This is a genomic window from Flavobacterium saliperosum (assembly GCF_900100625.1).
In the GTDB taxonomy this organism is placed as follows: domain Bacteria; phylum Bacteroidota; class Bacteroidia; order Flavobacteriales; family Flavobacteriaceae; genus Flavobacterium; species Flavobacterium saliperosum.
Genome location: NZ_FMTY01000008.1, coordinates 1 through 115,343, shown reverse-complemented (window position 1 = coordinate 115,343; position 115,343 = coordinate 1). Strand labels below are relative to the sequence as shown.

Sequence of the window (115,343 nt, the reverse complement as noted above, 5' to 3'; positions counted from 1 at the left end):
TGATGAAAGTCGGAACTTCGTTCAGGTATTTTTCGGAGATCAGGATGGGTTCGTCTTTTTTTCCGTTCAACACATAATCGATGGAATAACTGTTACCGGTAAACAAACCGATGACCACAAAAGCAATCGAGGAAATAAAAATCACCAACCAAAATCTGCTCAATACCATAAAACTGTTTTTTTGTAAATGTACTATTTAACCGCAAAGTTCGCAAAGGTTTTTTACTTCGTCTGTTCGACCTTTTCTCGGGTCGCAAAGAACGCAAGCGAACCTGAAGTTTCCGAATGCCTTAGCCCCGATTACTTCGTCAGTTCGCTTCGCTCGTGTGGAACGGCATCCTTTTTTGCTGTACCGATAATTCACCGAACATGACAGCAAAAAAGATACAGTGGATAGCGGGATCAAGCTCCTAAATATGAATAACTTCTTCCTCAATCAACAAATCCTCTCTTCGCAAGCGTAACAGCACCTGCGCCACCGCAATCACGTCTTTTTCACAATAGTTAATAATGCGGTCGATGTCTTTCTCCACATAATAAGTATGGGCCACTTCACTGCCGTCGATATCGTCTTTTGGGGATGGAATCCCGAGTACGTTAGTTAACAACTTCAACGACGTAAAGGTTTTGTAATCGCCGAATTTCCACAATTCCATAGTGTCGAGATGCGGGACTTCCCAAGGTTTTTTGCCGAACAGATTCAGCTTCATCGGTATTGCAATCTGGTGGATAATCATGCGTCGTGCAATGAACGGAAAGTCGAATTCCTTAGTGTTGTGTCCGCACAGAATGTGTTGTGGCTGACTGAAATGGTTGTTCAATAAGTTGCTGAACTCTTTCAGGATTTTCACTTCATCCCCGAAAAAAGAAGTCACCCGAAAATGACGAATATCACCTTTAAAGGTAAAATACCCGACGGAAATACAGATGATTTTCCCGAATTCGGCCCAAATGCCCGCACGTTCGTAAAAGGCTTCGGGAGTAAAGTCGTCCTTGCGTTGGTATTTTGTTTTCTGGTCGAAAAGCGCTTGTTTGGTTTCGTCTAAAACGCTAAAATTTTCTTCTTCGGGAACCGTTTCGATGTCTAAAAACAGAATGTGTTCCAGGTTAATTTTCTCAATCATTTTTGAATGGTTTGTATTAGTGATATTTGGCTTATAGATGAAAATTACTACAAATAAAAGAATTATTTTCGTTTCTCCAACATTTTATACGCTTCATTTACATAAACATACAAATCGTTGCTGTGTGGGTCGGTTTCGGTTTGCAATCCTTTGATATGTCCTAAGCGTACGATAATCACATTGTCTTTCGGAATCACGATGACGAATTGTCCCAAATGCCCGCGCATGTAAAACAATTGTTTGCCGTTGATGTTATGTAACCAGAATCCATAACCGTATTGCGGACTGTCAGGAAATCTTGGTGTAATCGATTTGGCGACAAACGTACTGTCCAAAAGCTGTTGGCCGTTCCATTTTCCGCCTTGGTTGTACAGTTTTCCGAAGCGGGCAAAATCCCTGGCATTGCTCGCAATACAGCAATAGGCTTTTTCAATGCCGTCATCATTATGGTCGAGTTGCCAAAGCGCTTCGTTTTCGGCGCCCATCGGTTGCCAGAAGTTTTTGGAAACATAATCCGAAACATATTCCCCGGTGGCTTTTTCGATACACATCGCCAACAATTGCGTGGAGCCGCTCAGGTATTTGAAGGTTTGCCCCGGTTTTTCCTTGATGTCCAATCCTAAGATTACTTTCTTTAAATCGTTGTCAAAATAAGCGCGCGTTACAATGGAAAGCGGACTATAGTATTTCTCGTCCCAGCTCAATCCGGACGCCATTGATGATAAATCGCCCACGGTTACTTCCTTTGCATATTGGCCTTTTAGTTCCGGGAAAAAATCGGTCACTTTCTGGTCTAAACTTTTGATTTTCCCTTCCATAATCGCTTTGCCCAACGCCGCCGAAATCACACTTTTCGCCATCGAAAACGAATTGGATTTCGAATCTTTTCCGTAGCCGTCAAAATAGCTTTCGTGCCAGATGCTGTCGTTTTTAATGATGAGGTAGGCTACGGTTTGCAGTTCTTTATGGGTTTTGTTCAGTTCCTGGGTAGCGGGTACCGAATTGTAATCTTTGGCTAAGGCCCAAGGTTGCGCAACGCCTTTCTTGATTTCACGATTGGGGAAATGGGTATAATCGTTTAAAAATGCGGTTGTATAGCCTCGGAAATAAATGGTACGCACCGCCCGAAGCAGGTAATCCACATCAAAAATGTACATTAAGATGATGATGGCTGCCAACGTGATGACAAACCATTTGAGGAATTTTTTCAGAAAGTTCATGGTTTTGGGTTTTCCGTATGTTACGAATTTAAGTAAAATCAGGATATGTTTTTGATTTTTTTGGAGCGTCCCGATAGCTATCGGGAGGTTTGGGGTTTTTTGCGGGCCATTTTCCTGCTTCCCGATAGCTATCGGGACGTTGCAAATGAAATTCACTGAACACCACTGCAAATAGATGCTTTGTGAAGTAATCTGTCATTGCGAGCTTGCGCGACAATCTCCCAACGCTAGGATTTTCACTCCCATCAGGGATAAAAAGGAAGCCATAGCATTCTTGGAAATTTAAAAAAGACTTTGTTGCGCAGACGGGTGTTCATGTTCTAACAGCCATTTCTTACGCCACAATCCCCCGGCATATCCGGTAAGCGATCCATCGGAACCAATCACGCGATGACAGGGAACCACAATCCACAACGGGTTTTTGCCATTGGCAGAAGCTACGGCACGAATGGCTTTCACATCGCCCAGTTTTTTGGTTAGCTCCAAATAGGAAGTGGTTTTACCGTACGGAATTTCCAGTAAGGCTTTCCAGACTTTCTGTTGGAAATCGGTGCCTTTCGGGTTGAGGGCAAACGTAAAATGGGTTCGTTTTCCATCAAAATATTCCTGAAGTTGTTTTACGGCGTCTTTCAGTTCCAACGGAATGGTTTTCGAGATTTCGCCTTCCTGAAGAATCGAAATTACCGAAACACCATTTTCGTCGCCCTTAATTTTGGCAGTGCCCAGCGGAGTATTGATGAAGACAGTTTGCATCTGATAAAGATAGCAAATTAGTCGGTCGCTTCCAATTCAAATATCTCGTTAACCGACTTTTCAAACAGCTTGGCAATTTTCAGAGCCAATACCGTGGAAGGCACGTATTTTCCGGCTTCAATCGCGTTGATGGTTTGACGGCTCACCCCGATTTTTTCTGCCAGTTCGGCTTGGGTGATGTTGGCTATCGCACGCTGTACTTTCACATTATTCTTCATCGTCGGAAATTATATTGTTTTTGTAAAGCATCCAGTGAAAACGCACGATGAAAAACAACAAAAGGGTAAACATGTTGTACATCATGACGTTCAGAAAGGGAAGGCCGTAAATGAAAAGAATGCAGAACAGCAATACGGCATAGTTCACATATGTCGCCCAAACCAGGCTTTCCAATCGGATTTTGGCAACCATTTCGTCTTCCATTTTCTCTTTGGAAAAGGCAAAGATAAGGCCGCTTACGATAAAAAGGGTCATTGCAATTTCGTCTAAAATATTGTTCGTGATCCACCGGAAGTAGAACGGTCCTTTAAAACCTTCATCGTTCATTAAAGCAAACACATTGGCTTGTATTTTCACCGCTTCATCGTCGTTAAAGTTTAATACAAAAACCAGTCCGATACAGGAAAGTGCCAACAGTAGCAGACTTGGTTTTTTAAAGGCATTCGGAAATAAAAAGTTCGTTTTCATGATGATTGATTTTTAATGATTGCACCAAATGTAAAACATAATTTCCAAAAAGACAAATAAACTTTACATTTTGTCAAACAAAAATGTCCTCCGTAGAGGACAAGTACTTTTATTTGGCGAAACTCAGCATGTAACTTTCCAGCGCTGCCAATTCTTCTTTAGGAAGGTTTTTGGTAATCGCGAAGTTGGTTTTCATCACACTGTATTGGGACGGATCGACTATCGGTTTGCTTTTTTCGGTTAGGAAATCGGTAATACTGGCGCCTTTTTCCTTATAGATTTTTGCAATTTCGGCGACACTTGGCCCGATCACTTTCTGATTGGGTTTGTGGCAGGAATAGCACATGCCTTTGCCGTTGAAAATTTGTTCACCCAAATCATTCGGTTTTACGGTTTCCACTATTTCCGAATCGTTTTTTCCGAACGCTTCTGTCGTTTCTTTTTTACAGGAAACAAAAGCAATCAGCAAGATTAAAAGCAATGCGTTTTTTTTCATATTATTTGTTCAATAAAATGGCTGCTTCTTTTGCGAAATACGTCGAAATCAAACTCGCGCCTGCACGTTTGATGCACATTAACTGTTCCATCATGATCTTGTCGTGATCCAGCCAGCCTCTTTCGGAAGCCGCTTTAATCATTGCATATTCTCCCGATACGTGGAATACCGTTACCGGAACATTCACCGCGTTTTTCACTTCGCGAACAATGTCCAGATAGGCGATTCCCGGTTTTACCATAACCATGTCGGCACCTTCTTCCACGTCCATTAGCGCTTCCCGAATGGCTTCGATGCGGTTGGCATAATCCATCTGATAGGTTTTTTTGTCTTTCGGTACTACAATGTCGGCTTCTTTCGGCGCACTGTCCAACGCATCACGGAACGGTCCGTAAAACGCTGAAGCATATTTCGCCGAATAACTCATAATCCCCACATTATGGAAACCGGCCGCGTCCAAACCTTCACGCAAACGCAGCACGCGTCCGTCCATCATGTCGCTTGGCGCTACGAAATCGGCTCCCGCTTGTGCATGAGAAACAGCCATTTTTACTAAGGCATCAACGGTTTCGTCATTGGCAACATCACCGTTTTTGATGATTCCGTCGTGACCGTACATCGAATACGGATCCAACGCCACATCCGGCATCACAATCATTTCCGGACAAGCAGCCTTGATGGCTTTGATGGCCTGTTGCATCAGTCCGTTCGGGTTCCAGGCCTCTTTTCCGGTATTGTCTTTTAAATCGTCGTTGACTTTCACATAAATGTTTACGGCACGAATGCCCAAAGCGAACAATTCTTTCACTTCTTCCACGGTCAAGTCGATGGAACGACGGTAAATACCCGGCATGGAAGGAATCTCCACTTTTACGTTTTCGCCTTCCGCGATGAACATCGGGAACATAAAGTCGGCCGGACTTAAACTGGTTTCGCGGACTAACGAACGGATGCTTTCGTTTACGCGTAATCTTCTACCTCTGTGTAATGGGAACATAACTTTTATTTTTAAATCCAATCGATTGGACTGGCTAATGCTTTTATTAACTTTTCTTCCTCGCTACCCGTTTCCGGATGGTGGTCGTACACCCACTGCACATGTGGTGGTAAGCTCATCAAAATCGATTCGATTCTTCCGTTGGTTTTTAAGCCGAATAACGTACCTTTATCGTGGACTAAATTAAATTCCACATACCGCCCGCGACGGATTTCCTGCCACGTTCTGTTGGCTTCGGAATAGGGTAAATTTTTTCTTTTTTCCACAATCGGAACATACGCCTCAAGGAAACTGTTGCCGACTTCCGTTACGAAATCAAACCAGTTTTCCATCGACATGTCTTCGGTGGCTTTGCAATGGTCGAAAAACAATCCGCCAATGCCTCGCGCTTCGTCACGGTGTGCGTTCCAGAAATACTCGTCGCATTGTTTTTTAAACTTCGGATAGAATTCCGGATGGTGTTTGTCGCAAGCCGTTTTACAGGTCTGATGAAAATGTTTGGCATCTTCTTCAAACAGGTAATAGGGTGTTAAATCCTGTCCGCCGCCAAACCAACTGTTAATCACGCTGCCTTCTTTGTCATACATTTCGAAATAGCGCCAGTTCGCGTGAACAGTGGGTACCATCGGGTTTTTTGGATGGATGACCAAACTCAGTCCGCAAGCGAAAAAGTCGACTTCTCCCACGTTGAAGTAGGTTTGCATCGCTACAGGTAATGCACCATGAACGGCTGAAATGTTTACGCCACCTTTTTCAAAAACGTTTCCGTTTTCGATTACGCGCGTTCTTCCGCCGCCGCCTTCCGGTCGTTCCCATAAGTCCTGACGGAATTTAGCTTGACCATCAACGTCTTCCAAACCTTTGCAGATTTGGTCCTGGAGGGTTTGTATGTATTTATAGAATTGTTCTTTCATTTTTGAGTTTCTGAGTGCCTGAGTTTCTGAGTGCCTGAGTTTTTACTTAGCTACTCAGCGACTCAGTTGCTAAGCAACTATTTTTGATATTCTTTCACGGCCTCCACAAAAGCCTTCGCATGATCCACCGGAATATTCGGTAAAATACCGTGACCTAAATTTACGATGTATTTGTCTTTTCCGAATTCGTCTATCATTTCGTGTACCATTTTTTTGATGGTTGGAATTGGAGAAAGTAATCTTGACGGATCGAAATTTCCTTGTAAGGTGATGTTTCCGCCGGTTAAATATCGTGCGTTTCTTGGCGAACACGTCCAATCTACCCCTAAAGCAGAAGCTTTCGATTTCGCCATATCGTTAAGTGCAAACCAACAGCCTTTTCCGAAAACAATCACTTCGGTTTCTTCGGCCAACGCTTCCACGATTTGGTTGATGTATTTCCACGAGAATTCCTGATAATCGGCTGGAGACAACATGCCACCCCAAGAATCAAAAATCTGAATCGCGTTACAACCCGCTTTTACTTTTTCCTTTAAATATAAAATAGTCGTATCGGTAATTTTTTGCAATAAAGTATGCGCCGCTACCGGATTCGAAAAACAGAAACCTTTTGCCGTATCAAAACTTTTCGACCCTTTTCCTTCCACCGCATAGCAGAAGATGGTCCATGGTGAACCCGCGAAACCAATCAATGGCACTTCGTCGTTCAACATTTCTTTGGTCAGTTTGATGGCATCCATCACGTAACCTAAGGTTTCTTCAATATTCGGAATGAAAACCTGATTGACTTGTTCCATCGTACGGATTGGATTCGGGATAATCGGACCTAAATTGTCTTTCAGCTCCACGTGGATTCCCATCGCTCTGGGAACCACTAAAATATCGGAAAATAAAATAGCAGCATCCGGTTTTACGATACGGATGGGTTGCACCGTAATTTCGGCTGCCAGTTCCGGAGTTTCACAACGGGTGAAAAAATCGTATTTGTCACGTAATGCACGGAATTCCGGTAAATATCTTCCTGCCTGACGCATCATCCAAACGGGTGGACGTTCTACAGTTTCTCCTTTTAAAGCTCTTAGAAATAGGTCGTTCTTAATCATAGTTTCTTTTATAGTTGCAAAGCGACAAAGTGCCGGAGTTGCAAAGTTTTATTTAAATTCGTTGATGCATTGGATAATCGTGTTCTCAATGGTGGGTTGATTGGCGATTACGATATTTTTGATTCCGAATTGACTTGCGGCTTCTGCGGTGGTTTCCCCTATACAGAAGGCAATTTCGGAAGTAATTTTATTTTTTTTCAGATAACTTTCCACGCCGGACGGACTGAAAAATAAGATGCCGTCGACTTTGGTGTCGATTTTCTGTGGTGTTAAAAGCGTCTGATAAACTTCGATTTCATTGAAGGTGATTCCGGCTTCGGTCAAGGCTTCCGGTAAGGTGTCCCGACGCAAATTCCCGCTGAAAAACGTATAGCTTTCATTCGGATATACCAGTGTTATAATTTCGGCTAAATCGGCAGCGTAACCCGTGTGGGCTTCCACTTTAAATCCGTTTTCTTCGAGTAAGGCTTTTGTTTTTAATCCGACACAAAACACTTTTTTCGATTTCAGTTCCTCACATTTCGGATGTTGTAAAACGCTTTGAACTCCGTTTTGACTTGTGAAAATCAAGGTTTCATTCACATTTTTCACTTCGAAATCGGTGCTTTTGGTTTCAATGAAATCCGCTTCAATCACTGAAAATTCGGCATTGAGCAGAAATTGCTTCTGATTGGGCAATAGTTTTTTGGTGGACAGTATGCGAATGGCCTCACTCATTATTTTTTCAGTTTCAGTTTAATGTCGGCCATCAGTTCCGAACCGCCATTGGTTAAGATTTCCTGAGCGGACGTATAGCCTAATTTCTTCCATTCTGAAATATCCACGACTTTGTTGATTTCGAATTTCTGACTTCCGTCCAACGAAAATAAAACACCTTGAAAATGAAGCGTGTCGTCAATTTCATTGTATTTTGCAATAGCGCCAATCGGGGCAGTACAACCACCTTCCAACGTTCGTAAAAACTGGCGTTCGATATACGTGCAAACTTCGGTTTCGATGTGGTTCAGTTGGGCTAAAGCGTCCAATGCGAATTCATCATTTTCCATGGCCACCACCATCATGGCGCCTTGTGCTGGAGCGGGAATCATCCAGTCTAAATCGATAAACATTTCAGGTTTCAGGTTGATGCGTTCCAAACCGGCTGCGGCAAAAACGGCTCCATTCCAGTCACTTTCCTGTAATTTCTGCATGCGGGTGTTTACGTTGCCGCGCAAATCCACTACGTTGTGATTGGGATATTTGTTCAGCCATTGTGCCTGACGGCGTAAGCTTCCGGTAGCGATGGTTCCGTTTCCTTCCAGAAAATCCAGATTGCCTTTGTGTACGAGAATATCCAAGACGTTCGCTCTTTCCAGAACGGCGGCCTGCACGATGCCTTTCGGTAACGCGGTAGGGACATCTTTCATGGAGTGCACCGCAATGTCGATTTTACCGGAAATCATGGCGACATCTAAGGTTTTGGTAAAGATGCCGGTGATGCCTAATTCGTATAACGGTTTGTCAAGAATTATGTCACCGGTGGATTTTACGGCAATGATTTTGGTGGAATACCCGAGTTGTTGCAATTGATGTTCAACGGTATGCGCCTGCCATAAGGCCAATTCGCTGTCGCGGGTTCCAATGCGTATGGTTTTAGTCATTTTTAACAGTTTCTATCTGAAAGATTTTCTCAATCCACTCGATACTTTCATCGACCATGGTGTTGTCGTCTTTCAGATGATTGGCAAAATGGTTTGTGATTTTCTGAATGATACGGTTGCTGATGATTTCCGCCTGCTCTTCGTCAAAATTATTGATTTTCTTGCGTTGGAAATTCAGCTCGTTGGTTTTAATGGAATTCAGTTTTTCTTTTAAGGCGTGAATCGTTGGGGCGAATTTACGGGCCTTGGTCCAGCTGATGAACTCGTCTTTGATTTCTTCAATGATGGCTTCGGCAGCAGGAATGTGTTTTTTACGATTTTCCAGTGTTTCATCGGTCATTTGCGATAAATGATCCATATGAATCAGGGTAACGTTATCCAACTCCTGAACGTTTTCGTTTACGTTTTTCGGAATCGATAAATCCAGAATCAGCAAAGGTTTTTTTAAATTCAGAATCGCTTTGTCGATGGTTGGGTTTTGTGCGCCTGTGGCTACTACCAATACATCTGCTTTTTGAATTTCCAATTGTAAATCGGCATAATCTTTTACGAGTAAATCCAGTTTACGGGCCAGTTTCTCGGCTTTGTCTTTGGTTCTGTTGATTAGGGTAATTTGTTCGTGTTTGGTGTGCTTTACCAGATTTTCACAAGTGTTTCTTCCGATTTTACCGGTACCGAACAATAAGATATTTTTATTGGAAATGTCTTCCACATTATTGAAAATGTAACGAACCGCCGCAAAGGAAACCGAAGTGGCACCCGATGAAATTTCGGTTTCGTTTTTAATGCGTTTGCTGGCCTGAATTACGGCATTACACAAACGCTCCAGATAATTATTGGTTAAGCCGTGGCTTTTGCTGGCTACAAAACTGGTTTTTATCTGACTGATGATTTCAAAATCGCCTAAAATCTGACTGTCCAAACCGGTTCCAACGCGGAACATATGACCAATGGCTTCCGTGTTTTTGTATACATAGGCCACTTTCTGAAATTCTTCAATGGTACCCTGACTGTTTTCACACATCAGTTTGATTAACTGAAAAGGATGTTGTGCAAAGCCGTAAATTTCGGTTCTGTTGCACGTTGAGGTAACGATTAAACTTTCGATTCCTTCTTTTTTGGCTTGCAGTAGTAAGTTCTCTTTAGCTTCGTTGTCCAGGCTAAATTTCCCTCTGATCTCGGCGTCTGCTTTCTTATAGCTCAATCCAACAACATAGAATGAAGCAGGCTTTGACGGTATATTATTTTCCATGCTTTTTCACTTTTTACTAAAAGTTAAACAAATGTATTATTAACCAGTTTATTAAAATAACGCTGGAAGGACTTTTTGTGTCGCTAAGAGATTTTTTTGTCCTTTAAATGTTTCTTTAGCGTTATTTCTTTAAATTTGTATATAAATCAAGCTTTCTGAACGGTTTTATTTAGAGTGATTCTAAATAAATTAGCAAACCTTTTTCAGAGATACTTACGAAAAAATACCGCTATGGGTTCTATGGAAGAGATAAAAATTGAAGAAGATTTCATATTGCTTCGTTTTCAGAATGATTCTGAGGAAGTTGTTCGTTTCGAACGTCCTGTGAATATGGGACTTATACAGTTTCATTTTGGACTGAAAGGCAATGCGAAATTTATTTTCAATCAGGGAAATTATGCGTTGGAATTGAAGGAAGAGAAATCGCTTTTGCTGTATAATCCGCAAAAGGAATTGCCATTACAGATGGAAATTGCGCCCAAGTCCTGGGTAATTTCGGTTTTGGTTTCCATAAAGAAATTCCATGGATTGTTTACTGAGCAGGCGGAGCACATTCCGTTTTTGAGCGATGAGAATCGGGATAAGAAATATTACGGAGAGGAAAATATCAGTCCGTCCATGGCTATTGTTCTGAATCAGATGTTTCATTATTCGCTGAATCCGTCTATAAAAAACATGTACTATAAAGGAAAAGGTTATGAATTGCTGAGTTTGTTTTTTAATCGGAATGAAGACCCTAACGCCGAACAGTGTCCGTTTCTAATTGACGAGGAAAATGTTCTGAAACTTAAAAAGGCAAAGCAAATTATAATCAATAATATGGCAGAACCACCTGGATTACAGGAGTTGGCTGATCAGGTGGGATTGAATCTGAAAAAATTAAAAATGGGGTTCAAACAAATTTATGGCGATACCGTATATGGCTTTTTGTTTGATTACAAAATGGAATACGCACGCCGCCTTTTGGATTCCGGTTCTTATAATGTGAATGAAGCCGGATTAAAAATAGGATACAGTACGGCGAGTCATTTTATTGCGGCATTTAAGAAAAAATACGGGACCACTCCGAAGAAATATTTGCTCGAAAAGAGTGTTTGATAAAAAAAAACCACCGTAAGGTGGTTTTTTTATTTAGTTGTAATAATGAGCGATTATTTGAACTTCATCTTTTCCGGTGCCTACGTACATTTTCATTGCTCCCGCTGCACTGGCGTCCGAAACCGCTAGTTGAGCGGAAAACATCGGGCAATAGGTGCCTGGGGGTAATTTTACGTAATCAGTACCCGAATTATGGAAATTCTCATACTCGCCTTTTAAGGTATGCTTGTTGTTGTAATATTGTCCCGATATGCCTAAGCCACCTCCTAAAAGAGAGGATCCGGCACTCACTTCAAAAGATCCTCCGATGAGATTTCCATCCAAGTCATGGGTGACTACCGGTCCAAGATAGTCTCCTTGTCTAAAATACATCAATGTTTGTATGGCTCTTGCGTTTCCATCCCCAACCCTGTTGGTTCCGTTTTTCTCAATTAACCATGATACCGAATAATTTATCTCTACAATAGCAGGCTCGGTTAAGGTAAATGTGGAGTTTGGTATGTCTCTTGGGATGCCGGCATATGTAAATCCGTCACCATAGCCGTGTTGCGTTATCTGATTTACACTGGGATTACTAGTGTCGTCTAAGTAGTTTTCTGAATCAAAAAGTATGGCAATATTGGCTTGAGCAGTGCCCAATATCAAATCACCATTAGCATCCACAAAAACCCTTGAAGTATTTCCTGGGCCTAAATTGTTCGGATTGTTGGGGTAGCTTAAGCCTTCAACTCTGACGGTTGATGATGACCCGCCAACATGCACACCTTGTTGAGGAGACGTTGTGTTGATTCCAACTTGACCGGAGGACAGAATTGGGATTAACAAAATTGTGAGGTATAGGTATCTTTTCATGGGGCCAAATTTTTAATTGTAAATTCTAATTTTTAACGTGTCCGAATATCCGCCAATACCAACGCTTGTAAACTTAGTTTCGCCATCAACTATTTCTGCAAAAAAGTGAAGTGAGTGGTTTCCTGGCGGTATGTTTGTATACCCGTGTCCGTTTGTAAACGAATATCCTAATATACCTTGACTGTGCGAGGAGTAAAATTGTCCATTTAATCCATATTTTTTTGATGACTCAACTGCATCCAGACCATCATTGTTTAAGTCAATGCTGAAATAATATTTAATAGCTCTTGTTGAAATGTCATTAAATGGAGTCATAACCGTATTCAAATCAGTACTTGACAGAATTGTTGTAACGCTGTATTTTACCTCAATTAATGCCGCTTGGGGTGATGTGAATGGGACTATAGAAAACAAACCGGTTTTATTCGTTTCAAGCGTTGTGTTGTTGATGATTGAACCTTTATTTGTTGCTCCGTCTGGAATAAAATTCGGAATGGTCATCAAAAAATTTATAGGAGATAGGTTTCCGCCTGTTCCAATGCCATTTCCTATATTCGGATCTAGGGTAACGTCTCCAAGTGCTGTTACGTAGGCGGGCGAAGGTTTTATGCCATCGTTGTTTGCGGGGTCGTTTACTGCATTTAAGCTTTCTATTCTAATTGTGGAAGTATCTCCTGCTATATGTAAATCCGATAGCGGGTTTGTAGTTCCTATTCCAACTTGTGCGCATAGCATTGAAGGAAAGATTAGGGTGAGTAATAGTTTTTTCATAGCATTTAGTATAGTCTCATGAATATTGAATCAGTATCTATTGCTAATTTCACGTGGGTTGCGAGAGAAGGCAAATTGGTAGATACTTCTGCTTTAAAATCTAAAGTATGGGTTCCTGCGGGAATTTGTATATATGTTGTGGTAGAGTTGTATGCAGGACCTGCCGCAGCAAGAACTTCTCCGGCTAAATGGGGGGCAGGATTATTAATGTTGTTATTCATGTAGCATCTAGAGGTTTGACCGTATCTTCTGGCGCCTCCGTTTAAGGAGTAAAAAGTGGTTATTCTTCTTGCGGCAGCGTCTCTTGTTTTGGTTAAAGGACTTGCGAATTGATACACCTCAAAACTTACGCTATATTTGACTTCTAAGATACTTGGTCTAGACACTGTTACGGTGTAGCTTTTAAATGTAGCTTCCACTTTACCATCCGCATCCGTAATTGGAAGTGTTATTGACGATGTTGGGATGTTTAAATGGTCTATGGCATCACTACCGTCACTATTGTAAAGCGTTTCCAGTTTTAGGCTTAACACCCCATCACTGTCAACATACAAAGGGAATGTTCCTGCTGGTACAGCGTTACCTCCGTTATATTCGTTGTTGTCCTTGTCAAGGCTTTCAACACGGAGTGTACCAACACTATTGTCTAAGTGAAGTTTTTGTTGAGGATTGGTTGTTCCTATTCCAACGGCACTTATTTGTGCGGTTAAGAAATTACAAAGGAGCAATGCTGATACTAAGTAGGAATTTCTCATGCTCTTTGGGTATTTGGGTTAGTAATTGAGGGCTTTTGTTTTTATAAGATGCAAATTAACTCATGTGGTTGCGTTATGTATTAAATAAATATTAAAAAAATGTAAAAACAATAACAATATCATTGTTGTTGTATAAATATAATAATAATATTGGATTTTTATTGAAAAGATAACAAAAATAACTTTATTGGTTGTTTTTGTTATTTTAAGGCTGTTTTGGTGATAATCTTTTCCAGGCCTTATCGTTAAAGGGAGTTAGGCAAATTTCAAAAAAATATTGTGGGGAAAACTTTTTTAGCGGCACTTTTTTATAACATAAAAATATGAATATTTTAAGATTTGCATGTTTCGGCAGTATTTTATGTAAAAACAGGTTTTTGTTATAAAATCATGCAATTCTGGGATCATGCCATAAAAAAAAGCAACCGTTAGGTTGCTTTCTTATATTGTGATTTATTTTTTCTAATTGTAATAATGGGCAATAATCAAGACTTCATCATCGCCTCCACCCATTTGCATTTTTACGGCACCGGTACCTCCGGTATTGGCAACAAATAAAATTCCAGAGAACATGGGACAATACGTGCCAGGGCCTAATTTTACGTAATCATGACCGGTTGCATAGAATTTTTTGTCGTACCCTTCCCCACCACCGGCACCTGCGCTATTTCCGTTGGTGTAAAAATTACCACTGTAGCCCATAGCCCCTACGTTGCCACCAAAATCAATCGGGTTACCGTCATAATCCGTGGAAACGATTGCTCCGGCCGGCCCGTTTTGTCTTAAATAGCAATAAAATTGAGCAGTTCGGGCATGATAATCATCAATTGGGATGCCAGCCTTGTTAATTTCATAGGAAATGGCGTAGTTTATTTCAACAATGGCCGGTCTGGTCAGGGTAAAAGTAGACAGTCCAGGACCAGTTTGTCTTGGCCATCCGGCTTGAGAATAACCTGAGCCCACTCCGGTTTGATTGACTTGATTTGAATCGGCACCCCCAGTATCCAAAGGGTCGGCCAAATAATTCGCAGGATTAAACAATATGGCTATATTCGTAGGGACACTGCTCAACACCAAATCCCCGTTGCCATTGGCATAAACACGGGTGTTTTCATTGGGGCCTAAATTTAAAGCGTTATTGGCAGCATTTAATCCTTCAATTCTAATTGTAGAATTTGATCCTGAGATGTGTAATTTTTCCTGAGGGTTACTGTTGTTAATACCCACTTGGGCAAAAGAAAACAACGTAAAAACAAGTGATGATATGGTGAAAGTATTTTTCATAGCTATATTAATTGTAAATACGGATTTTTAAATAATCTGATGATCCTCCAAAACCTACATAGGTATCCCGGTTATTGCCATCTGAAGTTTCTCCAAAAAACACCAAAGAGTGGGTGCCGGCAGGGATGTTTCCATAACCTACACCATGAATAAAGGCATAACCTACAGACCCTTGAGAAAAGGAGGTGTAAGCTTCTCCATGAAGTCCATATACTTTTGAAAGCTCAACGGGGTCTAAACCATCATTGTTTAAGTCAATATAAAAATAACAACGAACGGTTCTTGCGGATATGTCATTAAACGTTGAGGCTGCCGGAGCAGGTAAAAACTGGTCGGAAAGGTCAATCGTCATGGCATATCGCACTTCAATTAAAGAATTTTGCGGACTGTTAAAAGGTACTGAAACAATCTGTTGCGTCGCATTCGTTACACCAACCGGATTGGCCACAACCGTTCCGTCTCCATAGGGCCCGTTAGGAATGAAGTTTGGGATACTTATCAGGAAGTTCAGCGGTTCGTTGGTTCCTGCGCCTCCACCGGTTGTAAAACCCGGTGGGTTCAGTGTTAAATCGCCATTAGGTTTTGCGTATACCGGTGCCAGTTTAACACCGTCGTTCAAAGCAGGTTGGTTAACACTGTTTAAACTTTCAATACGTATTGTGGAAGTTGTCCCTGCTACATGTAAATCTTGTTGAGGACTACTTGTTCCGATTCCAACCTGAGAATAAGACAAACAACTGAACAAAAACAATATATATGTGATATTTTTTTTCATAGTGTGATGGTTTTTAATACAAACGTAAGAATATCGAGTCAGGACCACCCGCAAATCTAACGAAGGTTGCGCGGTTATTGGTGCCTGAACACACCGTGCCATAGAATCGAAGTGTGTGGGTTCCAGGGGTTAACATTAAATAACTGGTACCGCTGTTATAAATGAAACCGGTTGCGGCATCAGGCAAAGCTGCCGGATTGGTCGCCGCATCGTTTCTGTTAAAATAACATTTCGAACTTGGCGCATAGCGTCGCGTTGTTGGCAATAAAGTGGGAGTGTCTATGGTAAAAAAATTAGTAATGTTTCTCGCATAGGGATCCTTAATGATGGTAAAAAGATTATCTTGAAAGACTTCAATACTAATGGAGTATTTCACTTCCAAAATGGTATTTCGGGAAACAGTAAAAGTATAGGAGTTGATTTCTACGGTCTCATAACCATCGTCCGTCTGAACAATAGGGATTATGGATACGGTTCCATTAATGGCGCCAGTCGAAAAAGCATCACCTCCGTCACTGTTTTGATATGCGGAAGTTTTAAGGGTCAAGTCCCCATTGAAATCTACATAGACAGGATAAGTTTGATCCGCTTCCCCGCCATTATAGACGTTGTTTGTCGAATTAAGACCATCAACACGGATTGTTCCGGTAGGGGAAGCAATGTGTAATTTTTGCTGCGGATTGGATGTTTCTATTCCAACCCCGGAAACCTGAGCATGAAGGGAAAAGTTTAGCAGTATGATAAGGGGCATAATGTAAAGTTTCTTCATAATGTCAAGTAGTATCATTTTTTGGTTATGTTTTTGTTATTTAATGATTAACTCCTCCTTAGATGCGTAATCTTTATAACGGTTGCGTAGAAAAATGTTAAATTTTTATTTTTTTATTTTTTATAAGTTTTTGGTTTTGAGTTTATTGTGCTTTTCAAGATTTGTAATCAGCCTAATTTAATTAAAAAATAACAAATAAATTTTTTTTAATTAAAAAAAAATGAAATTCTTAAATATAAGTTAATTATTTTAAATAATTGTTCAAAAAAAGTCTTAAAAAACCACAAATGTGTAAGTTTTAAAAATCAGGAATAAATACTACCTTTGAAAAAAATCAAAAATGAAAGGAGTATTACTGGTAAATCTTGGTTCGCCTGAAAGTCCGGAGCCAAAAGACGTTAAGCCTTATTTGGATGAATTTTTAATGGATAAATACGTAATAGACGTTCCTTATTTGCTGCGTGCCCTTTTGGTTCGAGGAATCATTTTAAGAAAACGCCCTGAAAGTTCTTCGAATGCTTATAAAAGAATATGGACGCCGGAAGGATCTCCTTTAGTTGTGATCTCTAAGAAAGCACATAAAAAAGTACAGGAACGGGTGGATGTTCCGGTAGCCTTGGCCATGCGATACGGAAATCCGAGTATGCTGTCCGGATTGCAGGAACTGGCTGATAAAGGGGTGACGGAAGTCATGTTGTTTCCTTTGTATCCGCAACACGCGATGGCTTCCACCACTACCATATTAGTATTGGCGGAAGAACTGCGCAAAAAGCATTTCCCGCAAATGACCTTTACCATTGTGCCGGCTTTCTATAATAAAAAGGACTATATCCAAAATCTGGCCGATTCCATCAAAAAACATCTCGAAGGATTTGCATACGATCACCTGTTGTTTTCCTATCACGGGATTCCGGAGCGTCATATCCGCAAGACCGATGTAACCAAATCGCATTGTAAAATTGACGGATCCTGTTGCAACACACCTTCACCGGCGCACGAATTCTGTTACCGTCACCAGTGTTATGAAACGACACGACAGGTGGTGGCACTATTAGGTCTGCCGAAAGAGAAATACAGTCAGACGTTCCAATCCCGATTGGCGGGCGACAAATGGCTGGAACCGTATACTGATGTGGAGATCAACAAAATGCCCGAAAAAGGGATTAAAAACCTGGCTGTGGTAACTCCGGCATTTGTGGCCGATTGTTTGGAAACCCTCGAGGAAATCGCCATGGAGGCCAACCATCAGTTTAAGGAACACGGCGGCGAGAATTTCTTGGCGATTCCGTGTCTGAATGATGATGAGAACTGGATGGACACTATCGCCAAATGGATAACCGATTGGGCTAAAAACTAATCATGGACGAATACTATAACTACATAAAATCCCTGCATCTCATCTTTGTAATCACTTGGTTTGCAGGGCTTTTTTATATAGTCCGATTGTTCGTGTATCACGCCGAAGCCAAAGTAAAGCCACAACCCGAGCAGGATATTCTGGTGAAACAATACCAATTGATGTCCTACCGTTTGTGGTACATTATTACCTGGCCTTCCGCCGTGTTAGCGAGTATTTTCGCGTTTTGGATGTTGTTTGGTACTACTTTAGGCGCTTCCTGGCTCAAAATGCCCTGGATGCATGTGAAATTGGGATTTGTTTTCTTACTATATTTATACCACTTAAAGTGTCATCAGATTTTCAGGCAGTTACAGCGAGACGAAGTGAAACATTCTTCCGGGTTTTTCCGTTTGTGGAATGAAGGCGCTACGTTGATTTTGTTTGCGGTTGTTTTTCTGGTAATTTTAAAGGATGCTTTCAATTGGATTTATGGCGTAATCGGAATATTCCTTTTTTCCTTTATACTGATGTTAGGGTATAAATTCTATAAAAAAGTAAGAGAAAAAAATCAAACCTAAGAATGGCAGGACCAATTAAAATAACGCAGTTATCCCTTCGATTACGAATTTTTCTTTCGATGATACTGCTTACCTTAATTGCGTCAGTCCTAATTGCTGCGGTTTCCATTTATCAGTTCAAAAAAGAAGCCCGCGATTACCATCAGGACCGGCTGGAACGCAAAGAAGATGCGATTACCGAGCACATCAATTACATTCTTTCCACAACGACCTATCCCCTGTCCACCGAAAATCTTCCGCTGATTTTTAAAGACAAGATTTATGAATTGGCCAACATCCACAGTCTTGAAATTAACATTCACGATTTAAAAGGGAATTTGCTCATTTCTTCCAAAGGCGCTTTTTCCGTTGATAAAGTGGCCCAACCGATTCCTCCGATTATCCTTAAGATCATTCAGTCTTCCACCAGCAAACGTTTTGTGGATCTGCAAATGATAAACGGACAAAAATACCGCTCGTCGTACAGTTATCTCAAAGACACGAAATTTAAGCCTCTCGGAATTTTAAACCTCCCGTATGTGGAGGAAACCAGTTTTTACCAAAATGAACTGCGCAATTTCCTGATGCGCTTCGGACAGGTGTATTTGTTCATGCTCCTCATTTCTTTTGTAATCGCCTATTTCCTTTCGAGTTACATTACGAAATCATTGCAAACCATCAGTGATAAGATCAGCGAAACGCAATTGAATAAGAAGAACGAAAAAATTCAGCTGGAAGCCTCGAGTCATGAAATAAAATCGTTGGTGGATGCTTATAACGGCATGGTGGATAAGCTGGAGGAAAGCGCGGTGTTACTGGCCCAAAGCGAAAGGGAAGAGGCGTGGCGCGAGATGGCAAAACAGGTGGCGCATGAAATCAAAAACCCGTTAACGCCCATGCGATTGACGGTGCAGAGTTTTCAACGAAAGTTCGATCCGAACGATCCGAATATCAAACAGAAAATGGACGATTATTCGAAAACACTCATCCAACAGATTGACACGATGAGTTCGGTAGCCTCGGCGTTTTCTAACTTTGCGTCGCTTCCGGCACAACAAAATGAAACCTTGAACATCGTGTATGTGGTGCAATTGGCGCTGGATATTTTTAACGAACATTACATTCATTTTTTAGCTCCGGAAGAGGAAATTGTCACTAAAATTGACCGGACACAATTGATACGGATTATCACCAATCTGGTAAAGAACGCCATTCAGGCCATACCCGAAGAAGAGCAAAATCCAATGGTGTTTGTGAATGTTTTCCGCGAAGGCACCAACGCTAAAATTGTAGTGAAAGACAACGGAAAGGGTATTAGTATTGAAAATAAAAATCGTATTTTCGAACCTAAATTCACCACCAAAACAAGTGGAATGGGATTGGGATTGGGAATCATAAAAAATATCGTGGAAAGTTACCACGGTTCCATAACATTTGAAAGCGAATTAGGGGTGGGTACCGAATTTACGGTCACCTTACCCATCATAAACACTTAAAATATGAACTACGAAAACATTTTAATTGAAAAGGAAAACGGGATTGCGGTAATCACAATCAACCGTCCCACAAAGTTAAACGCCTTAAATAAGGCGACTATTGAAGAACTGCACCACGGTTTCGGAGGTCTGGAAAATGACCCGGCTGTAAAAGTTATTGTGATTACCGGAAGCGGTGAAAAAGCTTTTGTGGCTGGTGCCGATATTTCGGAATTCGCAAATTTCTCTGTTGAAAAAGGAGCTGATTTAGCGGCAAAAGGTCAGGAAATGTTGTTTGATTTTGTCGAAAATCTGAAAAAACCGGTCATTGCAGCCGTAAACGGATTTGCCTTGGGCGGCGGATTGGAATTGGCCATGTCAGCTCATTTCAGAATTGCTTCCGATAATGCCAAAATGGGTTTACCGGAAGTAACTTTAGGTGTAATTCCGGGTTACGGTGGTACTCAGCGTTTACCACAATTGGTAGGGAAAGGACGTGCGATGGAAATGATTATGACGGCCGGAATGGTAGATGCGCAAACCGCTTTGAACTACGGATTGGTAAATCATGTGGTAGCGCAGGCGGAATTGTTGGATTTCACAAAAGAAATAGCGGCTAAAATCACTAAAAATTCGAGTGTGGCTATTGCCAAAGCGATTCAGGCGGTTAATGCGAATTTCAAAGATGGGGTTGACGGTTTCGACGTGGAAATTAAAGCGTTCGGAGACTGTTTCGGAACGGAAGATTTTAAAGAAGGAACCACCGCATTTTTAGAAAAAAGAAAAGCGGATTTTCCCGGAAAATAATATAAAGCGAGCCAATTTGGTTCGCTTTTTTCGTACTTTTAATAAACAACACACTAAATCAAATTTAAGTTTATGTCAGAAACAATCAATGCCTTTATTGAAGCGGTTGCTCAAAAAAACCCTAACGAACCCGAATTTTTACAAGCGGTTAGAGAAGTGGCGGAAACGGTAATTCCGTTCATTGAAGAAAATAAAAAGTATCAGAATAAAATGCTTTTGGAACGGATGGTGGAAGCCGAACGCGTGGTGATGTTCCGCGTAACGTGGGTAGACGATGCCGGAAAGATACAGGTGAATCGTGGCTACCGCATCCAAATGAATTCTGCCATCGGACCCTATAAAGGAGGACTTCGTTTTCATCCCTCGGTGAATCTGAGCATTCTGAAATTTTTAGCTTTCGAGCAAACTTTCAAAAACAGTTTGACGACGTTGCCGATGGGTGGCGGAAAAGGAGGTTCCGATTTTGATCCAAAAGGAAAATCCGATAATGAAATCATGCGCTTCTGCCAGGTATTTATGACCGAACTGGCACGACATATCGGGGGCGACACAGATGTTCCCGCCGGCGATATCGGTGTGGGCGGAAGAGAAGTCGGGTTTTTGTTCGGCCAGTATAAAAAAATCCGAAACGAGTTCACCGGAGTGCTAACCGGTAAAGGCGTCGCTTTTGGGGGTTCCCTGATTCGTCCGGAAGCCACCGGCTATGGAGATGTGTATTTCGCGCAAAGCATGCTGCAAACCCGTGGCGAAAGTTTTTCGGGAAAGACGGTCGTGATTTCCGGTTCGGGGAATGTGGCGCAGTATGCCGCTGAAAAAGCAACCCAATTGGGCGGAAAAGTCGTTACGTTATCCGATTCGGGGGGGTATATTCATGATGCGGACGGTATCGATGCCGAAAAACTCGCTTTCGTAATGGAAATCAAGAATGAAAATTACGGCCGAATCAGTGAGTATCTAACCAAATATCCCAATGCGAAATACATCGCCGGAGAAAAACCATGGAGTGTGAAATGCGATATTGCCTTGCCATGTGCGACGCAAAATGAGCTGGATGGAAACGATGCTGAGGTGATGGTTTCGAACGGTTGTTTCTGTGTGGCTGAAGGCGCAAACATGCCGTGTACTCCAGAAGCGGTGGAGGTATTCCATAAGGCTAAAATTCTTTTTGCGCCGGGAAAAGCTTCGAATGCGGGAGGCGTGGCCACTTCGGGATTGGAAATGTCACAAAACTCGTTGCGTTTGAGTTGGACGTCTGAAGAAGTCGACGAACGCTTAAAGGCCATCATGTTGGCCATTCACGATTCGTGTGTAAAATACGGCGCCGATGCCAGCGGACATATCGATTACGTGAAAGGAGCTAATATTGCCGGTTTCGTGAAAGTTGCCGATGCTATGTTGGCCCAAGGTGTGGTCTAACGGTAAGAATAAAATAAAAAAAGCGGCTTCAAATCGATAGCCGCTTTTTAATTTGCCATTATAGTGTTAGTTACTGCTTTCGGAAACTTTTAAATCGCGAGTGTTTTTTTGCACCGTGATAGCAGCAAACAAACCCACCAGATAGGACATTCCGAAGAACCCTTTTTCGCTCAACTCCAAATCGGCGTTCCATAATCCTATTACGAGAAGGGTTAACGAGGCTAAGGTGGAAAACCAACTCAGTCCGTAATAGATGTCGGATACGGGGATGCCCTCCATTTTATCGCGTACATTTTTCTGAACAGAGATTACCGCAAAAAGGCCGAACAACAATAAGGTGAAATAATACCCTTTCTCGTTCAGCTGCATTTCGGCATTGGACAAGCCCACACAATACGACACTACGCCAATAATGAAAACCATCCACGAGGCTCCCACAAAGGCATTACTGGGTTTTAAAATGGAAATCGCCGCTTCCTGATTTTGTTTTACACTGCTTTCTCTTTCTTCTGATGTTTTTAAATTTTCCATGATTGTTTGTTTTTGATACAGCGAAATTCAGTCAAAATCGGAGGTAATAAAAATCAATATTTCAAAAAAACTGACGATATTTAATTATTATATCTATCTTTATTCTTCAAAATTACACAAGAATGAATTCGGTTTCCGGAATTATAAATACGCTTAAATCTATTGAAAAAGAGGAATTTATTGCTTTTTTGAAAAAAAGAAACAAACGACATGATACTCGAAATATTCAGTTGTTCAATCTTTTAAAAACTGACGATATAAAAAAGGAAATTACGGTTTATAAAAACAAACCGGCACTGTATGCGCTTCGAAAACGCCTGTATCACAACCTGATTGAATTTATAGCCCACAAACGTTTTGAAAACGATACGTCGGAAGAACGGGATATTTTAAAACTGATTCTTGTCAGTCGGACTTTCTTTGAACATTCCCAATACAAATCAGCCTTTAAAACCTTAGGGAAAGCGGAGACGAAAGCACTTAAACTGGAACGGTTTAACCTTCTGAATGAGATTTACCATACGCACATCCAATATGCTTATCTTGATTCGTCAATCTCCTTTTCGGAATTGGTGCGTAAGTATGAAATCAATCAGAGAAAGTTCCTGCAGGAAGAGCAATTGAATTTGGCGTATGCGTCCTTGCGCATGGAATTGGCTAAAATTAAAGACGGAACAGCTGTTTTCGATTTCGAAGTGGCCGTTAATAATACGATTGCCAAATTTTCGATTTCTTTGGATGAAATTCTCACTTTTAAATCGTTATATCAGATTCTTTTCATTGCCAATGAATACGCGGCTTTACGAAATAAATATCATGAAATTGAACGTTTTGTGGGTATCAGCTTCCGGTTTATAGAAAGGAAAACCGAATTGGCAGAAAAGCATCTTTTTTATCACATCAACATCTTGTACTTTATGGCGAACATGCTTTTTCGGAACAAAAAATTAGCCGATTCAAAAGCCTATCTCGATAAGATGGAAACCGAGATGGAGAAACAGGACAAGGTTTATTTAAAACAATTCGAAAACCGATTACTGTTGTTGCGAAGTCTGAATGAAAATTATTCCGGTAATTCGAATACTGCGATTGTCATAGTAGCACAAGTTTTGAATAAGGTTGAGGACAGTGATGTGTCGGAAATTCTGGATTTGCAGTTGAGTCTTGCCGTATTTCATTTTCAACAACAAGAATTAAAGAAAGTGCAGCAAATCATAAAAACGTTCTCCCATTCGGATGCGTGGTATGAGAAAAAACAGGGAACGGAATGGACCATCAAAAAGAATCTGGTCGAAATTTTACTGCATGCCGAATTGGATGACACCGACTATGTAATCTCAAGACTGACCAGTTTTAAAAGAAGATATAAAAAACACTTGACCGAACTAAACGAGGAACGGGTTTTAATTTTTCTCGGTTTAGTGGAACAATTCCTTTACAATCCTGCCTATTTTGCATCGGGTGAATTCGTATCCCGGGCCGATTCGCTGTTTCAATGGCGTTCCCAACAGGAAGAAGATCTCTTTGTGATGAGTTTTTATGCCTGGCTGAAAGCAAAAATCGAAAAGCGGAATGTTTATGAAGTCACCCTCGAATTGGTCAACCCAAACTGATTGTTTAACTTCCGCTAACGGCGATTGAATACGGTCAACTACTTTTCCCCATCCCATTCCGCATAAAACTGCGACAGGAAATTTTGCATGTAATTGTGGCGTTCCAAAGCAATTTTCTTACCGGTTTCGGTATTCATTTTGTCTTTTAAAAGCAGCAGTTTTTCGTAAAAATGATTTAACGTCGTGCCATTGGAATTCTTATATTCTTCCTTGCTCATGTTCAGTTTGGGTTGAATGGCAGGATTGTATAACGTACGGTTTTTGAACCCACCGTAGTTGAAGGCACGGGCAATGCCAATCGCACCCAAGGCATCCAGCCGGTCGGCATCCTGTACGATTTCCAGTTCTTTGGAATGGAATTCCTTTTCGAAATTACCGCCTTTAAACGAAATGTTTTCAATAATGGCAATCACATGTTGAATTACCTCTTCCGAAGCATTTTGGCTTTCCAGAAAGGCACGGGCGGTTTTCGGTCCAACGCTTTCATCGCCATTGTGAAATTTACTGTCGGCGATATCGTGCAGTAACGCGCCCAATTTCACCACCGTTAAATCACACTCTTCGCCATCGGCTATTAAAAGCGCGTTTTTATACACGCGTTCGATGTGAAACCAATCGTGTCCGCCTTCGGCATTTTCAAGTTGCTGTTTTACGAATAGGATGGTGCTGTCTATTAAACCCATAATCATTCGGTTTTTTAAAAAAAATCCTTTCGGTTAAGAAAGGATTTTGTCTTTATTCTATTTTCTATGTTCTTTCTTCTCAGAAACTATTTTATCAAAGCAGGTTGTACCCACTTGAACTCTTTTTCTTCTTGAGGTACGACCAATCGTTCTGCGATGCGCGTCATACGGGCCGGTAATTTCAATAAATAATCACGGGCTTTTTCGGCTTCATCGGTTAAATTTCCGATTTTATCAATCTCCCATTTGGCATTTAATTTCTCAAGAATGTCCACATAATCCAATGCTGTGTATACTCCGATACGCTGAGCCGATTCCGAAAATTTCTCAAACGCACTACCGATACTTCCTCCCGATTCGCGGATTAAGTGCGCCGGCATCGTGATTTTTTTCTTCATCATGTATTCGAAAGCCAACATCATCTGACTCGGATCGACTTTGAAAATACGGTCTACGAATTCGCTGTACGCCAAATGGTGACGCATTTCGTCTCCGGCAATAATTTTACAGATTTTGGATAATTTATTGTCGCCGAATTTCTTTGCCAATTGTGCCACACGGTTGTGGGAAACATAGGTGGCCAATTCCTGGAAACTGGTAAACACAAAGTTTTTATACGGATCCCTGTCGGTTCCCGGATCGAAACCGTCGTTAATTAAGTGTTGGGTTGTGATTTCCACTTCGCGCATGTTTACGCGACCGGACAGATACAGGTATTTGTTCAGTAAGTCACCATGACGGTTTTCTTCTCCGGTCCATTGGCGTAACCATTTGGCCCAGCCGTTATCTCCGTTAGCCGTTTTTTGGTCTACACCCTCCACATCCATTAACCAGGATTCGTAAGTTGGCAAGGCTTCTTCGGTGATGGTGTCACCTACCAAAACCACCCAAAAATCATAAGGTAACTCTTTGGCAATTTCACGCAGTTCAGTCACTTCTTCCAAAAAAGTATCTTTTTCGGAATTCGGAAGCAAGTCGCTGGGTTGCCATATTTTTTCGACAGGAATCAGGTAGTTCTCCACGAAACTGTCGATATTTTTTTCCAGAAATTGCATTACTTCCAGACGTACATTTTGTATTGACATAATTTTAAATTTTTATTCCTTCCACCACGGCCTTTTCTGTTTTCTCCATCAATTCGGAAAAAGAATAGTCTTTTATTGCCATGGGTTCATGAATGATGAATTGCAATCGGTTACCCAATCCCATGGGAAACTGTCCGTAGCGAACCATTTTCCAGGAATTGTTTATGGAAATCGGCACAATATACGCCGATGGTGCATATTTGCACAATATTTTCAGTCCGTTTTCCGAAAATCGCTTCGGAACGCCGTTTTTGCTTCGTGTCCCTTCCGGGAAAATTACCGCAGAACGGTTGTGTTTTTCAATATATTCGCCTAACCCTTTAATGACAGGAAGCGCCTGTTTGGGATCTTTTCTGTCGATTAGCACCGAACCACCGTGTCTCAGATTGTAGGAAACACTCGGAATTCCTTTTCCCAGTTCTTTTTTGCTGACAAATTTCGGATGCCATCGGCGTAAATACCAAATCATTCCTACAATGTCATACAAACTCTGATGATTGGCAACAAAAATCACAGGAACATCTTTCGGGATTTGGTTTAGATTTTCAAAATGGTACGTTGTGCCTAAAATATTGGTACATTTTCCAAGGAAAAAATTCAAATAATCCACACTTTTCTTGTGAGCCTGGTAGCCAAAAAGATTAAAACATACCCATTGTATCGGATGAAATATCAATAGACATAACGCAAAAGCCAAATAGAAAACAATGGATATTGGATATGAAATTAATTTTTGCATTTAAAAGTGGTATTTGCTACAAAGATAAATGATTAAATAAAAAAAACCACCAGAAAATCAGTGGTTTTATAGTATGCAAGCATAGTACTGACTAGCAAAATTCGTTGTAAGCGTCTTTCAGATTTTCTGCGATTAGCTCTGCGGGACGACCTTCGATGTGATGACGTTCTAACATGTGCACCAATTCTCCGTTTTTGAACAAAGCCATACTTGGCGATGATGGCGGGAAAGGAAACATGTGCTGACGTGCCGCATCCACAGCCTCTTTGTCTACTCCTGCAAAAACCGTAATCAGGTTATCCGGTTTTTTGCTGTTGTCTAAACTCATTTTTGCACCCGGGCGCGCGTTTCTTGCAGCACAACCGCATACGGAGTTTACCACTACCAATGTTGTTCCTTCTTTTGCCAAAGCCGCTTCCACAGCTTCTGCATTATATAAATCTTGAAAACCTGCTTCTGATAATTCAGCACGCATTGGTTTTACCATTTCTTCTGGGTACATAATTTTAATTTCTAAGTTATTGTCGCAAATTTACAAAGTAAAATCGGAATTTATGTTAGAATGTTGTTAATGAAAATTAACCGCCTCTTTTAAAAGGGTAATCATCGTTTTGGCATCGGTAAATTCACTGATTTGCAGTAAAATGGTATTGTTCTTATCTAAGATGGAAAATGTCGGGTAGGTAATCGAACCATCAACGGTTCCGAGTTCTTCCGCGAGTTCGTGTACTCCGGTGTTTTTTCCTTTCGGTTTGTATTTGAAAGTATGGTTTTTGAAGCTAATCGGTGCTTTATTTTCGGCGTCCAGCGGTACAAAATAAAAGTTGTCATTTAAGAGTTGAATCACTTCCGGATTTTTAAACGTCGAATTTTCCATCATTTTGCAATACTTGCACCAGGAAGTGTGAACGAACACAAAAATGGGTTTGGATTGCTGTTGTTCCAAAGTTTCCGTTTCCGACAAGGTGTAGGTTTTCAGTTGCGACCATCCGGAGAAGGTGCAAAAGAAAAGGAACAGTATCAAAATTTTTTTCTTCATTTTATTTTAGGGTATAGCGGATTCCGAAAAAGCTTCGGATTCCCTGATTGGGCCCGTATACATATCCCGGATCGAACGTTAATGCATACGGGTTATCTGTGGTAGATACGACTTCGCCTTGAGGAACTGTTTGTCCGTTTAAACCAACAGCCGTACCATCAGAAATTTGTACATTCTCATCAAAAGGATCGTTGGCTCGTGCAATGATAAACGGATTCCCTTTGTTTGGGGTCCAATTTAGTAAATTTTTGATTCCGCCATACAGTTCGAAATTTTTTAACTTGTTAAAAGTGAACTGAATGTTCTGTATGCTCCATGTAGGTGAGTATTCTTTTCTCGGATCCAGATCACCTAATATTGGCAAACGCATCGGGCCGTATACATTTCCGGTGTAATCAACATCCAAAAACCAGTTTTTTATACGATAGGAAATCGCCCAGGTCCCGGTGAATTTTTCCGTAAGAATCTGATGGGTTTTAACACCGTTTTCGGTTTTGGTCACATCCATATACGTTCCTCCGACAATTACTTTTAACCCGTTTTGAAATACCGCATCCACATTAAGACTCAGTCCTTTGGTCACGGCATATCCGTCAAGGTTTTTGTAAATGATCTGATTTGGGTTGGTGTCGTAATCCGGAATAATGGAATTCGTGAAATGCGTATACCAGGCCGTGGTTTCCAATCCGATGAAGTTACCGTTTTCGGAATAGAATTTCTTCAGGAAGTTAATATTCGCATTGTAAGAACGTTCCGGTTTTAAATCTTCGAGTACGATAACATCACGCGATCCGGTTAAGGCCGCATGTTCTTCGGTAAACAGATTCACGACTCTAAATCCGGTGCCGGCATTAAAACGGAAAATGGATTTGTCGTTTATTTTCCACTTATAAGCCACACGCGGCGTGAAAATAGTGCCGTGATTTCTGTTGTAATCGTATCGTGCTCCCAACAATACATTGTGTTTTTCCGCCAGATGGATTTCATCCTGAACAAACAGACTCGGAATCCAGTTTTCGTCTGAAGTTACTGTGGCGGTGGTGTTGTCATTGTAGAATTGGTAACGTATGGCGGTTCCAAATAAAATGTCGTGGTTGCTGATTTTTTTGTCCCAGGTGAGCTGTCCAAAACCGATTTTCTGCTGTGCCAGATAGGGAATATTCCCGTAAACCGAATTCTGATCGTGATCGGTATAGGAAAAGGAAAACAGCATTTTTTCGGAAACCGGCAATTCGTAGGCGCCTAATACTTCCCAGCGTTTCGTGTAAATACTTTCGCCATAGACTTCGTTACCGCCACGGAATTTTTTCTCCCATTGCATTTCGCCACCCCATCGGTCTTCGTAAAAGTAACGCCCGGCTATGGAAAATAATTTGTTGCTTTTTCGGTTGAAATTTCACTTCTGAAATACGGAAATCCGGTCTTGTAATGTCACATCGGTAAAATTATCGTGGTTGTTGTCAATCGGATTGCTGTAATTGAAATAATTCACACCCGTTAACAACGAAACGGTTTTCCCCACATTGGCTTTGAATCCCAAATCGACATTGGCTTCCCCCCAGCTTGTCGAAAAAGCATCGGCCGAAAACACCGGAGCGTTTTTTGGGTTTTTGGTAATGATGTTGATTAATCCGCCCACGGCTTCACTTCCGTATAAGGACGATGCGGGTCCCTTTACGATTTCGATGCGTTCCAAAAGCGAATTCGGAATTCCGGAAAGTCCGTAAACGGTTGACAATCCGCTCACAATGGGCATGCCGTCAATCAGAACCAAGGTGTAAGGCCCTTCCAGTCCGTTAATATGAATGTCGCCGGTGTTGCAAACGTTACAGTTCAGTTGCGGTCGGACACCATTAACGTTTTGCAAGGCTTCGAAAATATTGGCGGTTGGGTTTTTTTTGAAGAATACGGGTTTATACACTTCCACCGGAACGGGACTCTCCAAACGATTGACCGCTTTTAAGGTTCCGGTTATCACCACTTCGTCCAGGGAATTGTTTTCGGTTAAATCAAAATCCAAAATGATGTCAGTGGTGTCGACAACCGTTATTTTTTTTCGGATGGATTTGAAACCCGAATACGAAACAACAATTTCATGGTTTCCTTTCGGAACATTTTTCAGATAATACTTTCCTATGCTGTCACTTTCGGTTCCTGTTTTCGTTTTACTTACAACCACATTGGCGTGTTCCAATGGATTTCCCAATGAAGTGATTTTTCCTTTTATGGTAGTTTGTGAAAAGGAAGCGGTAGGGAGTAGCGTCAAAAACAAGAAAGAAAGAATTAGGTTTTTCACAATTAAATTTTAGTTGTTGTTTAAATAAAAATTTAGACAAAACTAAAAAAATATTTTCAATTAAAAAAATTTGTACTTTAGCCAACAGAAAATTTAACGTAATGACCTATTCCGAAGAAAATTACCTGAAAGCGATATATCATCTTTCCTTATCCCAAAAACAAGGTGTGAGTACCAATGCCATTGCCGCTTTAGTGGAAAGTAAGGCTTCCTCGGTAACGGATATGGTTAAGAAGTTAGCGGAAAAGGAATGGGTAAAATATCAGAAATATCAGGGCGTTTTGCTTACGGATAAAGGATTGCTGGCGGCTAAAATGATTGTGAGAAAGCACCGCCTTTGGGAGGTGTTTCTGGTGGAGAAGTTGGATTTTTCCTGGGATGAGGTGCATGATGTGGCCGAAGAACTGGAGCACATCCAATCGGAAAAACTGATCAACAAACTGGATGCTTTTTTAGGTTTTCCGACGGAAGATCCGCACGGCGACCCGATTCCGGATAAAAACGGTAACATTACTAAAATAGAAAAACAGTTGCTTTCCGAACTGGAAATCGGGAAGAGCGGAATTTGTGTGGGTGTAAAAGATTCGTCTTCCAGTTTTTTGCAGTATTTGGACAAACAGCAAATTGCGTTGGGGTCGGAAATTAAAATAGTAGCCAAAGAATCGTTTGATAATTCACTGACCATAGCCGTAAACACGAAAGAGATTTTGATCTCAAACAAAATAGCAAGTAATTTATTTGTAAAATCAAAGTAAGATGTTTCAGGAAATAGTTAAATATTTTGAAAGTATAGATCCCATTCTGGCGGCCTTGTATGCCACTCTTTTCACTTGGTTTCTAACGGCATTGGGAGCGTCTTTGGTGTTCTTTTTTAAAACCATGAACAGAGCCGTATTGGACGGAATGCTTGGTTTTACGGGAGGCGTGATGATTGCGGCCAGTTACTGGAGTTTATTGGCACCGGCTATAGAGATGAGTGAAGGAGAGGGGTTTACAAAAGTTTTCCCTGCCGCCTGCGGTTTTTTTCTGGGCGCCTTGTTCTTGTTTTGTCTGGATAAGATTTTACCGCATTTGCACATCAATTTCAAAGAGACCGAAGGGATGAAATCGCCTTGGCAGCGAACGACGTTGTTGGTTTTGGCCATCACCCTGCACAATATTCCGGAAGGATTGGCGGTAGGGGTTTTGTTTGGCGGAGTGGCTGCGGGCATTCCGGAGGCCTCCATTGCGGGAGCGTTAACCTTGGCAATTGGTATCGGAATTCAAAATTTCCCTGAAGGCATCGCGGTTTCCATGCCGTTACGACGTATGGGAATGAAACGAAGAAAGAGTTTCATGTACGGCCAGGCTTCTGCGATAGTGGAACCTATTGCGGGTGTTTTGGGTGCGGTAGCCGTTACTTTTTTTACCCCGATTTTACCCTATGCCCTTGCGTTTGCCGCCGGAGCCATGATATTTGTGGTGGTGGAAGAAGTGATACCCGAATCGCAACAGGATAAGAATACCGATATCGCGACCATGGGACTGATTCTTGGTTTTATAGTCATGATGTCGCTCGATGTCGCGTTAGGGTAAACAATAGAGTATGAAAAAAATATATTTAGGGTGCGTCTGTATTTTGTTGTTTTCCGGATGCGCCGGTGTCCAAAACACGGAAACCGAAATCAATCAGAAACTGGATGCGAAATCGGATAAGGAAATGGTATTGGTTAAAGTAATCAACGATTCGAGATGCCCCGAAGGGGTGCAATGTGTTTGGGCAGGCGAAGTCGTAATTGCGGTTGCCGTTTATAACCATAAAAAGTTAACCGAAGAGGCCGAATTCACTTTAAATAAAAATACTATGGAGGAGGTGAAAGTCTGGTTTGAGAAACACCTTCCTCACCAAAAAACTGCGCTTAAAGATATTCAGGTTTTGCCATACCCCAAAGAAGGCGTTGAACAACTTCCGGAGGCCTATTACATTAAATTGGTGTATTAACCGCAACCACAATTGCCGTCACCGCAATCGTTGTCTTTTTTCTTTTTACCGAAAAATTTTTTCACAAGAAAAGCCACGGCGATTCCCAACAACAGATAGACGACTATTTCCTGAAATGAAATCATTTTATTTAAGTATTTGATACGCCATAAGAGACACCGCATAGGCAAAACCACTCATGAAAACCAACTGAATCATCGGCCATTTCCAGGAATTGGTTTCCTTTTTGGTAATGGCTAACGTGGAAATACACTGCATCGCAAAGGCATAAAACAGTAACAGCGAAACCCCGGTGGCCACATTAAAAATTTTCTCCCCGGTTACCGGATGTACTTCGGCGGCCATGCGGTTTTTAATCGTGGTTTCTTCATCCGAATGGCTTCCCACACTGTAAATGGTTGCCAAAGTTCCCACGAAAACTTCACGCGCTGCAAACGAACTCACCACCGCGATTCCGATTTTCCAATCGTAACCCAACGGACGGATTACCGGTTCAATCGATTTTCCGATGATACCGATGTACGAGTTTTCCAATTTATAGGAGGCTACCAAATCGTCTTTGTCGCCGGTAACGGTTTTGTTCTTTAATTGGGTTTCAATAATGGTATCGGCATTATGGAAGGTTTTGTCCGGACCATGGGAACCCAAAAACCACAAAATAACCGATAACGCCAAAATGATTTTCCCCGCCCCGAATACAAACGATTTTGTTTTTTCAATCACATTAATCGCCACGTTTTTGAACATCGGGATTTTATAACCCGGCATTTCCACAACGAAGTAAGAGTGTGATGTTATGTTCAGTACTTTATTGAGAATATAGGCAGAAAAAATCGCCATGCCGAAGCCTAAAAGGTACAAAGTCATCAGGGTTAATCCCTGCATGTTGAACAATCCGAGAACGCGTCTGTCCGGGATAATCAGGGAAATTAAAATGGCATACACCGGTAAACGGGCCGAACAGGTGGTAAAAGGGGTTACCAAAATGGTGATTAATCGTTCTTTCCAGTTTTCAATGTTCCGTGCCGCCATAATCGCCGGAATGGCACAGGCAGTTCCCGAAATTAAAGGCACCACGCTTTTTCCGCTCAAACCGAATTTCCGCATGATTTTGTCCATCAGAAACACCACACGACTCATATAACCGCTCTCTTCCAACACCGAAATGAACAGGAACAGAAAGGCAATCTGCGGGATAAAAATAACGATACCGCCCAAGCCCGGAATGATGCCTTCGGAGATTAAATCGGTTAGAATACCCGGTGGCAAATGAGTTTTGGCATAGGAACTTAACGTGGCGAAGGTCTCATCGATGAAATCCATCGGAATGCTGGACCAGTCGAAAATCGATTGGAAAATAAGCATCAGTATCCCAATGAAAATTACAAATCCGAAGACTTTATGCGTCAGAATCCGATCCAGACGGTCTCTGAAATCGGTCGCTTTGTTTTTGTCTACTTTATAACCGACTTTCAGCGTGTCATTGATGAACTGATAACGTTTGATGGTTTCTTTCTGCTGCAGGCGTTTTAAATCGGCTTTGGGCTTGGCAAAGGAGTTTTCCTCTATTTTTCTTCGGTGCAGATTGGCAAAATTGACGTCTTGCGTAATAACCAACCACAGTTTGTACAACAGCTGATTCGGAAACGCGCGACGCAGACTGTTGAAATAATCCGGATCGATGCTCGAGGCATTCAGACACGGTTCGGTGGATAGTTCCTTATAATTGATGATGAGTTGTTTCAGATTGTCGATGCCGATTTTCTTTCGCGAACTCACCAGGGCAATTTTGGTTTTCAGTTCTTTTTCCAAAAACGGAATGTCCAGTGTGATGCCTTTCGGAATCATGCGGTCCGACATGTTAATGACTAAAATTGTCGGAATTTCAAGATCCTTGATTTGAGTGAACAGTAAAAGGTTCCGCTTCAGGTTTTCCACTTCCGAAACCACTACGGCCACATCCGGGAAATCCTTGTCGTTTTTATTCATCAGCAACTCGATTACCACACTTTCGTCCATCGAACTTGCGTTCAGACTGTACGTTCCGGGTAAATCCAGTATGGTTGCTTTGGTATATTCGGAAAGTTTGGCATTCCCTACCTTTTTTTCAACCGTAATTCCGGGGTAATTGCCCACCTGCTGGTTCAAACCGGTAAGTTCATTAAAAACCGAAGTTTTCCCCACATTCGGATTTCCTATTAAGGCGACTTTTATCGTGTTACGGTTCATAAATCAGGGCTCATTTATGATTTCAATACTGATTTCTTTTGCGGTTTCCAATCGTATGGCCACATGACTGTCATTTACCGTAATATACAACGGGTCTCCAAAAGGGGCCACCTGTAAAAGGGTGACTTCGTTTCCGGGTAAACAGCCCATTTCCAGTAATTTTAACGGAATGACTTCAATGTTAAAATCCTGAATAATTGCTTTTTGTCCTTTTTGTAATTGGGCGAGTGTAACTGACAAACTTTATTTAGATTGAATTTAGATTACAAAAATAAGGATTATAATCTTTTAAAAGATGATAAAAGTCAATTTTGCTGAATTTTAAGAAATGTTGAATTATTTTTCTTCTTCCACTAAAAAAATGATGTCGGCAAGCAAGCGCTCCACGTCTTCTTTTTTGGTGCCGTCGTAGAATCCGCGAACGCGACGTTTACGGTCTACCAAAACAAAATTTTCGGTATGCACCATGTCGTATACTTCTTCCGGTTTACCGGTTTTTACGGCGAGATAAGATTTTCGGGCGATATAGTAAATGTCTTTTTTGTTTCCGGTAACCAGGTTCCATTTGCTGTCGATGACCCCTTTTCTTTCCGCGTATTCTTTTAACACGGGCACACTGTCGATATCGGGAGTAACCGAATGGGAAAGCAGCATGACGTTGGGATATTTTTTAACCTGTTCCTGAAGCCACACCATGTTATCGGTCATAATCGGGCAAATCGTAGGGCAGGTGGTAAAGAAAAAATCGGCCACATAAATTTTCCCTTCGTACTCTTTTTGTGTAATGGTTTTTCCGTTTTGGTTGGTAAAAGCGAAATCGGCAATCCGATGCTCATTTTTATTGGAAATGTGCTGAACGGTAGAATCCACCAATTCCGGATTCACCATGGAAGGCGTATAAATGGATAAAGTTTTCTTTGGTTTTAAAGCCGTGTAAAACAGCGTTATAATGATTATGGATAAGATTCCGAGAACAATAAAAAAGGGAATATATTTTTTAAAAAAAGCCACCATGGAATATTTTTTTGCAAATGTACGAAACATAACAATAGCGAAAATAAATGTAATCTTTTGATTCATCGATTGTTAAAAAAATAGTTTTTCTAACAAAACTTTTTAAATTTGACAAAACTTAACTAAAAAAATGAAAAAAACTTACTTAGTATTAACATTATTGTGTTCCTTTTTAGGGTATTCACAATTTAATGAGTCGGCTCCCTGGATGCAAAGGGGCACTTCTTCGGAAAACAAAAAAGAGCGTTCCATCGACGAAATTGTCACTCTTTTTGACGAGTATTGGAAAAACCATGACAAAAGCAAACGCGGCAGCGGGTACAAACCGTTCATGCGTTGGGAAAATCATTGGAGAAACAAAACCAATGCCGACGGATCACTAATGTCTCCAGACCAAATGTGGGCAGCGTGGAATCATAAAAAAAATCAGAAGGCACAAAGAAATGGTGACCAAAACCGAAGTCTACCGGTTAGCAACTGGACGCCCATCGGACCGTTTACCCATGTAAATACGGGTTCGTGGTCTTCGGGTCAGGGAAGGGTGAATTTTGTTTATGTGGACCCAACCAATGCGAACACCTTATATATAGGTGCACCGGCAGGAGGAATCTGGAAATCTACAAACAACGGTTCCACATGGACGCCTTTATCGGATGAATTGCCTCAAATCGGGGTTTCGGGAATCGCGGTGGATCACACGAACCCAAATGTGATTTACATTGCTACCGGAGATAAGGATGCCAGTGATACCTATTCCATAGGAGTCCTTAAATCTACGGATGGCGGGGTAACCTGGAATACAACAGGGCTGACCTTTACAAATACCACCACATTGGCCGGTGACATTATTATGAATCCCAACGATCCCAACATGTTGTGGGTGGCTACCAGTAATGGTTTATACAGAACCCTTAACGGTGGTACAACCTGGACCATGGAGTATGCGGGAGACTTTTCGCAAGGATCGATACGTGTAAAACCGGGAGATTCGAATACCGTTTATGCGGTTACAAATAATAAATTTTATCGTTCCACGGATGCCGGGGATACTTTTACCCCGATTATCACGGGATTGCCAATAAGTTCCGGGAGAATGCTTTTGGACGTAACGCCTGCGAATGCGAATTACGTGTACATTTTAAGTACGACTACCGGTAATGCGCTTCAGGGAATTTATCGATCAACCAACGGTGGAACGAACTGGACCAAAACGTCGGGAACTACTAATATATTAGAGTCTACCCAAGCGTGGTATGATTTGGCATTAGCGGTATCCGATACCAATGCCGATGAAATTTTTACCGGATGTCTGAATATCTGGAAATCGACGAACGGCGGAGCGGCTGTAACTAAAGTGAACAACTGGAATGCGCCAACGGCTGCGGCCTACACCCATGCGGACATTCACTTCTTACGTTATTACGGTGGAAAATTGTATGCGGGTACAGACGGCGGGGTATACGTGTCATCCAACAACGGTACCAATTTCACCGACTTAACGGCCGGCTTGCAAATCAGTCAGTTTTATAAGGTAGCCGTTTCCAAACAGTCTGCCGATAAAATGGTGGGTGGGTTACAAGATAACGGCGGACATGCCTACAGCGGTAATCAGTGGAAAAACTTCTACGGCGCCGATGGTATGGATACGGCAATCGATCCGAACAGCAGCGATAAGTATTATGGATTCATTCAAAACGGAAGCAGTTTATACATGAGTACGGATGCCGGAAATTCTTTAGGTTCTTCGGTAGGTTCACCGGGAGGCGTAGACGGTAACTGGGTTACACCTTTAACGGTTAATGCGGCCGGAGAGTTGTTTTCCGGATTTTCCGGATTGTTTAAATTGACGGGTGCTGCCTGGGTACAACAAAATACAGGAAGTATCGGTACCGGGAATCTGGAACATATCGCAATCGACCCTAGTAACGATAACAATATGTATGTTGTTAACGGATCGGGCTTGTACAAAAGTACCGATAAAGGAATTACATTCACCCTGGCTTATTCGGCACCATCAAACATCACTTCGGTATGTGTACACTCCTCCGACAGTAACATAATTTACATTACAACATCAGGTACTGGAGGTCAGGCTTTGAAATCAACCAACGGTGGAACCGCCTTTACTTCGATTTCAACAGGATTGCCTTCCATCGGTAAAAATGTAATCAGACATCAGGGCAGAAACACCTTGAATCCATTGTATCTCGGTACCAGTTTAGGGGTGTATTACAGAGACGATTCCATGACGCAGTGGGAACCTTTCGACAGTAACCTGCCTAACGTGAGCGTAACCGATTTGGAAATCAATCTTGAGGACTCAAAACTTACGGCGGCAACCTACGGAAGAGGGATTTGGCAAACACCAATACCATCGGAAGTACCGGCAACCGACCTGAAGCTGGTTTCTGTAGACAGTCCTTCATCGACCATCAATTGTGGAAGTTTCATTCCTCAGGTAACGGTTAAGAATATGGGGGTTAACCCTATAAATTCGGTTACCGTGGACTATCAATACAACGGAACACCTTTAAATGTGGTTTGGAACGGAACAATTGCACCTTCGGCAAATCAGGTAATCGATTTACCGCAATTGGCTGCAACAAGAGGTACCTATACTTTAAATGTGGTTACAACAACAACCAACGACGCTTATTCCGACAACAACCAATCCAGCATTCCGTTTTATGTAAATGACGGAGGAACGGTTGGTATTGTGAATACTTTTGAAACAACCGGTTCGGAATTATTGACTTATAACGACGGCGCAGCGGTTTCTCAGTGGGTAAAAGGTGTGAGAGGATTAGGTCCTTTGGCAACCGGCACCACCAATAATGTTTATGCGACGAGTTTAACCGGGAATTATCCCGACACGGTAAAATCGTACCTGGTTTCCCAATGTTATGACCTTTCCAATGTTACGAATCCGGTAATCCGTTTTAAAATGAAATTCGATTTGGAACAGGATTGGGATGTGGTTTACGTACAATATTCCACCAATTTCGGACAAACCTGGAGTGTGTTGGGTACACAAGGGGCAAACTGGTACAACAGTAACAGAACTTCGGCCACTACAGGAAGTGACTGTTTTAATTGTCCCGGAGCACAATGGACGGGTACAGACACGACGCTTAAATCCTATTTCTATCCTTTGAATGCGCTAAACTCGCAAACCAATGTGATTTTCAGAATCGTATTCCATTCGGACGAAGCCGTAAATCAGTTGGGTGTCATTATTGATGATTTTGTGATTGAAGGAACCCTTGCGACTCAAAATTTCGAACTGAATAACATTGCGGTATATCCGAATCCTTCAGCGGGTATTTTTAATATTGCTTTAGGAACATTCACTCCTGAAACGATAACCGTGTACGATTTATCAGGAAAAGTAATTTTAACAGAAGAAAATGTAACAATATCCGATTCCAACTACTCATTAAACTTGAGCAATGTTGCCACGGGAATTTATTTCGTTAAGATTGCTTCAGAAGATCAGAGTGTTGTGAAACGTATACTAAAAAATTAATTTATGAAGAAAAATATTATTTCGGCAGGTTCACTTGCTGTTTTTTCGCTTCTTAGTCTGGATGCTTCGGCACAACAGGCAAAGCCCAAAAATCCGGGAATCGACTTGGAGTTAATGGATAAATCGGTAAAACCGGGAGATGATTTCTTTCGCTATGTAAACGGAACCTGGTACGATAAAACCCAAATTCCTGCCGATAAGACCCGTTGGGGAAGTTTTGACGAATTGCGTCAGAACACCGACAAGGATGCGTTGGCGATTTTAAAAGCAGCGGCAGCCGACAAAAAACTGGATCCGAAATCCGATCAGGCTAAAGCGGTAAATGTGTATAAAACATACATGGATACGATTTACAGAAATAAAATCGGAATCACGCCTCTAAAACCCTATTTGGCAAAAATCAATGCGGTAAAAACCATTGCCGATGTCAATAAACTATTAATCGAAATGGAACCTCAGGGCGGTTTAGGTTTTTACGGAATCGGTGTTGGCTCCGATGCGAAAAACAGTAATCGAAATGTGGTATATCTTGGTTTGGGAAGCTTAGGCTTACCGGACAGGGATTATTATGTTTCCGACGATAAGGATTCCAAAGAGAAACGCGAAAAATATGTACTTCATGTTGCCAGAATGCTGCAGTTCTTAGGGGTAAAACCGTCTGATGCGAAAATTCAGGCGGAAAAGGTTTTGGCGCTTGAAACCGAAATGGCAAGACCAAGACTGGACCGAGTGGAACGTCGCGACAGAAGAAAAACGTATAACCCGATGACCGTGGCCGATTTGCAGAAGTTAACCCCTTCGGTAAACTGGAACAGTTACATTGAGGGCGTTGGTATCGGGAAAATAGACTCCCTGATCGTATCCCAACCAAAATACATGACTGCTCTGGAGGACATTTTCAAAGCTAAAAAAGTGGATGACTGGAAAGCCTACATGCGTTGGATGTTAATCAACAAGTCGACTGGCGTTTTGACTACCGATATCGAAACGGCCAACTGGGAATTCTACAGCAAAACCTTAACCGGTGCGTTAAAACAACGTCCGCGTGAGGAAAGAGCATTACAGGTGGTTAACGGAACTGTGGGTGAGGCGTTAGGGAAATTGTATGTGGAGCAAAAATTCCCTGCCGAAGCGAAAGCGAAAGCGAAAGCGATGATCGAAAACGTATTTTTAGCCTTCGAAAACCGCATCAACAATTTGCCATGGATGACACCGGATACCCGTAAAGGCGCTATCGAAAAATTAAGAAAATCGACGGTGAAAATTGGTTATCCCGACAAGTGGAAAGACTACTCCAAATTGGAAATCAAAGGAGTGGAACAAGGCGGAAACTACTACGAGAACATGAAAAATGTTTCCCGTTGGGGCTTTGCCGAAAATATCGCCGATCTGAAAAAACCGGTGGATAAAACCAAATGGGGCATGTCGCCGCAAACGGTAAATGCCTATTTCAACCCGTCGTATAATGAAATCGTATTCCCGGCCGCTATTTTACAACCGCCATTTTACGATTATAAAGCGGATGATGCCGTAAATTATGGCGGAATCGGAGCGGTAATCGGTCACGAAATCTCTCACGGTTTTGACGATTCGGGTTCGCGATACGATGCTGACGGTAACCTTAAAAATTGGTGGACAGAAGATGATTTGAAACAATTCACAGGTCTTGGAGGTGCTTTGGCTGCCCAATACAGTGCTTTGGAACCGCTTCCGGGTACTTTTGTGGACGGTAAATTCACGTTAGGTGAAAATATCGGTGACTTGGGTGGGGTAAATGCAGCGTATGACGGTTTGCAAATCGCATTGAAGAAAAGCGGCAAGACAGCCTTAATTGATGGTTATACGCAGGAACAACGTTTCTTCATTTCCTGGGCAACCATCTGGCGTTCGAAAATGAGAGACGAAGCCATTAAGAATCAGGTAAAAACCGATCCACATTCTCCGGGAATGTACCGCGCCTATGTGCCGTTACAAAACGTAGATACGTTCTATCAGGCGTTCGATATCACGGAAGATCAGAAACTATACGTGAAACCGGAAAACCGAGTGAAAATCTGGTAATCCGAATTCTATAAAAAAAAGCCCTGCATTGCGGGGCTTTTTTTTATTTCTTTTTCATCGATCGGTTCACGACATACAATCCAAACAAAGTAACACCACCACCTATAAGAATCATCGTTGTTAAGGGTTCGTCGAAAATCAGCGCCCCTAAAACCAATGCGACAATGGGGTTGATGTAAGCATAAATACTGCTCACTTCGGAAGGGAGGTGTTGTAAGGCATAAATAAACGCAATAAAAGTAAATACCGAACCGAAAATTACCAGATAGGCAATCGACCACCAGGATTCTGCGGGAATCTGCGTTATATTTATGGAAGTTCCTGTGGCGCCGGTATAAGCGAAAAGCAAAATGCTGGAGATTAGCATCTGGAGTCCCAAACTGAAATACGGATTAAAACTCGCCGCTTTTTTTCGGGTATATACGCTGCCGAAAGCCCAGGTAAATGTTGCGATTACCGAAAGCAGGATTCCGAAACGGAAATCGGGTTTGAGTAAATCGGCCAGGTAATCGTAAAAAATCAGGCAGACTCCGCCAAAACTGACGAGTAATCCCACGATGGACCATTTCGATAATTTTTCTCCCTGAAACAAACTGATGACGACAATCCACAACGGAAAAATTGCACCGATAATGGCGCCTAACCCGCTGGAAATGTATTTCACACCCCAAGTGCTCAGCCCGTTGCTTAACACGAAATTGAGGATGCTTAAAATAACAATGGTCTTCCACTGTTTGCCTTTGGGCCAGGGTGTTTTCCTGAAGAGAAAAAACGCAATGTAAATGGCAGCTCCTAAGAATTGCCGGATGGCGGCCAACTGTAATGCCGGCATGTGTTTCACCCCTTCTTTCGAAGCCAGCCAGGTGGTGCCCCAAAAGAAACTTACCCAAATCAAAGCGAGCATCGGCAGACCGATAGCTGTTAACCGGTTCTTTGCGGATTGGTGCAGGTTGGATATAGTTGCCAAATTACAGTAGGTTTACAACAAAAGTATAGTTTAGGATTTCTTCGGTTTTTTTACCCGATATGAGTTTGCCAACCGAAGCGGTACCGGATGCAAATTTAGGGATTGCCAAATTCATTTCTTCGGCTTTTTTGTGATAATACGCCTTTCTTGTCGGATGCTGGGGTGCCACCGCATTGAAGGTTTCTTTCCACGCCTCTTTTTCTATGATTTTCAGAATGATACCGATACAGTCTTCCTGATGGATCAGATTCACGGGAGCTTCGGGATTGTCCAGATTTTCCCTTCCGGCCAGCATTTGAACAGGATGGCGGTCCGGGCCAATGAGTCCGCCAAAACGGATAACGCTCGTGTCAAAATTCGGATTGGTCCGCAATAGCGTTTCGATTTCGGCTAACTGTCGGCCACTTTCGGTTTCGGGATTGGGAACGGTGTCTTCGGTTACCGTCTCATTCTCGTCGGCGTAGACCGAAGTGGAACTTACAAAAAGCACTTTTTGAAGCGATGATTTTTCCAGATACGGAATCAGTTTTTCGATTTTGGAAACAAATGTTTTTGTTGTAACGGGTAAAGTCACTTTTCGTAATCCCGGCGGAATATCGATAATCAGGATTTCGGAATCTTCCAGGAAATCGGCTACCGGACCCTGAATTCCGTCTTCCGACAGCGCAATTTGATACGGCGTAATTCCATTGGTGTTTAACAATGCAATTTTTTCTGCCGAAGTGGTGGAGCCTTTTACCATAAAACCCTCGGCTACCATTCTTTTTGCCAAAGGAAAACCTAACCACCCGCAGCCCAGTATAGCTATGTTCGGTTTATTGCGCTTCATCTTTCTTGCGGATATTCACCTTGATGTGCCCCCAGTTTTCACCACTTTTAATGCGGTACAATTGCATTTCGCTTACGCCAAATTGTTTGGCTAAAATTTTCATGCGGGTTTTTCTGTTAGGATCCAATAAGATTCTTTTTAATCGGATGACGGTGGTTTCCGTTAGTTTTTTCCCATCGGCTCTTCGGTTAAATTCCGTTACCTTCTTTTGCGAAGCGATGACACGCGGATTGACTTTGTGGTGTTCCATTTTTTCTTTATGGTTCACCCAACGTAAATTGGTTGCCCTGTCGTTACTTTTATCATAATCGATATGAATCACATGCTGCTGATCTTCTGCCGTTTTCGGAACAAAAAATTCGGCCACCAATTTGTAAAGCAGTAATGTTTTAGACTTTCGGACACCATTTACCTGCTTGTATGTGCGCAGTACATGGTAACCATCGATATAGGTTCCTTTTAATAAAGTGCCTTTTTTCAAATCATCAGTATAACTTATCAACCGACCATAATTTGAAAGCGCATAACGAAATCGATGTTGCATTTCCAAAATAATCTCTCTAAATTCTTCATCAGGATAGAATCGAATCATATGTATACAGTATTTAATTGTCTTTTCTTACCAAAACAAATCCGTCGTTTTCAACCGCCCTATATCCTAAATCGTAGAGGAAGTAATAAGTGTTCCCGGTTTTAGTTTGATATACGGAGGTGAAAAATTCAAAATCAAAACCTTTACCCAACAATTTGGTTCTTGTGGTTTTCGATTTTCCTTCCGGATTAAGTTCCGACAAAATTCGGTAATTTTTGCGTAATTTGTTATTTATATTACGCATAAGATTCGTACTGTCCTTATTTATCTTATTATTGTAAGAATTCCTGCAACCGTCTCCACAAAATTTCTTGTCTTCACGACCCACAAAGGTGTCGTTGCATTCCAAACAGGTTTTCATAATGTGTCAATTAAAGTTGCCGTTATGAAATAAGGCCTGCTCGATATGGGCCAAATGATGTCTGCAATGCCAATCATAAATGCCTAAGGCTTCTTTTATGGAAAATAAACGCTGGTGTTCCGGATGAAAATACATTTTGTTCCAATCATTTTCGGATAAGTTTTCCAATAAATGTGTCCAACGATCGTGAATTCCTTCGATTATTTTTAAGGAGGAGCTTATGTCGTCGTTTTGGCCGTCCGGGAGTTCTGCCCACAATGCTTCTTCATACGGACGGATAACAGGGGTATCTTCGGTCAGGGCAAGTTTAATTCGGATTAAGGCGTTCATATGACTGTCGGCCAAATGATGAACGACCTGTGTTATTTTCCAACCGTCCGGGCGGTAGTTCCAATTGCGTTCTGTGGCCGACAGTTTTTCGGTTATGGCTTTCAATTGTTTTGGAAAGACTTTTATCGTTGCTCTCCATTCTTCCAGATTTCCAGAGGTAATTTCCGCCGGGCAAGTGAAACGACCGATGGGAAATTTTAGTGTTTCCATTTCTTTTTCTATTTATTTTCTTTTTTTTAATTCGTATAAATCAAATCTCCTGTCTTTCATTGTTCTTACACTGCCATGTTCGTGCAATTCTTTCAGTAAATTCAAATCAACATCTACGATTAAAGTCATTTCGGTATTTGGTGTCGCTTCTGCCTTTATTCCGTTGCTGGGAAAAGCAAAATCAGAGGGTGTAAAAACAGCTGCCTGAGCATATTGGATATCCATATTGTTAACTTTTGGTAAATTGCCTACACAGCCTGCTATTGCTACAAAACATTCGTTTTCAATTGCTCGTGCTTGGGCACAGTGTTTTACCCTGGTGTAACCGTTTTGGGTATCAGTAAGGAAGGGTACAAATAAGATATTCATGCCTTGATCCGCCATCAACCTTATTTGTTCCGGAAACTCTACGTCATAACAAATCACGATACCAATTTTTCCACAGTCGGTGTCAAAGGTTTGAATAGTGTCACCGCCTGTAATTCCCCAATGAAAAACCTCGTTTGGAGTAATGTGAATTTTTTGATACATTTCATTACTTCCATCCCTTCTGCAGAGAAATCCCGCATTATAAATGTGATCGCCATTCTGATAGGGCATACTACCCGTAATGATGTTAATGTTGTAAGCGATGGCAAATTCCTGAAATTTATCTCTTATGGCCTCAGTAAATTTGGCTAGTTCTTTTATGGCCACAGCTTCGGAAAGATGGTTATAGTCGGCCATTAAAGGAGCTGCGAAGAATTCGGGAAATAGTGCAAAATCACTGCCATACCCCGAAACGGCATCAATAAAAAATTCTGCCTGTTCAAATAGCGCCTCTAAGTTATTCAACGATCGCATTTGCCATTGTATTAGTCCTAATCGGATAACGCTCTTCGTCAGATTAATCAATTTTGGACTATCATCATAATAAATATTGCTCCATTCCAGTAACACGGCATATTCCTGTGAATTTGTATCGCCTTCCAGATAGTTTTTAAGTATGCGCTCTTCATGAAAATCATTACTCAACTGAAAGGTCAGTACCGGATCATAAATTTCTTTCTTTTTTACTTTTTCAATATACTCTCTGGGTGTCAGTTCGTCAGCGTATTTACTGTACATAGGGATTCTACCGGCAAAAACGATGGATTTCAAGTTAAGCTGTTCGCAAAGTTCCTTTCGCGCATCATAAAGCCTTCTTCCTAGTCGAAGGCCTCGGTATTTAGGATGAATAAAAACATCGATACCATACAGGATGTCCCCATCAGCTGTATGTGTGGAAAACGAAAAATTTCCGGTAATGTCTTTGTAATTATGGATTCTGTATGCCATTTTTTCGGGTACAATGATAGACAAAGCGGAACCTACAACAACATCATCTGCAAGAACAACAAGCTGCCCTTCAGGAAACAAAGACAATAGCTTGTTGATATGATGTTCCTCCCAATACGAGTTTTCTAATTCAGGATAGGCATTCATCATTGAATTTTTCAGCTGTTTGTAATCGTCAATCTGCAAATTTCTTAATTCCACTTTCATAACGTACCGGATTTGTTGAACAATATTCAAATATAAGAAAATTCTCTAATACAAACAACAACAAACGACAACAAACAATTACAACCGAATGTAAACGACTGACAACCGAATAATTTTTGCAAATCTTCAAATCTTTGCCCCGTCGAAATCAAATAGCAATCGACACGAACAAAATTCAAAATAACATTAACATTTAAATTTTAAACGCCATGAAAAACAGAGTACAATTAATCGGAAATGTGGGACAGGAACCGGAAGTGAAAACGGTAAACGACAAAAAAGTTGCGCACATCACCATTGCCACCCATGATTACTATTACAACGACAAAGGGGATAAAGTGGAACAAACCGAATGGCATCGCGTAACCGCTTGGGGTAAAACTGCCGATATCATCGAACGATTTGTTGCTAAGGGGAAAGAAATCGGTATTGAAGGAAAACTAACGCACCGTAGCTATGATGACAAAGAAGGGAACAAAAAGTACATCACGGAAATCTTAGCCAACGAAGTATTGCTTTTAGGGAAATAGTCACCGATGAATATTCAGGTATTTACTATTCGGATCGCTTCGGAACATTTATTGTCCGACCAAAAGAGATTGAACGATTTTCTGCAACAGGTAAAGTTTGTAAAATCGACAACGCATTTTGTAGCGTCAGAGGAATGTCAGTATTGGTCGGTTTTACTTCATTACGAAACACCGAATGAAATTCCGGAAAAAAAGAGGCCCGTTCAAGTAGCCGATTTGACTCCGGGAGGTCAATATGTTTTCGAATGTTTAAAACAATGGCGCACCGAAAAAGCGGAGAGACTAGGCATACCGAAATTTATGGTCTGTCATAATTCGGAACTCATCAATATTGTGTTATACCATCCCAAAGATATTGAGGGACTCAAAAAAATAAAAGGTTTCGGTGCTAAGAAAGCAGAAAAATACGGGGAGGATATTATCACGGTCTTAAATGCAATTTAAATCAGAAGCCATCGGCGAAAGTCGGTGGTTTTTGTTTTCGGCGGTTTCTTATTAATGATAAAAAGTTGTTGCCACACGGTAGGTATTCGCGTGTGCTTCAATAATCGTCTTGATGTCCGGAGAATAACCGCCACCCATGCTCACCTGAACCGGGATTTCGTATTTTCGGCAAAGTGAGAATACGATTTCATCACGTTTTTTACATCCGTTAAGCGTACATCCGAGTTTTCCCAATTTGTCCGAATCGAGAATATCCACGCCACTGAGATAGAAAATAAAATCGGGTTTTTGGGTTTCGATGAGGTAGGGTAAGGTGTTTTGTAAAATCTCAAGGAATTTGGCGTCGTCGGTATGATCATGAAGCGCAATGTCCAGATCGGAAGTTTCTTTTTTGAACGGATAATTCGATTTTCCGTGCATGGAAAACGTAAACACTTTGCCATTGTGTTGGAAAATTTCAGCGGTTCCGTTGCCTTGATGTACGTCCAAATCGACGATTAGGATTTTTTTCGCTAATTTTTTGTCCAATAAATATTGGGCACCGATTGCCTGATCATTCAGCAGACAAAATGCTTCTCCTCTGTCGGAATAGGCGTGATGCGTTCCGCCGGCAACGTTGAAGGCAATACCGGTTTGCAGGGCTTTTTCGGCACCCTGAAGTGTTCCCTGCGCGAGGCGTAATTCCCGCTCGATTAATGTCACAGATAAGGGAAAGCCTATTTTTCGAACGGCCCGTGCATCCAACGTCAGGTTCAGTAAAGCATCGACATACTCTTTTTTATGAACGGCCAAAATGTGTTCCGGGTTGGGTAAACCGGGCTCGAAAAAAGCGTTGGGGGAAACGGTACCTTCGTGAAGTAGTTGTTGCGGTAACAACTCGTATTTGAGCATTGGAAAGCGGTGGCCTTCCGGCAACGGGAGTTTGTAAATAGGGTGATAAGCAATGGGGAACATTTAGGAATCCATTTGTTTTTGGAATTCTTCAATGAAAAGGCCAACATGGTAACCGTCCATAAGTCCGTGGTGAACGTGAACCGACATCGGCATGGTTTTTTTGCCGTTTTCTTCCGTCATTTTTCCGAAAGAAACTTTAGGACAACTGTCGGGAAACGAAAAACTTCTCGAATGGGAAACGGAACTGAAATTAACCCAGGGAATTGAGGAGAAATGAATCAGATTGTAATCACCGCTGAAATCACGGGTGAAGAGTCCGTTCATTTTACGAACCCTTTCAATTTCAACCATGGCGTTTTCATTAAAAACGGTCAGGTCTTCGAAATAGGTTGTCAATGCAAATCCGAAAGTGGTGTCGTCCCGCATGATCGTTGGTGAGGCATTGATGGTGTCGTATATAATTACTTCTCCGTCGATAATCCGGTAACGAAAATTTTCAACGGCATTTATCGCCACTAATGTTTTGTGCAGGTAAAAAATAAAAAAGGAAATCCCGTTTTGTTTTGCCGTTTCGTACGCTTTGGTACAATCGACGTTTACGGTAATGCCGAAAAAAGGTTCTTCGAATTTGCTGAAAAATTCAAAATGCGTTTTTCGGTTCCAGTTGGCTATGTCTAATTTCTGTTTCACGTTAGAAGTAGAGGTAGAATATCGGTAATTTTGGTTACGGATGTAAAATTCGGGTGCACAATTTCGTGATCGATTTTCTCGTGGGCCCACGTGGTATGGAACGGGACGTGAACCGCATAACCACCAATATTCAAAACCGGAAGCACATCCGATTTTAAGGAATTGCCAATCATGAAAAATTCTTCTGGCTGTATTTCCAGACGACCTAACAGTTTTTCATAATTCACTTCCTGTTTGTCGGCCATCACTTCGATATGATGAAAATAATGTCCCAAACCGGAATCGTGCAGTTTGCGTTGTTGGTCTTTCAAATCTCCTTTGGTGGCTACCACCAATTTGTATTTCCCGTGTAGGGCTTCGAGCGTTTCTTCCACACCATCCAGTAATTCGATGGGTTTTTGAATCAGTTCCTTGCCCAATTCGGTAATTTTCCGAATGCCTTTTGCACTAATGGTTCCGTCGGAAACTTTTACTGCGGTTTCAATCATCGAAAGGATGTATCCTTTGATGCCGTAACCGTACAAAGGCAAATTGTCTACCTGTGTTTTGAGTAATTCCTGCGATAACCCCTGATAGGAAAGGTAATCACTCATGAGGCCACAGAATTTCTTTTCGGTTTCTTCGAAATACGGTTCGTTGATGAATAAAGTATCATCGGCATCGAAGGCGATTATTTTTGGTTTCATCGTTTTGAAATTAATCGTTAAACCTGTAAAATAAATATTTTTTCTTATCTGGACTATAACCTCCGAAATACAAGGCATTATTCATCTTAAAAACGGTCTGCCCCAGATAAAATTTCTTTTCTTCTGCGAAAAACCGCACTTTGTCAAACGCTAATTTTTGCATCTCAGTATCGATATGATTAAAGTCTGTATCAAAAACACAATTGACATACACTACCTTCCTTTTATTATACGAATTCAGATTGTTCATGGAATAGTTGGAGGTTAGCGCCACAGCAATAATAGCGCCTGTAAAACCACCGATCATTCCGCCGTACATCACCGCGTTATTGTTTTGTGGAGGAGACACTCCGCCAATGGTCAGGTAGATTTTGTCATCAAGAAGATACGAGGAAATTGATGGGTTTAAGTTGTCAATTTTTCGTATCAGTTGGTTGGATTTGTCCAGGATTCTTACATTGTTTACGCTGCCGTTTTCCTGAATGATGTCGGAATTCTTAAACGGAATTTCCTCGTCAGCCTTTAACTCATAGGATTTTAGTTCTTCCCCATTTTGGTTTTTGAATTTTAGCAGCAATATGTCGCTTTTGGAACGCATCTGGACAATCTTATCGTTCAATACAAAAGAATTGGAATCCCCTGTTGGGTAATCGGTATCTTGTATTTTTGGTTGTGTGATAAATTGGCACTGTGCTGAAAAATCATTAAGATTGATACGGATAATCTGCGTATAAAGTTTACACACATCGAGAGTTAACACAATTTGGTTTTCCTGAGAATAAATTTTTCTTTTGCTGGAACTTAAAACCAAAGAAGGCGGTGTTTCATTGGAAATCAATTCAAATGTAAAGGCAGGGTCGGAAAGTCTGTTTTCGCTGATTATGGTATAAAGCAAATCGAACCTGTTTTCGTAGCCCAAAAAACGTTTTTCGGAAAGATCGATTGTCTTTTTAGTAAAACTGTCATTCTCGAATTTGTACAAGTTGATGATGTTGCTGGCTTTTACAATGGTCAACATGTAAAAAACACCGTTAACCGTTAATTTTTTGAATAATTTCTCATTTTCAAAATCCAACGTGGTATGTTTAACAAGGGTTTCTTTTTTTTCAAAATCAAACGATTGAATTGCTATGTTTTTTGATTTTGAGCCGCTCCACAAAATGCTGTAATTGTTTCCGTTGATGTTATAGCCCAAGAGGGTTTTTAGTTCCTCGGGATTACGGCTAACCTTTATGGAGTCCATGATATTCAGAGAGTTGTCCAGACGAAGGGCTGTTATTTTCTTTTTGTCGGTATAAAAAATAAGAGCTTGGTTTTTTTTCTCTTCTACTATTTGAAAAACATCTGTTTTTTTGTCACAGTTAATCGGTAATTCCGAAGCAATTTCCTGTGAAAAAGCAGTTAGAGTCTGCATGGCAAGTACTAGAAGAAATAGAAAACGTTTCATATAAATGTAAGTTATTTGAATAATTATTAACTGATCATCGCACCGTTAATCACACCTTCCGCGTCCGGATTCACAAAAACCAGTTTGCCTTCCGCGGTGTTGGTCAATAATAACATGCCTTCGCTTTCCACGCCACGTAAGGCTCTTGGTGCTAGGTTCACTAAAACGGTAACGCGTTTTCCGATGACGTCTTCCGGAGTGAAATGCTCTGCAATGCCCGAAACAATGGTGCGAACATCAATTCCGGTGTCTACTTTCAATACTAAAAGTTTATTGGCTTTCGGCATTTTTTCGGCTTCGATGATGGTGCCGATGCGTAGATCCACTTTTGCGAAATCTTCAAACGTGATGATGTCTTTCTGTGGTTCCGCTTTGGCGTTTTCGACTTGGTTGGCCACTTTGGTTGCTTCCAATTTATCGATTTGTTTTTGGATTTCTTCGTCTTCTATTTTTGCGAATAACAATTCGGCTTCTCCAATCTGATGTCCTGCCGGAAGCAAGTCGGAGTTGTTTGAAATTTCGTTCCAACCGAAATCGTTTTCGGATTTCAGAATGTTTTTCAGTTTTGCAGCCGTGAACGGTAAAAACGGTTCCGCCAAAACACTCAACGCAGCAGCGATCTGTAAGGCCACATACATTTGCGTCTGTACGCGTTCCGGATTTTCCTTGATGATCTTCCAAGGCTCTTCGTCGGCTAAATATTTATTACCCAAACGCGCCACGTTCATCAGTTCGCCTAACGCTTCTCTGAAACGGTATCTTTCCACAGAAGAAGCAATTACCGCCGGATATGCTTTTAGTTCGGTTAATGTCGCTTCATCCACTTCGGATAATGCATTGGGTTGCGGAATAACGCCGTTGTAATATTTGTTCGTAAGCACCACCACTCGGTTAATGAAGTTGCCGAAGATGGCTACCAATTCGTTGTTGTTTCTCGCCTGAAAATCTTTCCAGGTAAAGTCGTTGTCTTTGGTTTCCGGAGCATTCGCCGTTAAAGCATAACGCAAAACATCTTGCTTTTCAGGAAAATCCAATAAATATTCGTGCAGCCAAACCGCCCAGTTTTTGGAGGTGGACAATTTGTTGCCTTCCAAATTCAAAAATTCATTCGCCGGCACATTGTCCGGTAATATGTAACTGCCTTCCGCTTTTAACATCGCAGGGAAAATCACGCAGTGGAAAACGATATTGTCTTTTCCGATGAAGTGTACCAGTTTGGTGTCTTGGGATTTCCAGTACGGTTCCCAATCTTTTCCTTCTCTGGCTGCCCATTCTTTGGTAGACGAAATGTATCCGATAGGCGCATCAAACCAAACGTACAGTTTTTTACCTTCCGCACCTTCCACAGGCACATCAATTCCCCAATCCAAATCGCGGGTTACGGCACGTGGCTCTAATCCACCGTCAATCCAGGATTTAACCTGCCCGTACACGTTGGGTTTCCAGTCGTTTTTATGTCCATCAATAATCCATTTTTGCAAGAAATCAGAATATTCATTTAAAGGTAAAAACCAGTGGTTGGTTGATCTTAAAATGGGTTTTGTTCCTGTAATGGTTGATTTCGGATTGATTAAGTCGGTCGCATTTAAAGACGAACCGCATTTTTCGCACTGATCGCCATACGCTTCTTCATTTCCGCATTTCGGACAGGTTCCAGTTACGAAACGATCGGCCAAAAACTGGTTGGCTTTTTCGTCATACAATTGCTCCGTGGTTTCTTCGATGAATTTGCCGTCGTCGTATAATTTTCTGAAAAATTCCGAAGCGGTTTTATGATGGATTTCTGAAGAAGTTCGCGAATAATTGTCAAACGAAATTCCGAAATCCAAAAACGATTTACGAATGATCCCATCATATTTGTCAATTACCTGTTGCGGTGTGATTCCTTCTTTTTTGGCTTTCATGGAAATGGCCACCCCGTGTTCGTCGCTTCCGCAGATGAAGGCCACATCTCTTCCCTGCAGGCGAAGGAAACGGGCATAAATATCGGAAGGGACATAAACACCGGCCAAATGTCCAATGTGAATAGGGCCGTTAGTGTAAGGTAACGCAGCAGTAATCGTATATCTTTTCGGATCTTGTATCATTTTCGAATAAACTTAAAATAGTCTGCAAAAATACATAACAAAATGCTAGTTTTCATAATCGGAAGAATATAATCCTTTGTCAAAGGCATAAAAAAACCACCTTTTTGGGTGGTTTGTTATTTTTTACGGTAGTGGTTGTCCGGTTGGAACATCACAGCGGTGTCCCGGTTGTCCGTGAGCCGGATTCGGTTTGCCCTGCATGCCCGGTTCCGTGGTTTGTACTATCGGAGTAGGAGTGGTGGTAACCGTTGGATTACTGTTAGGGACCACTGTTTTGGTAACCGTAGCGCTTCCCGGCGTAACCTGAAATTGATTATTTCCTTGGGTTGTGGTTGTTTGTGTTGGTGTTACGGTAGTTTTTGCCGCTGGAGGGTTTCCTGTTAAAGGTGCTCCCACTGCGATATCACAATGGTGACCGGGTTGCCCGTGAGCCGGATTCATTCCGGGAGCTACGCTTTGTGTGTTGGCGGTTGGTGTGGCGTTTTGTATTAAGGCGGGAGTTGCTTCAGCCGCCTGTACCGGAGCGGTTTCAGTAACTGTTTCAACGGGAGCGTCATTTGTTATTTTCTCGGATGGTTTTTCTTTTTGACAAGAAATCAATACGGTAGCTGAAACAGCAAGAATCGGAATTATTTTCATTTGCTATGAGATTGTTTTTTCAAATATATAAAATACTTTCTTGACGTTTGTCACTTAAAAAGTTAATTTAAAGTTGTTACCTTTAATAGGTTAAAGATTAAATTGCATGAACCATGCATGAAGCCCTGTTTTTAAATTTTATTTCGTCGTTTATGAGAATTGTATTTTTAAAAATATTATTTGCAGCTATTTTATTTATGGTTAGCTTTGAGGGATATTCTCAAAAACGCATGAAAATACCCCCTTATCTTAAAAAAGGCGATACGGTTGCCTTAGTGTGTACCGCCCGTAAATTTTTTCCGGAAGAAGCCCAGCCCGCCATGGATTTATTAAAATCCTGGGGATTGGAAGTGAAATTAGGTAAAACTATTGGTTTGGACAGCTGTCAGTTGGGCGGAACCGATGCCGAACGTTCGACCGATTTACAGGAAATGTTAGACGATAAAGATATCAAAGCGATTTGGTGTGCACGAGGCGGTTACGGAACCGTGCGTATCGTTGACAGTCTTGACTTTACAAAATTTAGGAAACATCCGAAATGGATTATGGGTTTCAGCGACGTGACGGTATTGCACAGTCATCTCAATACGCTTGGGTTTGCCACTTTGCATTCTATCATGCCGTTTACGGTTCCCAAAGCTCCGGAGGAAGTGAAGGAAACGCTGCGAAAAGCCCTTTTTGGGGAAAGCCTGAAGTATACGGTTCCGGCAAAAGGCTATGAAACCCAAGGGAAAGTAAAAGGACAGCTCGTGGGAGGAAACCTTTCTATATTATACAGTTTGCTTGGTTCAAAATCCTCGTTGAATACAAAAGATAAAATCCTTTTCATAGAAGATTTGGACGAATACCTGTACCACATTGACCGAATGATGCAAAATCTGAAACGTAACGGCTATTTCGAAAATCTGAAAGGATTAATTGTAGGAAGTATGACCGATATGCACGATAACGAAATTCCGTTCGGACAGAATGAAGTAGGCATAATCATGGAAATCGCAAAAAACTACAACTTTCCAGTCTGTTTTTATTTCCCGGCAGGACATCAGAAAGACAATCGCACGTTAATTCTTGGGAAGGAAGTGCAATTTGAAGTCAATTCCGAAGAAATTATTTTAGAGTTCACAAAATAATGGCCGAACATAATGATTTAGGAAAGCTCGGCGAAGAGTTGGCGGTTGATTTTCTTCAGAAAGAAGGGTACGAAATCGTGGAGCGGAATTGGATTTTTCAAAAAGCGGAAGTGGACATTATAGCCCAAAAGGAAAATGTTCTGGCAATAGTTGAGGTAAAAACCCGTTCTTCTATTGACTTTGGTGACCCACAAGATTTTGTAAATTCCAAAAAAATTAAATTATTGGTAAAAGCTGTGGATGAATATGTTAGCCGTAGTGAGCTTGATTTAACCGTGCGTTTCGACATTGTGGCGGTTTCAAAAGACGCAACCATTTACAAAATAGAGCATCTTCAAGATGCGTTTTATTATTTTTAACAATGTTATAACTATAACATTTTGTTTTTAATTTTATATTTCGCAAATTTTTTCAAACAATCATCAATTAATTATGAAAACGATTTCTTCAGTAGTAGAAAATTATATAAAATCCAAACCTTTCTTACTTAATGGATTAACCCTCGGGATTGTAAATCTTACCTCGTTGGCCCGAATCATGCAACAGGAATTGGAACATGAAATGGACAAGGAAGTGAAACAGGGCGCGATTGTTATGGCGTTAAAACGTTTGTCGGAAGAGCTTGATTTCAGAATCAACCATAAAATTGAGAAGACTTTAAAGAGTATGGGGGAAATCACGGTGCGATCCTCCTTAGTGAATTATAATTTTACCATTAATCCGAGAGTCTTAAACAGACAAGCCGATTTTCTTACCGAAATCAGTTCCTTAAAAGATATTTTCTATACGTCTTCCCGTGGTGTTAATGAAACCAATCTGATTGTAAGCGAGTCGATCAGCGATATCGTTGAGAAGCATTTTGCCGATGAGAAATGGTTGTTAAAAACAGAAAAGCTAGCCTCCATTACGGTAAAACTCCCAAAAGAAAATGTTGGGACGCCGGGCCTTTTCTACTTTATTTTCCAGCGTTTGGCTTGGGAAGGGATTAACATTAATGAAGTGATTTCCACCAATTACGAAGTGACCATTGTGGTAGGCGAAGACCATATTGACAGTGCTTTCAAGGTAATTAAAGATTTGAAAAAGGTATAAAAATTAAACCAATTTGTTATATTTGTTTAACTAACTAACAAAAAATATGTACGAAATTATTCAAAAAGCACATTCCGGAGTAGCTTATTTAGCCTTGGCAGTATTGTTATTTGCCGTGATTAATGCCCTAATGGGTGTTTCTTCTAAGCGCCCTTTCGAAGATAAAGACCGAAAAATTTCTTTATTCGCCTTAATCTTCTGTCACATTCAATTGCTTTTGGGTTTGGCGGTTTATTTTGTATCCCCATTGGGTATGGCGGCACTCGGAGAAATGAGTAATGCGTCATTACGATTAACCTCGTTGGAGCACCCGTTAATTAATATCATAGCGATTGCTTTTATTACGATAGGCTGGTCCAAACATAAAAAAGAAGGTAGCAGTAACGGGAAATTTAAGAAAATCGGTTTCCTGTATCTCGCCGGATTACTTTTCATACTAAGCAGAATTCCTTGGAGCCTTTGGTTCTAACCTTATAAAAGCCCTTTTTAGGGCTTTTTTCTTCAATGGCATATTTCTTGTTAAACAGTATTGCATAAAAAATAAAACATGAAAAAAATTATTGCCCCAATCGTTTTACTTTTCATTTTTGTATTCTTTGCCAGTAGTTTTACCAGCGACAAAATCATACTCAGCAATAAAACCAAAAAAACATTTCAGGATACCTTAGCGGTAGATTCTGCTTTGTTGAATTTGAAATACAGACCTTATAAAAAGGCAGTTCACGCATCGTATTACCATGACAGGTTTAACGGAAGAAAGACCGCAAGCGGAAAACGTTTCGATAATTCAAAATTAACGGCAGCCCACAAAAAGTTACCTTTCGGAACCAAATTGCGTGTTACAAATCCCCTGAACAGCAAATCGGTTATTGTTACCATTACCGACAGAGGTCCGTTTACCCGTGGTCGTGAAATTGATCTTTCCAAAAAAGCCTTTATGGATATTACCCATGCCAAAGGACGCGGCTATCTTAATGTAAATCTGGAAATTATAAAAGAGTAGGTTACCAGGTATTAAAAGGACGATTGCTCAAATAGGCATTGTAATAGTTTTCTTCACCCGTAACTTCGTTCCCCACCCAAATCGGTTTTTCAAAGGCTTCATCCTCTGATGACAACTCGATTTCAGCTATAATAAGTCCTTCGTTATCACCCGAAAACACATCAATCTCATATGTGTGCTTCCCAACCGGTACTTCATAACGGATTTTGTCGATAATACCTTTTTCACACAGCGGCAACAGTTGTTCCGCATCGGTCAGCGCAATTTCTTTTTCCCATTCCAAACGCGTGGTTCCGGATTCGTTTCCTTTTCCTTTAATCGTTAAAAAACCTTTCTCGCCCTTTATGCGCACCCGTACCGTTCTTTCCGGATGGGAATTCAGGTACCCCTGTACAATTCGGTTTTTGGTTGCCGCCCTACTCTTGAAATCGTCGGACAACACTAAGAATTTCCGTTCTATTTCCTGCATTTTGTAAAGAAATTAACATAATTTGGGAGCAAGTTAAGAAAATTATAAAGGACGTGTCGTATTTTTACAAAACCGGAAAGCCAAAATCACAGGGATGAAAGTAATAAGAAAAACAAAATCGGAAATTACGTTGGACCACTTGTTCAGCAAACACTTTTCTGAAGGGACTTATGTTTCTGATGAATCGTTGCATTTTCTGGTGGATCTGGTTCGTTATTTCCGACCGGAGAAGCCCAAGGAAAGCCTTGTTTCCATAGAAAAACTGTTACTTTTTTTAACCGAAAATCCGCAAGAGAAAGCCGTATTCATTACGTATCTGAAGGATTTGCTGAGCAATAGGAAATTCAGCCGTATGCTTTCGGATGCCGGAATTCTGCGTGATTCGGATTTTATTAGTGAAATAAAGAAACGCCTTTTTGATAAGATTCTTCCGTATCAGCCTGAAAAAGATACGTTGGAATATGTTCTGAATCAGGTTTTTTATCTTGATTCGGATACGATTTGGATTGCCAAAATTGCCAATGAGGAATTATTGCGTTTATTAGAAATTCTTGAGTTTTCAGATATTTATTCCTCTGTCAATGAACTTTCCGTTTTATCGGAACTAATTAATGCCATGGGGTTGATTTCCCAACGGATGAGCGGTCGGGCGATGGAAACCGATGTCATTAAAATGGTGCCTGAGTATGATACCCTCGAAAGTCCGTTTGTGGCACTGGAGAAAGAATTTTTGCAGATGGAGAATACAATCAGAAGTCAAAGCGACCATTTCATTACCTCGGATGATTTGCGGTACAAACAATTCCTGATCTTACACAAACAATGCGAAGAGTATGTGGATAAAGCATTCAGTAACAGTTCTAAATTCGGAATCTCGTTAAAGGTAAACCAGAGTTTACTGCGCATACGCCAACAGTTGTACCGATTGAAAATCTTCATTCCGTTATTGCTGGTCAATAAGGAGGAGGATAAAAAAAACAACAGCATCCAACTTGCGCTGAAAATAATCAAATACAATTGTTATAAGAAGAACGTTGGGCAACTCATCAATGAAAGTACGCAATTGCTTTCCTATGAAATTACCCAGCATACCGCAAAAACCGGTGAACATTACATCACGGAATCTTCGAAAGAATATTTTCGGATGTTTTATACCGCCATGGGAGCGGGAGCAGTGGTGGGAATCCTGTGCATTATTAAAGTCCTGCTGGGAAAAATTGAAACGAGCGATTTCGGACATGCCTTTTTATACAGTTTGAATTATGCTGTCGGCTTCGTTTCGATTTTCCTTCTCGGATTTACCCTGGCCACCAAACAACCTGCGATGACGGCCGCAACGATAACCAAAGCATTGGAAAGTGGTATGAAGAAGCAAAACAAGAATGGCGAAAAACACAGTTCGTTCGCGCAGCTGTTTGCCCGATTGTTCCGTTCGCAGTTCATTGCTTTCGTAGGGAATGTCATCATCGCTTTTCCGGTTTCGCTTATCGGGGTCTGGCTGATTGATTATGTACTTCACTACAATATTGTTGAAACAAAATGGAATAAGTTGTTAACCGACATCAGCCCGGTAGCTTCTCCAGCCATCTTCCATGCCGCGATTGCCGGGGTTTTCCTGTTTCTTTCCGGAATCATTTCGGGAAGCGTTTCCAACCGAAACAAACACAATCAGTTTTTTTACCGAATTCAGGAGCATCCGTTACTGAAAAAGAGTTTTGGGGTTGAAAAAACAAAGAAGCTCGCACAATGGGTTGAAGACAATTGGGCCGGAGTCGTTTCCAATACCTGGTTTGGGGTTTTTATGGGAAGTACGGCTTCCATCGGGGTATTTCTGGGGTTGGATTTGGATGTTCGTCACATTACGTTTGTGAGCGGTAATCTGGCACTCGGATTGTATGGTGCGCATTTTAATGTGGACAATTGGATGCTTTTCTGGGGGATTTTCGGAATTGCAGTTATCGGATTCATGAATTTTATTGTGAGTTTTTCCCTTTCTCTGGGATTGGCTTTTCGTTCCAGAAACATTCCGTTTTCCGAAGTACACTTTCTGAACAAAGCGATTTGGACCTATTTCAAGAAGCGACCGATGGCGTTTTTCTTCCCGGTGAAAAACACTACTTCAGACGGATTGTGACAGCTCGAAAATAACATCCGAAGTAATAATGGTTTTCGGATACTCGTTTTTCGACAGATACCACATCGTTTTGGCAATGTTTTCCGGCGCGATACTCCGGTATTTTTTCAGTTTTCCGAACAATAAGGGATTGATGATTTTCATGAAATAGATTCCCATGGTTTCGCCAATTCGCGCTTCTTTTCGATTGCCTGAAATCAGGGAAGGTTCTAAAATGAAGGTTCTCGGAATTCCAGCAGCAATGATTTTCGCTTCCATTTCGCCTTTAATCCGATTGTAGAAAATGGTGCTTTTTGCATTCGCGCCCAAGGCCGAAATCACGATGAACGTTGGAATATTGTTTTGTTTTGCCAATTGCGCTGCCGTAACCGGAATGCCGTAATCAATCGCCTTATACTCTGTTTCGTCAGGAGTTTTGGCTTTGGTGGTCCCGATGCAGCAAAAAACGACATCGCCGGTAAATTCAGTCGCATGGTTTTCCAATTGTAAAACATCGACCAGGTGTTCTTCGATTTTCGGATGGGAGAGATCGATTTTTTTTCGGGAAAACAATTTTATTTTATCATAATCCGAATCGGAAAGCAGCAGTTCCAGCAGCAAACAGCCTGTTAATCCTGAGGCTCCTAAAAGTAGGGCTGTTTTTTTCATCGGTTTCCAAATTTATACTGAATATACATAAATTTACAATATGGAACCAGTGGTACTACAGAGAAAAATTATCCATGTCGATATGGATGCTTTTTATGCTTCGGTCGAGCAGATGGACAACCCGTTGCTCAAAGGGAAACCTGTGGCCGTGGGCGGAAGTGAAGTGCGCGGTGTGGTTTCGGCGGCGAGTTATGAAGCCCGGAAGTTTGGGGTTCGCAGTGCAATGAGCGGTTATCTGGCGAAGAAGTTATGTCCGGAAATTATTTTCGTACGACCTCATTTCGACCGATATAAAGAAATTTCGAAGAAAATCCGTAAAATATTTCACGACTATACCGATTTGGTGGAACCGCTTTCACTGGACGAAGCCTATCTGGACGTGACCCAAAATAAAAAAGGAAATCCGAGTGCGACCCTGATTGCGCAGGAAATCCGTCAACGTATTTTTGAGGAAACGGGTCTGACGGCTTCGGCAGGCATTTCGGTGAATAAATTTGTGGCGAAAATTGCGTCGGATTACAACAAACCCAACGGTCAGAAAACGATCAATCCGGATGAGGTCGAGCTGTTTCTGGAAGCGTTAGACATCAAGAAGTTCTACGGCATCGGAAAGGTAACCGCCGAAAAAATGTACCAACACGGGATTTTTACCGGGAAGGATTTGAAAGAACGCACCCGGGAATATCTGGAAGAACATTTCGGAAAAAGCGGTGGCCATTATTACAGCATTGTCAGAGGAATTCACAATAGTGCCGTGAAACCCAACCGTACGACAAAATCTGTGGCGGCGGAACATACGTTCAATACGAACCTTACTTCGGAAGTTTTCATGGAAGAACGCCTCGAGCGTATCGCGGCGGAACTTTCAAAACGGCTCCAAAAACATAAAATTTCCGGAAAAACGGTTACGTTGAAAATAAAATATTCTGATTTTACATTGCAAACAAGAAGTAAGACATTACCTTATTTTATCTCCGATAAAAGTCTGATTCACGAAACGGCCAAAGAATTGTTGTATCAGGAACGCATGAAAGATTCGGTGCGCTTGTTGGGGATTTCACTCCACAACCTGAATACCGAGACCAAGAAATCGGTAGTCGTTCAACTGAAATTTGAGTTTTAGGAATAAAAAAACCGACTTCAAAAGAAATCGGTTTTAAGTATGTTTTTGTTTGAATTAATCTCTGCTGGAAAGTTTGGAAAGCAAACGTAAAAATTCCACATACAGCCAAACTAAGGTAATCATCAATCCCATGGCGCCAAACCATTCCATGTATTTTGGAAGACTTCTTTGCGCTCCTTTTTCAATCTGATCGAAATCAAGAAATAAATTCAAAGCCGCCACCACAATTACGAAAGCGCTGATTCCGATACTCATTAACGAGTTGCCGTGGTGTACCGGCTGGAAATCCATGAACAGGGAAAGTAACCATGAAATCAGGTAGAAACTGGCGATAGCCAAGGTAGCCGCAACCACTACGGAACGAAAACGTTCGGTTACTTTTACGATATTGTATTTGTACAATCCGAAGCAAACAACGAAAGTTACAAAAGTAGCCCCCACCGCCTGTATTACTAATCCCGGATACATCGATTCAAAAATAGCGGAAAGCCCACCAATAAATAGTCCTTCAAAGACAGCATACCCCGGCGCCAGATACGCGGAATGTTGCGGTTTGAAAGCAGCGATAAGTACTAAAATAAATCCTATGATGGCACCGCCGATAGTTAAAATCATTGGGTTGTACCCGCTGAACGTCATCGACCAGGTTACGGCAGCTCCGGCAACCAGTAAAACCAACATCAGTAAACTTTTGTTGATGGTACCTTGAACCGTCATGGTATCATTATAGTCAATGGCAACCGCTTGATTTTCGTTTGTCTCTTCAGAAGAATAGCGGGTTGTATTGGTGAAAGATTTGTTTTTAAAAAACGGATTGTTCGAATTCATAACGTGTTTTTTGGTTTCTCAAATATACTTTTTTCTATTCAATTTCGGAAATACGTAGTGTGTTTACCATCCCTTTTTCGGTAACCGGCATGGCGGCAAGATTTACCAGCATGTCGCCCGATTTCACATACCCTCTTTCTTTACAAATCGCATTAATGTCATCAATCGTGTCATCGGTACTCACAAATTTATCGTAAAAGAAGGCGTTTACTCCCCAAAGTAAATTCAATTGCGTCAGGATACGTTTGTTGGAAGTGAAAACCAAAACATGCGCATGCGGTCGCCAGGCGGAAACCTGAAATGCCGTGTAGCCACTGTTAGTCAGGGTTGTAATCGCTTTGGCATTGATGTCGTTGGCTAATGTCGCACCGTGATAACAGATGTTTTTGGTGATGTACCGGTTGGTTTTAATCTGAGGTTGGTTTTGCGGTACCTGAATCAGCGGTGAATCTTCCACGGCTTCAATGATCTGGGTCATTTTTTCAATTACCTGTACCGGATAATTACCTACTGAGGTTTCTCCAGAAAGCATCACGGCATCCGCTCCGTCCATCACCGAGTTGGCAACGTCGTTCACTTCGGCACGGGTTGGCGTTAAGCTTGTAATCATGGTTTCCATCATTTGCGTGGCAATAATTACGGGAATACGTGCGGTTTTAGCCCTGTGAACGAGTTTTTTCTGGATCAGTGGCACTTCCTGAGCCGGAATTTCCACACCCAAATCGCCACGAGCGACCATTAATCCGTCGCAAAAAGCAACAATTTTATCGATATTTTCCACAGCTTCCGGTTTTTCAATTTTAGCGATAATCGGAATTTTATGGGTGGAATTGGTCATAATCAAGTCCTGTAAATCTTTCAGGTCTTCGGCGGTTCGCACAAATGAAAGCGCAATCCAGTCCACTTCACTTTTAATGGCAAAAAGCGCGTCACGGATGTCTTTTTCGGTCAATGCCGGCAGGGACACCCTTGTGTTGGGAAGGTTGACTCCTTTTTTGGATTTCAATGGCCCGCCCTGAATGACAACAGCTTCCACCTCGGTGTTTTTATCGGTCGTTAGCACTTCGAAAATCAGTTTTCCGTCGTCAAGCAAAATACGCTCTCCCGGATTAACGTCTTTCGGAAACTCTTTGTAGTTCATGTATACCTTTTCGGCAGTACCCAAAATATCTTCAGCGGTAGTGAACGTAATGCGGTCGCCTTTGCTTACCACAACGTCTTCTTTCATCACCCCTACGCGTAATTTCGGTCCTTGCAGGTCGGCTAAAATGGAAGTGGTATATCCGAATTCGTCGTTCAGTTCTCTGATCATGTCGATGCGTTCTTTCACATCGGTATAATCGGCATGGGAAAAGTTAATTCTAAAAACGTTTACTCCTGCATCAATCATGTCTTTAATCACTTCTTTAGTGCTGCAGGCCGGGCCAAGTGTCGCTACAATTTTCGTCTTTTTTCTTGTTGGCATTGTATTAGAAAATTAAATTATTTTTCGATTTCAATTTATGTTGGTCGATTTTATATGCCGTTGTAATTTGTTTAATGGCGAGTAGTTCGTCAATTAACAGGTCAACGTCGAAAAAATCGTCGGTATTCTCAATTTTTATGATGTAGTCGACTTTTTTCAGTTCGGGAAGCAGAAAAATATTGGTGGTAATGTCCAATTCTGTTTCGTCGAAAAGCGAAGTCGCTTTGGTTTGTCGGGTTACGACTTCCGTTTTGTTGGGAATCAGGTTCCAGTACAATTCGTTTTCTTCGTCATCGAAAACAAATCGGGTAAAATGACTCTTTCCTTCGGGAATCTGAATGCCGATATCGTGTTCGCTTTTTTCAAAGGAAACGGCTAATTTCTGATTGATACAATATGCCAACCGATAATCTTCCAGCGTGGAATGTACCGCGACCAGTTGATAATCAATCGAAATGAAATCGTCAATCTGAATTTTATGAATAGCCATAGTGCTGTAAAAGATAATGTAAATATAGCACATTATGCTTTTAAAAAACAGCCTGAAGTGTTGTTAACGATAATTTAGTGCAGGTGGTGTAGTTAGGTGTTGGGACTCATTTTTTCCTGAAAAGCAAAATAGGCACGTTGTGATGCTTTTTCTTCGGCTTTCTTTTTGGAAGTCGCTCTGGCCCGGGCTACTATTTTGTTGTCGATTTTCAGTTTCACGCCAAAGTATTTCACACCTTCGTTTCCATTGTCTTCAAAAACATCGAAATGAAACGTCTTTTTTTCTTTCTGACACCACTCAATCACCAGACTTTTGTAGCTGATTACCTTTCCTTCCAGTTTCGGAATGTCCACGTAAGGGACAATTACCTTTTTGTGGATAAATTTTTCACAGTATACAAATCCCCGGTCGAGGTAAATGGCTCCGATTAAGGCCTCGAAAAGATTCCCGTGAATGTTTTCGCCGAAATGCTGCGTAGAGACCTTGCTTTCCACATATTTAATCAGGTTCAGGTCTTTTCCCAGTTCGTTCAAATGGTCCCGACTGACAATTTTCGATCGCATTTTGGTTAAATACCCTTCGTCTCCCGTGGGAACTTCATTGAATAAATGGGCCGCAATTACAGAGCCCAACATGGCATCACCCAGAAATTCCAATCGCTCATAGTTGATGGAGTTTCCTTTTTCATCCACTTTGTTCATGGAACGATGGGTGAAGGCTTTGCGGTAATTGTTTAGGTTTAAAGGTTTGAACCCCAGTATCTTTTGGATGGCATCAAAAAAAATCCCGTCTTCTGAAGAGCGGGAATTTGAAAATATTTTCTTGATGATACTCATGACAAATGATTACTCTTCTAGTTTTTTGAATAAAACGCAAGCGTTGTGACCACCGAAACCGAAAGTATTGCTCATGGCAACTTTCACATCTCTTTTTTGAGGTTGGTTTAGTGTTAAATTCAAATTTGGATCGATATTCTCATCTACCACCGAGTGGTTAATTGTTGGAGGAACAATACCGTGTTTCATTGCTAAAATGGAAGCAATGGCTTCGATTGCACCGGCAGCACCCAACAAATGACCTGTCATTGATTTGGTGGAGTTAATGTTAATGGTTTTTGCATGCTCGCCAAAAACCGCACTGATGGCTTTCAATTCGGCAACATCACCAAGCGGCGTGGAAGTTCCGTGCGTGTTGATATGATCTACATCTTCCGGTTTCATTCCCGCGTCTCTTAACGTGTTGTTCATTACCGCAATTACTCCAATTCCTTCCGGATGTGGAGCTGTAAGGTGGTATGCATCGGATGACATTCCGCCACCGCCAACTTCGCAATAAATTTTTGCACCACGGGCTTTCGCGTGTTCGTATTCTTCCAATACTAAGGCACCGGCACCTTCACCCAGAACAAATCCGTCACGGGTTGCGTCGAACGGTCTTGAAGCGGTTTCGGGACTTTCATTACGGGTGGATAAAGCATGCATGGAGTTGAATCCGCCCATACCGGCAATGGTTACCGCAGCTTCCGATCCTCCGGAAATGATAACATCACACATTCCCAAACGGATGTAGTTGAAGGCATCAATTAACGCATTGGCAGAAGAAGCACAAGCAGAAACAGTGGTATAATTTGGTCCCATAAAGCCATTTCGCATTGAAATATGCGCCGGGGCAATATCGGCAATCATTTTTGGGATAAAGAAAGGATTGAATTTTGGCGTTCCGTCACCTTTAGCATAATAAATAACTTCGTCCTGGAAGGTTTCCAAACCACCGATTCCGGCACCCCAGATAACTCCAACCCTGTATTTATCCACATTATCAGCAGTAATTCCGGCGTCTTTAATCGCCTCATCACTTGCCGCAACGGCGTATTGCGCAAATTTATCCAATCTACGAGCCTCTTTACGATCCATATATGCTTCGATGTTGAAGTTCTTTACTTCGCAGGCGAATTTTGTTTTGTGCTTTTCGGTATCGTAATATGTTATTGGGGCTGCGCCGCTTTTACCATTGATCAGTCCATCCCAGTATTCTTCGATGGAATTTCCTATAGGGGTAAGAGCGCCTAAACCTGTTACTACAACTCGTTTTAATGCCATAATATATTTTTTACAATGTATTTAAACAAATAATACCCATGTTGCTTTTCTTTAATCTGTAAAGGAAACATGGGTAGTAGATTGTATTTTTTTGATTGCTCCCAATCAGTTTTTTTCCTAGATGGCAAAAATAATAACACCCATGCATTCCGAAGAATACATGGGATGTGTATTAGTTATTATTTTTTAGCTTCTTCGATGTAAGAAATAGCTTGACCAACAGTAGCAATGTTTTCAGCTTGGTCGTCCGGAATTTGAATATCGAATTCTTTTTCGAACTCCATGATAAGCTCAACAGTGTCTAATGAATCAGCTCCTAAGTCGTTTGTGAAGCTTGCTTCTGTTACAACTTCATTTTCGTCAACACCTAATTTGTCTACGATAATCGCTTTTACTCTTGATGCAATGTCTGACATAATCTTTAATTTTAAAATTTAATTTGTTGGCAAAAATAAAAAACTTTATTTTAAAACAACATTTTAGTTAATAAATGTGACTACGAAATTAAAAAAATAATTTTATAAAGACCTCTATTTTCTATTTATTATCATTTATTATTCTTTTTTTTGCACTGTAAAAACGATGGTTCTTTACGTAATAAAAATTACAGGATAAATGAAACGAATAGTAATTTTTGCTTCCGGTTCGGGTTCGAATGCCGAAAATATCATACTACATTTTAAAAATAAAAGCCAAGGAAACGTAATCGCGGTATTGTCTAACAATCTGCATGCCAAAGTGTTGGATCGTGCTAAAAATCACGACATTCCTGTTGTTGTTTTCAATAAGACCGAACTTAGTGACGGAACGGTTCTGGAAAAACTCAATGAACTGCAACCTGATTTAATCGTCTTGGCAGGTTTTCTTTTGATGTTTCCGGCAGCCATTATCGCACAATATCCTGATAAAATAATAAACGTACATCCGGCGCTGTTGCCAAAATACGGCGGAAAAGGCATGTATGGCATGAAGGTGCATCAGGCCGTTCTGGAAAATAAAGAGAAAGAAACCGGCATTTCCATTCATTATGTCAACGAACATTACGATGAAGGCGCCATTATTTTTCAGTCCACCGTAAATGTTGAGGATTGTACGACACCGGAAGAAATTGCTGCAAAAGTGCACGAACTGGAACACCGTCATTTTCCCGAAGTAATTGAAAAACTAATCTCTCAAAAGTAATAGTTGAAATCCTACGAAGTACATATCTATACGGATGGGGCGTCCAAGGGTAACCCTGGGCCTGCCGGTTACGGTGTGGTTATGGAAATGGTGGGTACGCCATATAAAAAAGAGTTTTACGAAGGATTCCGACTGTCGACCAACAACCGCATGGAATTGCTGGCGGTGATTGTCGGATTAGAGAAATTAAAAAAACAGGGGACTGCCGTTTTGGTTACTTCCGATTCCAAATATGTAATTGATTCGGTGGTAAAAGGCTGGGTTTTCGGATGGGAAAAGAAGCATTTCGTCGGAAAGAAAAATCCCGATTTATGGATGCGTTTTCTTAAGGTTTACCGCCTGCATCAGGTTGATTTCCGTTGGATTAAAGGACACAATAATCATCCGCAAAACGAACGCTGCGACGCCTTGGCGGTGATGGCTTCCCAACAGCCAAAACTCTCCATAGACACTTTTTACGAAAAAGAAGAGGGTCATTTGTTTTGATTTCCATAACTTTAGGGAATGAAAAGGTCCCCAACTCTTTTTTTGTCACTACTGTTTTTTTTGTTGATTGGCGGTAGCTGCTATTCTCAGAAAAAACCGGAGCTCGCTTTGAATAAAGAGGGGGTGAAGGTATATCTGACCAAATTTGACTCCACCGCATTTAAAGAATATCGCGCGGTAATGACCGTAAATGCGAATATCGACACCATTGTCAAACAGTTGGTGGATGTTAAGAATCTTAAAAAGTGGAATTACAAAACGCGCAAAAGTGAATTGGTTAAGAAGATTTCGGATTCTTCTTGGATATTTTACATGACACATCATTTAGGTTGGCCCATTCAGGATCGGGATCATGTTTCCAAAGTGACTTTGACAAGAAATGAAAATGAACGGATCATTACCATTCTTCCCGAGAACCGTTTGCTTAAAGAAAAACCCGGTTATGTCCGACTGACAAATTTTAAAGGGTTTTGGTGTCTGAAAAAAGTATCCGACACACAAACGCTTGTGATTCAGCAAATTTACGGCAATCCCGGAGGCCATATTCCGGCGTTTATGATAAATATGGTTATTACAAAAGGTCCTTTCGACACCTTTCGCGAACTGAGGAAGCGGGTCGAAAATCTTAACAAAAAATAGGCTTTTGCGAACCAAAACAAAATCGTACATTTGCACCTTCAAAATTAATATCATTTTATGAATAAATTATTGATAGTAGGGACAGTAGCGTTTGATGCAATTGAAACTCCTTTCGGGAAAACCGACAAAATTTTAGGTGGAGCAGGAACTTATATTGGACTTTCGGCTTCACATTTCAACTTGAAATCAGCCATTGTTTCTGTGGTAGGAGATGATTTTCCTCAAGAATATCTGGATTTATTAAAAAGCAAAAACATCGATATTTCCGGTCTTGAAGTGGTTCAGGGCGGAAAAACATTCTTCTGGAGTGGTCGTTACCATAACGATTTGAATTCCAGAGACACCCTAGATACCCAATTGAACGTATTGGCTGATTTTCAACCAAAAGTTCCTGCCGATTTCAAAAACGCCGATGTGGTAATGCTAGGAAACTTGCACCCAATCGTTCAAAGCAGTGTTTTAGATCAGATGGAAGTAAAACCGAAATTGGTGGTTTTAGACACGATGAATTTCTGGATGGATTGTGCATTACCTGAATTGTTGGACGTAATGAAACGCATCGACGTAATTACAATCAACGATGAAGAGGCCCGTCAGTTGTCCGGAGAATATTCTTTGGTGAAAGCGGCGGCAAAAATTCATACGATGGGACCAAAATATGTGGTAATCAAAAAAGGAGAGCACGGAGCGTTATTGTTCAATGAGAGCAAAGTGTTCTTTGCACCGGCATTGCCATTGGAAGAAGTATTCGATCCAACCGGAGCAGGAGATACTTTCGCAGGTGGTTTCGCAGGATTCATTACGCAAAGTGAAAACATTTCGTTTGACAATATGAAAAACGCCATCATTTACGGATCTAATTTAGCGTCGTTCTGTGTGGAGAAATTCGGAACAGAGCGAATGGAAAATCTGGAAAAAACAGAAGTGCTGTCTCGTTTACAGGAGTTTAAAGCCTTGACACAATTTGATATCGCGTTAGAAAACTAACACTATACACATGAGCCTCGGAAACGGGGCTCTTTTAATTAATACAACAACACAACAACTATGAGCGACGCTTTAAAACACGAGTGTGGCATTGCCCTTTTAAGATTAAAAAAACCTTTAGAATACTACAAGGAAAAATACGGTACGGCTTTTTACGGGGTACAGAAAATGTACCTGTTAATGGAAAAGCAGCACAACCGCGGTCAGGATGGTGCCGGTTTGGCCAGCATCAAACTCGACGTGGAACCGGGAGAACGTTACATCAGTCGTGTACGTTCCAATCAGGCACAGCCCATTCAGGACATCTTTGCGCAAATTAATCAGCGCATCAACGACGAAATGGAACAGCATCCTGAATATCAGGATAATGTTGCGGCACAAAAAGCAAACATCCCCTACATCGGTGAGTTGTTTTTAGGACATGTCCGCTACGGAACATTCGGTAAAAACAGCATTGAAAGTGTACACCCGTTTCTTCGTCAGAACAACTGGATGCACCGCAATCTGATTGTGGCCGGAAATTTCAACATGACCAACGTGAAAGAACTTTTCGAAGACCTGGTGCGTTTGGGGCAGCATCCGAAGCAAATGGCGGATACCGTTACCGTGATGGAAAAAATAGGACATTTTCTGGATGATGAGGTGACCGATTTGTACCAGGAATGTAAAAATGAAGGCTTAAGCAAAAGAGAAGCTTCTCCGGTTATTGCCGAGAAACTAAATATAGGAAGAATCTTAAGAAGAGCTTCCAAAAACTGGGATGGCGGTTATGCCATGGCAGGATTGTTAGGTCACGGTGATGCTTTTGTAACCCGTGATCCGGCTGGAATCCGTCCGGCATTTTACTATGAAGATGAAGAAATTGTAGTGGTGGCTTCGGAACGACCGGTAATTCAAACCGTTTTCAACGTGCCTTTCGAATCCATTAAGGAAATCACTCCCGGACACGCAATTATCATTAAAAAAGACGGTCGTGTAATCGACGAACAAATCCGCGAAGCATTACCGTTGAAAGCTTGTTCTTTCGAGAGAATTTATTTCTCCCGAGGCAGTGACGCCGAAATTTATCAGGAACGTAAGAATTTAGGGAAATTAATCATGCCGGCCGTTTTGGAAGCGGTTGAAAATGACACCGACAATTCCGTTTTCTCTTACATTCCGAATACGGCGGAAACCTCTTTCTACGGGATGGTGGAAGCGGCCAATGATTTCTTGAACCAAAGAAAGATAGCTGATATTTTAGCAAATAAGGAGTCGCTTTCCGCAGAAAAATTACAGGAAATTTTATCGGTAAAACTGCGTTCGGAAAAAATTGCGATTAAGGATGTGAAACTGCGTACGTTCATTACCGAAGACAGCAGTCGTGACGATATGGTGGCACACGTGTATGATGTGACCTACGGTGTAATCAAACCGACCGACAATCTGGTGATTATCGACGACAGTATCGTTCGCGGCACTACGTTACAGAAAAGCATCATAAAAATGATGGACCGACTGAATCCAAAAAAAATAGTGATCGTTTCCTCGGCACCGCAAATCCGTTATCCGGACTGTTACGGAATCGACATGGCAAAACTGGAAGGTTTGGTGGCATTCCGAGCGGCAATGGAATTATTGAAAGAGCGTAATTTGCTGCACATCGTTGAAGAAGTGTATCAGAAATCTAAAGCTCAGGAGAATTTCCATGACAGCGAAGTGGTCAATTACGTCAAAGAAATTTATGCACCGTTCACCGACCAGGAGATTTCCGATAAAATTGCTCAGATGTTAACGGAAAGTTCCGTAAAAGCAGAGGTTAAAATCATCTTCCAGACAGTTGAGAATTTACATATCGCCTGTCCTAAAAATTTAGGGGATTGGTATTTTACAGGTAACTATCCAACCGATGGGGGAAATCGCGTGGTAAATCGTGCGTTCATGAATTTCTATGAAGGCAAGGACGCCAGAGCATACTAAAATACAGACAAAAATGCTTTTCATCGATTTTATACGCAGTTTATCTGTTTTTTTTGATTGATGAAAACTGTCGCAATACATTCGTACTACCATAGCATTAGTAGGTTAAGTTTATGGTAGATTTGGGGCAAAAAGGGTGGAAGCAATTCCACCTTTTTTATTTTCTGTATTTTCCGTTTTTGAGGTTGTTTTGTCAACGAAAAGTAAGGAAAATGCACTTTATCGAAAAAAAATGCAGTATGTCTGATTTATTTGAAGTTCAATTACTATCGCCATACATTCGTATCACCATAGCATTAGTAGGTTAAGTTTATGGTAGATTTGGGGCAAAAAGGGTGGAAGCAATTCCACCTTTTTTATTTTATAAAAATTCGAAAAAAAACATAAAAAAAGAGAACCGTAATTGGTTCTCTTTTTGTTTTATAAAGGAATAAGAAATTCTTATTTCGCTGCTGCGTAACGTTTAGCCACTTCTGCCCAGTTAATTACGTTGAAGAACGCTTCAATATAATCCGGACGTCTGTTTTGGTAGTTCAGGTAATATGCATGCTCCCAAACATCCATTCCTAAAATAGGTTGTCCTCCGCAAGGTACGCCCGGCATGATTGGGTTGTCCTGATTCGGAGTGGAACAAACTTCCAGTTTTCCGTCTTTTACACACAACCAAGCCCATCCGGAACCAAAACGGGTTGCGCCGGCTTTTGCAAACTGCGCTTTAAACTCGTCAAAAGAACCGAAAGCAGCGTTGATAGCGGCTGCCAATTCTCCTGTCGGAAGTCCGCCGGCATTCGGAGCCATGATTTCCCAAAACATAGTGTGATTGTAATGACCGCCACCGTTGTTGCGCACGGCCATGTTGTTCATGTCAAGATTTTGAAGGATGTCTTCAATCGATTTTCCTTCCAAATCTGTTCCTGCGATAGCCGCATTTAGGTTGGTGATGTAAGCATTATGATGTTTCGAGTGGTGAATTTCCATGGTGCGGGCATCAATGTGCGGCTCCAAGGCGTCATATGCGTATGGTAACTTTGGTAATTCAAAAGCCATGATATTTTATATTTAAAGATTAATAATTAAATTCATTCAAAATTATAAATTTATCTTCGTAAAAGAAAATAGACTGGGGTAATTTAAGATTACTTAAACATTAATAAGAACAATACTGTGGAAAAATCCGCTTTTATCATATACGACGCTTCGGCCGGTTCGGGAAAAACGTATACGCTGGTTAAAGAATATTTGAAAATTCTGATGCTGGCAAATACGAATGATGCCTATAAAAAAATCCTCGCCATTACCTTTACCAACAAAGCGGTGGAGGAAATGAAATCGCGTATTGTGACTTCCCTGCACGAGTTTTCAAAGGACGAACCGAGCGAAAAAGCCCTAGATTTCATGAAAGACGTAGCGGCGGAAACGAATCTTTCATTGGCCACCATCAAAGACAAGTCGAAAGCAATTATCAAAAACATCATTCACAATTATGCGGCGTTTGACATTTCCACGATAGATAAATTCACACATAAGGTAATCCGCGCGTTTGCACATGATCTGAATTTACCCGTGACGTTTGAAGTGTCGCTGGAAACCGATTTGCTCTTGCAGGAAGCCGTGGATGCGATTATTGCCAAAGCCGGAGAAGATGAGGTGCTGACTAAAATACTGGTCGATTTTTCGGTAGACAAGACCGATAACGATAAGAGTTGGGACGTGACCCACGAATTGTTCGATGTGAGCAAACTGTTGGTCAACGAAAACAACCGAAACGAAATTTCGCATTTTCATGAAAAAACGATTGACGAATTTCTGGTGATCAAACAACAATTGTCGGAAGAAATTAAGAAGTTAGATGAAGAATGTGTGGCGTTCGCCAATGAAGCACTACAATTGATAGAAAGTAATGCGATTGATGTAAGTTCGTTTTCCCGCGGCACGTTCCCGAATCACTTGGGCTACATTCAGAAAGGCGAATTGAAAAGCTCACACAAAAAGTTTTTTGAACCCGATGACATTCAGGTAAATAAAACCGCAAAAGACAAAGCAATCATCGAAAGCATTGCGCCTGAATGGATTGCGATTTTGGCCAAAGTCTATAAAAATTACGAAAAGAAGAATTTCTATTCGGCTTTTCAGAAAAACATCACCCCGTTATCGTTGCTGAATTCCATCGCGCAGGAATTGGACGCGATTCAGAAAGAGAAAAACATTTTGTCGATTTCCGAATTCAACGCCATTATTTACAACGAAATTCAGAACCAGCCCGCGCCGTTTATTTACGAACGTTTGGGCGAGCGTTACAAGCATTTCTTTATCGACGAATTTCAGGATACGTCCGAAATGCAGTGGCACAATCTGGTACCATTGATTGACAATGCGCTTTCTTCCGAAGATTTGTCGGGAGCGCAAGGGTCACTCATGATTGTAGGCGATCCGAAACAGTCGATTTACCGTTGGCGTGGTGGAAAAGCGGAACAGTTCATCAGTCTGAGTAAAACCGAAAATCCATTTTCCAATCCGAGTAAACAGTTGGTACGATTGGGTACGAATTACAGAAGTTATTCGGAAGTCATCGCATTCAATAATGCGTTTTTTGCAATGCTGGCCGATGAATTTTCGAATGAAGATTATCAAGATTTGTACCGAAACAAAAGTCATCAGGAAGCCAACACCAAAAAAGGCGGTTATGTAAACATTTCCTTTATTCCGAAAGTGGAAAAATCCGACGAGACATCCGATGAAGAAACCGACGACAAAGAACAACTGTATCTGAAAGCCACTTTAGCGACGATTGAAAAAGTGAAAGCGAAAGGATTTCAGTACCGCGATATCGTTTTGCTTACGCGGAAGCGAACTTCAGGAGTAGCCTTGGCCAATTATTTAACCGAAAATGACATTCCGATTCTGTCTTCGGAAACCTTGCTGATTGATAACGCGACCGAAGTGAAGCTGATTTTGAACGTATTGCGCTATCTAAAAAACAGCAACGACAAAGAAGCCAAGGCAGCCTTTTTGTATTTCATCGCCAAAAACAAACAAACCGAATTGCCGATTCACGATTTCATCGAAACCGGAATGACCAAATTTTCGGAAGAAGAGCTGCAAAACTGGTTGATGGCATTCGGCATTGGCATCTCCTTTAAAAACTGCCGAAAAAAATCGCTGTATGAAGCGGTGGAGATTATTGTTTCGACCTTCATCAAAGAAAAAAGCACGGTTTCCTATGTGCAGTATTTTATGGATTTGGTGTTGGAACGCGATGTGCGTACCCAGGCCGGAATTTCCGATTTTCTGGAGTATTGGGAAAATAACGGCACCAAATTCAGTATTCCGTCTCCGGAAGGAAACGATGCGGTCCGGATTATGACGATTCACAAATCGAAAGGACTGGAATTTCCGGTAGTGATTTTTCCGTTTGCCGAAGAAGATTACGCCCGTTCGCCAAGAAATAAAATGTGGCTGGAACTGGAAGATGACAATTTGAATATCCCAAAAGCACTGGTCGATGCCAAAAAAGAAGTGGCCGAATACGGAGACAATGCTGCGCAGGTGTATGAGGAACGGAGCCAGGAAGAACTTTTGGATAACATCAATGTGTTGTATGTGGCGTTAACCAGAGCCGAAGAGCAGCTGTATGTCATTTCCAATAAAAATTTAACGAGTAAAGGCGAACTGACGAACAACATGTCGTCGTATTTTATCAAATACCTTGATTCTAAAGGCGTGTATCAGGACGATCAATCGGAATTTGAATTTGGCGACGGGAACCGACTTTCGGCATCCAAAGACGAAAAAGAAAAACAGCCTACCATAGAAATCGTGAAGGAAGTTTTCAATCCGAAGAAAATCAAAATCGCCCAACGTGAAGCCTTGATGTGGGGTACCGATCAAATCAAAGCGATTGAATTCGGAAACGTGATGCACGAGATTTTGTCGTTTGTGAAAACCGCCTCCGATGTTCATTTGGCAATCGAAAAAGCCATCGAGAGCGGCCTGATAACCGAATCGCAAAAACCGGAAGTGGAACGCACCCTGAGTGAAATTGTATGTCATCCGGAATTACAACGCTTTTTTGAAGCGGATAAAAAAGTGTTCAACGAACAGAATATCATTAAGCCGGGAACCGCAACCATCAAACCCGACCGTGTTTCGGTGCAGGGAAACTTGGCATATCTGTTGGACTACAAAACCGGCTCACATCAGACCAAATATGAAGCGCAGTTGGCAGAATACGAAAAAGCGTTACAGGAGATGGGATTTTCTGTAGAGAAAAAAACGTTGGTATATATAGGAGAAAAATTAGAAGTAGTACATTTGTAACTCAGAAAGCAGAAGGTTTAATCAATGAAAATAATCAAATAAGCAAACACACTATAATAATGTACGGAAAAATCAAAGAGCATTTGCAAAATGAATTAAATGCAATTCAGGAAAACGGGTTGTATAAAAAAGAGCGCATCATTACCTCGCCACAGGGTGCGGAAATTACCGTTAACAATGAGACGGTTTTAAATTTCTGTGCGAACAACTATTTGGGTTTGTCGTCCCATCCGGAAGTGGTACAGGCGGCCAAAGACACTTTGGATACGCACGGATTCGGAATGTCGTCGGTGCGTTTCATTTGCGGAACACAGGATATTCATAAAACCTTGGAAAAAAAGATTGCCGATTTCTACGGAACGGAAGATACGATTTTATACGCCGCGGCTTTTGATGCCAATGGTGGCGTTTTCGAACCGTTGTTAGGAGAAGAAGACTGTATTATTTCCGACAGTTTGAATCACGCTTCGATTATTGACGGGGTACGTTTGTGTAAAGCCGCCCGTTACCGTTATAAGAACAATAATATGGAAGATTTGGAACAGCAACTGATTAAGGCCAATCAGGAAGGACGTCGTTTCAAATTAATCGTTACCGATGGCGTGTTCTCGATGGACGGCTTGGTGGCGCCACTGGATAAAATCTGTGACTTGGCCGATAAATACGATGCGATGGTAATGGTAGACGAATGTCATGCTGCCGGTTTCATCGGGGCAACCGGAAAAGGAACGCTGGAGGCTAAAGGGGTAATGGGCCGCGTGGATATTATCACGGGAACCTTAGGAAAAGCACTTGGCGGTGCCATGGGAGGATATACTACCGCTAAAAAGGAAGTAATCGAGATTTTGCGTCAGCGTTCGCGTCCGTATTTGTTTTCGAATTCTTTGGCGCCTGCGATTGTAGGGGCTTCCATCAAGGTTTTTGAGTTGTTGGAAAAAGACACTTCGTTGCGTGATAAGTTGGAATGGAATACCAATTATTTTAAAGCGGGAATGAAAGCGGCCGGTTTTGATATTATTGACGGGGATTCTGCCATCGTTCCGGTGATGTTGTATGATGCAAAATTGTCGCAGGTAATGGCAGATGAATTGTTAAAAAAAGGGATCTATGTGATAGGTTTCTTCTTCCCGGTAGTACCAAAAGACAAAGCCAGAATTCGTGTGCAATTGTCTGCAGCTCACACTAAAGAACACTTGGATAAAGCGATTTTGGCGTTTACAGAGGTTGGAAAAATGTTAAATGTGATATAGATCAGGGTTTTTTTAGTAGGAAAATGTATTTTTTTTAACAAATCGCTTTGTAATTAATATTTAACCTCTTATTTTTGTCTCAATTATAATTATTGTAATTAAATAAAAAAAGTATGAAACATCTAAACAGATTATTTGTTGCTGCTCTTATGTTTGCAGGATTAAGCTCTCAAGCACAGGATAGTAACAATCCATGGGCTATCTCATTTGGTGCTAACGCAGTAGATGGTGGTAGAGTGAGTGCTGCTTCTAAAGTAGAAGATCAGTTTTCTCAATATTTCAATGCGAAAGCTTATTGGAATATCATTCCTTCAGTGTCTTACGTAAACGTATCAAGACACGTTGGTAACAACTTCTCTTTCGGAATTACGGGGTCGGTAAACAAAATTGATAAATTTGTTTGGGAAAGACCTACAAATCCTGGTGAATACCCGGTAACAAATCCTGGAGATTTAATGTATTATGCAGCTGACGGGGTTATCAAGTACAGCTTCATGAACGCTTTGAAATCGAAATGGATTGATCCTTCTGCACACATCGGTGGAGGTTACACTTTCATGGGTGATGCTTCTGCAGGTACGGTAAACGGAGGTTTAGGCTTAGCTTTCTGGTTCACAGAGCAAGTTGGTTTAACTTTCCAATCTACTTACAAACATTCATTCGACGAAACAAGAACGCCTAATGTAGATATCGCATCTCATTTACAGCACTTTGTTGGTCTTTCTTTCAAATTCGGAGGAAAAGATACAGACGGAGACGGAATCTATGATAAAGACGACGCTTGTCCAGAAGTTGCTGGTTTAAAAGAATTCCAAGGATGTCCTGATACGGATGCTGACGGAATCGCTGATAAAGATGATTCTTGTCCAGAAGTTGCTGGTCCAAAAGAATTAAACGGTTGTCCTGATACTGACGGAGACGGAATCGCTGATAAAGATGATGCATGTCCTGAAGTTGCTGGTCCTGCTGCTATGAACGGTTGTCCTGATACTGACGGTGACGGAGTAGCTGATAACCTTGACAAATGTGTTGACGTTAAAGGTCCTGCTGAAAACGCTGGTTGTCCTTGGCCTGATACAGACGGTGACGGTGTAGCTGATAAAGATGACAAATGTGTTGACGTGAAAGGTACTGTTGCAAACAACGGATGTCCTGAAGTGTCTGAAGACGCAATGAAAAAATTAAACGCTTACGCTAAAACGATTTTGTTCAACTCTGGTAAGTCTTCGTTCCAAAAACAAACTTTCCCGGTATTACAATCAATTGCTGCTATCTTGAAAGAGTATCCAACTTCTAAATTCAGCATTGAAGGTCACACTGATTCAAGTGGTTCAGACGCTGCTAACTTGAAATTATCTAAAGACAGAGCTGCTGCGGTTAAAAATTACTTAATCGATAACGGTATCGCTGCTGACAGATTAACTTCAGAAGGTTTTGGTGAGTCTAAACCAATTGACTCTAACAAAACAGCTAAAGGTAAAGCTAACAACAGACGTGTAGAAGTTAAATTAGCTAACTAATCTAGCCAAACAATCAAATAAATATTGAAACGTCCCGATTTATCGGGACGTTTTTTTTATTTTTATGGTATGACACATTTTTCTTTCCTCGATAAATTAAGCCATCAAATCGTTTCTGATTTCGGAACCTCCCTTTCGGAAATTACCATAATATTACCCAATAAAAGAGCCCGCGTTTTCCTTTTGGAAGCGCTGAAGGGACAATTGAATCAAACGGTCTTTGCTCCGAGCATTATCAGTATCGAAGATTTCATTCAGGATGTGGCGGGAATCAGAGCCATTGATCCGGTGGAATTGCTTTTCGAATTTTACAATGTTTACCTTTCGGTAACCCCTGTTGAAAAACAACAGGAATTTGATTTGTTTGCCAACTGGGGTAAAACCTTGTTGCAGGATTTTAATGAAATTGACCGCTATCTTTTAAAACCATCTCACGTTTTTTCGTATCTCAAGGATATCGAAGTCCTGAAACGTTGGGATTTGCAACCTTCTGAAACCACGGTTTTAATTGACAATCATCTGGAATTCTGGAGCCGCCTGCCGGAGTATTATGAAACATTATACGCGCATTTAAAAAATAAAGGTTTTGGCTATCAGGGGTTGATTTATCGGGAAGCCGTTGATAACTTACAGCATTTTTCCGAAGCGCTGGCAGGTAAAAGACTCATTTTTGCCGGTTTTAACGCGTTGAATCAGGCCGAGGAAAAAATTATACAGCAATTGTTATTCAACGAACAGGCAAAAATTTATTGGGATATTGATGCGGTATTTCTTAAAGACGGGCATCATGATGCCGGTTTGTTCATTCGTCGATTCCAGAAAGAATGGAAACAATACACCACCCAGCCTTTCGAATGGATTGTCAATGAGTTCGGCAAAGAGAAGAACATCCAAATCATAGGGACGCCCAAAACGATAGGACAGGCTAAAATTGCAGGAAAGATTGTTGAACAAATTCAGAATAACGGCCAGAGTCTGGATACAACGGCTTTGGTGCTTGGAGAAGAAAACCTACTGATTCCGGCACTTTATGCTTTGCCAAACACCGTCCAGAGTCTGAATATCACCATGGGCTACAGCAGTAAAAATAATCCTGCCCAGATTTTAGTCAGCAAATTGTTTAAGTTACATGCCAATGCGATCCAGCGTAGTGAAAAAAGCTATACGTTTTATTACAAAGAAGTCCTGGATATTCTCACGCATCCTTTGGTGGAGCCTTATAACAATGCTGCTGCCGTGATTCGCATTATCAATCAGAACAACATCACTTTCTTATCACAGAAAAAATTCCTCGAACTCAATCAGGATGCATCCGAACTGTTTCAACTCCTGTTTGAGCGTTGGGAGAATGATGCGGTTTCTGTTTTGAATCGGCTGTCGAGAATTATCCTTTCCATAAAATCTTTTTTAGGTAACGATTCGGAAGAAGACAAAGTAGCCAAAGCTTTTCTGTATTCCATTTTTAAGACGATTAACAAACTGATCAATTATCAGGAAAAATACAACCGAATCGATTCGGTGGCGATGTTGCATACGATTTACAAACAGATTGTCGATTTGGCTGAAGTTTCCTTTGAAGGCGAACCGCTTTCCGGACTGCAGGTTATGGGTGTGTTGGAAAGTCGCGTGCTCGATTTCGAAAACGTAATCATTACGTCTATGAACGAAGGGGTGTTTCCGGCGGGTAAATCGATGAATTCCTTTATTCCGTATGATGTGAAACGCGAATTGGGACTGCCAACCTACAAAGAGAAAGATGCGATTTATTGTTATCATTTTTATCACTTGTTGTTGCGCGCCAAGAATATTTATTTGTTGTACAATACCGAAAGCGAAGGGTTGGATGCGGGAGAGAAAAGCCGTTTCATAACACAACTGGAAATTGAGAAACAACCAAATCATACCATCACGCATCAGATTTACAATGCCTATTTGCCGGACAAGGCCTACGAACCGATTGTGGTGCCAAAATCCGAAAGGGTAATGGAACGACTGCAGGAAATCGCTACAGGAAAAGGGTTTTCGCCTTCGGGATTAACGAGTTATATCCGAAATCCGATACAGTTTTACAATCAGCGCGTGTTGCGTATTTCGGAAGTGGAAGAAGTGGAGGAAAATATTGCCTTGAATACGCTGGGAACCATTATTCACGGGGTTTTGGAAGAGTTGTACAAACCGTTTGTAGGCCAATTTCTGTCTGTTGAAAAAATTGCGGAAATGCTCTCCAAAGCGAATGGTGAAGTCGAAAAGCAATTCCGTGAGGTTTACAAAGAAGGGGAAATCAGGAAAGGAAAAAACCTTTTGGCTTTTGAAGTGGCCAAGCGTAATGTGTTCAATTTTCTGAATGAAGAAAAGAAACGGATTGAAAACGGTGATGAGGTAAAAGTACTCGCTCTAGAAATTTCATTGGATCGTACCTTGGAAGACGCCCGTTTGCCTTATCCGGTAAAAATCGCGGGTAATGTAGACCGAATCGAACAACGCAACGGAAAAATACGCATCATCGATTATAAAACCGGGAAAGTGGAACTTAAAAGCGTGCAGCTGAAAGACTGGACCGGCTTGACCTTAGACATCAAAAACGATAAGATTATCCAGTTGTTGTGCTATGCATTCATGTACGAGCAACAAACCAACGGCATGGAAATGGAAGCCGGAATTATTTCCTTCAAAAACATGAAAGCAGGATTTTTGCCTTTTGGAATCAAGGAAGATAAAAATGTGGATGTGGTAATAACTCCAGAAGTTTTGGATGCTTTTAAAACGGAAGTCATTGCACTTATTAATGAAATGCTAAATCCGGAAGTTTCTTTTGAAGAAAAATTGGATTAAACACTTTTAAAAAAATCCAACAACACTTTTCCCAGTTTGTCTTTGTTTTCGATGTGACTCATGTGTCCGTCCGGAAACGAAACGAATCGGACTTCCGTTCCGACAATCTGTTCCTTACTTTCATCGTAATTGAGCACCGGATCTTTTTGGCCTAAAATCAGCATAATAGGATAGGGAGCAAAATGCAATAGCACTTCACGGTCGTTCCGTGTTTTCATGCCTTCCAAAGCGGCTACGATTCCCTGAAGCGGCGTTTTAAGCGCTTCCAGTTTCACACTTTCAATCTCTTCGGTCAGTTTTTCACGGTTATCTTCACTGAACAAATTCGCTATCGACATGCGGATGAATGCGGAATAATCTTTTTTAACACAGATAATCGCCCTATCGCGATTTAATTTTCGTTCGTCGCTGTCGGCACGGGAGGTTGAGTTTAACAGTACTAAACCCTTTACGTTATCCGGATACATTTCTGCGAAAGCCAAAGCAACATAGCCTCCCATGGAATGTCCCACAAAAATGGCTTTTCGGATGCGTAACTCGTGTAAAACGGCATGAACCGCATCAGCCATATCTTCCATGGTGTGAATGTAACCCATGCATTCGGTTTTCCCGTGACCCAACAGGTCAATAGTGATGATACGGTATTTCTTTGAAAAAGAATCAAGGTAAAAATCCCACATGGTGGCGTTTTCCAGAAATCCGTGTAGCAGGACAAGAGCAGTTCCTTTTCCGGTTTCGGAATAGGCAATTTTGGTGTTTTTATGAAGAATGAATTTACTCACAGTCGCAGTTACGGTTTTCAGAGTCAAAAATACTGTTTAGTTGGCAACAAAAGAATTTTTTGCTCTAAAAAGAAAAGACGGTTCACTTTCGCAAACCGTCTTTTCTCTATTTTCAATAATCTAAGCTCTAAATTAAGCATTCATCAGACTCTCAATTTCGTCAGTTTCAATCGGAATGTTGCGCATTAAGTTGAACGGTTCGCCGTTGTCCTGAATCACCACATCATCTTCCAAACGGATTCCGAAACCTTCTGCAGGAATGTAAATGCCCGGTTCCACGGTAAATACCATATTCGCCTGCATCGGTTCGTGCAGTAAGCCGTAATCGTGCGTATCCAGTCCCATGTGGTGCGACGTGCCGTGCATGAAATATTTTTTATAGGCCGGCCAGTCCGGATTTTCGTTTTGTACATCAGCTTTGTCAATCAGTCCTAGGCCTAATAACTCGGAGGTCATGATTTTGCCTACTTCCACATGATACTGTTTCCAGAAATTTCCGGGAACCAGCATTTTGGTAGCTTCGTTTTTCACACGTAAAACGGCATTGTACACTTCTTTCTGTCTGTCGGAAAAACGACCGGAAACCGGAATGGTCCGGGTCATGTCGCTCGAATAATTGGCATATTCGGCACCCACATCCAAAAGCAGTAAATCACCGGCTTTACATTGCTGGTTGTTTTCTATATAATGCAAAACATTGGCGTTGTTTCCGGAGGCGATAATCGGAGTGTAGGCAAAACCTTTGGAACGATTTCTTAGGAATTCGTGAGCAAATTCGGCTTCGATTTCATACTCAGTTACGTTTGGTTTTACGAACGAAAGTACGCGACGGAATCCTTTTTCGGTAATGGTACACGCGTTTTGGATCAAATCGATTTCTTCGCTTTCTTTAATGGAACGCAAACGCTGTAAAATAGGATTCGATTTCTCCACCTTATGAGCCGGATAATTTTCTTTCCACCATTTGATAAAACGGGCTTCGCGGGTTTCCGTTTCAATCGTGGCACGGTAATGTTCGTTGGTGTTGATGTAAATCGTGTCGGCATACGCCATGATTTCTTTCAGCGTTTTATGGAAATCCTGCAGCCAGATTACCGTGCGAACTCCCGATACTTCAAACGCGCGTTCTTTGGTTAGTTTTTCGCCTTCCCAAACCGCAATGTGTTCGTTGGTTTCTTTTAAGAACAAAATTTCTTTCAGATTTTCATAGGGAGCATCCGGGAAAAGCAATATGATGCTTTCTTCCTGGTCTACTCCGGATAGATAGAAAATATCACGGTGTTGTGCGAAAGGCAACGTACTGTCGGCCGAAACAGGATAAATGTCGTTGGAATTGAAAACAGCAACACTTTTCGGCTTCATTTGCGCCATGAATTTACTTCTGTTTTTGACGAATAAATCACGGTCTATCTGATGGTATTTCATGATGAAATGGTTTATAGAATAATAAGAATTCAAATTTAGGAACTTTAAAGGCAAAAGTGTTTATTCGGTTTGATTTTTTTGTGCTATTTTAAAATTTTGCAATATATTGTGTTTGATTATCGTTCATTATATGTTTATTAGCACAAAAATGAAATGGTTTATTTTATAAAATAGGAAGATTATGCATATTAAAACGTTTTTATCGTTAGCGCTCTTTTCGGTAGTGTTTCTTTCCTGTACGGATCAGGATGATACAGAAGTGATAACGCCACAAGAGCCGCAGTTAATCGTAAAGTTTAAATTTGATCCTACACAGGTTCGTTTGAATAATTTGGGACAGCCATCGACGGTTCCGGTCGGGAGTGCGGCACAATCTCCGGTTTTTAATTCGATAAGCTCGCATTATCTTGAATTTGCGCCAACAGCCACCACCGCTTTGGGAGGCGGAACCATTTTATACCGTGCGGCAGAAACGACAGCCGGAGGAACAAACGCGATTGATTTCAGCAGAGCAAAAATAGTGGGTGAAGGAGAAGCGTTTCTATCCATTCCTTTGCGAAGTATTGCGGCAGGAAGTTACGAATGGGTGCGTTGTTCATTGTCGTATCAGAATTATAAGATCAATGTTTTAAGTGCAGGGACTGATTATGTGGGGACTTTGGCCAGTTTTGTCGGTTTCAACAATTATATTACCACACACAATATTGGGGCCTATGCCTTTCCGGTAAACGGAAACAGAAGTCAGGGGTATTGGGCTTTTGGTTTGGAGGGTTTTAACTATTCCACATCCGGACAGGCACCCGCAGGCGCGACCACCGTTCCTAATCCGTTAGCGGCGACGTCACCTATACCGGCAGGATCATGTGTAGTGACCGGTCAGTTTGCCAATGCTCTGGTGATTACAGGAACTGAAACGCAGGATGTTGTGGTGACGCTTTCACTATCCATAAATAACAGTTTTGAGTGGCAGGAAGTAAACGCAGACGGTAAATATGAACCGGCTGCAGGAGAAAATGTCGTGGATATGGGGCTTCGGGGATTGATTCCAAGTTACCAATGATATAAAAAAGCCGCTTGACATAAGCGGCTTTTTTATTTGAAATTAGGCATTTTAAATTCATTATAAATAAGCAACAAACGTTTGCGGATAAGGCGAAATAGCGTTATTTTTGTTTCACTTTTTTAAAAACTATTACACTCAAACAAATACTATGGCAAAATCTGCACTTTTAAAGTCGTCTATCGTAAAAAAATACTGGATGGCTCTTACGGGTTTATTTTTATGCTTGTTTTTGGCAGGTCACCTGGCCGGAAATCTTCAGTTGATTTTTGGCGATGCATTACAGTTTAATCAGTATGCGTTGTTTATGACTTCCAATCCGGCGGTAAAATTATTATCTTATGTAACCTACTTCTCTATTTTATTTCATGCGATCGACGGCGTTTTGTTAACGTACCAAAACGTAAAGGCAAGACCAATCGGTTATGCGAAAAGTAATCCTTCGGCAAACAGTAGTTTCTCGTCAAGAAATATGGCCGTTTTGGGAACACTGATTTTGGTTTTTATTGTAACACACATGGTCAACTTCTGGGCAAAGATGCATTTCGATAAGAATATGCCTGTTTATGCTGTTACCGTTGAGGCAATGGGTCAGAAGCAGAATTTGTATTACACCACTTCGGGGAACTATATTCCGGTAGAATCTGTGGGTAAAAACGTGCAGGATGCAACGCAGAATGGACAGCAGATTTATCTTGAGAATGGTCGCGAGTTTTTCAATACACAAGCGAAAATAAAAGTTAGTGAAGGATATAAGGATTTGCATAAAATCACTTTTGCCTTCTTCCAACATCCGAAAACAGGATTGATTGCAACCATTTTATATGTTTTGGCAATGATAGTCCTGTCTTTCCATTTGTTACACGGATTCCAAAGTGCATTCCAATCGTTGGGCGTAAATAATAAATTTACCCCTGCCATTAAGACTTTCGGAACATTATTCGCAATCATAGTGCCGCTATTGTTTGCTATTATTCCGGTTTACATTCACTTTGTTAAATAATCAACATCAAAATATATGAAGTTAGATTCTAAAATACCAGAAGGACCACTTGCACAAAAATGGACCAATCATAAAAATCACTTAAAATTAGTTGCTCCGAATAATAGACCAAAAATCGATATTATTGTAGTAGGAACTGGTTTGGCCGGTGCCTCGGCTGCTGCGTCTCTTGGCGAAATGGGGTATAATGTAAAAGCATTCTGTTTTCAGGATTCTCCTCGTCGTGCGCATTCCATTGCGGCTCAGGGGGGAGTGAATGCAGCTAAAAACTACCAAAATGATGGGGACAGTGTTTACCGTCTTTTCTATGATACTATTAAAGGGGGTGACTATCGTGCGCGTGAGGCAAACGTTCACCGTTTAGCGGAAGTGTCTGGGAATATCATCGACCAATGTGTGGCGCAAGGGGTTCCTTTTGCCCGCGAATACGGTGGAATGTTAGATAACCGATCGTTTGGTGGAACACAGGTACAACGTACTTTTTACGCTGCCGGACAAACGGGACAACAATTATTGTTAGGAGCATATTCAGCGTTATCAAGACAAATCGGATTGGGACGTGTAAAAATGTACAACCGTCACGAAATGTTGGATATCGTTAAGATAGATGGAAAAGCGCGTGGGATTATCGCTCGTGACTTAATCACCGGTGAAATCCAAAGACATTCGGCGCATGCTGTTATCATTGCCACCGGAGGATACGGGAATGTATATTTCTTATCTACAAATGCCATGGGAAGTAACGTAACGGCCGGATGGAAAATCCACAAGCAAGGGGCGTTATTCGCTAATCCATGTTATGTGCAGATTCACCCAACCTGTATTCCGGTTCACGGAACGAATCAGTCAAAATTAACCTTGATGTCTGAATCGTTACGTAACTCGGGACGTATTTGGGTGCCAAAGAAAAAAGAAGATGCGGAAGCCATTCGTGCCGGTAAATTAAAACCAACACAAATCGCCGAAGAGGACAGAGATTACTATTTGGAAAGAAGATACCCTGCTTTTGGTAACTTAGTACCTCGTGACGTAGCTTCCAGAGCAGCAAAAGAGCGTTGTGATGCCGGTTACGGAATTGAAGCTAACGATACCAATGAAGGAGTTTACTTAGATTTCTCTACTGAAATTCAAAATAAAGGGAAACAAGCCGCGTATGCTAAAGGAAATCACAATCCTTCTGCCGAAGAAATTACCGCTTTAGGGAAACAGTGGTTGGAAGAAAAATACGGTAACCTGTTTACCATGTATCAGAAAATTACCGATGAGAATCCATACGAAACTCCGATGAAAATTTATCCGGCGGTACACTACACCATGGGTGGGGTATGGGTGGATTATAACTTGCAGTCTACCATTCCGGGTTGCTTCGTAGCTGGAGAAGCCAATTTCTCTGACCACGGCGCGAACCGTTTGGGAGCTTCGGCTTTGATGCAAGGTTTGGCTGACGGTTATTTCGTATTGCCTTATACGGTTTCCAATTATTTAGCGGATGAAATCCGTACCGGTAAAATTCCAACAGATTCTCCAGAATTCTTAGAAGCAGAAGCTAGAGTTAAGGATACCATCACTAAATTCCTAAATAATAACGGTACGAAATCGGTTGATTATTTCCATAAAAAATTAGGTTTGATTATGTGGAATAAAGTTGGAATGGGACGTAATGAAGCGCAATTAAAAGAAGCGATTACCGAAATTGCGCAATTAAAGGAAGATTTCTACAACGATGTTTATGTACCAGGTAGTGCCGACGAGTTTAATACGGAATTGGAAAAAGTATTAAGAGTGGCTGACTTTATCGAGTTGGGGCAATTAATGGCAATGGATGCTTTACAGCGTAAAGAATCTTGTGGAGGTCACTTCCGTGAGGAATACCAAGATGCTGAAGGCGAAACATTACGTGATGACGAAAACTTCAAATTTGTTGGCGCCTGGGAATACAAAGGCGATGATATCAGCAAAGAAGAGCTTCACAAGGAAGAATTGAAATACGAAGAAATTAAAATTGCAGCTAGAAATTACAAATAGAAAAATTATGAGTGCAGCAAAAAACATAAATATTAACCTTAAAATTTGGCGTCAGAAAAACGCGAAATCAAAAGGGAGCATGGAAACTTATAAGTTGGATAATGTTTCTACTGCAAGTTCGTTTTTGGAGATGTTAGACCAATTGAACGAGCAATTAATTAACGAAAGAAAAGAACCGGTTGCCTTTGATCACGATTGTCGTGAAGGTATTTGCGGAATGTGTTCCCTATACATCAACGGGCGTGCACACGGACCGGATACCGGAATTACCACCTGTCAGTTGCACATGCGAATGTTCAACGATGGTGATACGATTTATATTGAACCATGGAGAAGTAAAGCGTTCCCGGTAATCAAGGATTTAGTGGTTGACCGAAGTGCGTTCGACAGAATCCAGCAAGCGGGTGGTTTCGTTTCGGTAAACACTTCCGGAAATACCATCGATGCCAATGCAACTCCAATTCCTAAACACGATGCGGATAAAGCTTTCGAAGCGGCTGCTTGTATCGGCTGTGGTGCTTGTGTGGCTACATGTAAAAACGGATCGGCCATGCTGTTCGTGGGTGCAAAAGTATCACAATATGCGTTGTTACCCCAAGGAAAAGTGGAAGCCACTAACCGTGTTTTAAATATGGTACGTCAGATGGATGAAGAAGGATTCGGAAACTGTACAAACACGGGAGCCTGTGAAATCGAATGTCCGAAAGGAATTTCATTGGAAAACATCGCGCGTATGAACAGAGAGTTCTTAAAAGCAAGTTTGAAATAAATTGCAGCCTATGAAAAAGATATTCCTACTGTTTTTGGTGACAACATTTGCCGTTTCGTGTTCAGATGAAAACGCTTCCTCAAACGAGAACCCAACTACGTTTCCTATGTCCGCTTCCATTGATTCCCAGTCTTTTCCAATGGAACCCGAGGCGGGAGGGAATTTCAGCGATGCTACCGGTGGAATCTACGGATCGGAATATCATTTGTTAGAAGGTTATAGAATGCAAAGTATAGCAACTGCAAAGACCACCTTAAAAGATTACAAGTATTACATTCGATTGGCAATTCCAAAAATCGATGTCAGTGTTGGAACACATACTTTTACCAACACACATATTCCGAATGGGTATTTTGCGGATTTGGATATTGCAGCCGTAGTGGATGATAACGGAGAGAATGAAGCTACCTTTAATGGGAAGATAATTGTTAACAGCTATGATGTTGCCACACAAAGGGTAAAAGGAACGTTTGAATTCAAAACCAATAACGGTGTTACGGCTACCCAAACTCATGTTGTTTCGGGTACTTTCAACTATGTTTTAGCCGATTAAATAAATACAGTTCTATAAAAAACGCATTCGACATTGTTGGATGCGTTTTTGTTTTTAGTAATTTTAACAAAAAGTCACGTTATGCAAATTTCCATTATTCAGGCACCGCTTTCTTGGGAACATCCGGAGGCCAATCGAAATTATTTCACTCAGAAAATTCAAGAGGTTTCCTCAGATACTTTGTTGGTGGTTTTGCCGGAAATGTTCACAACAGGATTTACAATGAATCCGCACAATGTGGCGGAAACGATGGATGATGTTACGGTACATTGGATGAAATCCATTGCCAAAGAACGTAATTTTGCTATTACGGGGAGTATCGTTATTCGCGAAGATGACAAGTATTACAACCGATTGCTTTTCGTATTTCCTACAGGTGAAGTCGAATTTTACGACAAGCGTCACGGGTTTTCATTGGCCGGTGAAGATAAAGTGTATACCAGAGGAACCAATAAAAAAATCATCAGTTATCTGGGTTGGAAAATTTGTCCGTTCATCTGTTACGATTTGCGTTTTCCCGTTTTTTCCCGTTTCAATGACGATTACGATTTGCTGATTTATGTAGCCAATTGGCCGAAACCGAGAATCAACGCCTGGGATGCTTTGCTAAAAGCCAGAGCTATTGAAAACATGTCGTATGTTGTGGGGGTTAACCGAATTGGTGAAGATGAAAACAATAACGCATATCCCGGGCATTCTCAGGTCTTGGATTACCTCGGAAATTATATGATTGAACCTTTAGCGAAAGAGGCAATTGCTACAATTCAGTTGGACAAGGAAACCATGTTGGCCAATCGCCATAAATTCGGGTTTTTGCGCGATCGGGATACTTTTACTTTGTCAGTATAAAACGTTCTTCCCAATCCCAGTTGGCCCGAATGTCCAATTCTTTGGGGAAATAAATGACTTCTTCTGCCTGCCGTTTTTCCTGGAAATTTCCTGTGGTCCATTCGCCGTCTTTATTGTCATCATAAATGATACGAAGCGTATATTTGTTCGGTTCCAGGGCTTCAAAATTCAAAACGGTTTCCCTTTCGGAATACGCGGAGGCAATAATATCTTCTTTGGCATTCAACAGTTCCACGATTATAGGGAAGCGATTCACGTTTTCCAGGTTGAGTCTCAGATTTCCGTAATCGGTAAGGTTTTTGGTGGTTACCGTATAATGCAAAGTGTCATTCTCTTTTTCGTAAAAATCTTTCAAGGCTCCAGGAAGCAGCGTGATGTTGTATTTTTCGTTTTCTTCTTTCTTGAAGTCCAATTCGATTTCCTGTTCCAATTCTTTATATTTGGAAGTGAAAGGCACATTGCTGGAATCCTTTTTGGTGATGGAAATTCTGGAAGGCTCTATTTTAGTAATCGGCAATGACGGAGTAAGGGTGAACAATTCACGGAAATTTAAGATTCCTTTTTGTTTGGAATCTACGCTTAATGTATCCGTTGTTTTCATTTCCTTGATACGGGAATGGAATTGTTTCGAATACTCCCCGTTGGTAACTGTAATCTGAACGGAATCGGTTTTGATTTTCGGAATCCAAATTTGCAAAGAGTCTTTCCCTGCAAATTGGGTAAGTCTTGAATCAATATTTTCCGTTCCGTTTCTGACGGTTATTTTGGTGTTTTTCGGATTCCCTTCGTATCCCATTATTAGCTTATTCGAACTGGCCTGAGTTGGTTTTTGGGCTTTAAAAGTGGCTTTTTCTTTGAACAACTCCAATTTGTAAAGCGTATCGTTCGGAACGGTAACCGGGAATTTTACAAAACCTATTTTGTCGTCTTTCGGATCGAATTTGTAGTTGTTATTCTTGTCTTTTAATGCGATAAGATGGTACTTGCCGGGTTTAAGGTTTTCCAGCGTATAGCTCTTTAAGCTGTCGAGGGTGTTGGTCACGTAGTGCGGCGTTTTCTTATAAAGCGTCGAATCCGAGAAAGTGGCCGCTTCATAAAGCATCACGGTCACAAAATTATCCGGTTTTTTTGAATATGCATCTTTAATCACGCCGCTCAGTTTCAGCGAATCGATATAAGTGCCGGTAGACATTACATATTTAAACTGGGAATACGGATTTCCTTCATTGTTGTCTGTAATACTCTGACCGAAATTGAAACTGTATGTGGTGTTGGCTTGTAATGTATCTATTATTTTTATGGTGATGAATTTGCTGGCATTTCCCATGGGAACAATTACAGGCGCATTTTTCATCGGGGGGGAAATAATCAGCTGTTTGTTGATATCTTTGATTTTGATGTACTCGTTAAAATTGATTTTAATGAAATCGCCTTTGAAATCGGTGCTGAAATTCTTCGGTACACTATTTACAATCCTAGGCGGAATAGTGTCTTTGGTACCACCCGTAATGGTGCCTCTTTTGGCACATCCTGTAACTAAGATTGAAAAGAAAACGATAAAAAGTATAAATCTCGATTTTAACATCCTGAATTTCATTTAACACCACAAAATAACAATTATATTTAGTGGAAACGAAATGTTTTATACAAAATTATGAATGCGCATAAGCAATGGTGATTACGCTCAATTTTGCACCCGGAATTTTCAGTATCGCTTTCCCGCAAGCTTCCAACGTAGCCCCGCTGGTAATCACATCGTCAATCAGCAGAAAATGCTTGTCGTGGTCTTTTTCCGAGAAACGCACGTCAAAGAGGGAAGTGTTTATTTCTGTTCTTCCCAAGAGGCTTTTCTTGGTTTGGGTTTTGGAATACTGTTTGCGCTCCAAAAGGGTATCGTTAAACCGAATGGCGATCCCTTCGGATAAGGACAATCCGAAACGGGTCACCTGATTGTACCCTCTTTCCCTAAGTCTTTTCGGATGCAGCGGCACGGGAATTATTTCGTCAAATTTTTCAGTCGCGTGGATTCGGGTCAGCTCCGGATGGTATAAATCACCCATAAGGGCTCCAATGTCTTCTGCACCTTTGTATTTTAATTTGTGAATGAGCTCCTGAACAATTCCTTGTTTGTGGAAGTACACAATCGACGAAGCGTGCGATACAGGCAAACGACCGTAAAATTTCTTATAGGTTTCATTCGTTTTAACGGAATGATGGTTGGTAAAAGGCAAATCGTGTCGACAAGACGAACAAAGTACGTTTTCATTCGTTAGTAAAAGGGAATCACAACCATTGCAGATTTTCGGAAAGAGTAAGTTAATCAGGTTTTTTATCATTTCATCGATTTTTTTAGGTGGTTCTTTGATGTAAGGGTAAATTGTAGCATATTATTTTCACAAAATGCCACAAAACAAATTATTACACTTAACCAGCTCCGGCGTTGGTTTTTTGGTTATAGGATTAATCATCGTTTCTTTCAAGACGTATGATTTTTCTGTACAAAATCAACACCTCAAAGATAAAATTTCTTTGGAGAAATCCTTACATCAGAATCAAATATCTGAAATACTGAAGCGGTACGACTCTTTGAAAGCAATTCGTGAAGAAAACACGGTGTTAGTAAAGGAGGAGGTGAAATCGGAGCCTGAAAATACCGATAAGCCTCGTCTTCTTGCGGTTCATGCGGGTGCTAAAAAGGAAAAGGCAAAGAATCTGAAGGCGGTCAACGTGAGTGCCCGTGCGGTCCGAATCATTTCAAAAGATGTGGTGGAAACCAATAAAGCATCAAAAATCGATCAGGTTCGCGTTCGTTTTACCTTAGAGGAAAATAAAGACATTCCGTCCGGCGATAAGCAACTCTTCATTCAGATTGTCAACCCCAAGAAACGATTGTTGGCTTTGAAAGGCAAATACGAAACGAAGTTGTCCAAAGCCATTTTTTACAACAGACAGCATACGGATGCCTGTTTGTTTATAGATCTGCACCAACACCAACTGATTGTGGGGGATTATAAAGTTAACCTTATTTCCAATGGGGATATAATAGGTTCCGCCAATTTTAGGGTCAATTAAAATTCTTCCAAAAAGATAGTTTTCCTGCTATTTTTTCCCGAGCTATTTTTATACTTTTGCGTCACTATGGCAAAACAAGAAGACTTATTTAAGAATGTAGTTTCGCATGCGAAAGAATATGGATTTATTTTCCAGTCAAGCGAAATTTATGATGGTTTGAGTGCAGTATACGACTATGCTCAAAACGGAGTGGAACTAAAGAAAAACATCCGTGAATACTGGTGGAAATCCATGGTCCAGATGCATGAGAATATCGTGGGCATTGATGCTGCGATATTTATGCACCCAACCACATGGAAAGCCTCCGGTCACGTAGATGCTTTTAACGACCCGTTAATCGACAATAAAGATTCCAAAAAAAGATACCGTGCCGATGTTTTAATTGAGGATTATGCCGAAAAATTAAATCAGAAAGCACAAAAAGAAATCGAGAAAGCAAGAACCCGTTTCGGAGAGGCTTTCAATGAGCAGGAATTCATTACCACCAATGCGCGTGTGATGGAATATCTTGGGAAGAAAAAAGAGATTCTGGAACGAATGGCGCGTTCACTGGAAACCGAAAATCTGGCCGACGTGAAAGCGTTAATCGAAGAGCTGGAAATTGCGGATCCGGAAACCGGTTCGAGAAACTGGACGGAAGTGCGTCAGTTCAACCTAATGTTCGGAACCAAGTTAGGCGCTTCCGCCGATACGGCAATGGATTTGTATTTGCGTCCGGAAACGGCTCAGGGCATTTTCGTTAATTTCCTCAACGTACAAAAAACGGGTCGTATGAAGATCCCGTTCGGAATCGCACAAACCGGAAAAGCTTTCCGTAATGAAATCGTAGCACGTCAGTTCATCTTCCGTATGCGCGAGTTCGAACAAATGGAAATGCAGTTTTTCGTGCGTCCGGGCGAAGAAATGAAATATTACGAGTATTGGAAAGCAACCCGTTTGAACTGGCATTTGTCACTTGGTTTAGGAAAGGAGAATTACCGTTTCCACGACCATGAGAAGTTAGCACATTATGCCAACGCTGCTGCCGATATCGAGTTCAACTTCCCGTTCGGATTTAAAGAACTGGAGGGAATTCATTCGCGTACCGATTTCGATTTAAAAGCACACGAACAATTCTCAGGAAAGAAAATGCAGTATTTCGATACCGAATTGAACCAGAATTACACACCATACGTGGTGGAAACTTCAGTAGGTTTGGATCGTATGTTCCTTGCCGTTTTCTCGAACTCTTTAAAAGAAGAAACATTGGAAGACGGTTCCACAAGAACGGTTTTGCAATTGCCTTCGGTATTGGCGCCAACCAAAGCAGCCGTTTTACCTTTAGTGAAAAAAGACGGGTTGCCGGAAATCGCAAGACAAATCATCGAAGACCTGAAATGGGATTTCAATGTGGCGTATGACGAAAAAGATGCGGTGGGACGTCGTTACAGAAGACAGGATGCGCTTGGTACGCCTTTCTGTATCACGGTAGATCACCAGACTTTGGAAGACCAGACGGTTACAATCCGTCACCGTGATTCCATGCAGCAGGACCGCGTGAAAATTGAAGAATTAAGAAGCATTATCAACAACGAGGTTTCCATGAGAAACTGGTTGATGAAGATGTAGTGCTGATATAGAAGTGTAAAAAAACCCGAATCGTTACAAGATTCGGGTTTTTTTATGGATGAAAATAAAGTATCGGGAATTTAAATGTGTAAAATAACAAAACCGTAAGTCTTTGTTGAAAAAACCGTAAAACCGAATATTGGAGAAGTGTTATTTTTGTTTAGAAAATTTACCTAATCAGATAAGGAAACGAAATAGGTATAATTTTTAACTTTTTTTGACTTATTTATATTGACAAGACAGTTGGTTAAGGTATCGCAATATGCCTAGCTTCAAGTAGGTTTTGCTGAATGCCCAGCCTTAATTAACTTCATATGAAAGAAGATGTTAGAGTCCCCAAATCCTAACATCTTTTTATTTATTCTTCCGTCAAAGCGTCCCAACCCCTCGCTTTCAATTCAATTCTTGTATTAGCTCTGGTAACCAAATGAATGCCTTCACTTTGCTGTGTCATGTGACCGATGATGGAGAAATTCGGATTCCCTTTAATCTTGTCAAAGTCTTCCATTTTAATGGTAAACAGCAATTCGTAATCTTCCCCGCCGTTAATGGCTACCGTGGTGCTGTCGATGTTGAATTCTTCGCACACATTGATGAACTGAGGATCCAGCGGTAATTTATCTTCATACAGATTACAGCCTACTTCCGACTGTTTGCACAAATGCATGATTTCTGAAGACAAGCCATCGGAAATGTCAATCATGGAAGTCGGTTTTATTTCCAGTTTCTCCAAAAGGTCGCGTACATCCACACGGGCTTCCGGTTTTAATTGGCGTTCAATCAGATACGTGTAATTGTCCAAATCAGGCTGGTTGTTCGGATTCACCAAGAATACCTGTTTTTCGCGTTCCAAAACCTGTAATCCCATGTAAGCCGCTCCGATATCACCGGAAACGACTAACAAATCGGTTTCACTCGCGCCACTTCGGTATACGATTTCATCTTCATTCGCTTCGCCAAGAGCAGTAATCGAAAGAATCAGTCCTTTTTGGGAAGAAGTCGTGTCACCACCAATCACATCTACGCCATAGGTTTTAGCAGCGATGGCAATTCCGGAAAACAATTCTTCCAAGGCTTCCAACGGAAATCGATTGGATACCGCAATGGAAACCGTAATTTGTGTGGGTTTCGCATTCATCGCACAGATGTCGGAGACATTGACCGACACCGCTTTATATCCCAAATGTTTTAGAGGCATGTAAGCCAAATCGAAATGAACGCCTTCGATTAACAAATCGGTGGAAACAACCGCTTTCTTGTCTTTGAAATCCAAAACAGCCGCATCATCGCCTATGCCTCTAATTGTGGAAGGTTGTGTGATTTCAAACTGCTTGGTCAAATGGTCTATCAAACCGAATTCGCCTAATTGCGCAATGTTGGTTCGTTGTTGGTTTTTATCTTCTATCATGGTTATTGCGAAGAATGAAGCAATCTCTTCATTCGTAGTTGTTAATTATAAAAGGTTTCGAATTGCAAAGGTACAAAGGATTATCCCAAACAAAAAACCCGACTGCTTTCGCAATCAGGGTTCTCTTTATTCTCTTCTCTATTTTCTTTGCTCTAAAGAAAATTAATCGTTCAATTTCAATACGGCCATAAACGCTTCTTGCGGAATCTCTACGTTACCCACCTGACGCATACGTTTTTTACCTTTTTTCTGTTTTTCCAACAATTTACGTTTACGGGAAATATCTCCTCCGTAACATTTAGCGGTAACGTCCTTACGTAAAGCCTTAATGGTTTCACGCGCGATGATTTTCGCACCAATCGCTGCCTGAATCGGAATGTCAAATTGTTGTCTCGGAATCAGTTCGCGCAATTTCTCACACATTTTCTTACCGATGTTGTACGCATTGTCCTCGTGAATCAACGCCGAAAGCGCATCCACCGATTGTGCATTCAATAACACATCCAGTTTTACCAATTTCGAAGTACGCATCCCGATGGGCGTATAGTCAAACGAAGCGTATCCTTTGGAAACCGTTTTCAAACGGTCGTAGAAGTCGAATACGATTTCCGCCAACGGCATATCGAAATTCAGCTCCACACGTTCCGTGGTCAGATAGGTTTGGTTGGTAATCAGTCCGCGTTTTTCAATACACAAACTCATTACGTTCCCTACGAAATCCGCTTTGGTGATAATTGTAGCTTTGATATAAGGTTCTTCAACTCTGTCTAATTTGGATGGTTCCGGTAAATCCGATGGGTTGTTTACCACAAGTGCCACTTCCGGCTCTTTTTTGGTATACGCTAGATACGATACGTTGGGCACCGTGGTGATTACCGTCATGTCGAATTCACGCTCCAAACGTTCCTGAATAATTTCCATGTGCAGCATTCCCAGAAACCCGCATCGGAAACCAAACCCTAACGCCGCCGAACTTTCTGCGGTAAATACCAACGAAGCATCGTTCAGTTGCAGTTTTTCCATCGACGCACGCAAGTCTTCATAGTCTTCGGTGTCCACCGGATAAATTCCGGCAAATACCATCGGTTTCACATCTTCGAAACCGGTAATCATATTAGTAGTAGGGGTTTTGGCGTCGGTTAACGTATCACCCACTTTTACTTCTTTCGCTTCTTTAATTCCGGAAATCAAATAACCAACATCTCCTGCAGAAATTACTTGCTTCGGCACTTGGTTTAATTTCAGCGTCCCGATTTCATCGGCAAAATATTCGTTCCCCGTCGCCATGAATTTAATTTTCTGACCTTTACGGATTTCCCCGTTTTTTACTCGGAAAATAACTTCAATACCGCGGAACGGATTGTACACCGAGTCAAATATCAACGCCTGTAACGGTTCGTTCGGATCGCCTTTCGGAGCCGGAATGCGTTCGATAATCGCTGCCAGAATATTCTCCACGCCATAGCCGGTTTTCCCCGAAGCATGAATGATATCTTCTAATTTACAACCTAACAAGTCAATAATATCGTCGCTCACTTCTTCCGGATTCGCGCTCGGCAAATCCACTTTGTTCAGTACCGGAATGATTTCCAGGTCGTTCTCTAAAGCAAGGTATAAATTCGAAATTGTTTGTGCCTGAATGCTTTGTGCTGCATCCACAATCAAAAGCGCGCCTTCGCAAGCGGCAATCGAACGCGAAACCTCGTAGGAGAAATCCACGTGTCCGGGAGTGTCAATCAGATTCAGGATATATTGTTCGCCCTTATAGGTGTATTCCATCTGGATGGCGTGACTCTTAATCGTAATCCCACGTTCACGCTCCAAGTCCATGTTATCCAACAATTGTGCTTTTTCCTCACGCGCCGTAACGGTTTGTGTGGCCCCAAGCAAACGGTCGGCCAACGTACTTTTTCCGTGGTCAATGTGTGCAATAATGCAGAAATTTCTAATATGTTTCATGTCAATCGTCTATTTTTAGCGGAAACATGTAATGCTTCGCATGCCATCTTCGTTCTTTGTCTTTTTTTGGGCGTTTCCTTTCAGGCCGGGCTTTTCGCTGTATCTTTTGTTCCGCTGACGCTGCACAAAAGGATGCCGCTGCAATCCCTAACGCATACTACTCTAATACTACTAAAGGTAGTGATTAATCTGCAAATATAGGTAAAGTTATCCATTGTCAAAGTAGTTGCGTTATTAAGCGCTTAATGCGCAGATTTATTATATGTCATTTTTGATATATTTGCCATTAATCTCGTGAAATCATCTTCAAATGAAAAACTATTTTTATGTTTTACTTTTTCTGTTGGCCTCAGCAAATCATTTAAACGCTCAGAAATCGGCGGCAAACTTCCCGTATAAAATCGGGCAACCGTACCGGGTTTTTGACTTTGACAACATCTATTATTTCTCAAAAGGGGATGAAATAATGACGGTTAAATTCATTAGAAGTCATACCATCATTCAAAAATTTGAGTCCGCCACGCCTTCATTGGTAAAAGATAAGAAATACGACGGCTTTTTTCCCGGTAATTTCAAGATTGAGGACATTATTGAAGTCGGCCAACACTATTATTTCTTCTTTTCGGTCTGGGACGGAAAAAAAGAGGAAGAGCAATTGTTCTCCATTGAAATCGATTTTGCCAAAGGAGAGTTTATCGGACAGCCGAAACTTTTATTTGCCGCAGATGGAAAAATATCGGGTGTGAAAAAAGCCTACGGATTTTTCAATTTGGGCACTTCCATCGAAGATAAATTCGATTTTATACAGGCGCAGGATAAAAGCAATCTCTTGATTCAGTACCGAAAAGTTCCGGCAAAGAAAAACGATAAGGCGAGTTTTGATATTATCGGACTTCACCTCTATGATGAGAGTTTAAATGCCGGTTTTGAAAAGGAAATTAAAATGCCGTATACCGAAAGGAAGATGAATAATCTAGATTACCAGGTCGACAATAAAGGGAACCTATACCTTCTGACCAAAGTCTACCACGACGACAGCAATGATGATAAAAAAAACAAGTCGGATCTGACAGCGAATTATCATATTGAATTATTCATAATCAAATCAGGATCAGATAAGATAGAGATCACACAATATGATAATAAGGATAAGTTCATTAATCAGTTATGGATTAAGGATTCGGGCCTGGGTTACCTCTTTTGCGTGGGGCTGTACAGCAGCGGTGAAAGGTTAAGGAAAGCAGGAGTCATGTCGGCTAAGCAGTCGAATTTTGATGACTGCAAAGGTATTGTGGTTTTTAAGGTTGGCCCGGAGGGAAAAATTTTCGGTGAGGCACATTATGAAATTGCAGACAATCTGATAAACAAGTATGAGACATCAGATAAAAAGAAAGATGATAAATTACCCTACCTGGAACTTAGAGATATAGACATTATGCAAGACGGCAGTATGATTGTTATTGGCGAGCAGTATCATATGGAAATAAAAGGCGGAGGGGGTTTTACAGAATATAAATTTGACGACATTCTGATTTCTAAAATAGATGCTGCCGGCAAATTAGCATTCATGAATAGAATACCAAAAAATCAAAGGGCCTTAAATGAAAACCAACCGTTTTCATACCGCTATTTTAAAATAGATAACAATCCATGTTTAGTGTTTGTGGATAACGTAAAAAATCTGAAATTACCTGCGGATGCAAAACCTCATAATGCTACTGCAGATTTAACAATTGCAAAGGTTTCAGATAAAGACGGAAGCTTTACCAAAGAATTTATTTTAAATACCACCGAAATCAATGGGTTCAAGCTGCACAAATTCGCTATGAACCGCTTTTTGAAAATAAGAGAAAATTCATTCATTTTCGAAGCATATAAAAAAGACAAAGAAGACATTATGATTAAGGTAGATCTAAAATAAGCTTCTATTTGGTCTAAAATATCGTAATTTTGCAGCAAAATGAAGAAGATGGTCAAGATTGGCAACATAGAATTACCCGATTTCCCTTTACTGCTCGCGCCTATGGAAGACGTGAGTGACCCACCGTTTCGTCGTTTGTGCAAGCAGCACGGCGCCGATCTGATGTACTCGGAATTTATTTCCAGTGAAGGACTGATTCGTGATGCCATGAAAAGCCGAATGAAACTGGATATTTTCGATTACGAACGCCCTGTCGGTATCCAGATTTTCGGTGGTGACGAGGAAGCTATGGAGTTATCCGCTAAAATTGTTGATACGGTACAGCCCGATTTGGTGGATATCAATTTCGGTTGTCCGGTAAAAAAAGTGGTATGCAAAGGTGCCGGTGCCGGTGTTTTAAAAGACGTCGACTTAATGGTGCGTTTGACCAAAGCGGTTATCAAAGGAACGAATCTTCCGGTTACGGTAAAAACCCGTTTGGGTTGGGACGAAAGTTCCATCAATATCGATGAGGTAGCCGAACGGTTGCAGGATATAGGCGTACAAGCGCTGACGGTTCATGCGAGAACCCGTGCCCAAATGTACAAAGGGCATTCCGACTGGTCGCACATCGAACGCGTGAAAAACAATCCGCGCATCACCATGCCGATTTTTGGAAACGGCGATATCGATTCACCTCAAAAAGCATTGGAATACAAAAACAAATACGGTCTGGACGGGATGATGATCGGTCGCGCCGCGATCGGTTATCCGTGGATTTTCGACGAAATCAAACATTATTTCAAAACCGGCGAATTGTTACCGCCACCCGATATGGAAGCCCGTATCCAAGCCGCCCAAAACCATCTGACCTGGTCGATGGAATGGAAAGGCGAACGCGTGGGAATTGTAGAAATGCGTCGTCATTACACCAACTATTTCAAAGGCATCCACAGCTTTAAAGAATACCGCCAAAAGTTAGTCACCAACGACAGCCCAGAAGAATTAATGAAAATTTTTGATGAGATCCGTGATGCGTATTCGGATTATCAGATAGTATAATTTCTATCCTGCAGGGTTTCCGCAACTTCATGGATTTGAAAGAGAAAAGCCCGTTTAATTTAGAATTTGACGGGCTTTTTGTTGAGCTCTGAATAGTTAAACTATGTGATGTGATTTGCATCAGGTTTTTTAAATTTTACCGCAGATTCGCAGATTATTTGTATAGATTAGGTTTTTAATCTGGGAATCTGCGGTTGTTTTTTAGGTTGGATAAGAAATCTTTGTGTACTTAGCGCCTCCCTCGCGTTCTTTGCGGTTAAATTAAATTTGCGGTTAGACTAAACCTGTATTTTTTTCCACTTCCCTTTTTTATAGAGTACAATACTCGCCAGTGTTATCGCGGTTTCGGCAATCGGCACCGCCATAAAAACGCCGGTAGGACCCATCTTAAAATGTTTCGCCAAGAGATATGCCAACGGAATCTGGAACAGCCAGAATCCGAAAAAGTTCACCCAGGTCGGCGTCCAGGTATCTCCTGCTCCGTTAAAGGTGTTGATCAGTACCATTCCGATACCATAGAACACATAACCCAGACTCATGGTTTGCAGGGCTTCCACGGCAATATTTTGCACTATGATGTCATTCGTGAAAAAGGAAACGATATAACGTGCAAAAAGCAAGGTGATTACCATGATGGTCGCCATGAACATCGTATTGTATTTCGCGGTGGTGTAAACCGATTTTTCAGCGCGTTCAATTTGTTGAGCGCCTAAATTCTGCCCCACCAAAGTCGCTGCGGCATTGCTCAAACCCCAGGCCGGAAGGATGAAAAACATCATAATCCGCAATGCGGTCTGATACCCCGCCGAACCTTCGTCGCCTCCGGTTGTTGCTACCAATTGCGCTAAGAAAATCCAGCTGCAGGAAGCGATTACGAATTGTAAAACGCCCGGAGCAGCAATTTTGGCAATGTTTTTAATCTGCTCAAAATCGGGAATAAAATAGGACGGGATGATTTTCAGGATGCCTCTGCCGTTGAATAAATGATACAATTGGTACAACACGCCAATGCTTCTTCCGGTAGTGGTGGCCATCGCAGCGCCAACCAGTCCGAAAGCAGGAATCGGTCCGAAGCCGTTGATTAAAATCGGACACAAAATAATGTTACAGAGATTCGCCAACCACAAACTGCGCATCGCAATAGCGGCATTTCCGGCCCCGCGGAAAATCCCGTTAATTAGGAACAAAAGCATGATGCACAAGCTTCCGCCCATCATGATTCGGGTGAAATTCACGCCGTAATCGGCCGCCTCCTGGGAAGCGCCCATAATCAGTAAAATGTCTTTGGCATAAATAAACCCGAAGACGCTGATTACCGTATTGATTACAAAAGCAATAATAATGGCTTGCATTCCGGCTTTGGCAGCGGCAACCGGATCTTTTTCTCCAATGCGTCGCGCTACAACCGCGGTGGCCGCCATGCTGATTCCGATGGCTAACGAGTAGATTATGGTAATCACCGATTCGGTCAAACCCACCGTTTGAATCGCAAAACTGCTGTGTTCCAAATGCCCCACGAAGTACAAATCGACCAAAGCGAAAACGGATTCCATCATCATTTCCAAAACCATCGGAATGGCTAAAAGAATAACGGCTTTTTTAATGCTTCCGGTAGTGTAATCGAAGGAGTCGTCGCCTTTAATAGCGGATTTAAGAGTTGAAAAAATTCGAAAAAGTATAGAGTGTTTTGATGTTTCTGTCATGATAAGTCAGGATAAATAAATGATACGTTCCGGGTTGAAAAACTCGGTTGAAACAGGTGTCCTAATTATCTCCCGATAAGTAAGGGACTAGACAAAAACAATCATGGGCGTTCAATTATAAGAGAGACAAATATAAAAATAAAATCCGAAGTGGAATTAATCGAGTAGATTTTTGCTCACGCGGCTCGAGGCAATCCAGGAAGCGATTAAGCCAAGTGCGGCAATGGTGCCAAGAACAATTACAATATTTAGCAGTTCAAACTGAATCGGGTAGGCCATCGAAGGCGTAATCATAATCAGGGCAAATTGTTGCTGTAAAATCACAAAGGCAATTCCGAGAAGCAATCCGATACTACCGCCAAAAAAAGTCAACAAACTTCCCTGCAGTAAGAAAATGTTTCTCAGATGTTGGATTTCGGCTCCCAGATTGAAAAGCGTTTTCAGGTTGGCTTTCTTGTCCAGGATCATCATAATCAAAGCGCCCACCAAATTAAAAAGGGCCACAATAATCACCAAAGTAAAGATGAGGTATACGGCAATGTTTTCGGTATTGAGCATTTTGTACAAACTGTCGTTCAGTTGCGCCCGGGTTTTGACGGAAACCTTATGGTTGAAAATGTCCTGAAGTTCGGCAACCGCATCTTCTTCGACAGCCCCGGATTTCAGTTTCAGTTCAATCGCGCTAACCTGATTGGGTTGGTATTGCAGTAATTCCTGTGCCAAAGCCAAATCGGTAAAAACATATTTTCGGTCCAAATCATCATTAATCGCATAGATGCCTATCGGAGTTAAAAACGCTTCGTTAAATGCTTCATTCGGATTTTCAATGGTGCCTTTGCCCGGTTTCGGAACAAAAACTTCCAGATGATTGTTGAAGTCAAACAAACCCATCGAAAGTTTATTGGCAATGCCGTAGCCTACGACTACCTGCGACGTGTTTGGGGTAAGCCACTGTCCGGCATAGATTTTCTTTTCGAACGGGTTGGTTTTTTTGAAAATACTGTCCACGCCCTTTAAATAAGCCACTTCCTGTTTTCCGTTAAAGGAAAAAAGCACCCGTTCTTCAATGGTTTTGCTGTACAGCGCAATAGTTTTTGATTGAGACAACCGGTTTAGCTGTTCGGGCGTAATAACCAACGATTTTCCAACCGAATTGGTGATTTTTAAATCGGGATCCGTTTCATTGGCAAACGAAAGACTGAATTCCCGCAATCCGCTAAAAACGGATAAGACCACAAAGAGCGCCATGGCACTAACAACAATTCCAACGGTTGCAATGCCGGTAATGATATTGATGGCAGTACTTTTACTGAAACTGACCGTGTAGCGGCGTGCTATGTAAAACGGAAAATTCAAATTACGATTTCTTTCTTTTGGCTAAAAGGTCACGGTTTTCAATCGGGTTTTCTTCGCCTTTTAAAGCGGTATCGATTTTTTCGATGTAGTCCAAACTGTCATCGATGTAAAAAGTCAGATTCGGAACACGACGCAATTGTTGTTTTACGCGTTGCGCCAAATCGTGTTTGATTAATGGGGTGTTGGTGCGAATCGCGGCCAGGAGTTCCGGACCTTTGTCTACCGGAAAAATGCTTAAATAGACTTTCGCCACCGATAAATCCGTTGTCACGTTCACTTTCGAGACAGAAATAATCAGATTGCTGATTCCGTTTTTACGCACTTCTCCCTGCAAAATATCCACCAAATCCTTTTGCAAAACCGTTCCTATCTTTTTTTGTCTGTTTGTTTCCATGGGGCAAAAATACGATTTTTTTAAGTTACAAAGTTTATTTCATCAGTTCGCCTAAAAAAGGCTCGGGTCAAAGTGGCAAAAAGACAATGTTTTGGGTTAAGTTTTTCTTTTTGGAGCGAAAGGTTCGGGCTTTTCGATAATCCTTTTTCCTGCTGTCCGTTATATCTCTCCGCGATGCGGCGAGGATGCCACTCCCATCAGGGCTATGGGAAAAACCATTTTAATTTTTTTGTGAATAGTGTAAAAACTTTGCGAACTTTGCGGTTCAAAGAATTAATAATTAGACGCGAGATTGTTTCGTTCCTCGCAATGATAAAAAATGAGAAAAATAGAACATATAGGTATTGCGGTAAAAAATCTGGAAACGTCCAACCTGCTTTTCGAAAAACTATTCGGAGCGCCGGCTTACAAACAGGAGGAAGTGGAAAGCGAAGGGGTGAAAACTTCATTTTTCATGAATGGCCCCAATAAGATTGAATTATTGGAAGCCACCAATCCGGAAAGTCCTATTGCAAAATTCATTGAAAAAAAAGGAGAGGGGATTCACCATATCGCTTTTGATGTGGAAGACATCGTGGCTGAAATGGAAAGATTAAAAAAGGAAGGGTTTACGGTTTTAAACGAAATTCCTAAAAAAGGCGCTGATAATAAGCTGGTTGCGTTTCTGCATCCTAAAGGAACAAATGGGGTTTTGATAGAATTATGTCAAGAAAACCCCAATTAATTTTTGTCAGCACAAAAAATAGTGGTATTATTGCAACCTCTAAACCGGTCCTATAGCTCAGTTGGTTAGAGCACCTGACTCATAATCAGGTGGTCCCTGGTTCGAGCCCAGGTGGGACCACAACTGTAAAAAGCCTTCGAAAGGAGGCTTTTTGCCAAGGTTTACAGATGTTGCAATTTTTTATTTATGAAAAAATTAAGATTTTTTTCTAAAAATTATTGTTTTATAGAAAAATCTTTTTATTTTCGTTAAAAAGGTATCGGTATTTAAGAGTTAAATTTCCGATTAATGATAATGTTGTTCTGATAAAATATAAACAGAATATTAAATTTTGATAAAAAAATAAATTTCTTTTTTGTCGGGAAGTTAATTTTCATATTTTTACGCCCATGAAAAATAGCCTACATAAAATAATATTGAGTGCGGTAGTATTGTTAAATGCTTCAGTAGCTTTTTCGCAGGAAGCACCACCGCCACCGCCACCAACTCCGCCGCCAGGACTTCCTGTTGATGCAGGCATTGCTGTTCTTTTAGTAGGTGCGTTAGGTTTAGCCGTTTATTATTTTAGAAATATAAGTACAAAAAAAGCTTCAAATTAATTTGAAGCTTTTTTTTATTTTCCCAATTCGTGTAATCGCGCGACATATTTTCCCACAACATCAAATTCGAGATTGATTTTTGTTCCCACTTTAAAATTTTTGAAGTTGGTGTGCTCCAAAGTATAAGGGATGATGGCTACGCTAAATTCGTTTTGTTTTGAGTTGACCACGGTCAGACTTACGCCATTAACGGTTATCGAACCTTTTTCAATGGTGATGTTGTTCAGGGTCGGGTCGTATTCAAAGGTAAAGTAAATACTTCCGTTGGCATCTTCGATTTTTTTGCAAATTCCAATCTGGTCCACGTGTCCCTGAACAATATGGCCGTCCAAACGGTCGCCTAATTGCATGGCGCGTTCCAAATTGATGCTGTCACCAATTTTCCAATCTCCTAAATTGGTTTTTTCGATGGTTTCCTTTATTGCTGTTACGGTGTAAGTGTCGTTTTCGATTTTTACAACGGTGAGACAGATGCCGTTATGGGCAACACTTTGATCGATTTTCAGTTCTCCGGTAAGGGAAGAATCCACGGTAACGTGAATATTGTCGTTTTCTTTCCGAATATCCTGAATAGTTCCAAGAGTTTCGATAATTCCTGTAAACATAACTATTTATTTTGCTAAATTTGCACATCCAAAATTAGGAATAAATAACTAGTCGTCATGGTTAAAAAAGCAGAAAATATAATTGTAGGGATTTCCATAGGAGATTTGAATGGTGTCGGAAGCGAAGTGATTTTAAAAACTTTTGAAGATACCCGTATGCTTGAGCTTTGCACACCAGTTATTTTTGGCAACGTGAAAATCCTTTCCTTTTTAAAAAAAACACTGAATCTCGAAGCCAGTCTTCACGGGATTGATAAACTGGATCAGATGGTCTTCGGAAAAATCAACGTGCTGAATGTGTGGCGTGAAGGAGTAAATCTGGAATTTGGGGTGAATGATGAGACGGTGGGGAAATACGCCATTAAATCGTTTGTTGCTGCAACAAAAGCGCTGAAAGAGGGTTTGGTTGACGTGTTGGTTACGGCGCCTATTAATAAGTACAACATTCAATCGGAAGAGTTTCATTTTCCCGGGCATACGGATTATCTGAACCAGGAATTGGAAGGCAATGCCTTGATGTTGATGGTGCAGGATACTCTACGTGTAGGGTTGTTAACCGATCATGTGCCGGTAAATGAGGTTTCCAAACATCTGACCGAAGCATTGATTCGAACCAAATTGGAAACGATCAATAGAACGCTGATTCAGGATTTCGGAATCACAAAACCAAAAATTGCGGTATTGGGATTGAATCCGCATTGTGGGGATCACGGGGTTATAGGTAAAGAGGATGATGAGGTAATCAAACCGGCGTTGAAAAAATTGTTTGAGGAAGGGGTGATGGTATTCGGACCGTTTTCAGCTGACAGTTTCTTCGGTTCGGGTCAGTATGAAAAATACGATGCGGTTATTGCGGCCTATCACGATCAGGGATTGATTCCGTTCAAAACGTTGTCATTCGGAAAAGGCGTGAATTATACCGCCGGGTTGGATAAGATAAGAACGTCGCCCGATCACGGAACGGCGTATGAAATTGCCGGAAAAGGACAAGCCGATTATAACTCGTTCAAAGAAGCGGTATATTTGGCGTTGGATGTGTTTCATAACCGAAACGAATACAAAGAGTTGGTAAAAAACCCTTTGAAAACAAAGCAAAAACAGTTATAAACAAAAAAATGTTTACAACTGGTTTGAATTTACAATAATTTTATATCTTTGCACGCTCAAAACTGTTGGTATGAATATTCAGAAAGATTTTTTAATTCCGTTTGTGGGATTAAAGTTGGGGAAACATCAGTTTGACTATCAGATAGATAAAAAGTTCTTTGAGGGCTTTGAATTTGACGAATATAATGACGCCAATATCAAAGTGGAGTTGGTTTTTGATAAGAAGAGCACGCTGCTCGAACTTGCTTTTAAGCACAAAGGAACCATCAATGTGCCTTGTGATTTAACCGGTGAGGATTTTGATCTGCCAATAAAAGGAAAGCTGAACCTTATTGTAAAATTCGGAGATGCTTTTAATAATGAGAATGACGAATTGCTGATTTTGCCTCACGGGGAATTTCAGGTGGACGTAGCTCAGTATATCTATGAGATGATTGTGCTTTCGGTGCCTTCAAAACGGATTCACCCCGGGGTGAAAGACGGTACTTTGAAAACCGAAGCCATTGAAAAACTGAATGAACTGGCTCCGAAAGAGCAACATAAAGAAGAAGAAAATATTGATCCCCGTTGGGATAAATTAAAACAACTATTAACGGATAAATAATATAGTAAGATGGCACATCCTAAGAGAAAAACCTCGAAAACAAGAAGAGATAAGAGAAGAACGCATTATAAAGCGACAACTCCTCAAATTGCAACATGTCCAATAACTGGAGAAGCACATTTATACCACAGAGCGTACTGGCATGAAGGTAAAATGTACTACAGAGGTCAAGTTGTTATTGACAAGCAGGTAGCGGAAGCTTAATCCGAAAAAAAAGAATAGAGAAAACTCTCACTGTGTGGGAGTTTTTTTTGTTAAAACCTATTCGAAACTAATTAAGTAGGAATAAAAGAATATAGGTTTGGGATTTTTTTTGTAATTTCCACCACTTTTTGAAATCTCTTTTTCAGGAAGAAAAATACAACTTTTATGAATAAAATGACAGCCGCTATTACAGCAGTGGGAGCCTACGTTCCGGACTTTGTTTTATCAAACGAGGTGCTGGAAACCATGGTGGATACGAATGACGAATGGATTACTTCCCGTACGGGTATTAAAGAAAGAAGAATGCTGAAGGAAGAAGGACAAGGGACTTCTTTCATGGCAATACGGGCAGCCCAAAATCTGTTCGAAAAATCAGGAGTCGACCCGAAAGACATCGATTTGGTCATTATGGCTACCGCAACACCGGATATGCCGGTTGCATCAACAGGAGTGTATGTTGCCACTCAAATCGGGGCCGTGAATGCGTTTGCCTACGATCTTCACGCAGCATGTTCCAGCTTCCTTTACGGAATTTCTACCGCATCAGCCTATATCGAATCCGGACGTTACAAAAAAGTCCTTTTGATTGGTGCCGACAAAATGTCTTCCATTATCGATTATACCGACAGAGCCACGTGCATCATCTTTGGAGATGGCGCCGGAGCCGTATTGTTTGAACCGAACAACGAAGGATTGGGTTTTCAGGATGAATACCTTAGAAGCGACGGAATCGGAAGGGAATTTCTGAAAATCGATGCAGGAGGTTCTATTTTACCGGCTTCGGAAGAAACGGTTAAAAACAAGCAACATTATGTGTTTCAGGATGGTAAAACGGTATTCAAATATGCCGTTTCCGGAATGGCCGATGTGAGTGAAAAAATCATGGAGCGTAATAATTTGTCTAAAGACGATGTGAACTGGTTAGTGGCACATCAGGCAAACAAACGAATCATTGATGCCACGGCGAACCGAATGGGACTTGATGATGAAAAAGTCCTGATCAACATTCAAAAATACGGAAACACCACTTCGGCCACCTTGCCATTGTTGTTGAGTGATTTCGAAAATCAGTTGAAAAAAGGAGATAATATTATTTTTGCAGCCTTTGGCGGTGGTTTCACATGGGGAGCCATCTACTTGAAATGGGCATATAACAAACAATAACAAACAAACCAAAACCAAATTTAGAATAGTATGGATATCAGAGAAATTCAAAACCTAATCAAATTTGTAGCAAAATCAGGAGCTACAGAAGTAAAATTAGAAATGGATGATTTTAAAATCACCATCAAAACCACTGAAGCTGGAGCAGCTGAAACGACGTATATTCAGCAAATGCCTATGCAGGCAATGCCTCAAGTGGCGGCACCAGTAGCAGTAGCGGCGGCGCCAGTAGCAGTAGCTGCAGCACCTGCAGCAGATGAGAATTCAAAATACATTACTATCAAATCCCCAATGATCGGTACCTTCTACAGAAAACCATCTCCAGACAAACCAATGTTCGTGGAAGTAGGCAGCACCATTTCGAAAGGAGACGTAGTTTGTGTAATCGAAGCAATGAAATTATTCAACGAAATCGAAGCGGAAGTTTCCGGTAAAATCGTAAAAATTCTAGTGGACGATGCTTCTCCGGTAGAATTCGACCAACCATTATTCTTAGTTGATCCATCATAAAAAGTTAGAAGTTAGAAGTCGGAAGTCAGAAGTTAGAAGTGTTTTAGTATAGAAGTGATTCTGTTCTAAATTCTAAATTCTAAACTCTAAATTCAATTTATTGTCTAATTATCTAATTGAAAAGTATGTTTAAAAAAATATTAATCGCAAACAGGGGTGAGATTGCATTGCGCATCATCAGAACCTGTAGAGAAATGGGAATCAAAACGGTTGCCGTGTATTCCACTGTCGATGCGGAAAGCTTACATGTTAAGTTTGCCGATGAAGCAGTGTGTATCGGACCGGCACCAAGTAATCTTTCCTATTTAAAGATGTCCAATATTATTGCTGCTGCCGAAATTACAAATGCAGACGCGATTCACCCTGGTTACGGGTTCCTTTCCGAAAATTCGAAATTTTCTAAAATCTGCCAGGAACACAATATTAAATTTATCGGCGCTTCTCCGGAAATGATTGATAAGATGGGGGACAAAGCTTCTGCAAAAGCGACAATGAAAGCGGCAGGAGTTCCTTGTGTACCGGGTTCCGACGGATTGTTGGAATCTTTCGAGCAAACCAAAAAACTTGCAAAAGAATTCGGCTACCCGGTTATGTTGAAAGCAACTGCCGGAGGTGGTGGAAAAGGGATGCGTGCCGTGTGGAAAGAAGAAGAGTTGCTGAAAGCTTGGGAAGGTGCACGTCAGGAAGCTGCGGCCGCTTTCGGAAACGACGGCATGTACATGGAAAAACTGATTGAAGAACCCCGTCATATCGAAATTCAGATTGTGGGTGATTCTTACGGTAAAGCCTGTCACCTTTCGGAAAGAGACTGTTCGGTACAACGTCGTCACCAAAAATTAACAGAAGAAACGCCTTCTCCGTTCATGACGGACGAGTTGCGTGAGAAAATGGGTGATGCTGCGGTTAAAGCGGCTGAATTCATCAAATACGAAGGAGCTGGGACTGTGGAGTTCTTGGTGGACAAACACAGAAACTTCTACTTCATGGAAATGAACACCCGTATTCAGGTGGAACACCCTATTACAGAACAGGTTATCGATTACGATTTGATTCGTGAGCAGATTATGGTAGCGGCCGGAATTCCGATTTCAGGTAAAAACTATTTGCCACAATTGCACTCCATCGAATGTCGTATCAATGCGGAAGATCCATATAACGATTTCCGTCCGTCTCCGGGTAAAATTACCGTTTTACATGCGCCGGGAGGTCACGGAGTGCGTTTGGATACTCACGTTTATGCCGGATACACGATTCCGTCGAATTATGATTCCATGATTGCAAAGTTGATTACAACAGCGCAAACCAGAGAAGAAGCCATCAATAAAATGAAACGCGCTTTGGATGAATTCGTAATTGAAGGCATCAAAACCACTATTCCGTTCCACAGACAGCTGATGGACGAGCCGGATTATGTTGCCGGTAACTACACCACGAAGTTTATGGAAACGTTCAAAATGAAAGATCCTGAATAAACAGAAAATCCCATCCGCAGAGCGTGATGGGATTTTTTTTGACCCCTTTTTCGATGTCAAATTTTTGTATTGATTGTTTCAGATGATAAAAAACCCGACTCTTTGTTGAATCGGGTTTTATTTTGATTGTTTCGCAGTTCGCCATTCGGCTCGTGTGATGACTGTTTTTTAAACACCTAACTTTTTAGCGATAGTAGTTGGAACCGCTTTTTTGTGTAACATGATTGCTGTTGCTTTGTATTTAGCGAACTCCTTACTCATGTATAGATAGCCTTTATAATCGTTAGTCGTTCCCCAGGAATTTTTCACGATATAGTATTCTTTACCGTTTTGGTCTTTAGAAATTCCAACGATGTGCATGCCGTGGTCGTCTGTAGTCGTGTAGTTGTCGAAGGCTTTCTGACGCATTTCTTCGGTAACTGTCATTTCTTTTTTCGGACCGTTGAACATGTCGGCTTTTTCTTCCGCTGTCATGTCTTCCACTTTTTTCTCCGGAACGAAAGCCACTCCGTTTTTCCAGCTGAAGCTTTTCTCACTTACGTCGCCAGCCCAAGCTACCGTATAACCGTTTTTCAAAGCGTGATCGATCGTTTCTGTTAACTCGTTCATCTTTACATTATATACCTGATCGAACGACCAGTTGTCTGGGACCATTAAAGTAAATTTAGTGTAGTACGGATATTCCTGTAAGGAGGAAATTTCCACATAGTCATCGGCATTAATGCCTATCACTTCTTTGGCAAAAGTTTCCGGAGTATAAGTTTTTCCGTTGTATTGGAACGATTTCGGAGCCTGTCCTAAATACGAATCGATTACAGCGGTATACGCTTTTTCCCAGTTCGGCGTCAATTCTCCGTTCGGATTGCTAACCACCGCTTTAAGAAGGCTTTCGGTTAAAGCAGCCATTTCAGCAAACTTATTTTTATCGGTTCCGTAATTTAAACCGGTATATACCGATTGTGGCACCGCACCATATTTTTTGTACATGTTGATGACATCATGGAATGCCCCTCCGTCGCCTAAAGCCACAGCGCCATGCATGCGTACATAATTTCGTCCTTTTTCGATATAGGCATTTCTTGCGGAATAGATCTGTGAAATCTCAACCGGTTTTTTACCCATGCGAATCATTTCCGATTCTAAAAAAGAATTGGCCGAATAACTCCAACAAGTTCCCGAAGACCCTTGATTTTTTACGGAAGTATTCTCAATGTTCAGTACATCGGTAAATTTATAAAGCTCTTTACTTTTTTCGCTGGCATTGATTTTTAGCGAATTCACTAAATTGTCCTGTGCAAATGCCGATGACATGCTCACAATCAGCGAAGAAGCAACAAGAAAAGGTTTGATAGGAATTGATAACATAATTTTATTTTTTGGTTTCTCTATAGGTTGGTAAAAGTATAAATTGTTACAATTGATAAACGATTTTAACATCATTTTAGGGTTTCATTAAGAAAAAATCCCGTCTCGTGTTTTATTACGGGACGGGATTTTGTTTTTATAAGGTTTCTTTCAGCCATTTGAAAAATTCACGTTGCCAAACTTGCGCATTTTGCGGTTTCAGCACCCAGTGGTTTTCTTCCGGAAAAAGTAAGAATCGGCTTTTGATGCCTTTCAGTTGTGCCGCCTGGAACGCTTCCTGCCCTTGTCCGATGGGTACGCGGTAGTCTTTTCCGCCCTGGATGATTAAAATAGGTGTGTTCCAGTTGTTTACCATGTTGATTGGATTGAACTGAGAGTAGGCTTTTTGTGCATCGGCATTGTCTTTTTCCCAGTAGGCACCTCCGTGATCGAAGTTGTTAAAGAATACTTCTTCGGTGGTTCCGTACATGCTTTGCAGATTGAAAACTCCGCAATGCGAGATAAAGGTTTTGAAACGGTTTTGATGAATTCCGGCCAAGTAGAAAACGGAATAACCTCCGTAGCTCGCTCCTACAGCGCCCAAACGTGTTTTGTCCACATACGATTCTTTTGCCACATCATCAATAGCGGAAAGGTAGTCGTCCATTACTTGTCCGCCCCAATCCTTACTGATGTCTTCGTTCCATTTTACCCCGTGCCCCGGCATACCGCGACGGTTTGGTGCTACAACAATGTAACCTTGTGCTGCCATCGTCTGGAAATTCCAACGGAACGAATAATATTGGGTTAATGCACTTTGCGGTCCGCCTTGACAATATAATAAGGTAGGGTATTTTTTGGTTTTATCGAAGTTGGGAGGAAGGATTACCCAAACCAACATTTTTTTACCATCCGTAGTCGTCACATAACGTCTTTCGGTTTTGCTTAAGGCCAATTTGCTGTAAATCTCCGAGTTTACATTGGTAATTTGTTTCCACGCTTTTTTCTTGAAATCATAAGAATAAATTTCCGAAGCATGATTCATGTCGTTTCTGGCCACAATCACTTTGCCTTCGGTAAACCCAACGATTTCCGTAACGTCGAAATCACCATTGGTAATTTGTCTTACGGTAATTGCAATTCTAGTCAGTCCGGGGAAGTTTACTTCGAAAAGTTGTTTCGTTCCATCAACGGCTGCGATGAAATACACCTTTTTGCCGTCTTCACTCCATTTGAAATTGTCTACCGTTCCGTCCCAACCGGCCGTTAAATTGATGTCCATTCCTTTAAAACGAACGATGATGTCATTTTTATCGGCTTCGTAACCGTCGCGTTTCATTTGCAGCCACGTTAAATTACCTGTTGGTGAAAACGAAGGATGGGTGTCGTAGCCCAAATTGGTTTCGGTTAGATTTTTGGTGGTTTTGGTTTCCAGATTGTATTCGTACAAATCGGTATTCGTACTGATGGCATAGGCCGTTCCGGATTTCTTTTTGCAAACGTAGATGATGCTTTTTCCATCGGGCGACCAGATGTAATCTTCGTCACCACCATGAGGTTTTTGCGGCGTATCGAAAGCTTCTCCTTTCATGATGTCTACCGGAATGGCTTTGTCGTTATTCTCCGAAAAGAAAACATGGTTGTGCGTTCCGTCGTTCCAGGTGTCCCAGTGACGGTAATCTAGTCCGTCGTAAACCTGAGCATCGGCTTTTTTAAGTTCCGGGTACAAGTCTTTTCCCAGTACTTTTTCGGTTTTCACCTCTTTGTGTAACAGTTTGTGTTTTCCGTCGGCCGAAAGGTTTTTGTCTTTTACCAGGTCTTTGGTGTCCTGCACCTCAGTTGCTGCCCCTCCGTTTACCGGAACCGTATAGAATTTTGAATTCGATTTGTTTTCTTCCACAGAAGGTGTGGAGACTTTGTAAACGATGTTTTTCCCGTCTTTGGAAATGCCTAGCGGCGTCACACGTCCTAATTTCCATAATAGTTCAGGTGTCATTACATCCTGAGCCGATGCTGATAATCCCATCATTCCAAGCGTTAAAATAAGGAGTTTTTTCATTATTGATTTTTTTGAAAGAAAGGCTAAAATTAATGATTTTATCGGGATTGCTTATTGGATTGCTTTTTAATTAACAAAAAAGACCTCCCCGAAGGAAGGCCTTTTTCAATTTTATAAGGGCTGTTATTTCTTGATGAAACGTTTTGTGGTTACGTTATCATTATCGGAAATCTCTAAAATATAGTTTCCGGATCCGATGTTTGAAATATCAATCGAACCGTTGTGGAACTTGCCGTTTAGTACTGTTTGCCCCAACAAATTATACACTCGGAACGTTGCGTTTTCTGAAACTTCCGTTGCATTCAATACGTTCGTTGCAGGATTCGGATACAATTTAACTGCTGAAAGTGTGTTGCTGGCTTCCGTTTCTCTTGCTGCCGAAGTGATGTTAATCGTATAATCTTCCACTTGTCCGTAGGAGAACGCTTCACAGGAAGTCGGCACTCCGTTGTATTTCATGGAAACTCGCATTCTAGTCGCACCTAAAGCAGCAGTAGCCGGGATGGTAAATGTTCCGCTTACCGGAGTTGTGGTAGAAGCCGTTTTGCTCCAAACCAATTCGCCTGCATCGGTGAAAACACCATTTTTGTTGTAATCAATCCAAACCGCATACCCTTCAGAATAAACACTGCTTGTCCAAGAAGGAGTAATGGTAATAGTATTTGAAGAACTGCGTGCTGCATTTGTGGATAATGAAGTGAAGTTTTCATATCCGGCAGTTCCTGTTGAAGTGTTGTTGATGGTTCCCATCACCACTTTACCTATTTTCTCATCCGCCGTACTGTTTCCTTGTGAGGTACAGTAAGTGATTGATGACGATAACGTAGTTACATTAACGGTGTTACTTGCCGCAGAAACATTTCCGGCTGCATCTTTCGCTTTTACCGAGAAAGTATAAGCTGTTGCCGCTGTTAAACCTGTTGCCGTATACGAAGTGGTAGTCACGGTACTTAATAAAGTGGATCCTCTGTATACCTCATATCCTGTAACCCCTATATTATCGGTTGCTGCAGTCCAAGATAAATTTGTCGATGTTTGCGTAGTTCCCGAAGCCGTTAAGCTGGTTGGCGCTGTTGGAGCCGTAGTGTCTGCTGTTCCGGTAACTAAATTCACCGTATAATCTTCCACCTGTCCATAATCAAAGGCACCGCAAGCAGCAGGAATGGCGTTGTAACGCATAGAAACACGCATTCTTGTTGAAGTTGCCGTAGCCGTTGCAGAAACAGTAAACGTACCCGAAACCGGAGTAGTAGTTACCG

General features: G+C 41.3%; 111 protein-coding genes, 1 tRNA gene and 1 pseudogene (1 of these 113 running past the window's edge). 48 read left to right on the top strand and 65 right to left on the bottom strand.

Going from position 1 to position 115,343, the window contains the following annotated elements:
* The 13 genes from BLQ05_RS12720 to hemA form a co-directional block, all read right to left on the bottom strand.
* Positions 1–169, bottom strand: the beginning of a protein-coding gene (locus tag BLQ05_RS12720) for a nucleoside recognition domain-containing protein (protein ID WP_023577381.1). 1,271 nt of this gene lie to the left of the window's left edge; 169 of the gene's 1,440 nt are visible here — the first part of the coding sequence; it begins with the start codon at positions 167–169; its stop codon lies beyond the left edge, outside the window.
* Between the two features lie 241 nt (positions 170–410).
* Positions 411–1,124 (bottom strand): 3'-5' exonuclease, encoded by a 714-nt coding sequence (locus BLQ05_RS12715; RefSeq protein WP_023577382.1) that lies wholly within the window; start codon positions 1,122–1,124, stop codon positions 411–413.
* Positions 1,125–1,186: 62 nt separating this feature from the next.
* Positions 1,187–2,344 carry a serine hydrolase domain-containing protein gene (locus BLQ05_RS12710; protein WP_023577383.1) on the bottom strand — a complete coding sequence of 386 codons (1,158 nt, stop codon included), beginning with the start codon at positions 2,342–2,344 and terminating at the stop codon, positions 1,187–1,189.
* Between the two features lie 282 nt (positions 2,345–2,626).
* Positions 2,627–3,097, bottom strand: a complete 471-nt coding sequence (locus BLQ05_RS12705) for a methylated-DNA--[protein]-cysteine S-methyltransferase (RefSeq protein ID WP_023577385.1) — start codon at positions 3,095–3,097, stop codon at positions 2,627–2,629.
* 17 nt (positions 3,098–3,114) lie between these two features.
* Positions 3,115–3,315 (bottom strand): helix-turn-helix transcriptional regulator, encoded by a 201-nt coding sequence (locus BLQ05_RS12700; protein WP_023577386.1) that lies wholly within the window; start codon positions 3,313–3,315, stop codon positions 3,115–3,117.
* Entirely contained in the window at positions 3,305–3,784 is a 480-nt protein-coding gene (locus tag BLQ05_RS12695) for a hypothetical protein (RefSeq protein ID WP_035654920.1), read from the bottom strand. The genes BLQ05_RS12700 and BLQ05_RS12695 overlap by 11 nt, the downstream gene beginning before the upstream one ends.
* Before the next feature lie 109 nt (positions 3,785–3,893).
* Positions 3,894–4,280, bottom strand: coding sequence for a c-type cytochrome (locus BLQ05_RS12690; RefSeq protein ID WP_023577387.1), 387 nt, complete (start codon positions 4,278–4,280; stop codon positions 3,894–3,896).
* A gap of 1 nt (position 4,281) precedes the next feature.
* Positions 4,282–5,277, bottom strand: a complete 996-nt coding sequence (hemB, locus tag BLQ05_RS12685) for a porphobilinogen synthase (protein ID WP_023577388.1) — start codon at positions 5,275–5,277, stop codon at positions 4,282–4,284.
* A gap of 11 nt (positions 5,278–5,288) precedes the next feature.
* Entirely contained in the window at positions 5,289–6,191 is a 903-nt protein-coding gene (hemF, locus tag BLQ05_RS12680; RefSeq protein ID WP_023577389.1) for an oxygen-dependent coproporphyrinogen oxidase, read from the bottom strand.
* A gap of 77 nt (positions 6,192–6,268) precedes the next feature.
* The gene (gene hemE / locus BLQ05_RS12675; RefSeq protein ID WP_023577390.1) at positions 6,269–7,294 is read right to left on the bottom strand and encodes a uroporphyrinogen decarboxylase; all 1,026 of its coding nucleotides are present in this window, start codon (positions 7,292–7,294) and stop codon (positions 6,269–6,271) included.
* Between the two features lie 48 nt (positions 7,295–7,342).
* The gene (locus tag BLQ05_RS12670) at positions 7,343–8,011 is read right to left on the bottom strand and encodes a uroporphyrinogen-III synthase (RefSeq protein WP_035654922.1); all 669 of its coding nucleotides are present in this window, start codon (positions 8,009–8,011) and stop codon (positions 7,343–7,345) included.
* Positions 8,011–8,934: a hydroxymethylbilane synthase gene (hemC, locus tag BLQ05_RS12665; protein ID WP_035654924.1), complete on the bottom strand. Its 924-nt coding sequence runs from the start codon at positions 8,932–8,934 to the stop codon at positions 8,011–8,013. The genes BLQ05_RS12670 and hemC overlap by 1 nt, the downstream gene beginning before the upstream one ends.
* Positions 8,927–10,186, bottom strand: a complete 1,260-nt coding sequence (hemA, locus tag BLQ05_RS12660) for a glutamyl-tRNA reductase (RefSeq protein ID WP_023577393.1) — start codon at positions 10,184–10,186, stop codon at positions 8,927–8,929. The genes hemC and hemA overlap by 8 nt, the downstream gene beginning before the upstream one ends.
* 231 nt (positions 10,187–10,417) lie before the next feature.
* On the opposite strand from hemA, the gene BLQ05_RS12655 reads away from it, so the two are divergent.
* Positions 10,418–11,284, top strand: coding sequence for a helix-turn-helix domain-containing protein (locus tag BLQ05_RS12655; protein ID WP_023577394.1), 867 nt, complete (start codon positions 10,418–10,420; stop codon positions 11,282–11,284).
* A gap of 33 nt (positions 11,285–11,317) precedes the next feature.
* Here the strand turns inward: BLQ05_RS12655 and BLQ05_RS12650 are convergent, their stop codons facing one another.
* The 6 genes from BLQ05_RS12650 to BLQ05_RS12625 all read right to left on the bottom strand — a co-directional run bounded on the left by BLQ05_RS12650 (position 11,318) and on the right by BLQ05_RS12625 (position 16,508).
* Positions 11,318–12,136, bottom strand: coding sequence for a hypothetical protein (locus tag BLQ05_RS12650; RefSeq protein ID WP_023577395.1), 819 nt, complete (start codon positions 12,134–12,136; stop codon positions 11,318–11,320).
* A 12-nt stretch (positions 12,137–12,148) separates the two neighbouring features.
* Positions 12,149–12,907, bottom strand: coding sequence for a hypothetical protein (locus BLQ05_RS12645; protein WP_023577396.1), 759 nt, complete (start codon positions 12,905–12,907; stop codon positions 12,149–12,151).
* A 5-nt stretch (positions 12,908–12,912) separates the two neighbouring features.
* A complete protein-coding gene (locus BLQ05_RS12640; protein ID WP_023577397.1) occupies positions 12,913–13,662 on the bottom strand; it encodes a hypothetical protein in 750 nt (249 codons plus the stop codon).
* Positions 13,663–14,124: 462 nt separating this feature from the next.
* Positions 14,125–14,946 (bottom strand): hypothetical protein, encoded by an 822-nt coding sequence (locus BLQ05_RS12635; protein ID WP_023577398.1) that lies wholly within the window; start codon positions 14,944–14,946, stop codon positions 14,125–14,127.
* Between the two features lie 7 nt (positions 14,947–14,953).
* A complete protein-coding gene (locus tag BLQ05_RS12630; RefSeq protein WP_023577399.1) occupies positions 14,954–15,721 on the bottom strand; it encodes a hypothetical protein in 768 nt (255 codons plus the stop codon).
* 13 nt (positions 15,722–15,734) lie between these two features.
* Positions 15,735–16,508, bottom strand: a complete 774-nt coding sequence (locus BLQ05_RS12625; RefSeq protein ID WP_023577400.1) for a hypothetical protein — start codon at positions 16,506–16,508, stop codon at positions 15,735–15,737.
* Positions 16,509–16,830: 322 nt separating this feature from the next.
* Here BLQ05_RS12625 and hemH point away from each other — a divergent pair, with 322 nt between their 5' ends.
* The 5 genes from hemH (at position 16,831) to gdhA (ending at position 22,084) form a co-directional block, all read left to right on the top strand.
* Positions 16,831–17,847: a ferrochelatase gene (gene hemH, locus BLQ05_RS12620; protein WP_023577401.1), complete on the top strand. Its 1,017-nt coding sequence runs from the start codon at positions 16,831–16,833 to the stop codon at positions 17,845–17,847.
* A 2-nt stretch (positions 17,848–17,849) separates the two neighbouring features.
* A complete protein-coding gene (locus BLQ05_RS12615; RefSeq protein WP_023577402.1) occupies positions 17,850–18,407 on the top strand; it encodes a CopD family protein in 558 nt (185 codons plus the stop codon).
* 59 nt (positions 18,408–18,466) lie between these two features.
* A complete protein-coding gene (locus BLQ05_RS12610) occupies positions 18,467–19,882 on the top strand; it encodes an ATP-binding protein (protein WP_035654928.1) in 1,416 nt (471 codons plus the stop codon).
* A gap of 3 nt (positions 19,883–19,885) precedes the next feature.
* Positions 19,886–20,668: an enoyl-CoA hydratase/isomerase family protein gene (locus tag BLQ05_RS12605; protein WP_023577404.1), complete on the top strand. Its 783-nt coding sequence runs from the start codon at positions 19,886–19,888 to the stop codon at positions 20,666–20,668.
* A gap of 72 nt (positions 20,669–20,740) precedes the next feature.
* Positions 20,741–22,084 carry an NADP-specific glutamate dehydrogenase gene (gene gdhA, locus BLQ05_RS12600; protein WP_023577405.1) on the top strand — a complete coding sequence of 448 codons (1,344 nt, stop codon included), beginning with the start codon at positions 20,741–20,743 and terminating at the stop codon, positions 22,082–22,084.
* 66 nt (positions 22,085–22,150) lie between these two features.
* Here gdhA and yiaA read toward each other — a convergent pair whose 3' ends face one another.
* On the bottom strand, positions 22,151–22,615 hold the full coding sequence (yiaA, locus tag BLQ05_RS12595) for an inner membrane protein YiaA (protein ID WP_023577406.1): 465 nt from the start codon (positions 22,613–22,615) through the stop codon (positions 22,151–22,153).
* Between the two features lie 122 nt (positions 22,616–22,737).
* Here yiaA and BLQ05_RS12590 point away from each other — a divergent pair, with 122 nt between their 5' ends.
* Positions 22,738–24,228: a hypothetical protein gene (locus BLQ05_RS12590; protein WP_023577407.1), complete on the top strand. Its 1,491-nt coding sequence runs from the start codon at positions 22,738–22,740 to the stop codon at positions 24,226–24,228.
* A gap of 38 nt (positions 24,229–24,266) precedes the next feature.
* On the opposite strand, the gene BLQ05_RS12585 is transcribed toward BLQ05_RS12590, so the two are convergent.
* From BLQ05_RS12585 to BLQ05_RS13885, 6 genes and pseudogenes are all read right to left on the bottom strand, one after another.
* Positions 24,267–24,911 carry an HD domain-containing protein gene (locus tag BLQ05_RS12585; RefSeq protein ID WP_035654931.1) on the bottom strand — a complete coding sequence of 215 codons (645 nt, stop codon included), beginning with the start codon at positions 24,909–24,911 and terminating at the stop codon, positions 24,267–24,269.
* Positions 24,912–24,997: 86 nt separating this feature from the next.
* On the bottom strand, positions 24,998–25,996 hold the full coding sequence (locus BLQ05_RS12580; RefSeq protein ID WP_023577409.1) for an acyl-ACP desaturase: 999 nt from the start codon (positions 25,994–25,996) through the stop codon (positions 24,998–25,000).
* 4 nt (positions 25,997–26,000) lie between these two features.
* A complete protein-coding gene (locus BLQ05_RS12575; RefSeq protein ID WP_023577410.1) occupies positions 26,001–26,735 on the bottom strand; it encodes a lysophospholipid acyltransferase family protein in 735 nt (244 codons plus the stop codon).
* A gap of 91 nt (positions 26,736–26,826) precedes the next feature.
* On the bottom strand, positions 26,827–27,237 hold the full coding sequence (locus BLQ05_RS12570; protein ID WP_023577411.1) for a BrxA/BrxB family bacilliredoxin: 411 nt from the start codon (positions 27,235–27,237) through the stop codon (positions 26,827–26,829).
* Between the two features lie 66 nt (positions 27,238–27,303).
* Entirely contained in the window at positions 27,304–27,774 is a 471-nt protein-coding gene (locus tag BLQ05_RS12565) for a thioredoxin family protein (RefSeq protein ID WP_023577412.1), read from the bottom strand.
* A gap of 1 nt (position 27,775) precedes the next feature.
* Positions 27,776–30,070: pseudogene (locus tag BLQ05_RS13885) on the bottom strand (TonB-dependent receptor).
* Positions 30,071–30,171: 101 nt separating this feature from the next.
* Here BLQ05_RS13885 and BLQ05_RS12555 point away from each other — a divergent pair.
* The 3 genes from BLQ05_RS12555 to BLQ05_RS12545 are packed head-to-tail and all read left to right on the top strand — an operon-like array spanning position 30,172 to position 32,051.
* The gene (locus BLQ05_RS12555; protein WP_023577415.1) at positions 30,172–30,825 is read left to right on the top strand and encodes a metal-dependent transcriptional regulator; all 654 of its coding nucleotides are present in this window, start codon (positions 30,172–30,174) and stop codon (positions 30,823–30,825) included.
* Position 30,826: 1 nt separating this feature from the next.
* Complete coding sequence (locus BLQ05_RS12550) at positions 30,827–31,645, top strand: ZIP family metal transporter (RefSeq protein WP_023577416.1); 819 nt, start codon at positions 30,827–30,829, stop codon at positions 31,643–31,645.
* A 10-nt stretch (positions 31,646–31,655) separates the two neighbouring features.
* Positions 31,656–32,051 carry a hypothetical protein gene (locus BLQ05_RS12545; protein WP_023577417.1) on the top strand — a complete coding sequence of 132 codons (396 nt, stop codon included), beginning with the start codon at positions 31,656–31,658 and terminating at the stop codon, positions 32,049–32,051.
* On the opposite strand, the gene BLQ05_RS12540 is transcribed toward BLQ05_RS12545, so the two are convergent.
* The 4 genes from BLQ05_RS12540 to BLQ05_RS12525 all read right to left on the bottom strand — a co-directional run bounded on the left by BLQ05_RS12540 (position 32,048) and on the right by BLQ05_RS12525 (position 35,294).
* Positions 32,048–32,176, bottom strand: a complete 129-nt coding sequence (locus BLQ05_RS12540; RefSeq protein ID WP_023577418.1) for a FeoB-associated Cys-rich membrane protein — start codon at positions 32,174–32,176, stop codon at positions 32,048–32,050. The genes BLQ05_RS12545 and BLQ05_RS12540 overlap by 4 nt on opposite strands.
* Before the next feature lies 1 nt (position 32,177).
* Complete coding sequence (feoB, locus tag BLQ05_RS12535) at positions 32,178–34,280, bottom strand: ferrous iron transport protein B (protein ID WP_023577419.1); 2,103 nt, start codon at positions 34,278–34,280, stop codon at positions 32,178–32,180.
* 3 nt (positions 34,281–34,283) lie between these two features.
* Positions 34,284–34,520: a FeoA family protein gene (locus BLQ05_RS12530; RefSeq protein ID WP_023577420.1), complete on the bottom strand. Its 237-nt coding sequence runs from the start codon at positions 34,518–34,520 to the stop codon at positions 34,284–34,286.
* Between the two features lie 96 nt (positions 34,521–34,616).
* Positions 34,617–35,294, bottom strand: coding sequence for an SCO family protein (locus BLQ05_RS12525; protein WP_023577421.1), 678 nt, complete (start codon positions 35,292–35,294; stop codon positions 34,617–34,619).
* A 130-nt stretch (positions 35,295–35,424) separates the two neighbouring features.
* On the opposite strand from BLQ05_RS12525, the gene BLQ05_RS12520 reads away from it, so the two are divergent.
* Positions 35,425–38,820 carry a T9SS type A sorting domain-containing protein gene (locus BLQ05_RS12520; protein WP_023577422.1) on the top strand — a complete coding sequence of 1,132 codons (3,396 nt, stop codon included), beginning with the start codon at positions 35,425–35,427 and terminating at the stop codon, positions 38,818–38,820.
* Between the two features lie 3 nt (positions 38,821–38,823).
* Positions 38,824–40,881, top strand: a complete 2,058-nt coding sequence (locus BLQ05_RS12515) for a M13 family metallopeptidase (RefSeq protein ID WP_023577423.1) — start codon at positions 38,824–38,826, stop codon at positions 40,879–40,881.
* A 43-nt stretch (positions 40,882–40,924) separates the two neighbouring features.
* Here the strand turns inward: BLQ05_RS12515 and BLQ05_RS12510 are convergent, their stop codons facing one another.
* The 6 genes from BLQ05_RS12510 to BLQ05_RS12485 all read right to left on the bottom strand — a co-directional run bounded on the left by BLQ05_RS12510 (position 40,925) and on the right by BLQ05_RS12485 (position 45,694).
* A complete protein-coding gene (locus BLQ05_RS12510) occupies positions 40,925–41,785 on the bottom strand; it encodes a DMT family transporter (protein WP_023577424.1) in 861 nt (286 codons plus the stop codon).
* A 64-nt stretch (positions 41,786–41,849) separates the two neighbouring features.
* Entirely contained in the window at positions 41,850–42,677 is an 828-nt protein-coding gene (locus BLQ05_RS12505) for an SDR family oxidoreductase (protein WP_035654935.1), read from the bottom strand.
* Positions 42,664–43,269 (bottom strand): HNH endonuclease, encoded by a 606-nt coding sequence (locus tag BLQ05_RS12500; RefSeq protein ID WP_023577426.1) that lies wholly within the window; start codon positions 43,267–43,269, stop codon positions 42,664–42,666. Before BLQ05_RS12500 ends, BLQ05_RS12505 begins: the two co-directional genes overlap by 14 nt.
* Before the next feature lie 13 nt (positions 43,270–43,282).
* Positions 43,283–43,630: a hypothetical protein gene (locus BLQ05_RS12495; RefSeq protein WP_035654937.1), complete on the bottom strand. Its 348-nt coding sequence runs from the start codon at positions 43,628–43,630 to the stop codon at positions 43,283–43,285.
* A gap of 6 nt (positions 43,631–43,636) precedes the next feature.
* Positions 43,637–44,170: a YfiT family bacillithiol transferase gene (locus BLQ05_RS12490; protein WP_023577428.1), complete on the bottom strand. Its 534-nt coding sequence runs from the start codon at positions 44,168–44,170 to the stop codon at positions 43,637–43,639.
* A gap of 12 nt (positions 44,171–44,182) precedes the next feature.
* Positions 44,183–45,694: a carbon-nitrogen hydrolase family protein gene (locus BLQ05_RS12485; protein WP_023577429.1), complete on the bottom strand. Its 1,512-nt coding sequence runs from the start codon at positions 45,692–45,694 to the stop codon at positions 44,183–44,185.
* 209 nt (positions 45,695–45,903) lie between these two features.
* Between BLQ05_RS12485 and BLQ05_RS12480 the strand changes: the two genes are divergently transcribed.
* Both BLQ05_RS12480 and BLQ05_RS12475 read left to right on the top strand, forming a co-directional pair.
* A complete protein-coding gene (locus BLQ05_RS12480; RefSeq protein WP_023577430.1) occupies positions 45,904–46,224 on the top strand; it encodes a single-stranded DNA-binding protein in 321 nt (106 codons plus the stop codon).
* A gap of 6 nt (positions 46,225–46,230) precedes the next feature.
* Positions 46,231–46,668, top strand: a complete 438-nt coding sequence (locus BLQ05_RS12475) for an HRDC domain-containing protein (RefSeq protein ID WP_035654939.1) — start codon at positions 46,231–46,233, stop codon at positions 46,666–46,668.
* A gap of 51 nt (positions 46,669–46,719) precedes the next feature.
* Here the strand turns inward: BLQ05_RS12475 and BLQ05_RS12470 are convergent, their stop codons facing one another.
* From BLQ05_RS12470 to BLQ05_RS12445, 6 genes are all read right to left on the bottom strand, one after another.
* The gene (locus tag BLQ05_RS12470) at positions 46,720–47,622 is read right to left on the bottom strand and encodes a histone deacetylase family protein (protein ID WP_023577432.1); all 903 of its coding nucleotides are present in this window, start codon (positions 47,620–47,622) and stop codon (positions 46,720–46,722) included.
* A complete protein-coding gene (locus tag BLQ05_RS12465; RefSeq protein WP_035654940.1) occupies positions 47,623–48,252 on the bottom strand; it encodes a chloramphenicol acetyltransferase in 630 nt (209 codons plus the stop codon).
* The gene (locus tag BLQ05_RS12460; protein WP_023577434.1) at positions 48,249–48,938 is read right to left on the bottom strand and encodes an HAD family hydrolase; all 690 of its coding nucleotides are present in this window, start codon (positions 48,936–48,938) and stop codon (positions 48,249–48,251) included. Before BLQ05_RS12460 ends, BLQ05_RS12465 begins: the two co-directional genes overlap by 4 nt.
* A gap of 10 nt (positions 48,939–48,948) precedes the next feature.
* Entirely contained in the window at positions 48,949–50,385 is a 1,437-nt protein-coding gene (locus tag BLQ05_RS12455; RefSeq protein ID WP_143000957.1) for a hypothetical protein, read from the bottom strand.
* A 26-nt stretch (positions 50,386–50,411) separates the two neighbouring features.
* Entirely contained in the window at positions 50,412–52,472 is a 2,061-nt protein-coding gene (gene metG, locus BLQ05_RS12450; protein WP_035654942.1) for a methionine--tRNA ligase, read from the bottom strand.
* 123 nt (positions 52,473–52,595) lie between these two features.
* Positions 52,596–53,111, bottom strand: coding sequence for a hypothetical protein (locus BLQ05_RS12445; RefSeq protein WP_023577437.1), 516 nt, complete (start codon positions 53,109–53,111; stop codon positions 52,596–52,598).
* 230 nt (positions 53,112–53,341) lie between these two features.
* Between BLQ05_RS12445 and BLQ05_RS12440 the strand changes: the two genes are divergently transcribed.
* From BLQ05_RS12440 to BLQ05_RS12420, 5 genes are all read left to right on the top strand, one after another.
* Complete coding sequence (locus tag BLQ05_RS12440) at positions 53,342–54,241, top strand: S66 peptidase family protein (RefSeq protein ID WP_035654961.1); 900 nt, start codon at positions 53,342–53,344, stop codon at positions 54,239–54,241.
* Entirely contained in the window at positions 54,241–54,600 is a 360-nt protein-coding gene (locus BLQ05_RS12435) for a YraN family protein (RefSeq protein WP_035654943.1), read from the top strand. The genes BLQ05_RS12440 and BLQ05_RS12435 overlap by 1 nt, the downstream gene beginning before the upstream one ends.
* Positions 54,601–54,673: 73 nt before the next feature.
* A complete protein-coding gene (locus BLQ05_RS12430) occupies positions 54,674–55,333 on the top strand; it encodes an ACT domain-containing protein (protein ID WP_023577440.1) in 660 nt (219 codons plus the stop codon).
* 46 nt (positions 55,334–55,379) lie between these two features.
* The gene (locus tag BLQ05_RS12425) at positions 55,380–55,802 is read left to right on the top strand and encodes a hypothetical protein (protein ID WP_023577441.1); all 423 of its coding nucleotides are present in this window, start codon (positions 55,380–55,382) and stop codon (positions 55,800–55,802) included.
* Positions 55,803–55,880: 78 nt separating this feature from the next.
* A complete protein-coding gene (locus BLQ05_RS12420; RefSeq protein ID WP_023577442.1) occupies positions 55,881–56,336 on the top strand; it encodes a septal ring lytic transglycosylase RlpA family protein in 456 nt (151 codons plus the stop codon).
* Between the two features lies 1 nt (position 56,337).
* Here the strand turns inward: BLQ05_RS12420 and BLQ05_RS12415 are convergent, their stop codons facing one another.
* Positions 56,338–56,805, bottom strand: coding sequence for a CYTH domain-containing protein (locus tag BLQ05_RS12415; RefSeq protein ID WP_023577443.1), 468 nt, complete (start codon positions 56,803–56,805; stop codon positions 56,338–56,340).
* Between the two features lie 94 nt (positions 56,806–56,899).
* On the opposite strand from BLQ05_RS12415, the gene BLQ05_RS12410 reads away from it, so the two are divergent.
* Positions 56,900–58,939 (top strand): site-specific recombinase Gcr, encoded by a 2,040-nt coding sequence (locus BLQ05_RS12410; protein ID WP_023577444.1) that lies wholly within the window; start codon positions 56,900–56,902, stop codon positions 58,937–58,939.
* Here BLQ05_RS12410 and BLQ05_RS12405 read toward each other — a convergent pair.
* Positions 58,925–59,587 (bottom strand): NAD(P)H-binding protein, encoded by a 663-nt coding sequence (locus BLQ05_RS12405; RefSeq protein WP_023577445.1) that lies wholly within the window; start codon positions 59,585–59,587, stop codon positions 58,925–58,927. The genes BLQ05_RS12410 and BLQ05_RS12405 overlap by 15 nt on opposite strands.
* Before the next feature lie 40 nt (positions 59,588–59,627).
* On the opposite strand from BLQ05_RS12405, the gene dinB reads away from it, so the two are divergent.
* Positions 59,628–60,710, top strand: a complete 1,083-nt coding sequence (gene dinB / locus BLQ05_RS12400; protein ID WP_035654946.1) for a DNA polymerase IV — start codon at positions 59,628–59,630, stop codon at positions 60,708–60,710.
* Positions 60,711–60,764: 54 nt separating this feature from the next.
* Here dinB and BLQ05_RS12395 read toward each other — a convergent pair whose 3' ends face one another.
* From BLQ05_RS12395 to BLQ05_RS12370, 6 genes are all read right to left on the bottom strand, one after another.
* Positions 60,765–61,538, bottom strand: coding sequence for a Bax inhibitor-1/YccA family protein (locus tag BLQ05_RS12395; RefSeq protein WP_023577447.1), 774 nt, complete (start codon positions 61,536–61,538; stop codon positions 60,765–60,767).
* A 34-nt stretch (positions 61,539–61,572) separates the two neighbouring features.
* On the bottom strand, positions 61,573–63,003 hold the full coding sequence (gene pyk, locus BLQ05_RS12390; protein WP_023577448.1) for a pyruvate kinase: 1,431 nt from the start codon (positions 63,001–63,003) through the stop codon (positions 61,573–61,575).
* A 4-nt stretch (positions 63,004–63,007) separates the two neighbouring features.
* Positions 63,008–63,493, bottom strand: a complete 486-nt coding sequence (locus BLQ05_RS12385) for an IPExxxVDY family protein (RefSeq protein ID WP_035654948.1) — start codon at positions 63,491–63,493, stop codon at positions 63,008–63,010.
* A 92-nt stretch (positions 63,494–63,585) separates the two neighbouring features.
* Positions 63,586–64,329 (bottom strand): ribonuclease III, encoded by a 744-nt coding sequence (gene rnc / locus BLQ05_RS12380; protein ID WP_023577450.1) that lies wholly within the window; start codon positions 64,327–64,329, stop codon positions 63,586–63,588.
* A gap of 9 nt (positions 64,330–64,338) precedes the next feature.
* Entirely contained in the window at positions 64,339–65,592 is a 1,254-nt protein-coding gene (fabF, locus tag BLQ05_RS12375; protein ID WP_023577451.1) for a beta-ketoacyl-ACP synthase II, read from the bottom strand.
* A 179-nt stretch (positions 65,593–65,771) separates the two neighbouring features.
* Positions 65,772–66,008, bottom strand: coding sequence for an acyl carrier protein (locus BLQ05_RS12370; RefSeq protein ID WP_007137004.1), 237 nt, complete (start codon positions 66,006–66,008; stop codon positions 65,772–65,774).
* A gap of 199 nt (positions 66,009–66,207) precedes the next feature.
* Here BLQ05_RS12370 and purN point away from each other — a divergent pair, with 199 nt between their 5' ends.
* From purN to BLQ05_RS12345, 5 genes are read left to right on the top strand one after another with little or no spacing between them, the layout of a single operon-like run.
* Positions 66,208–66,774, top strand: coding sequence for a phosphoribosylglycinamide formyltransferase (gene purN, locus BLQ05_RS12365; RefSeq protein WP_023577452.1), 567 nt, complete (start codon positions 66,208–66,210; stop codon positions 66,772–66,774).
* Between the two features lie 3 nt (positions 66,775–66,777).
* Positions 66,778–67,260, top strand: coding sequence for a ribonuclease HI (locus BLQ05_RS12360; protein WP_023577453.1), 483 nt, complete (start codon positions 66,778–66,780; stop codon positions 67,258–67,260).
* A 42-nt stretch (positions 67,261–67,302) separates the two neighbouring features.
* A complete protein-coding gene (locus tag BLQ05_RS12355) occupies positions 67,303–67,899 on the top strand; it encodes an START domain-containing protein (RefSeq protein ID WP_218120819.1) in 597 nt (198 codons plus the stop codon).
* 57 nt (positions 67,900–67,956) lie between these two features.
* Positions 67,957–68,886 (top strand): PfkB family carbohydrate kinase, encoded by a 930-nt coding sequence (locus BLQ05_RS12350; RefSeq protein ID WP_023577455.1) that lies wholly within the window; start codon positions 67,957–67,959, stop codon positions 68,884–68,886.
* Positions 68,887–68,946: 60 nt separating this feature from the next.
* The gene (locus tag BLQ05_RS12345) at positions 68,947–70,845 is read left to right on the top strand and encodes an amidophosphoribosyltransferase (protein ID WP_023577456.1); all 1,899 of its coding nucleotides are present in this window, start codon (positions 68,947–68,949) and stop codon (positions 70,843–70,845) included.
* Positions 70,846–71,286: 441 nt separating this feature from the next.
* Here the strand turns inward: BLQ05_RS12345 and BLQ05_RS12340 are convergent, their stop codons facing one another.
* Complete coding sequence (locus tag BLQ05_RS12340; protein WP_023577457.1) at positions 71,287–71,892, bottom strand: superoxide dismutase; 606 nt, start codon at positions 71,890–71,892, stop codon at positions 71,287–71,289.
* Between the two features lie 117 nt (positions 71,893–72,009).
* Between BLQ05_RS12340 and BLQ05_RS12335 the strand changes: the two genes are divergently transcribed.
* The 4 genes from BLQ05_RS12335 (at position 72,010) to BLQ05_RS12320 (ending at position 80,764) form a co-directional block, all read left to right on the top strand.
* Positions 72,010–75,162: a UvrD-helicase domain-containing protein gene (locus BLQ05_RS12335; RefSeq protein WP_023577458.1), complete on the top strand. Its 3,153-nt coding sequence runs from the start codon at positions 72,010–72,012 to the stop codon at positions 75,160–75,162.
* Between the two features lie 59 nt (positions 75,163–75,221).
* Positions 75,222–76,412 carry a glycine C-acetyltransferase gene (gene kbl / locus BLQ05_RS12330; RefSeq protein WP_023577459.1) on the top strand — a complete coding sequence of 397 codons (1,191 nt, stop codon included), beginning with the start codon at positions 75,222–75,224 and terminating at the stop codon, positions 76,410–76,412.
* 113 nt (positions 76,413–76,525) lie between these two features.
* Positions 76,526–77,932: an OmpA family protein gene (locus BLQ05_RS12325; protein ID WP_023577460.1), complete on the top strand. Its 1,407-nt coding sequence runs from the start codon at positions 76,526–76,528 to the stop codon at positions 77,930–77,932.
* 69 nt (positions 77,933–78,001) lie between these two features.
* Positions 78,002–80,764, top strand: a complete 2,763-nt coding sequence (locus tag BLQ05_RS12320; protein ID WP_035654950.1) for a PD-(D/E)XK nuclease family protein — start codon at positions 78,002–78,004, stop codon at positions 80,762–80,764.
* Here BLQ05_RS12320 and BLQ05_RS12315 read toward each other — a convergent pair.
* A complete protein-coding gene (locus tag BLQ05_RS12315; RefSeq protein WP_035654963.1) occupies positions 80,761–81,546 on the bottom strand; it encodes an alpha/beta fold hydrolase in 786 nt (261 codons plus the stop codon). The two genes, BLQ05_RS12320 and BLQ05_RS12315, sit on opposite strands and share 4 nt — an antisense overlap.
* 132 nt (positions 81,547–81,678) lie before the next feature.
* The gene (locus BLQ05_RS12310) at positions 81,679–82,971 is read right to left on the bottom strand and encodes an aminopeptidase P family protein (protein WP_023577463.1); all 1,293 of its coding nucleotides are present in this window, start codon (positions 82,969–82,971) and stop codon (positions 81,679–81,681) included.
* Positions 82,972–83,152: 181 nt separating this feature from the next.
* On the opposite strand from BLQ05_RS12310, the gene BLQ05_RS12305 reads away from it, so the two are divergent.
* The 6 genes from BLQ05_RS12305 (at position 83,153) to BLQ05_RS12280 (ending at position 89,230) form a co-directional block, all read left to right on the top strand.
* Positions 83,153–84,031: a hypothetical protein gene (locus tag BLQ05_RS12305; protein WP_023577464.1), complete on the top strand. Its 879-nt coding sequence runs from the start codon at positions 83,153–83,155 to the stop codon at positions 84,029–84,031.
* Positions 84,032–84,182: 151 nt separating this feature from the next.
* A complete protein-coding gene (locus tag BLQ05_RS12300) occupies positions 84,183–85,034 on the top strand; it encodes a succinate dehydrogenase cytochrome b subunit (protein ID WP_023577465.1) in 852 nt (283 codons plus the stop codon).
* A gap of 15 nt (positions 85,035–85,049) precedes the next feature.
* Positions 85,050–87,059, top strand: a complete 2,010-nt coding sequence (locus tag BLQ05_RS12295) for a fumarate reductase/succinate dehydrogenase flavoprotein subunit (protein ID WP_023577466.1) — start codon at positions 85,050–85,052, stop codon at positions 87,057–87,059.
* 7 nt (positions 87,060–87,066) lie between these two features.
* Positions 87,067–87,828 (top strand): succinate dehydrogenase/fumarate reductase iron-sulfur subunit, encoded by a 762-nt coding sequence (locus BLQ05_RS12290; RefSeq protein ID WP_023577467.1) that lies wholly within the window; start codon positions 87,067–87,069, stop codon positions 87,826–87,828.
* A gap of 10 nt (positions 87,829–87,838) precedes the next feature.
* Positions 87,839–88,381 carry a hypothetical protein gene (locus tag BLQ05_RS12285; RefSeq protein WP_023577468.1) on the top strand — a complete coding sequence of 181 codons (543 nt, stop codon included), beginning with the start codon at positions 87,839–87,841 and terminating at the stop codon, positions 88,379–88,381.
* Positions 88,382–88,462: 81 nt separating this feature from the next.
* Positions 88,463–89,230: an amidohydrolase gene (locus BLQ05_RS12280; RefSeq protein ID WP_023577469.1), complete on the top strand. Its 768-nt coding sequence runs from the start codon at positions 88,463–88,465 to the stop codon at positions 89,228–89,230.
* Here the strand turns inward: BLQ05_RS12280 and BLQ05_RS12275 are convergent.
* A complete protein-coding gene (locus tag BLQ05_RS12275; RefSeq protein ID WP_023577470.1) occupies positions 89,214–90,815 on the bottom strand; it encodes an Ig-like domain-containing domain in 1,602 nt (533 codons plus the stop codon). The genes BLQ05_RS12280 and BLQ05_RS12275 overlap by 17 nt on opposite strands.
* Before the next feature lie 67 nt (positions 90,816–90,882).
* Positions 90,883–91,566, bottom strand: coding sequence for a ComF family protein (locus tag BLQ05_RS12270; RefSeq protein WP_023577471.1), 684 nt, complete (start codon positions 91,564–91,566; stop codon positions 90,883–90,885).
* A gap of 64 nt (positions 91,567–91,630) precedes the next feature.
* Between BLQ05_RS12270 and BLQ05_RS12265 the strand changes: the two genes are divergently transcribed.
* Entirely contained in the window at positions 91,631–92,302 is a 672-nt protein-coding gene (locus BLQ05_RS12265; protein WP_023577472.1) for a hypothetical protein, read from the top strand.
* 66 nt (positions 92,303–92,368) lie between these two features.
* Entirely contained in the window at positions 92,369–93,910 is a 1,542-nt protein-coding gene (locus BLQ05_RS12260; RefSeq protein WP_023577473.1) for a glycine--tRNA ligase, read from the top strand.
* A gap of 358 nt (positions 93,911–94,268) precedes the next feature.
* On the opposite strand, the gene thiL is transcribed toward BLQ05_RS12260, so the two are convergent.
* Positions 94,269–95,318, bottom strand: coding sequence for a thiamine-phosphate kinase (gene thiL / locus BLQ05_RS12255; RefSeq protein ID WP_023577474.1), 1,050 nt, complete (start codon positions 95,316–95,318; stop codon positions 94,269–94,271).
* 162 nt (positions 95,319–95,480) lie between these two features.
* Complete coding sequence (lepA, locus tag BLQ05_RS12250; protein ID WP_023577475.1) at positions 95,481–97,277, bottom strand: translation elongation factor 4; 1,797 nt, start codon at positions 97,275–97,277, stop codon at positions 95,481–95,483.
* Between the two features lie 310 nt (positions 97,278–97,587).
* Here lepA and BLQ05_RS12245 point away from each other — a divergent pair, with 310 nt between their 5' ends.
* Positions 97,588–99,198: a hypothetical protein gene (locus BLQ05_RS12245; protein WP_023577476.1), complete on the top strand. Its 1,611-nt coding sequence runs from the start codon at positions 97,588–97,590 to the stop codon at positions 99,196–99,198.
* 48 nt (positions 99,199–99,246) lie between these two features.
* Positions 99,247–100,239, top strand: coding sequence for a tRNA dihydrouridine synthase DusB (gene dusB / locus BLQ05_RS12240; protein ID WP_023577477.1), 993 nt, complete (start codon positions 99,247–99,249; stop codon positions 100,237–100,239).
* Between the two features lie 278 nt (positions 100,240–100,517).
* Here dusB and BLQ05_RS12235 read toward each other — a convergent pair whose 3' ends face one another.
* The 3 genes from BLQ05_RS12235 to rbfA all read right to left on the bottom strand — a co-directional run bounded on the left by BLQ05_RS12235 (position 100,518) and on the right by rbfA (position 103,692).
* Positions 100,518–101,942, bottom strand: coding sequence for an MATE family efflux transporter (locus tag BLQ05_RS12235; protein WP_023577478.1), 1,425 nt, complete (start codon positions 101,940–101,942; stop codon positions 100,518–100,520).
* A 156-nt stretch (positions 101,943–102,098) separates the two neighbouring features.
* Complete coding sequence (locus BLQ05_RS12230; protein WP_023577479.1) at positions 102,099–103,298, bottom strand: ABC transporter permease; 1,200 nt, start codon at positions 103,296–103,298, stop codon at positions 102,099–102,101.
* Between the two features lies 1 nt (position 103,299).
* Entirely contained in the window at positions 103,300–103,692 is a 393-nt protein-coding gene (gene rbfA, locus BLQ05_RS12225) for a 30S ribosome-binding factor RbfA (protein ID WP_023577480.1), read from the bottom strand.
* A gap of 319 nt (positions 103,693–104,011) precedes the next feature.
* On the opposite strand from rbfA, the gene mce reads away from it, so the two are divergent.
* Positions 104,012–104,416 carry a methylmalonyl-CoA epimerase gene (gene mce / locus BLQ05_RS12220; protein WP_023577481.1) on the top strand — a complete coding sequence of 135 codons (405 nt, stop codon included), beginning with the start codon at positions 104,012–104,014 and terminating at the stop codon, positions 104,414–104,416.
* Between the two features lie 46 nt (positions 104,417–104,462).
* A tRNA-Ile gene (locus BLQ05_RS12215) sits at positions 104,463–104,536 on the top strand.
* Positions 104,537–104,789: 253 nt separating this feature from the next.
* Here the strand turns inward: BLQ05_RS12215 and BLQ05_RS13800 are convergent.
* Together BLQ05_RS13800 and BLQ05_RS12205 are read right to left on the bottom strand one after the other, a co-directional pair.
* The gene (locus tag BLQ05_RS13800; protein WP_023577482.1) at positions 104,790–104,936 is read right to left on the bottom strand and encodes a hypothetical protein; all 147 of its coding nucleotides are present in this window, start codon (positions 104,934–104,936) and stop codon (positions 104,790–104,792) included.
* Between the two features lie 93 nt (positions 104,937–105,029).
* Positions 105,030–105,620, bottom strand: a complete 591-nt coding sequence (locus BLQ05_RS12205) for a riboflavin synthase (protein ID WP_023577483.1) — start codon at positions 105,618–105,620, stop codon at positions 105,030–105,032.
* Positions 105,621–105,677: 57 nt separating this feature from the next.
* Here BLQ05_RS12205 and pdxA point away from each other — a divergent pair, with 57 nt between their 5' ends.
* The 6 genes from pdxA to accC all read left to right on the top strand — a co-directional run bounded on the left by pdxA (position 105,678) and on the right by accC (position 110,681).
* Positions 105,678–106,727: a 4-hydroxythreonine-4-phosphate dehydrogenase PdxA gene (gene pdxA, locus BLQ05_RS12200; RefSeq protein WP_023577484.1), complete on the top strand. Its 1,050-nt coding sequence runs from the start codon at positions 105,678–105,680 to the stop codon at positions 106,725–106,727.
* A gap of 70 nt (positions 106,728–106,797) precedes the next feature.
* Positions 106,798–107,331: a YceD family protein gene (locus tag BLQ05_RS12195; protein WP_023577485.1), complete on the top strand. Its 534-nt coding sequence runs from the start codon at positions 106,798–106,800 to the stop codon at positions 107,329–107,331.
* 9 nt (positions 107,332–107,340) lie between these two features.
* Positions 107,341–107,535 carry a 50S ribosomal protein L32 gene (gene rpmF / locus BLQ05_RS12190; protein ID WP_023577486.1) on the top strand — a complete coding sequence of 65 codons (195 nt, stop codon included), beginning with the start codon at positions 107,341–107,343 and terminating at the stop codon, positions 107,533–107,535.
* Positions 107,536–107,700: 165 nt separating this feature from the next.
* Positions 107,701–108,699 carry a beta-ketoacyl-ACP synthase III gene (locus tag BLQ05_RS12185; protein ID WP_023577487.1) on the top strand — a complete coding sequence of 333 codons (999 nt, stop codon included), beginning with the start codon at positions 107,701–107,703 and terminating at the stop codon, positions 108,697–108,699.
* A 30-nt stretch (positions 108,700–108,729) separates the two neighbouring features.
* Positions 108,730–109,209 (top strand): acetyl-CoA carboxylase biotin carboxyl carrier protein, encoded by a 480-nt coding sequence (gene accB / locus BLQ05_RS12180; RefSeq protein WP_023577488.1) that lies wholly within the window; start codon positions 108,730–108,732, stop codon positions 109,207–109,209.
* Positions 109,210–109,334: 125 nt separating this feature from the next.
* Positions 109,335–110,681, top strand: coding sequence for an acetyl-CoA carboxylase biotin carboxylase subunit (gene accC / locus BLQ05_RS12175; protein WP_023577489.1), 1,347 nt, complete (start codon positions 109,335–109,337; stop codon positions 110,679–110,681).
* Between the two features lie 168 nt (positions 110,682–110,849).
* On the opposite strand, the gene BLQ05_RS12170 is transcribed toward accC, so the two are convergent.
* From BLQ05_RS12170 to BLQ05_RS12160, 3 genes are all read right to left on the bottom strand, one after another.
* Entirely contained in the window at positions 110,850–111,992 is a 1,143-nt protein-coding gene (locus tag BLQ05_RS12170; RefSeq protein ID WP_238321153.1) for a C1 family peptidase, read from the bottom strand.
* Positions 111,993–112,182: 190 nt separating this feature from the next.
* Positions 112,183–114,084, bottom strand: coding sequence for a S9 family peptidase (locus BLQ05_RS12165; RefSeq protein WP_023577491.1), 1,902 nt, complete (start codon positions 114,082–114,084; stop codon positions 112,183–112,185).
* 123 nt (positions 114,085–114,207) lie between these two features.
* A partial coding sequence (locus BLQ05_RS12160) for a GEVED domain-containing protein (protein ID WP_244884966.1) occupies positions 114,208–115,343 on the bottom strand: 1,136 nt, incomplete at its 5' end.

Bases quoted from the DNA above. Each gene is read 5' to 3' on its own strand.
- BLQ05_RS12460 (WP_023577434.1), bottom strand. From the start codon at position 48,938: ATGAAACCAAAAATAATCGCCTTCGATGCCGATGATACTTTATTCATC.
- BLQ05_RS12260 (WP_023577473.1), top strand. From the start codon at position 92,369: ATGGCAAAACAAGAAGACTTATTTAAGAATGTAGTTTCGCATGCGAAA.
- rpmF (WP_023577486.1), top strand. From the start codon at position 107,341: ATGGCACATCCTAAGAGAAAAACCTCGAAAACAAGAAGAGATAAGAGA.
- BLQ05_RS12425 (WP_023577441.1), top strand. From the start codon at position 55,380: ATGTACGAAATTATTCAAAAAGCACATTCCGGAGTAGCTTATTTAGCC.
- rnc (WP_023577450.1), bottom strand. From the start codon at position 64,329: ATGAGTATCATCAAGAAAATATTTTCAAATTCCCGCTCTTCAGAAGAC.
- BLQ05_RS12575 (WP_023577410.1), bottom strand. From the start codon at position 26,735: ATGCAAAAATTAATTTCATATCCAATATCCATTGTTTTCTATTTGGCT.
- BLQ05_RS12275 (WP_023577470.1), bottom strand. From the start codon at position 90,815: ATGTTAAAATCGAGATTTATACTTTTTATCGTTTTCTTTTCAATCTTA.
- BLQ05_RS12235 (WP_023577478.1), bottom strand. From the start codon at position 101,942: ATGACAGAAACATCAAAACACTCTATACTTTTTCGAATTTTTTCAACT.
- BLQ05_RS12700 (WP_023577386.1), bottom strand. From the start codon at position 3,315: ATGAAGAATAATGTGAAAGTACAGCGTGCGATAGCCAACATCACCCAA.
- BLQ05_RS12470 (WP_023577432.1), bottom strand. From the start codon at position 47,622: ATGTTCCCCATTGCTTATCACCCTATTTACAAACTCCCGTTGCCGGAA.
- BLQ05_RS12625 (WP_023577400.1), bottom strand. From the start codon at position 16,508: ATGATACTACTTGACATTATGAAGAAACTTTACATTATGCCCCTTATC.
- BLQ05_RS12305 (WP_023577464.1), top strand. From the start codon at position 83,153: ATGCATATTAAAACGTTTTTATCGTTAGCGCTCTTTTCGGTAGTGTTT.
- kbl (WP_023577459.1), top strand. From the start codon at position 75,222: ATGTACGGAAAAATCAAAGAGCATTTGCAAAATGAATTAAATGCAATT.
- BLQ05_RS12300 (WP_023577465.1), top strand. From the start codon at position 84,183: ATGGCAAAATCTGCACTTTTAAAGTCGTCTATCGTAAAAAAATACTGG.
- pyk (WP_023577448.1), bottom strand. From the start codon at position 63,003: ATGCCAACAAGAAAAAAGACGAAAATTGTAGCGACACTTGGCCCGGCC.
- BLQ05_RS12490 (WP_023577428.1), bottom strand. From the start codon at position 44,170: ATGGAAACACTAAAATTTCCCATCGGTCGTTTCACTTGCCCGGCGGAA.
- BLQ05_RS12480 (WP_023577430.1), top strand. From the start codon at position 45,904: ATGAAAAACAGAGTACAATTAATCGGAAATGTGGGACAGGAACCGGAA.
- yiaA (WP_023577406.1), bottom strand. From the start codon at position 22,615: ATGGAAAATTTAAAAACATCAGAAGAAAGAGAAAGCAGTGTAAAACAA.
- BLQ05_RS13800 (WP_023577482.1), bottom strand. From the start codon at position 104,936: ATGCCTGCATCAACAGGAAGTCCTGGCGGCGGAGTTGGTGGCGGTGGC.
- lepA (WP_023577475.1), bottom strand. From the start codon at position 97,277: ATGAAACATATTAGAAATTTCTGCATTATTGCACACATTGACCACGGA.
- BLQ05_RS12410 (WP_023577444.1), top strand. From the start codon at position 56,900: ATGAAAGTAATAAGAAAAACAAAATCGGAAATTACGTTGGACCACTTG.
- BLQ05_RS12635 (WP_023577398.1), bottom strand. From the start codon at position 14,946: ATGAAAAATACTTTCACCATATCATCACTTGTTTTTACGTTGTTTTCT.
- BLQ05_RS12405 (WP_023577445.1), bottom strand. From the start codon at position 59,587: ATGAAAAAAACAGCCCTACTTTTAGGAGCCTCAGGATTAACAGGCTGT.
- BLQ05_RS12415 (WP_023577443.1), bottom strand. From the start codon at position 56,805: ATGCAGGAAATAGAACGGAAATTCTTAGTGTTGTCCGACGATTTCAAG.
- BLQ05_RS12420 (WP_023577442.1), top strand. From the start codon at position 55,881: ATGAAAAAAATTATTGCCCCAATCGTTTTACTTTTCATTTTTGTATTC.
- BLQ05_RS12290 (WP_023577467.1), top strand. From the start codon at position 87,067: ATGAGTGCAGCAAAAAACATAAATATTAACCTTAAAATTTGGCGTCAG.
- BLQ05_RS12690 (WP_023577387.1), bottom strand. From the start codon at position 4,280: ATGAAAAAAAACGCATTGCTTTTAATCTTGCTGATTGCTTTTGTTTCC.
- BLQ05_RS12640 (WP_023577397.1), bottom strand. From the start codon at position 13,662: ATGAGAAATTCCTACTTAGTATCAGCATTGCTCCTTTGTAATTTCTTA.
- BLQ05_RS12435 (WP_035654943.1), top strand. From the start codon at position 54,241: ATGGCCGAACATAATGATTTAGGAAAGCTCGGCGAAGAGTTGGCGGTT.
- BLQ05_RS12205 (WP_023577483.1), bottom strand. From the start codon at position 105,620: ATGTTTACAGGAATTATCGAAACTCTTGGAACTATTCAGGATATTCGG.
- BLQ05_RS12445 (WP_023577437.1), bottom strand. From the start codon at position 53,111: ATGAAAATAATTCCGATTCTTGCTGTTTCAGCTACCGTATTGATTTCT.
- BLQ05_RS12195 (WP_023577485.1), top strand. From the start codon at position 106,798: ATGAATATTCAGAAAGATTTTTTAATTCCGTTTGTGGGATTAAAGTTG.
- BLQ05_RS12630 (WP_023577399.1), bottom strand. From the start codon at position 15,721: ATGAAAAAAAATATCACATATATATTGTTTTTGTTCAGTTGTTTGTCT.
- hemB (WP_023577388.1), bottom strand. From the start codon at position 5,277: ATGTTCCCATTACACAGAGGTAGAAGATTACGCGTAAACGAAAGCATC.
- BLQ05_RS12345 (WP_023577456.1), top strand. From the start codon at position 68,947: ATGAGCGACGCTTTAAAACACGAGTGTGGCATTGCCCTTTTAAGATTA.
- BLQ05_RS12475 (WP_035654939.1), top strand. From the start codon at position 46,231: ATGAATATTCAGGTATTTACTATTCGGATCGCTTCGGAACATTTATTG.
- BLQ05_RS12540 (WP_023577418.1), bottom strand. From the start codon at position 32,176: ATGATTTCATTTCAGGAAATAGTCGTCTATCTGTTGTTGGGAATCGCC.
- BLQ05_RS12510 (WP_023577424.1), bottom strand. From the start codon at position 41,785: ATGCTCGCTTTGATTTGGGTAAGTTTCTTTTGGGGCACCACCTGGCTG.
- BLQ05_RS12580 (WP_023577409.1), bottom strand. From the start codon at position 25,996: ATGTCAATACAAAATGTACGTCTGGAAGTAATGCAATTTCTGGAAAAA.
- dusB (WP_023577477.1), top strand. From the start codon at position 99,247: ATGGTCAAGATTGGCAACATAGAATTACCCGATTTCCCTTTACTGCTC.
- BLQ05_RS12285 (WP_023577468.1), top strand. From the start codon at position 87,839: ATGAAAAAGATATTCCTACTGTTTTTGGTGACAACATTTGCCGTTTCG.
- BLQ05_RS12650 (WP_023577395.1), bottom strand. From the start codon at position 12,136: ATGAAAAGATACCTATACCTCACAATTTTGTTAATCCCAATTCTGTCC.
- BLQ05_RS12585 (WP_035654931.1), bottom strand. From the start codon at position 24,911: ATGGGTTTAATAGACAGCACCATCCTATTCGTAAAACAGCAACTTGAA.
- BLQ05_RS12430 (WP_023577440.1), top strand. From the start codon at position 54,674: ATGAAAACGATTTCTTCAGTAGTAGAAAATTATATAAAATCCAAACCT.
- feoB (WP_023577419.1), bottom strand. From the start codon at position 34,280: ATGAACCGTAACACGATAAAAGTCGCCTTAATAGGAAATCCGAATGTG.
- BLQ05_RS12550 (WP_023577416.1), top strand. From the start codon at position 30,827: ATGTTTCAGGAAATAGTTAAATATTTTGAAAGTATAGATCCCATTCTG.
- thiL (WP_023577474.1), bottom strand. From the start codon at position 95,318: ATGATAGAAGATAAAAACCAACAACGAACCAACATTGCGCAATTAGGC.
- BLQ05_RS12715 (WP_023577382.1), bottom strand. From the start codon at position 1,124: ATGATTGAGAAAATTAACCTGGAACACATTCTGTTTTTAGACATCGAA.
- hemE (WP_023577390.1), bottom strand. From the start codon at position 7,294: ATGATTAAGAACGACCTATTTCTAAGAGCTTTAAAAGGAGAAACTGTA.
- gdhA (WP_023577405.1), top strand. From the start codon at position 20,741: ATGTCAGAAACAATCAATGCCTTTATTGAAGCGGTTGCTCAAAAAAAC.
- BLQ05_RS12615 (WP_023577402.1), top strand. From the start codon at position 17,850: ATGGACGAATACTATAACTACATAAAATCCCTGCATCTCATCTTTGTA.
- BLQ05_RS12500 (WP_023577426.1), bottom strand. From the start codon at position 43,269: ATGATTCGATTCTATCCTGATGAAGAATTTAGAGAGATTATTTTGGAA.
- BLQ05_RS12520 (WP_023577422.1), top strand. From the start codon at position 35,425: ATGAAAAAAACTTACTTAGTATTAACATTATTGTGTTCCTTTTTAGGG.
- BLQ05_RS12320 (WP_035654950.1), top strand. From the start codon at position 78,002: ATGACACATTTTTCTTTCCTCGATAAATTAAGCCATCAAATCGTTTCT.
- BLQ05_RS12185 (WP_023577487.1), top strand. From the start codon at position 107,701: ATGAATAAAATGACAGCCGCTATTACAGCAGTGGGAGCCTACGTTCCG.
- BLQ05_RS12310 (WP_023577463.1), bottom strand. From the start codon at position 82,971: ATGAAATACCATCAGATAGACCGTGATTTATTCGTCAAAAACAGAAGT.
- BLQ05_RS12370 (WP_007137004.1), bottom strand. From the start codon at position 66,008: ATGTCAGACATTGCATCAAGAGTAAAAGCGATTATCGTAGACAAATTA.
- dinB (WP_035654946.1), top strand. From the start codon at position 59,628: ATGGAACCAGTGGTACTACAGAGAAAAATTATCCATGTCGATATGGAT.
- BLQ05_RS12165 (WP_023577491.1), bottom strand. From the start codon at position 114,084: ATGAAAAAACTCCTTATTTTAACGCTTGGAATGATGGGATTATCAGCA.
- BLQ05_RS12495 (WP_035654937.1), bottom strand. From the start codon at position 43,630: ATGAAAACCTGTTTGGAATGCAACGACACCTTTGTGGGTCGTGAAGAC.
- BLQ05_RS12455 (WP_143000957.1), bottom strand. From the start codon at position 50,385: ATGAAACGTTTTCTATTTCTTCTAGTACTTGCCATGCAGACTCTAACT.
- BLQ05_RS12525 (WP_023577421.1), bottom strand. From the start codon at position 35,294: ATGGTGGCTTTTTTTAAAAAATATATTCCCTTTTTTATTGTTCTCGGA.
- BLQ05_RS12385 (WP_035654948.1), bottom strand. From the start codon at position 63,493: ATGGCTATTCATAAAATTCAGATTGACGATTTCATTTCGATTGATTAT.
- BLQ05_RS12280 (WP_023577469.1), top strand. From the start codon at position 88,463: ATGCAAATTTCCATTATTCAGGCACCGCTTTCTTGGGAACATCCGGAG.
- BLQ05_RS12555 (WP_023577415.1), top strand. From the start codon at position 30,172: ATGACCTATTCCGAAGAAAATTACCTGAAAGCGATATATCATCTTTCC.
- BLQ05_RS12670 (WP_035654922.1), bottom strand. From the start codon at position 8,011: ATGAGTGAGGCCATTCGCATACTGTCCACCAAAAAACTATTGCCCAAT.
- BLQ05_RS12485 (WP_023577429.1), bottom strand. From the start codon at position 45,694: ATGAAAGTGGAATTAAGAAATTTGCAGATTGACGATTACAAACAGCTG.
- BLQ05_RS12565 (WP_023577412.1), bottom strand. From the start codon at position 27,774: ATGAAGAAAAAAATTTTGATACTGTTCCTTTTCTTTTGCACCTTCTCC.
- BLQ05_RS12710 (WP_023577383.1), bottom strand. From the start codon at position 2,344: ATGAACTTTCTGAAAAAATTCCTCAAATGGTTTGTCATCACGTTGGCA.
- BLQ05_RS12395 (WP_023577447.1), bottom strand. From the start codon at position 61,538: ATGAATTCGAACAATCCGTTTTTTAAAAACAAATCTTTCACCAATACA.
- BLQ05_RS12705 (WP_023577385.1), bottom strand. From the start codon at position 3,097: ATGCAAACTGTCTTCATCAATACTCCGCTGGGCACTGCCAAAATTAAG.
- BLQ05_RS12570 (WP_023577411.1), bottom strand. From the start codon at position 27,237: ATGTACCCAGAAGAAATGGTAAAACCAATGCGTGCTGAATTATCAGAA.
- hemH (WP_023577401.1), top strand. From the start codon at position 16,831: ATGAAAGGAGTATTACTGGTAAATCTTGGTTCGCCTGAAAGTCCGGAG.
- BLQ05_RS12325 (WP_023577460.1), top strand. From the start codon at position 76,526: ATGAAACATCTAAACAGATTATTTGTTGCTGCTCTTATGTTTGCAGGA.
- accB (WP_023577488.1), top strand. From the start codon at position 108,730: ATGGATATCAGAGAAATTCAAAACCTAATCAAATTTGTAGCAAAATCA.
- BLQ05_RS12610 (WP_035654928.1), top strand. From the start codon at position 18,467: ATGATACTGCTTACCTTAATTGCGTCAGTCCTAATTGCTGCGGTTTCC.
- hemC (WP_035654924.1), bottom strand. From the start codon at position 8,934: ATGACTAAAACCATACGCATTGGAACCCGCGACAGCGAATTGGCCTTA.
- BLQ05_RS12170 (WP_238321153.1), bottom strand. From the start codon at position 111,992: ATGTCATCGGCATTTGCACAGGACAATTTAGTGAATTCGCTAAAAATC.
- BLQ05_RS12270 (WP_023577471.1), bottom strand. From the start codon at position 91,566: ATGATAAAAAACCTGATTAACTTACTCTTTCCGAAAATCTGCAATGGT.
- BLQ05_RS12245 (WP_023577476.1), top strand. From the start codon at position 97,588: ATGAAAAACTATTTTTATGTTTTACTTTTTCTGTTGGCCTCAGCAAAT.
- BLQ05_RS12515 (WP_023577423.1), top strand. From the start codon at position 38,824: ATGAAGAAAAATATTATTTCGGCAGGTTCACTTGCTGTTTTTTCGCTT.
- BLQ05_RS12340 (WP_023577457.1), bottom strand. From the start codon at position 71,892: ATGGCTTTTGAATTACCAAAGTTACCATACGCATATGACGCCTTGGAG.
- BLQ05_RS12695 (WP_035654920.1), bottom strand. From the start codon at position 3,784: ATGAAAACGAACTTTTTATTTCCGAATGCCTTTAAAAAACCAAGTCTG.
- BLQ05_RS12440 (WP_035654961.1), top strand. From the start codon at position 53,342: ATGAAAATACCCCCTTATCTTAAAAAAGGCGATACGGTTGCCTTAGTG.
- BLQ05_RS12545 (WP_023577417.1), top strand. From the start codon at position 31,656: ATGAAAAAAATATATTTAGGGTGCGTCTGTATTTTGTTGTTTTCCGGA.
- BLQ05_RS12505 (WP_035654935.1), bottom strand. From the start codon at position 42,677: ATGAAGCGCAATAAACCGAACATAGCTATACTGGGCTGCGGGTGGTTA.
- mce (WP_023577481.1), top strand. From the start codon at position 104,012: ATGAGAAAAATAGAACATATAGGTATTGCGGTAAAAAATCTGGAAACG.
- purN (WP_023577452.1), top strand. From the start codon at position 66,208: ATGAAACGAATAGTAATTTTTGCTTCCGGTTCGGGTTCGAATGCCGAA.
- BLQ05_RS12295 (WP_023577466.1), top strand. From the start codon at position 85,050: ATGAAGTTAGATTCTAAAATACCAGAAGGACCACTTGCACAAAAATGG.
- metG (WP_035654942.1), bottom strand. From the start codon at position 52,472: ATGATACAAGATCCGAAAAGATATACGATTACTGCTGCGTTACCTTAC.
- pdxA (WP_023577484.1), top strand. From the start codon at position 105,678: ATGGTTAAAAAAGCAGAAAATATAATTGTAGGGATTTCCATAGGAGAT.
- BLQ05_RS12590 (WP_023577407.1), top strand. From the start codon at position 22,738: ATGAATTCGGTTTCCGGAATTATAAATACGCTTAAATCTATTGAAAAA.
- hemF (WP_023577389.1), bottom strand. From the start codon at position 6,191: ATGAAAGAACAATTCTATAAATACATACAAACCCTCCAGGACCAAATC.
- hemA (WP_023577393.1), bottom strand. From the start codon at position 10,186: ATGGAAAATAATATACCGTCAAAGCCTGCTTCATTCTATGTTGTTGGA.
- BLQ05_RS12655 (WP_023577394.1), top strand. From the start codon at position 10,418: ATGGGTTCTATGGAAGAGATAAAAATTGAAGAAGATTTCATATTGCTT.
- accC (WP_023577489.1), top strand. From the start codon at position 109,335: ATGTTTAAAAAAATATTAATCGCAAACAGGGGTGAGATTGCATTGCGC.
- BLQ05_RS12605 (WP_023577404.1), top strand. From the start codon at position 19,886: ATGAACTACGAAAACATTTTAATTGAAAAGGAAAACGGGATTGCGGTA.
- rbfA (WP_023577480.1), bottom strand. From the start codon at position 103,692: ATGGAAACAAACAGACAAAAAAAGATAGGAACGGTTTTGCAAAAGGAT.
- BLQ05_RS12645 (WP_023577396.1), bottom strand. From the start codon at position 12,907: ATGAAAAAACTATTACTCACCCTAATCTTTCCTTCAATGCTATGCGCA.
- fabF (WP_023577451.1), bottom strand. From the start codon at position 65,592: ATGGCATTAAAACGAGTTGTAGTAACAGGTTTAGGCGCTCTTACCCCT.
- BLQ05_RS12265 (WP_023577472.1), top strand. From the start codon at position 91,631: ATGCCACAAAACAAATTATTACACTTAACCAGCTCCGGCGTTGGTTTT.
- BLQ05_RS12350 (WP_023577455.1), top strand. From the start codon at position 67,957: ATGAATAAATTATTGATAGTAGGGACAGTAGCGTTTGATGCAATTGAA.